Source organism: Hoeflea phototrophica DFL-43 (assembly GCF_000154705.2).
In the GTDB taxonomy this organism is placed as follows: domain Bacteria; phylum Pseudomonadota; class Alphaproteobacteria; order Rhizobiales; family Rhizobiaceae; genus Hoeflea; species Hoeflea phototrophica.
This window is the reverse complement of record NZ_CM002917.1, coordinates 1,609,963-1,721,995: the sequence shown is the minus strand read 5'-3', so window position 1 is coordinate 1,721,995 and position 112,033 is coordinate 1,609,963. Positions and strand designations below refer to the sequence as shown.

The 112,033-nt window shown below is 61.5% G+C and carries 112 protein-coding genes and 1 other RNA gene (2 of these 113 running past the window's edge); 29 read left to right on the top strand and 84 right to left on the bottom strand.

Annotated elements, in window-relative coordinates; translation table 11 throughout:
• On the bottom strand, positions 1-1,792 hold the 5' portion of the coding sequence (locus tag HPDFL43_RS07995; protein WP_040449127.1) for a xanthine dehydrogenase family protein molybdopterin-binding subunit. The gene continues 506 nt to the left of window position 1, outside the view; 1,792 of the gene's 2,298 nt are visible here — the first part of the coding sequence; it begins with the start codon at positions 1,790-1,792; its stop codon lies beyond the left edge, outside the window.
• Between the two features lie 351 nt (positions 1,793-2,143).
• Between HPDFL43_RS07995 and pepN the strand changes: the two genes are divergently transcribed.
• Both pepN and HPDFL43_RS07985 read left to right on the top strand, forming a co-directional pair.
• A complete protein-coding gene (gene pepN, locus HPDFL43_RS07990; protein WP_007196796.1) occupies positions 2,144-4,786 on the top strand; it encodes an aminopeptidase N in 2,643 nt (880 codons plus the stop codon).
• 319 nt (positions 4,787-5,105) lie between these two features.
• Positions 5,106-7,493 carry a PAS domain-containing sensor histidine kinase gene (locus tag HPDFL43_RS07985; RefSeq protein WP_007196795.1) on the top strand — a complete coding sequence of 796 codons (2,388 nt, stop codon included), beginning with the start codon at positions 5,106-5,108 and terminating at the stop codon, positions 7,491-7,493.
• A gap of 328 nt (positions 7,494-7,821) precedes the next feature.
• On the opposite strand, the gene HPDFL43_RS07980 is transcribed toward HPDFL43_RS07985, so the two are convergent.
• From HPDFL43_RS07980 to HPDFL43_RS07810, 35 genes are all read right to left on the bottom strand, one after another.
• Positions 7,822-9,639 carry a methyl-accepting chemotaxis protein gene (locus tag HPDFL43_RS07980; protein WP_040449964.1) on the bottom strand — a complete coding sequence of 606 codons (1,818 nt, stop codon included), beginning with the start codon at positions 9,637-9,639 and terminating at the stop codon, positions 7,822-7,824.
• A gap of 246 nt (positions 9,640-9,885) precedes the next feature.
• On the bottom strand, positions 9,886-12,936 hold the full coding sequence (locus HPDFL43_RS07975; RefSeq protein ID WP_007196792.1) for a bifunctional [glutamine synthetase] adenylyltransferase/[glutamine synthetase]-adenylyl-L-tyrosine phosphorylase: 3,051 nt from the start codon (positions 12,934-12,936) through the stop codon (positions 9,886-9,888).
• Entirely contained in the window at positions 12,933-14,336 is a 1,404-nt protein-coding gene (locus tag HPDFL43_RS07970) for a sensor histidine kinase (RefSeq protein ID WP_040449960.1), read from the bottom strand. The genes HPDFL43_RS07975 and HPDFL43_RS07970 overlap by 4 nt, the downstream gene beginning before the upstream one ends.
• Before the next feature lie 7 nt (positions 14,337-14,343).
• Positions 14,344-15,069 (bottom strand): response regulator transcription factor, encoded by a 726-nt coding sequence (locus HPDFL43_RS07965; RefSeq protein ID WP_007196790.1) that lies wholly within the window; start codon positions 15,067-15,069, stop codon positions 14,344-14,346.
• Positions 15,070-15,312: 243 nt separating this feature from the next.
• Positions 15,313-16,884 carry a Do family serine endopeptidase gene (locus tag HPDFL43_RS07960; protein ID WP_007196789.1) on the bottom strand — a complete coding sequence of 524 codons (1,572 nt, stop codon included), beginning with the start codon at positions 16,882-16,884 and terminating at the stop codon, positions 15,313-15,315.
• Between the two features lie 254 nt (positions 16,885-17,138).
• Positions 17,139-18,368, bottom strand: coding sequence for a bifunctional alpha/beta hydrolase/OsmC family protein (locus tag HPDFL43_RS07955; protein WP_007196788.1), 1,230 nt, complete (start codon positions 18,366-18,368; stop codon positions 17,139-17,141).
• A 35-nt stretch (positions 18,369-18,403) separates the two neighbouring features.
• On the bottom strand, positions 18,404-18,880 hold the full coding sequence (locus HPDFL43_RS07950; protein WP_040449958.1) for a cytochrome c-type biogenesis protein: 477 nt from the start codon (positions 18,878-18,880) through the stop codon (positions 18,404-18,406).
• Positions 18,881-18,897: 17 nt separating this feature from the next.
• Positions 18,898-20,892 carry a heme lyase CcmF/NrfE family subunit gene (locus tag HPDFL43_RS07945; protein WP_007196786.1) on the bottom strand — a complete coding sequence of 665 codons (1,995 nt, stop codon included), beginning with the start codon at positions 20,890-20,892 and terminating at the stop codon, positions 18,898-18,900.
• A 39-nt stretch (positions 20,893-20,931) separates the two neighbouring features.
• Positions 20,932-21,411 carry a cytochrome c maturation protein CcmE gene (gene ccmE / locus HPDFL43_RS07940; RefSeq protein WP_007196785.1) on the bottom strand — a complete coding sequence of 160 codons (480 nt, stop codon included), beginning with the start codon at positions 21,409-21,411 and terminating at the stop codon, positions 20,932-20,934.
• Positions 21,408-22,997: a c-type cytochrome biogenesis protein CcmI gene (gene ccmI / locus HPDFL43_RS07935; RefSeq protein WP_007196784.1), complete on the bottom strand. Its 1,590-nt coding sequence runs from the start codon at positions 22,995-22,997 to the stop codon at positions 21,408-21,410. The genes ccmE and ccmI overlap by 4 nt, the downstream gene beginning before the upstream one ends.
• Positions 22,998-23,222: 225 nt before the next feature.
• Entirely contained in the window at positions 23,223-23,690 is a 468-nt protein-coding gene (locus HPDFL43_RS07930) for an RT0821/Lpp0805 family surface protein (protein WP_007196783.1), read from the bottom strand.
• A gap of 206 nt (positions 23,691-23,896) precedes the next feature.
• Positions 23,897-25,282, bottom strand: coding sequence for a sensor histidine kinase (locus HPDFL43_RS07925; RefSeq protein WP_007196782.1), 1,386 nt, complete (start codon positions 25,280-25,282; stop codon positions 23,897-23,899).
• Positions 25,279-25,965: a response regulator transcription factor gene (locus HPDFL43_RS07920; RefSeq protein WP_007196781.1), complete on the bottom strand. Its 687-nt coding sequence runs from the start codon at positions 25,963-25,965 to the stop codon at positions 25,279-25,281. The genes HPDFL43_RS07925 and HPDFL43_RS07920 overlap by 4 nt, the downstream gene beginning before the upstream one ends.
• Positions 25,966-26,005: 40 nt before the next feature.
• Positions 26,006-26,278: a hypothetical protein gene (locus tag HPDFL43_RS07915; protein ID WP_210165628.1), complete on the bottom strand. Its 273-nt coding sequence runs from the start codon at positions 26,276-26,278 to the stop codon at positions 26,006-26,008.
• 113 nt (positions 26,279-26,391) lie between these two features.
• Positions 26,392-26,598: a hypothetical protein gene (locus tag HPDFL43_RS07910; RefSeq protein WP_156970225.1), complete on the bottom strand. Its 207-nt coding sequence runs from the start codon at positions 26,596-26,598 to the stop codon at positions 26,392-26,394.
• A 43-nt stretch (positions 26,599-26,641) separates the two neighbouring features.
• Entirely contained in the window at positions 26,642-30,490 is a 3,849-nt protein-coding gene (locus HPDFL43_RS07905; RefSeq protein WP_007196778.1) for a baseplate multidomain protein megatron, read from the bottom strand.
• A gap of 18 nt (positions 30,491-30,508) precedes the next feature.
• Positions 30,509-30,982 (bottom strand): NlpC/P60 family protein, encoded by a 474-nt coding sequence (locus HPDFL43_RS07900; RefSeq protein WP_007196777.1) that lies wholly within the window; start codon positions 30,980-30,982, stop codon positions 30,509-30,511.
• The gene (locus HPDFL43_RS07895) at positions 30,979-31,869 is read right to left on the bottom strand and encodes a DUF2163 domain-containing protein (RefSeq protein WP_007196776.1); all 891 of its coding nucleotides are present in this window, start codon (positions 31,867-31,869) and stop codon (positions 30,979-30,981) included. The genes HPDFL43_RS07900 and HPDFL43_RS07895 overlap by 4 nt, the downstream gene beginning before the upstream one ends.
• On the bottom strand, positions 31,866-32,510 hold the full coding sequence (locus HPDFL43_RS07890) for a phage distal tail protein, Rcc01695 family (protein WP_007196775.1): 645 nt from the start codon (positions 32,508-32,510) through the stop codon (positions 31,866-31,868). Before HPDFL43_RS07890 ends, HPDFL43_RS07895 begins: the two co-directional genes overlap by 4 nt.
• A gap of 12 nt (positions 32,511-32,522) precedes the next feature.
• Positions 32,523-33,107 (bottom strand): phage tail tape measure protein, encoded by a 585-nt coding sequence (locus tag HPDFL43_RS07885; protein WP_007196774.1) that lies wholly within the window; start codon positions 33,105-33,107, stop codon positions 32,523-32,525.
• Positions 33,100-33,363: a phage tail assembly chaperone gene (locus tag HPDFL43_RS07880; protein ID WP_084594596.1), complete on the bottom strand. Its 264-nt coding sequence runs from the start codon at positions 33,361-33,363 to the stop codon at positions 33,100-33,102. Before HPDFL43_RS07880 ends, HPDFL43_RS07885 begins: the two co-directional genes overlap by 8 nt.
• Positions 33,360-33,773 (bottom strand): gene transfer agent family protein, encoded by a 414-nt coding sequence (locus HPDFL43_RS07875; protein ID WP_007196772.1) that lies wholly within the window; start codon positions 33,771-33,773, stop codon positions 33,360-33,362. Before HPDFL43_RS07875 ends, HPDFL43_RS07880 begins: the two co-directional genes overlap by 4 nt.
• A gap of 3 nt (positions 33,774-33,776) precedes the next feature.
• Complete coding sequence (locus HPDFL43_RS07870) at positions 33,777-34,184, bottom strand: phage major tail protein, TP901-1 family (protein WP_007196771.1); 408 nt, start codon at positions 34,182-34,184, stop codon at positions 33,777-33,779.
• A gap of 62 nt (positions 34,185-34,246) precedes the next feature.
• Entirely contained in the window at positions 34,247-34,651 is a 405-nt protein-coding gene (locus HPDFL43_RS07865; protein WP_007196770.1) for a DUF3168 domain-containing protein, read from the bottom strand.
• Positions 34,648-34,983 (bottom strand): phage head closure protein, encoded by a 336-nt coding sequence (locus HPDFL43_RS07860; RefSeq protein ID WP_007196769.1) that lies wholly within the window; start codon positions 34,981-34,983, stop codon positions 34,648-34,650. Before HPDFL43_RS07860 ends, HPDFL43_RS07865 begins: the two co-directional genes overlap by 4 nt.
• The gene (locus tag HPDFL43_RS07855) at positions 34,983-35,549 is read right to left on the bottom strand and encodes a head-tail connector protein (RefSeq protein WP_007196768.1); all 567 of its coding nucleotides are present in this window, start codon (positions 35,547-35,549) and stop codon (positions 34,983-34,985) included. Before HPDFL43_RS07855 ends, HPDFL43_RS07860 begins: the two co-directional genes overlap by 1 nt.
• 96 nt (positions 35,550-35,645) lie before the next feature.
• Entirely contained in the window at positions 35,646-36,890 is a 1,245-nt protein-coding gene (locus tag HPDFL43_RS07850; RefSeq protein ID WP_007196767.1) for a phage major capsid protein, read from the bottom strand.
• A 27-nt stretch (positions 36,891-36,917) separates the two neighbouring features.
• Positions 36,918-37,613, bottom strand: a complete 696-nt coding sequence (locus HPDFL43_RS07845; protein ID WP_052093279.1) for an HK97 family phage prohead protease — start codon at positions 37,611-37,613, stop codon at positions 36,918-36,920.
• A 237-nt stretch (positions 37,614-37,850) separates the two neighbouring features.
• The gene (locus HPDFL43_RS07840) at positions 37,851-38,171 is read right to left on the bottom strand and encodes a DUF6107 family protein (RefSeq protein WP_040449938.1); all 321 of its coding nucleotides are present in this window, start codon (positions 38,169-38,171) and stop codon (positions 37,851-37,853) included.
• A gap of 73 nt (positions 38,172-38,244) precedes the next feature.
• The gene (locus HPDFL43_RS07835) at positions 38,245-39,423 is read right to left on the bottom strand and encodes a phage portal protein (RefSeq protein WP_007196764.1); all 1,179 of its coding nucleotides are present in this window, start codon (positions 39,421-39,423) and stop codon (positions 38,245-38,247) included.
• 284 nt (positions 39,424-39,707) lie between these two features.
• On the bottom strand, positions 39,708-40,358 hold the full coding sequence (locus HPDFL43_RS07830; protein WP_007196763.1) for a class I SAM-dependent methyltransferase: 651 nt from the start codon (positions 40,356-40,358) through the stop codon (positions 39,708-39,710).
• A 51-nt stretch (positions 40,359-40,409) separates the two neighbouring features.
• Positions 40,410-41,888: a DNA-packaging protein gene (locus HPDFL43_RS07825; RefSeq protein WP_007196762.1), complete on the bottom strand. Its 1,479-nt coding sequence runs from the start codon at positions 41,886-41,888 to the stop codon at positions 40,410-40,412.
• Positions 41,889-42,482, bottom strand: coding sequence for a hypothetical protein (locus HPDFL43_RS07820; RefSeq protein WP_156970224.1), 594 nt, complete (start codon positions 42,480-42,482; stop codon positions 41,889-41,891).
• 355 nt (positions 42,483-42,837) lie between these two features.
• Positions 42,838-43,674: a hypothetical protein gene (locus HPDFL43_RS07815; RefSeq protein ID WP_007196760.1), complete on the bottom strand. Its 837-nt coding sequence runs from the start codon at positions 43,672-43,674 to the stop codon at positions 42,838-42,840.
• Positions 43,675-44,047: 373 nt separating this feature from the next.
• Positions 44,048-44,500, bottom strand: coding sequence for a YcgN family cysteine cluster protein (locus HPDFL43_RS07810; protein WP_040449932.1), 453 nt, complete (start codon positions 44,498-44,500; stop codon positions 44,048-44,050).
• Between the two features lie 178 nt (positions 44,501-44,678).
• On the opposite strand from HPDFL43_RS07810, the gene HPDFL43_RS07805 reads away from it, so the two are divergent.
• The 3 genes from HPDFL43_RS07805 (at position 44,679) to HPDFL43_RS07795 (ending at position 48,167) form a co-directional block, all read left to right on the top strand.
• Positions 44,679-46,871, top strand: coding sequence for a transglycosylase domain-containing protein (locus HPDFL43_RS07805; RefSeq protein ID WP_007196758.1), 2,193 nt, complete (start codon positions 44,679-44,681; stop codon positions 46,869-46,871).
• Between the two features lie 161 nt (positions 46,872-47,032).
• Positions 47,033-47,620: a DUF1214 domain-containing protein gene (locus HPDFL43_RS07800; RefSeq protein ID WP_007196757.1), complete on the top strand. Its 588-nt coding sequence runs from the start codon at positions 47,033-47,035 to the stop codon at positions 47,618-47,620.
• Positions 47,613-48,167: a DUF1254 domain-containing protein gene (locus HPDFL43_RS07795; protein WP_007196756.1), complete on the top strand. Its 555-nt coding sequence runs from the start codon at positions 47,613-47,615 to the stop codon at positions 48,165-48,167. The genes HPDFL43_RS07800 and HPDFL43_RS07795 overlap by 8 nt, the downstream gene beginning before the upstream one ends.
• Before the next feature lie 63 nt (positions 48,168-48,230).
• Here the strand turns inward: HPDFL43_RS07795 and HPDFL43_RS07790 are convergent, their stop codons facing one another.
• Positions 48,231-48,830 (bottom strand): TetR/AcrR family transcriptional regulator, encoded by a 600-nt coding sequence (locus tag HPDFL43_RS07790; protein WP_007196755.1) that lies wholly within the window; start codon positions 48,828-48,830, stop codon positions 48,231-48,233.
• 101 nt (positions 48,831-48,931) lie between these two features.
• Between HPDFL43_RS07790 and HPDFL43_RS07785 the strand changes: the two genes are divergently transcribed.
• Positions 48,932-49,327, top strand: coding sequence for a hypothetical protein (locus HPDFL43_RS07785; RefSeq protein WP_007196754.1), 396 nt, complete (start codon positions 48,932-48,934; stop codon positions 49,325-49,327).
• Positions 49,324-49,830: an anthrone oxygenase family protein gene (locus HPDFL43_RS07780; RefSeq protein WP_007196753.1), complete on the top strand. Its 507-nt coding sequence runs from the start codon at positions 49,324-49,326 to the stop codon at positions 49,828-49,830. Before HPDFL43_RS07785 ends, HPDFL43_RS07780 begins: the two co-directional genes overlap by 4 nt.
• Before the next feature lie 66 nt (positions 49,831-49,896).
• On the opposite strand, the gene HPDFL43_RS21930 is transcribed toward HPDFL43_RS07780, so the two are convergent.
• Positions 49,897-50,133, bottom strand: a complete 237-nt coding sequence (locus tag HPDFL43_RS21930) for a hypothetical protein (protein ID WP_156970223.1) — start codon at positions 50,131-50,133, stop codon at positions 49,897-49,899.
• 149 nt (positions 50,134-50,282) lie between these two features.
• Between HPDFL43_RS21930 and HPDFL43_RS21345 the strand changes: the two genes are divergently transcribed.
• Positions 50,283-51,491, top strand: a complete 1,209-nt coding sequence (locus HPDFL43_RS21345) for a hypothetical protein (protein ID WP_007196752.1) — start codon at positions 50,283-50,285, stop codon at positions 51,489-51,491.
• 26 nt (positions 51,492-51,517) lie between these two features.
• On the opposite strand, the gene HPDFL43_RS07760 is transcribed toward HPDFL43_RS21345, so the two are convergent.
• Genes HPDFL43_RS07760 through HPDFL43_RS21925 form a run of 3 tightly spaced genes read right to left on the bottom strand, consistent with a single transcriptional unit; the run spans position 51,518 to position 54,779 of the window.
• The gene (locus tag HPDFL43_RS07760; protein WP_007196751.1) at positions 51,518-51,859 is read right to left on the bottom strand and encodes a DUF1491 family protein; all 342 of its coding nucleotides are present in this window, start codon (positions 51,857-51,859) and stop codon (positions 51,518-51,520) included.
• 18 nt (positions 51,860-51,877) lie between these two features.
• Positions 51,878-52,867, bottom strand: a complete 990-nt coding sequence (locus HPDFL43_RS07755; protein ID WP_040449125.1) for a peptidoglycan-binding domain-containing protein — start codon at positions 52,865-52,867, stop codon at positions 51,878-51,880.
• A complete protein-coding gene (locus HPDFL43_RS21925; protein WP_245271110.1) occupies positions 52,842-54,779 on the bottom strand; it encodes a sensor histidine kinase in 1,938 nt (645 codons plus the stop codon). Before HPDFL43_RS21925 ends, HPDFL43_RS07755 begins: the two co-directional genes overlap by 26 nt.
• Positions 54,780-55,165: 386 nt before the next feature.
• Between HPDFL43_RS21925 and HPDFL43_RS07745 the strand changes: the two genes are divergently transcribed.
• Positions 55,166-55,513: a DUF5330 domain-containing protein gene (locus HPDFL43_RS07745; RefSeq protein ID WP_084594594.1), complete on the top strand. Its 348-nt coding sequence runs from the start codon at positions 55,166-55,168 to the stop codon at positions 55,511-55,513.
• Between the two features lie 202 nt (positions 55,514-55,715).
• Here HPDFL43_RS07745 and HPDFL43_RS07740 read toward each other — a convergent pair whose 3' ends face one another.
• A complete protein-coding gene (locus tag HPDFL43_RS07740; RefSeq protein WP_007196747.1) occupies positions 55,716-56,612 on the bottom strand; it encodes a PhzF family phenazine biosynthesis protein in 897 nt (298 codons plus the stop codon).
• 235 nt (positions 56,613-56,847) lie between these two features.
• Here HPDFL43_RS07740 and HPDFL43_RS07735 point away from each other — a divergent pair, with 235 nt between their 5' ends.
• Positions 56,848-57,273: a SufE family protein gene (locus HPDFL43_RS07735; RefSeq protein WP_007196746.1), complete on the top strand. Its 426-nt coding sequence runs from the start codon at positions 56,848-56,850 to the stop codon at positions 57,271-57,273.
• Here the strand turns inward: HPDFL43_RS07735 and HPDFL43_RS07730 are convergent.
• The 10 genes from HPDFL43_RS07730 to HPDFL43_RS07685 all read right to left on the bottom strand — a co-directional run bounded on the left by HPDFL43_RS07730 (position 57,239) and on the right by HPDFL43_RS07685 (position 65,702).
• Positions 57,239-58,054: a DUF6456 domain-containing protein gene (locus HPDFL43_RS07730; RefSeq protein WP_007196745.1), complete on the bottom strand. Its 816-nt coding sequence runs from the start codon at positions 58,052-58,054 to the stop codon at positions 57,239-57,241. The two genes, HPDFL43_RS07735 and HPDFL43_RS07730, sit on opposite strands and share 35 nt — an antisense overlap.
• Positions 58,041-58,682, bottom strand: coding sequence for a helix-turn-helix domain-containing protein (locus tag HPDFL43_RS22245; RefSeq protein ID WP_007196744.1), 642 nt, complete (start codon positions 58,680-58,682; stop codon positions 58,041-58,043). The genes HPDFL43_RS07730 and HPDFL43_RS22245 overlap by 14 nt, the downstream gene beginning before the upstream one ends.
• Positions 58,683-59,054: 372 nt before the next feature.
• On the bottom strand, positions 59,055-59,477 hold the full coding sequence (locus HPDFL43_RS07720) for a Ros/MucR family transcriptional regulator (RefSeq protein ID WP_007196742.1): 423 nt from the start codon (positions 59,475-59,477) through the stop codon (positions 59,055-59,057).
• 259 nt (positions 59,478-59,736) lie between these two features.
• The gene (gene mnhG, locus HPDFL43_RS07715) at positions 59,737-60,075 is read right to left on the bottom strand and encodes a monovalent cation/H(+) antiporter subunit G (protein ID WP_007196741.1); all 339 of its coding nucleotides are present in this window, start codon (positions 60,073-60,075) and stop codon (positions 59,737-59,739) included.
• A complete protein-coding gene (locus HPDFL43_RS07710; RefSeq protein ID WP_007196740.1) occupies positions 60,075-60,482 on the bottom strand; it encodes a cation:proton antiporter in 408 nt (135 codons plus the stop codon). Before HPDFL43_RS07710 ends, mnhG begins: the two co-directional genes overlap by 1 nt.
• Entirely contained in the window at positions 60,482-60,955 is a 474-nt protein-coding gene (locus tag HPDFL43_RS07705; protein ID WP_007196739.1) for a Na+/H+ antiporter subunit E, read from the bottom strand. The genes HPDFL43_RS07710 and HPDFL43_RS07705 overlap by 1 nt, the downstream gene beginning before the upstream one ends.
• Positions 60,952-62,520: a Na+/H+ antiporter subunit D gene (locus tag HPDFL43_RS07700; RefSeq protein WP_007196738.1), complete on the bottom strand. Its 1,569-nt coding sequence runs from the start codon at positions 62,518-62,520 to the stop codon at positions 60,952-60,954. Before HPDFL43_RS07700 ends, HPDFL43_RS07705 begins: the two co-directional genes overlap by 4 nt.
• 13 nt (positions 62,521-62,533) lie before the next feature.
• Positions 62,534-62,911, bottom strand: a complete 378-nt coding sequence (locus tag HPDFL43_RS07695) for a Na+/H+ antiporter subunit C (RefSeq protein WP_007196737.1) — start codon at positions 62,909-62,911, stop codon at positions 62,534-62,536.
• Positions 62,911-63,330 (bottom strand): Na(+)/H(+) antiporter subunit B, encoded by a 420-nt coding sequence (locus HPDFL43_RS07690; protein ID WP_007196736.1) that lies wholly within the window; start codon positions 63,328-63,330, stop codon positions 62,911-62,913. The genes HPDFL43_RS07695 and HPDFL43_RS07690 overlap by 1 nt, the downstream gene beginning before the upstream one ends.
• Positions 63,330-65,702, bottom strand: coding sequence for a putative monovalent cation/H+ antiporter subunit A (locus HPDFL43_RS07685; RefSeq protein WP_040449124.1), 2,373 nt, complete (start codon positions 65,700-65,702; stop codon positions 63,330-63,332). The genes HPDFL43_RS07690 and HPDFL43_RS07685 overlap by 1 nt, the downstream gene beginning before the upstream one ends.
• 262 nt (positions 65,703-65,964) lie before the next feature.
• Between HPDFL43_RS07685 and msrB the strand changes: the two genes are divergently transcribed.
• Positions 65,965-66,372, top strand: coding sequence for a peptide-methionine (R)-S-oxide reductase MsrB (msrB, locus tag HPDFL43_RS07680; protein WP_007196734.1), 408 nt, complete (start codon positions 65,965-65,967; stop codon positions 66,370-66,372).
• Positions 66,373-66,626: 254 nt separating this feature from the next.
• Complete coding sequence (locus tag HPDFL43_RS07675; protein WP_007196733.1) at positions 66,627-67,907, top strand: aminotransferase-like domain-containing protein; 1,281 nt, start codon at positions 66,627-66,629, stop codon at positions 67,905-67,907.
• Positions 67,908-68,068: 161 nt separating this feature from the next.
• Here HPDFL43_RS07675 and HPDFL43_RS07670 read toward each other — a convergent pair whose 3' ends face one another.
• Both HPDFL43_RS07670 and HPDFL43_RS21335 read right to left on the bottom strand, forming a co-directional pair.
• The gene (locus HPDFL43_RS07670) at positions 68,069-69,952 is read right to left on the bottom strand and encodes a methyl-accepting chemotaxis protein (RefSeq protein WP_007196732.1); all 1,884 of its coding nucleotides are present in this window, start codon (positions 69,950-69,952) and stop codon (positions 68,069-68,071) included.
• A gap of 87 nt (positions 69,953-70,039) precedes the next feature.
• The gene (locus tag HPDFL43_RS21335) at positions 70,040-70,837 is read right to left on the bottom strand and encodes a type 2 periplasmic-binding domain-containing protein (RefSeq protein ID WP_156970222.1); all 798 of its coding nucleotides are present in this window, start codon (positions 70,835-70,837) and stop codon (positions 70,040-70,042) included.
• A gap of 540 nt (positions 70,838-71,377) precedes the next feature.
• Between HPDFL43_RS21335 and HPDFL43_RS07660 the strand changes: the two genes are divergently transcribed.
• Positions 71,378-72,412, top strand: coding sequence for an endonuclease/exonuclease/phosphatase family protein (locus HPDFL43_RS07660; RefSeq protein WP_007196730.1), 1,035 nt, complete (start codon positions 71,378-71,380; stop codon positions 72,410-72,412).
• Positions 72,413-72,482: 70 nt separating this feature from the next.
• Here HPDFL43_RS07660 and ilvC read toward each other — a convergent pair whose 3' ends face one another.
• The 4 genes from ilvC to HPDFL43_RS07640 form a co-directional block, all read right to left on the bottom strand.
• On the bottom strand, positions 72,483-73,502 hold the full coding sequence (gene ilvC, locus HPDFL43_RS07655) for a ketol-acid reductoisomerase (RefSeq protein ID WP_007196729.1): 1,020 nt from the start codon (positions 73,500-73,502) through the stop codon (positions 72,483-72,485).
• A 72-nt stretch (positions 73,503-73,574) separates the two neighbouring features.
• Positions 73,575-74,270, bottom strand: a complete 696-nt coding sequence (locus HPDFL43_RS07650; protein WP_007196728.1) for a TetR/AcrR family transcriptional regulator C-terminal domain-containing protein — start codon at positions 74,268-74,270, stop codon at positions 73,575-73,577.
• 128 nt (positions 74,271-74,398) lie between these two features.
• The gene (locus HPDFL43_RS07645) at positions 74,399-74,809 is read right to left on the bottom strand and encodes a DUF2721 domain-containing protein (protein ID WP_007196727.1); all 411 of its coding nucleotides are present in this window, start codon (positions 74,807-74,809) and stop codon (positions 74,399-74,401) included.
• Between the two features lie 47 nt (positions 74,810-74,856).
• Complete coding sequence (locus HPDFL43_RS07640; RefSeq protein ID WP_007196726.1) at positions 74,857-75,471, bottom strand: MarC family protein; 615 nt, start codon at positions 75,469-75,471, stop codon at positions 74,857-74,859.
• Positions 75,472-75,770: 299 nt separating this feature from the next.
• On the opposite strand from HPDFL43_RS07640, the gene HPDFL43_RS07635 reads away from it, so the two are divergent.
• Entirely contained in the window at positions 75,771-76,349 is a 579-nt protein-coding gene (locus tag HPDFL43_RS07635; protein ID WP_007196725.1) for a hypothetical protein, read from the top strand.
• Positions 76,350-76,419: 70 nt separating this feature from the next.
• Here HPDFL43_RS07635 and HPDFL43_RS07630 read toward each other — a convergent pair whose 3' ends face one another.
• Entirely contained in the window at positions 76,420-76,914 is a 495-nt protein-coding gene (locus tag HPDFL43_RS07630) for a hypothetical protein (RefSeq protein WP_007196724.1), read from the bottom strand.
• Between the two features lie 251 nt (positions 76,915-77,165).
• Here HPDFL43_RS07630 and HPDFL43_RS07625 point away from each other — a divergent pair, with 251 nt between their 5' ends.
• Positions 77,166-78,173 (top strand): L,D-transpeptidase family protein, encoded by a 1,008-nt coding sequence (locus tag HPDFL43_RS07625; RefSeq protein WP_007196723.1) that lies wholly within the window; start codon positions 77,166-77,168, stop codon positions 78,171-78,173.
• Positions 78,174-78,180: 7 nt separating this feature from the next.
• Here HPDFL43_RS07625 and HPDFL43_RS07620 read toward each other — a convergent pair whose 3' ends face one another.
• Positions 78,181-78,546, bottom strand: a complete 366-nt coding sequence (locus HPDFL43_RS07620) for a winged helix-turn-helix transcriptional regulator (protein WP_007196722.1) — start codon at positions 78,544-78,546, stop codon at positions 78,181-78,183.
• A 183-nt stretch (positions 78,547-78,729) separates the two neighbouring features.
• Here HPDFL43_RS07620 and HPDFL43_RS07615 point away from each other — a divergent pair, with 183 nt between their 5' ends.
• The gene (locus HPDFL43_RS07615; RefSeq protein ID WP_007196721.1) at positions 78,730-79,617 is read left to right on the top strand and encodes an SDR family oxidoreductase; all 888 of its coding nucleotides are present in this window, start codon (positions 78,730-78,732) and stop codon (positions 79,615-79,617) included.
• A 101-nt stretch (positions 79,618-79,718) separates the two neighbouring features.
• On the opposite strand, the gene HPDFL43_RS07610 is transcribed toward HPDFL43_RS07615, so the two are convergent.
• A complete protein-coding gene (locus HPDFL43_RS07610; protein WP_007196720.1) occupies positions 79,719-80,462 on the bottom strand; it encodes a pyridoxine 5'-phosphate synthase in 744 nt (247 codons plus the stop codon).
• Positions 80,463-80,768: 306 nt separating this feature from the next.
• The gene (locus tag HPDFL43_RS07605) at positions 80,769-81,044 is read right to left on the bottom strand and encodes a hypothetical protein (protein ID WP_007196719.1); all 276 of its coding nucleotides are present in this window, start codon (positions 81,042-81,044) and stop codon (positions 80,769-80,771) included.
• Positions 81,045-81,509: 465 nt separating this feature from the next.
• On the opposite strand from HPDFL43_RS07605, the gene HPDFL43_RS07600 reads away from it, so the two are divergent.
• Both HPDFL43_RS07600 and HPDFL43_RS07595 read left to right on the top strand, forming a co-directional pair.
• Complete coding sequence (locus tag HPDFL43_RS07600; RefSeq protein WP_007196718.1) at positions 81,510-82,682, top strand: alkane 1-monooxygenase; 1,173 nt, start codon at positions 81,510-81,512, stop codon at positions 82,680-82,682.
• A complete protein-coding gene (locus HPDFL43_RS07595; protein WP_007196717.1) occupies positions 82,679-83,308 on the top strand; it encodes an HD domain-containing protein in 630 nt (209 codons plus the stop codon). The genes HPDFL43_RS07600 and HPDFL43_RS07595 overlap by 4 nt, the downstream gene beginning before the upstream one ends.
• A gap of 19 nt (positions 83,309-83,327) precedes the next feature.
• Here the strand turns inward: HPDFL43_RS07595 and HPDFL43_RS07590 are convergent, their stop codons facing one another.
• Together HPDFL43_RS07590 and HPDFL43_RS07585 are read right to left on the bottom strand one after the other, a co-directional pair.
• The gene (locus HPDFL43_RS07590) at positions 83,328-84,836 is read right to left on the bottom strand and encodes a globin-coupled sensor protein (protein ID WP_007196716.1); all 1,509 of its coding nucleotides are present in this window, start codon (positions 84,834-84,836) and stop codon (positions 83,328-83,330) included.
• 264 nt (positions 84,837-85,100) lie between these two features.
• Complete coding sequence (locus tag HPDFL43_RS07585) at positions 85,101-85,775, bottom strand: spermidine synthase (RefSeq protein ID WP_007196715.1); 675 nt, start codon at positions 85,773-85,775, stop codon at positions 85,101-85,103.
• A gap of 287 nt (positions 85,776-86,062) precedes the next feature.
• Here HPDFL43_RS07585 and HPDFL43_RS07580 point away from each other — a divergent pair, with 287 nt between their 5' ends.
• From HPDFL43_RS07580 to HPDFL43_RS07570, 3 genes are read left to right on the top strand one after another with little or no spacing between them, the layout of a single operon-like run.
• Positions 86,063-86,740, top strand: coding sequence for an amino acid ABC transporter permease (locus HPDFL43_RS07580; RefSeq protein WP_007196714.1), 678 nt, complete (start codon positions 86,063-86,065; stop codon positions 86,738-86,740).
• Entirely contained in the window at positions 86,737-87,444 is a 708-nt protein-coding gene (locus tag HPDFL43_RS07575; protein WP_007196713.1) for an amino acid ABC transporter permease, read from the top strand. Before HPDFL43_RS07580 ends, HPDFL43_RS07575 begins: the two co-directional genes overlap by 4 nt.
• Before the next feature lie 44 nt (positions 87,445-87,488).
• Positions 87,489-88,277: a transporter substrate-binding domain-containing protein gene (locus HPDFL43_RS07570; RefSeq protein ID WP_007196712.1), complete on the top strand. Its 789-nt coding sequence runs from the start codon at positions 87,489-87,491 to the stop codon at positions 88,275-88,277.
• A 108-nt stretch (positions 88,278-88,385) separates the two neighbouring features.
• Here HPDFL43_RS07570 and HPDFL43_RS07565 read toward each other — a convergent pair whose 3' ends face one another.
• Entirely contained in the window at positions 88,386-88,769 is a 384-nt protein-coding gene (locus tag HPDFL43_RS07565) for a winged helix-turn-helix transcriptional regulator (RefSeq protein ID WP_007196711.1), read from the bottom strand.
• A gap of 101 nt (positions 88,770-88,870) precedes the next feature.
• Here HPDFL43_RS07565 and HPDFL43_RS07560 point away from each other — a divergent pair, with 101 nt between their 5' ends.
• The 3 genes from HPDFL43_RS07560 (at position 88,871) to HPDFL43_RS07550 (ending at position 91,821) form a co-directional block, all read left to right on the top strand.
• Complete coding sequence (locus HPDFL43_RS07560; protein WP_007196710.1) at positions 88,871-89,992, top strand: NADH:flavin oxidoreductase; 1,122 nt, start codon at positions 88,871-88,873, stop codon at positions 89,990-89,992.
• 107 nt (positions 89,993-90,099) lie between these two features.
• Complete coding sequence (locus HPDFL43_RS07555) at positions 90,100-90,981, top strand: LysR family transcriptional regulator (protein ID WP_007196709.1); 882 nt, start codon at positions 90,100-90,102, stop codon at positions 90,979-90,981.
• Positions 90,982-91,155: 174 nt separating this feature from the next.
• Positions 91,156-91,821 (top strand): hypothetical protein, encoded by a 666-nt coding sequence (locus tag HPDFL43_RS07550; RefSeq protein WP_040449122.1) that lies wholly within the window; start codon positions 91,156-91,158, stop codon positions 91,819-91,821.
• Positions 91,822-91,992: 171 nt separating this feature from the next.
• Here the strand turns inward: HPDFL43_RS07550 and HPDFL43_RS07545 are convergent, their stop codons facing one another.
• The 7 genes from HPDFL43_RS07545 to HPDFL43_RS07515 form a co-directional block, all read right to left on the bottom strand.
• The gene (locus HPDFL43_RS07545; protein ID WP_007196708.1) at positions 91,993-92,280 is read right to left on the bottom strand and encodes a helix-turn-helix domain-containing protein; all 288 of its coding nucleotides are present in this window, start codon (positions 92,278-92,280) and stop codon (positions 91,993-91,995) included.
• The gene (locus HPDFL43_RS07540) at positions 92,277-92,600 is read right to left on the bottom strand and encodes a type II toxin-antitoxin system RelE/ParE family toxin (protein WP_007196707.1); all 324 of its coding nucleotides are present in this window, start codon (positions 92,598-92,600) and stop codon (positions 92,277-92,279) included. The genes HPDFL43_RS07545 and HPDFL43_RS07540 overlap by 4 nt, the downstream gene beginning before the upstream one ends.
• 101 nt (positions 92,601-92,701) lie before the next feature.
• Entirely contained in the window at positions 92,702-93,829 is a 1,128-nt protein-coding gene (locus tag HPDFL43_RS07535) for an ATP-dependent DNA helicase (RefSeq protein ID WP_007196706.1), read from the bottom strand.
• A gap of 56 nt (positions 93,830-93,885) precedes the next feature.
• Complete coding sequence (locus HPDFL43_RS07530) at positions 93,886-94,218, bottom strand: nitrile hydratase accessory protein (RefSeq protein ID WP_007196705.1); 333 nt, start codon at positions 94,216-94,218, stop codon at positions 93,886-93,888.
• Between the two features lie 34 nt (positions 94,219-94,252).
• A complete protein-coding gene (nthB, locus tag HPDFL43_RS07525; RefSeq protein ID WP_007196704.1) occupies positions 94,253-94,912 on the bottom strand; it encodes a nitrile hydratase subunit beta in 660 nt (219 codons plus the stop codon).
• Positions 94,909-95,589 (bottom strand): nitrile hydratase subunit alpha, encoded by a 681-nt coding sequence (nthA, locus tag HPDFL43_RS07520; RefSeq protein ID WP_007196703.1) that lies wholly within the window; start codon positions 95,587-95,589, stop codon positions 94,909-94,911. Before nthA ends, nthB begins: the two co-directional genes overlap by 4 nt.
• A gap of 26 nt (positions 95,590-95,615) precedes the next feature.
• Positions 95,616-96,209 carry a LysE family translocator gene (locus HPDFL43_RS07515; RefSeq protein WP_007196702.1) on the bottom strand — a complete coding sequence of 198 codons (594 nt, stop codon included), beginning with the start codon at positions 96,207-96,209 and terminating at the stop codon, positions 95,616-95,618.
• A 132-nt stretch (positions 96,210-96,341) separates the two neighbouring features.
• On the opposite strand from HPDFL43_RS07515, the gene HPDFL43_RS07510 reads away from it, so the two are divergent.
• Entirely contained in the window at positions 96,342-97,187 is an 846-nt protein-coding gene (locus HPDFL43_RS07510; RefSeq protein ID WP_007196701.1) for an aldo/keto reductase, read from the top strand.
• A 12-nt stretch (positions 97,188-97,199) separates the two neighbouring features.
• Here the strand turns inward: HPDFL43_RS07510 and ilvN are convergent, their stop codons facing one another.
• Together ilvN and HPDFL43_RS07500 are read right to left on the bottom strand one after the other, a co-directional pair.
• Positions 97,200-97,772, bottom strand: coding sequence for an acetolactate synthase small subunit (ilvN, locus tag HPDFL43_RS07505; protein WP_007196700.1), 573 nt, complete (start codon positions 97,770-97,772; stop codon positions 97,200-97,202).
• A gap of 26 nt (positions 97,773-97,798) precedes the next feature.
• A complete protein-coding gene (locus HPDFL43_RS07500; RefSeq protein WP_007196699.1) occupies positions 97,799-99,574 on the bottom strand; it encodes an acetolactate synthase 3 large subunit in 1,776 nt (591 codons plus the stop codon).
• A 302-nt stretch (positions 99,575-99,876) separates the two neighbouring features.
• Here HPDFL43_RS07500 and HPDFL43_RS07495 point away from each other — a divergent pair, with 302 nt between their 5' ends.
• Positions 99,877-101,955 carry an ATP-binding protein gene (locus tag HPDFL43_RS07495; RefSeq protein ID WP_007196697.1) on the top strand — a complete coding sequence of 693 codons (2,079 nt, stop codon included), beginning with the start codon at positions 99,877-99,879 and terminating at the stop codon, positions 101,953-101,955.
• Between the two features lie 89 nt (positions 101,956-102,044).
• Here HPDFL43_RS07495 and HPDFL43_RS07490 read toward each other — a convergent pair whose 3' ends face one another.
• A complete protein-coding gene (locus tag HPDFL43_RS07490; protein ID WP_007196696.1) occupies positions 102,045-102,818 on the bottom strand; it encodes a GGDEF domain-containing protein in 774 nt (257 codons plus the stop codon).
• Between the two features lie 109 nt (positions 102,819-102,927).
• Entirely contained in the window at positions 102,928-103,836 is a 909-nt protein-coding gene (miaA, locus tag HPDFL43_RS07485; RefSeq protein ID WP_007196695.1) for a tRNA (adenosine(37)-N6)-dimethylallyltransferase MiaA, read from the bottom strand.
• Here miaA and serB point away from each other — a divergent pair.
• Together serB and HPDFL43_RS07475 are read left to right on the top strand one after the other, a co-directional pair.
• Positions 103,835-104,725, top strand: a complete 891-nt coding sequence (gene serB / locus HPDFL43_RS07480) for a phosphoserine phosphatase SerB (RefSeq protein WP_007196694.1) — start codon at positions 103,835-103,837, stop codon at positions 104,723-104,725. The two genes, miaA and serB, sit on opposite strands and share 2 nt — an antisense overlap.
• On the top strand, positions 104,722-105,276 hold the full coding sequence (locus HPDFL43_RS07475; protein ID WP_007196693.1) for a GNAT family N-acetyltransferase: 555 nt from the start codon (positions 104,722-104,724) through the stop codon (positions 105,274-105,276). Before serB ends, HPDFL43_RS07475 begins: the two co-directional genes overlap by 4 nt.
• A gap of 75 nt (positions 105,277-105,351) precedes the next feature.
• Here the strand turns inward: HPDFL43_RS07475 and HPDFL43_RS07470 are convergent, their stop codons facing one another.
• The 8 genes from HPDFL43_RS07470 to HPDFL43_RS07435 form a co-directional block, all read right to left on the bottom strand.
• On the bottom strand, positions 105,352-106,824 hold the full coding sequence (locus HPDFL43_RS07470) for a DegQ family serine endoprotease (protein WP_040449121.1): 1,473 nt from the start codon (positions 106,822-106,824) through the stop codon (positions 105,352-105,354).
• A gap of 160 nt (positions 106,825-106,984) precedes the next feature.
• Positions 106,985-107,173, bottom strand: a complete 189-nt coding sequence (locus HPDFL43_RS07465; RefSeq protein ID WP_040449120.1) for a DUF2065 domain-containing protein — start codon at positions 107,171-107,173, stop codon at positions 106,985-106,987.
• A 55-nt stretch (positions 107,174-107,228) separates the two neighbouring features.
• Positions 107,229-108,149 (bottom strand): protease modulator HflC, encoded by a 921-nt coding sequence (gene hflC / locus HPDFL43_RS07460; RefSeq protein WP_040449119.1) that lies wholly within the window; start codon positions 108,147-108,149, stop codon positions 107,229-107,231.
• Positions 108,149-109,270, bottom strand: a complete 1,122-nt coding sequence (gene hflK / locus HPDFL43_RS07455) for an FtsH protease activity modulator HflK (RefSeq protein ID WP_007196689.1) — start codon at positions 109,268-109,270, stop codon at positions 108,149-108,151. Before hflK ends, hflC begins: the two co-directional genes overlap by 1 nt.
• A gap of 142 nt (positions 109,271-109,412) precedes the next feature.
• Complete coding sequence (locus tag HPDFL43_RS07450) at positions 109,413-109,928, bottom strand: dihydrofolate reductase (RefSeq protein WP_007196688.1); 516 nt, start codon at positions 109,926-109,928, stop codon at positions 109,413-109,415.
• Positions 109,921-110,262: a MazG nucleotide pyrophosphohydrolase domain-containing protein gene (locus HPDFL43_RS07445; RefSeq protein ID WP_007196687.1), complete on the bottom strand. Its 342-nt coding sequence runs from the start codon at positions 110,260-110,262 to the stop codon at positions 109,921-109,923. Before HPDFL43_RS07445 ends, HPDFL43_RS07450 begins: the two co-directional genes overlap by 8 nt.
• A complete protein-coding gene (locus HPDFL43_RS07440; RefSeq protein ID WP_007196686.1) occupies positions 110,259-111,053 on the bottom strand; it encodes a thymidylate synthase in 795 nt (264 codons plus the stop codon). The genes HPDFL43_RS07445 and HPDFL43_RS07440 overlap by 4 nt, the downstream gene beginning before the upstream one ends.
• Before the next feature lie 215 nt (positions 111,054-111,268).
• Positions 111,269-111,577 (bottom strand): DUF2853 family protein, encoded by a 309-nt coding sequence (locus tag HPDFL43_RS07435; RefSeq protein ID WP_007196684.1) that lies wholly within the window; start codon positions 111,575-111,577, stop codon positions 111,269-111,271.
• 114 nt (positions 111,578-111,691) lie between these two features.
• Between HPDFL43_RS07435 and ssrA the strand changes: the two genes are divergently transcribed.
• Positions 111,692-112,033: a transfer-messenger RNA gene (gene ssrA, locus HPDFL43_RS21630) on the top strand; it runs 28 nt beyond the window's last position.

The window sequence follows — 112,033 nt, the reverse complement described above, 5'->3', positions numbered from 1 at the left end:
CCGCGCGGGCGATGTCGGCGTAACTGATGACGCGGTCGGTGCCGACAATGCGCGCGTCCCCATCGACAAGCTCGATGTCGGCCGGAGAAGCTTCGAGCTCATCGGCGGCGAGCTTCTTCATTTTCTCGGCGAGAACCTCGGAGGCGCGGGCCACCGAAACACCACCCAGCGGAATCGAGCGGGAGCCGCCGGTGCCGCCGCCCTTGGCAAGCTCTGCGGTATCACCCTGGCGCACAGTGATCTTCTCGAAATCAAGGCCGATCTTGTCCGCCACAAACTGGCTGTAGGCAGTGGCATGGCCCTGGCCGTTGGTCTGGGTGCCGATATAGAGCGTGATGCCGCCATCCGCATCGAGCGTCAGCTTCGCCGGCTCGGAGCCCGCGAACGCGCAGGCCTCAATGTATACGGCGGTGCCGAAACCACGCAGCTTGCCACGCGCCTCCGCCTCTTTGACCCGTTCCGGGAAGCTGGCCTTGCCAGCCTTTTCAAGGGCCCGGGTCATGTGACCGTCAAACTCACCAACATCATATCTGCGGCCGCCGGGGGTGAGATAGGGCATCTGTTCAGGCTTGATGAAGTTCTTCCGCCTCAACTCTTCCACCGGCATGCCGATCTCGCGGGCCGCGGCGTCCACCAGCCGTTCGATCAGGAATGCGGCTTCCGGGCGCCCTGCCCCGCGGTAGGCATCGAGCGGCGTGGTGTGGGTGTAGACCCCTCGCATCTCGAAATCGAGATTCTGGATGTCATAGACGCCCGTCGACATGGTCGCGCCCAGCGCCGGGATATAGGGACCGAACTGATGCAGATAGCCACCCATATTGGCCAGAAGATCGATCTTCAGACCAAGAATGCGGCCATCCTTGTCCATTGCCAGCGAGGCGGTGACATCATTGTCGCGGCCATGGGCGTCGGCGAGGAAATGCTCGGTGCGGTCGCTGACCCATTTGACCGGGCGGCCGAGGCGGCGCGCACTTTCCAGCGACAGCGGATATTCGCGGTAGTTGAACGACTTGGTGCCAAACCCGCCCCCCACATCACGGGTGATGACCCGGAAGTTCTCGAGATCCGTCTTGAACACGTCACGGGCCAGCGTCTTGCGGATGCCATGAACGCCCTGGGAACCAAGCGTGAGCGTGAATTTTTCACTCTCGGCATCCCATTCGGCAAGGCAGGCGCGGGGCTCCATGTAATTGCAGATCAGCCGGTTGTTGATGAACTTGATCGTCGTCACATGATCGGCTTCGGCGAAGGCCGCCTCGGTCACGGCCCGGTCACCCATGCGGTACAGGAACGCCTGGTTGGTTCCCAGATCCGGCCAAACCAGAGGACTGCCGGGCTCAAGTGCACCGGCTAGATCGACCTGGGCTTCGCTGAAATCCCAGTCAATCTCAATCAGCTCGGATGCATCCTGCGCCTGGCTCAGCGTATCGGCCACGATGAAGGCAACGGCATCGCCGACATAGCGGACCTCGCCGTCGCACAACAGCGGCACATGCTTGAGCGCGTGAGCACTGCCGTCGGGCTGCTTGAGCGGCGTCTGACAGATCACCGGCCCCAGATGTGCAAGATCGGCGGCGGTAAGCACAAGGTGGACACCGGGAGCCGAGCGCGCTGCGTCAAGATCACCAATGGCAAAGTGCGCAGCGGCATGGGGCGAGCGCAGCACAAAGCCACGCAACTCGCCTTCGGCCTTGATGTCATCGGTAAAGGCCCCCTCGCCGCGCAGCAGCCTGGGATCTTCCTTGCGCAGCGCAGAGGCGCCAACGCCGAACTTGGGGGTCGCGATGTTCATGGCTCGTCCTGATGATCAGTGCATAGATTATGCTCGGGATGGCGATGAAACCAAGCAGCATGTGCATACTTATCCTGCTGACCAGGTTTTTCGAGGCCTGAAGCGTCTTTGGGCAAAGCCAACACAGACGCGCCAGGATCGGGCCAGGACGCCGGCTTCTTCACCATTTCGCGGCCAACACACCGCATGCGAGCAACGAAATCTCATGGCAGCCATGGATAATCAGGCACCCCAACTTTTTAATCTGGAGACGCTAAAATATACTCTTAGTTGCATGCGTTGTTAACTCCGTGGCAGCATCCGGCATGTTAGCATCCCAATTAACAATGCAAAACGCGGGACAATATACATATGCGGACTGATACGGGACACGTCTTCAAGCTGACAGATTACAAGCCGACCGATTTCGTGGTTGAACGGATCGATCTCACCTTCGAACTCGATCCGAAAGCAACCATCGTGGTCTCGCGGGTAATCCTGCACAGGCGTGAAGGTGTTGGCACGGATGTACCGCTGGTGCTTGATGGCGACGAGCTGACGCTCGACAGTCTGCTGATCGACGGCATGGAGATAGATGCGTCTCTGTATGACGCCACGCCCGACAGTCTGACCATCCGCGAGTTGCCCGAGAGCGCGCCGTTTGAAATCACGGTGACGACCACGCTTTCGCCGGAAACCAACACAAAGCTCATGGGCCTCTACCGCACCAGCGGTGTTTACTGCACCCAGTGCGAGTCCGAGGGCTTCCGCCGCATCACCTATTTCTATGACCGGCCGGATGTCCTGACGGTCTACACCGTGACCATCATCGCGGCCAAGGACGATGCCAAACACCTGCTGTCGAACGGCAACTTCCTGGGCGGCGGAAATTATGACGAAGGCCGGCATTTTGCAGCCTGGTTCGACCCGCACCCCAAGCCCGCCTACCTGTTTGCATTGGTGGGGGGCGATCTGGGACTGGTCGAAGACACCTTCACCACCATGAGCGGCCGCGAGGTTGCCCTGAAGATCTACGTCGAACATGGCAAGGAGCCGCGCGCGGCCTATGCGATGGATGCGCTCAAGCGCTCGATGAAATGGGACGAGGACGTTTACGGCCGGGAATATGACCTCGACATTTTCCAGATCGTCGCCGTGTCCGATTTCAACATGGGCGCGATGGAAAACAAGGGCCTGAATGTCTTCAACGACAAGTATGTGCTGGCCGATCCCGAGACGGCGGCCGATGCGGATTACGCCAACATCGAAGCCATCATCGCGCATGAGTATTTCCACAACTGGACCGGCAACCGGATTACCTGCCGTGACTGGTTCCAGCTCTGCCTCAAAGAAGGTCTGACGGTCTATCGCGACCATGCTTTCTCGGCTGACCAGCGCTCGGCGCCGGTCAAGCGCATCGCCGAAATCCGACTCTTGAAGGCCCATCAGTTTCCCGAGGACGCAGGGCCCCTGGCACATCCGGTTCGCCCTGAAACCTACAGGGAAATCAACAACTTCTACACTGCTACCGTCTATGAGAAGGGCTCGGAAGTGGTCCGCATGATCCGCACCATTCTCGGTGTGGAAGATTTCCGCAAGGGAATGGATCTGTACTTCGAGCGGCATGATGGCGACGCGGCCACGATCGAGGATTTCCTCGCCTGCTTCGCCGAAGCCAGTGGCCGTGACCTCAAGCAGTTCGCCCTCTGGTACAGCCAGGCGGGAACCCCGTCCGTGTCGGTGTCGAGCGAGTGGAACGAGACCAAGAAGACCTTCAAGGTCACGCTCGAACAATCACTCGCGCCAACGCCTGGCCAGTCGCGCAAGGCGCTGATGCACATTCCCCTCGCCTATGGCCTGATCCTGCCCGACGGAACAGAGTTTGAAGGACAGCCCACCGGCGGCGAGGCCTCAGACGGTGTGTTCCATCTCACCAAGCGCAAGCAGACCTTCAGTTTTTCGAATGTTCCGGGCCGCCCGGTGGTGTCGATCAACCGCGGATTTTCCGCGCCGGTCAACATTGCCATGGAACAAAGCCCCGAAGACCTCGCCCATATCTCGCGCCATGAAAGCGATGGTGTAGCGCGCTGGCAGGCGCTCAACGACTATGCAACGCGCCACCTGGTGGCAGCCTCGCGGCTTGCCCGCGACGGCCGCAACCTGATGCCGGCCGGCGATCTCGCCGATGTGCTGATCGCCACGGCGAAGGACGATACCCTTGAGCCGGCATTCCGGGCCCAGGCCCTGGCGCTGCCGGCCGAAAGCGACATTGCCCGCGAAATCGGCTCGAACATCGATCCGGATGCGATCCACACTGCCCGTGAGGCCGTGCTGGCCGAAGTGGCACGCGCCGGACAGGAGGTGTTCACCACGCTTGCGGCAAGCGCACCCAAGGGTGCCTACAGCCCGGATGCGGCTGCAGCCGGCCAGCGTGCCCTTGCCGGGATCTCGATGAGCTACGCCTCGATCGCCGAAGCAACAGCCGAACGCGCCAAGGCCGCATTCAATGCCGCTGACAACATGACGGTGCTGGCCCAGGCGCTGCAGGTTCTGGCGCATCAGTTCCCCGGCTCGGACGAAACCCGCGAGGCGCTCGAAACCTTCAGGACACGCTATGCCGACAATCCGCTGGTGCTCGACAAATGGTATTCGATCCAGGCCATGGCGCCCGGTGCCGAGACCTGCGAACGGGTCGAGGAACTCCTCGCAAGCCCGGTTTTCGACCACACCAATCCGAACCGCATGCGCTCCCTTGTCGGTGCCTTCACCGCAGGCAATCCCACGGGCTTCAACCGCGCTGACGGTGCGGGATACCGGCTGCTTGCACGCCAGGTGGTAGAGATTGACGGACGCAATCCGCAACTCGCCGCCCGCCTGCTCACCGCAATGCGGTCCTGGCGTTCGCTTGAACCCGGACGGCAGGAGCAGGCCCGGCTGGCTCTTCTGTCCATTCGCGATGCGGGCAAATTATCAGCAGACGTCAGCGACATTGTTGAACGGATGCTGGCTGCCTGAGATCCCGGTGACGGCTCGTCGCGCCGTTTCGCACGAGCAGATTTGACCGGCAACAACCCCTGCGTGTCCCGGCCGCATTACAGCAAGGCCGGGGCTGCGACTTGCTGATTGGGACCAACGCGAGGTGATTTGCCGTCTTTGGTCTGCTTGCTGCGCCGCAGCAGGCTTTTGGTGCGACTCGATTCAGTGAAAAATCCATAATTTTCAATTTCTTAACAAAAGGTTTCTTTTGGGGCTGGACAAGCCGAATCACCTTTGATTCATTAGGGTAGATTCGGAGATGCGGTAGTCCGAATCCCAACGGGGATACACAGAAATCATGGCGGATGCGCAGTCTATATCTGCGGCCGAAGGGTCGAGTCACGTTCAAAAACCGGGTGCAAGGCGATCGTCCGGGCGGCAGTTATCAGGCCACGCGAAGCTGTTTGCACAGCCTGCCTATGACGGCCTGATCAATGCGGAACCATTTCTGAAGCGGCTCATTCCGGTACTCATCGTCGCGTTTCTGTTGGTCGTGGCAACCGCGCGTTTTCTCAATATCAATGAAAACCGCGACCAGCTTTTTTCTGCTGCCGAGCAGATGACCGCGCTGTCTTTGGCTGCGGCCAGTGCCGCCCTGTCGATTGACACGGACCCGGTTGCCAAGAAACTGCGGTGGGAGACAGAGGCGCGGCTCAACCGGGCGCTCGGCGCCATGCCCGAAGATCAGGGCCGTTACCTTCTGGTCATTGACGCCGAAGCCCGCATTTTCGCCGCCACGGCCGGCGGCAACCATCTGGTGGGGACCGTCCTCTCCAGCCTGCTTTCGGAATCCTCTCCGCTTTGGCTGTTTGGCGAGCGCGCCGGAGTGCAGTCAATCAGGTTTGATGGCGAAGACAGCCTGGCGGCGCTCACGCGGCTCCCCGACGGTGCGGGCGCCCTGCTGTCCCTGACCCCCGTCAAGACCATGAATGATGCCTGGCGGCAGTCGGTCTCGGTCAATGTGACCCTGTTTATCGCCACCTCTTCGATCCTGCTTGTGATCCTCTATGCCTATTTCAGCCAGGCCGGCCGCGCACAGGAGGCTGACAGCATCTACCATGAGAGCCAGCGGCGCGTTGACATGGCGCTGTCACGCGGGCGCTGCGGCCTTTGGGATTGGGATATGGCGCGCGGGCGGCTCTACTGGTCGCGTTCAATGTACGAGATCCTCGGGCTCAAGCCCCGCGACACAGTGATCTCATTCGGCGAAGCCTCGCAGCTTGTGCATCCCGATGATGGTGACCTCTACGAGATCGCGCGCAAGGTCGCATCCGGCGATATCAAGCAAGTCGATCACCTGTTTCGCATGCGTCACGCTAACGGTCATTATCTGTGGATGCGGGCGCGGGCGCAGGTTGTGGATCCGACTTCGGCGGAAACCCATCTCATCGGCATCGCCATGGACGTGACCGAGCAGCACCGACTGCAACAGCGGACCATGGAAGCCGACCAGCGGCTGTTTGACGCCATCGAGAGCACTTCGGAAGCCTTCGTGCTTTGGGACCGTGACGAACGGCTGGTGCTTTGGAACAAGCACTATCAGGAAATTCACGGACTGCCCGCTGACATCCTGGCACCCGGCACGCCCCGTCCGGTTGTCGAGAAAGCGGCAACGCGGCCTGTGGTCGAACGCAGACTGGCCGTGCCCTGCGCGCGCGATTCAGCGCAGACCTTCGAGGTTCAACTCGGCGACGGACGCTGGTTGCAGATCAATGAGCGCAAGACCCGTGACGGCGGCTTGGTTTCGGTAGGAACCGACATCACCCCGCTCAAGCGCAATCAGGAGCGGCTGCGCGACAGCGAGAAGCGGTTGATGGCGACGATCGGGGATCTGACCTCGTCGCAGGCAGAACTCAAGCGCAAGGCGGCTGAGCTCTCCGAGCTCAACATGGACTACCAGGTCGAGACCGAACGGGCCGAGGCGGCAAGCCGGGCAAAGTCCGAGTTCCTGGCCAATATGAGCCACGAATTGAGAACCCCGCTCAACGCCATTATCGGCTTCTCGGAGGTGCTGCAGGCGCGGATGTTCGGCCCGCTGGGCTCAGACAAATATGGCGAATATGCCGATGACATTCACAACTCGGGCATCCACCTGCTCACCGTGATCAACGACATTCTCGACATGGCCAAGATCGAGGCCGGACAGATGCAGCTCGAGCGTGAGGATGTCGATCTGGCGCCGTTGCTCAAAGAGACCTTGCGGCTGGTCGCAATCCAGGCCGAGCAGAAAGACATCCGGGTCGATCAGCGGATCTCGGCAAAGCTCTCATTGAATGCCGACCGCCGTGCGATGAAGCAGATCCTGCTCAACCTGTTGTCCAACGCGGTGAAGTTCACCGAGCCGGGCGGCAAGATTCTTGTGCGCGCTCGCAAGACATCCTGCGCGGTCACCCTGACCATCGAGGACACCGGCATCGGAATACCCAAGGCGCTGTTGAACCGTATTGGTCAGCCATTTGAGCAGGTGCAGAACCAGTTTTCCAAATCAACCGGCGGCTCAGGTCTGGGATTGGCGATTTCACGGAGCCTGGCGGAACTGCATGGCGGAGCGATGAAAGTGCGCTCCATCGAAGGAATGGGCACGATCGTAAGCGTCAGGGTGCCAATCAATTGCCCGGAAGATCAGCCGTCGAGCATGATCGACGCCGACGCCGTGGATGAAACCGAGAGCGCAGCAGTGGCCTGATGTCAGGACTGCGAAGCTTGAGACTTGCCCTTCTCGATTGCGTTTGTTGCGCACCAACGACCAAGCAATTTTCTGCTTAGCGCTCCTCCAAGGCTGAGCGGCTTGCTATCGGGTTCTCCGAGACCTTGGAGGTGATGCGGGCTGACCGGATCTGGCTTGCGCCCAACGCCGAGCCGGCGCTATCGCATTGCCTCATGCCAATCTCACCGATTGAAGAATGCGATCTGCCGCATCAGCAAATGCGGGTTTGCAGCGATTGACCATAAAAAAACCCGGCGCCTGCAAGTCCATGCAGGCGCCGGGCCATGTTCACAAAGCTTGGGTTCGATCAGGCCGCGCGGGCTTGGGTCGAAGAACCACCGGTGGCCGAGCGAAGACGGAACTTGCGCAGCATGCTGGACAACTGGGAGCTTTCCTGGGTCAGCGTCTGGCTCGCCGCGCTGGTCTCTTCCACCATTGCCGCATTCTGCTGGGTCATCTGATCCATCTGGTTGATGGCGGTGTTAACCTCAGCAAGTGCGCTGGCCTGTTCATGCGCCGCGGTGGCGATCGAATTGACCTGCTCGTTGACCTTGCTGACAAGAGCCTCGATCTCGGACAGTGCCTCACCGGTCGACTGGACCAGCGACACGCCGGATTCAACTTCGGTGGCCGAGCTGCTGATCAATTCCTTGATCTCGCGGGCTGCAGTTGCCGAACGCTGTGCCAGTTCCCGCACTTCCTGTGCCACGACCGCAAAGCCACGACCGGCTTCACCGGCGCGTGCCGCCTCGACGCCGGCATTGAGGGCCAGCAGGTTGGTCTGGAAGGCAATCTCGTCGATGACAACGATGATCTTGCTGATCCGGTCGGACTCTTCCTTGATCCGGGTCATCGCGGAAATCGCGCTGTTGACGATCTTGCCCGAACGGTCGGTGCTCTGACGGGTCTCGCCAACCATCTTGTTGGCCTCGGTGGCACGCTCGGACGACGACCGTACGGTCGACGTGATCTCGTCAAGCGCAGCAGCCGTCTCCTCGAGCGAAGCCGCCTGCTGTTCGGTGCGGCGCGAGAGGTTGTCGGCGGCTTCCGAGATGCCGTCAGCGCTGGCGCTGACCACGTCGGTTGACTGCGAGATTGTGGCGATCACGTCACCAAGTGCCACGACAGCCGAATTGAAGTCGTCGCGGAGCTTGGTGTATTCTGACGGGATCTCGCCGATCTGAACCGTGAGATCGCCCGATGCCAGACGCTCGAGAGCCGAACCCAGTGTCTGCATGACATCGGCCTGGCTCTTGTTGATCTGTTGCTGGCGGCGCTCGCCCTCACCGCGTTCGGCATTGATGCGTTCTTGCTGGTCAGCATCACGAACACGCAAATCTGCCCGCTCACGCACCGAATCGCGCAGAACCAGAACCGCAGCAGCCATATCGCCGACTTCATCCTTGCGGTGCGTTTCAGGAACGTCGCCATCCACATCCTCACGCGCAATCGCATGCATGGTGGTGTTCAGATTGCGGATCGGGTTGACCACGGAACGAACGGTGGCATAGGCGAAAAGAAGAATGGCCAGTGCGCCGAGACCGAGGATCACCGCAGATCTGCTCGCATTGGTCTTGAACAAGGCCGCCAGGTCGTCCGCGTAGACGCCGGTGCCGACAATCCAGCCCCAGGGCGCAAAGCCTTCCACATGGGAATATTTGAGAACCGGCTCTTCAGCGCCAGGCTTGGGCCAATAGTAATCGACATAGCCTTCGCCGTCCGCTTTGACGACCTTGACCATCTCCTGGAAGATGAATTTGCCTGTCGGGTCTTTTAGCTGTTCCAGATTCTGCCCCTCAAGAGCAGGCTTGATCGGATGCATGACCATGACGTTGTTCATGTCATTGATCCAGAAGTAGCCATCAGCCTCGTAGCGCATCGCACGGACGGCTTCAGTGGCGCGGGCCTGCGCCTCCTCGCGGGTCATCTCGCCAGAAACCTCGAGGCTGTGGAAGTGCTTGAACATGGCAATCATGCTTTCATCAAGCGCATTCAGCTTGGTCTTGCGTTCATGGACCAGCGCATTCTGGGAATCGTAGAGCTTGTAAACCGCTGCAGCGGTAAAAACCGCGAGGGCCAATGCGACGAGTACGTATAGTCTCGTTGAGATTTTGAATGTGCTCATCATGGGGTGATTTTACCTGTCACTCGGCGTTGATATTGAGCGCAGTCTTGTGTTGCAGTTGCTAACATTAGATAAATCTGGCACCTCAGAAATTGCTGTTTTGGTCAGATTTATTGGTTTTCTGGCGACATCAAACAATTGACGTCAAAATGCTTTTACATTCCAGCGAGCAATGACAAGCGCGCGTGACACGTCGAGCGACACAGGCGCAATGTCCTGCCAAAGCCGAAATCCTATCGCACCGCACTATGACGTGATTTTTTTGAACAGCGCACGCACCTGTTTGGAGGTTGCCTTGAAATCCGCCTCAAGGCTCTTGAGGGACGGCGCTTCACCCTTGCGGATCGCCAGATCGATCAGGCCTGCGGGTGCTTCTGCCGGATCGAACTCACCTTCGGTGCAGAGCCGCACGACCTGGGCGTGGCCGCTCCAAAGCGCCAGTGCCCGGCGCAGGGTCTCAGTCACCTCTAGTCCCAATGCCTTGGGGCCAAGTGCGGCCAGTGTCGCGTCAGTGCCGGTGCACTCCCCGAACTCCCGCTCCTCTATGCCAAGGTCGAACGGCAACGGATCGCCGCTGCTGCCGCTGGTTTCCCCTGCCCGGTCTCCGGCCCCATCTTCGCCCTCGTCCGGCACCCAACCGCCCGCGCGCGCCTCAAGCGAAAGCATCTGGGCAATGAATTCGATGTCAATCAGCCCGCCGGGGATCAGTTTGACGTCCCAGATATCGCGGGGCGGCTTTTCCTGCTCGATCAAGTCCCGCATCTCAGTCAGGTCTGCGCGCAGCTTTGCCTTGTCACGCGGCCGTGCCAGCACCTCGTCGATCAGCCGCCGTGCATCGCCGCACAGACTGGCATCACCGGCGACCGGACGCGCGCGCGTCAGCGCCATGTGTTCCCAGGTCCAGGCTTCCTCGGCCTGGTATTTGGCGAAAGCACGCACCGAGGTTGCGACCGGCCCCTTGTTGCCCGATGGCCGCAGCCGCAGATCGACCTCATAGAGAATGCCCTCGGCGGTGGGCGCAGAAAGTGCGGCGACCAGCCGCTGGGTCATCCGGGCGTAATAACGCGCGGGATCGAGCGGCTTTGGTCCGTCGGATTCCTCACTATCGGGATCGTGATCATACAGCAGTATGATATCGATATCGGAGCCGGCGGTGAGCTCAAGGCTGCCGAGCTTGCCCATACCCAGCACCGCAGCACGACCGCCGGGGATCTTGCCATGGGCCTCCTCCATGCCCGCACGGACGGCATCCAGCGCTGAAGCGATGATCAGGTCGGCAAGATAGGAGAACGCGCGCGCGGCGCGTTCAGGTGCAATGGCGTCGGTGAGCAGGCGGACACCAATCAGGAATTTCTGCTCCAGCGCCACGATCCTGAGCCGGTCCAGCACCTCCTCATAGGCTGTCGCGCCATCAAGGAAGGAGGCAAGCCGTTCAGCGAGATAGCGCCGGGTGGGAAGTTCGGCCAGCAGGCCGGGATCGAGCATGCCGTCAAACACATGCGGTTTGCGCGCGATCACCTCAGCCAAGCGAGGTGCGGCTGTCATGATCGTCACCATCAGCGACATAAGTCCCGGATTGCTGCTGATGAGCGAGAACAGCTGGATACCTGCCGGCAGCCCGGCGATGAAGGCGTCAAAGCGTATCAACGCCTCATCGGCGCGCTTGGTGGCCCCGAAGACCCTGAGCAGTTCCGGCGTCAGTTCTGTCAGCCGTTCGCGGGCTTCCACAGATTGGGTGGCACGGTAGCGGCCATAGTGCCAGGTGCGGATGATGCGGGAAATGTCGGCGGGGCGCTCGAAGCCGAATTCGGACAGGGTCTTGAGCGTTTCGGGATCGTCATCCTCACCGGTGAACACCAGGTTGCCGGCGGTGCCAGACAGTCCGGCTTCGTTTTCGAAAAGCGCAGCGTAGCATTCCTCGACCCGCTTGAGCATGGAAACATAGGTCTTGCCGAAGCTTGCAGTGCCCGGCTCCCCCATCATCAGCGCAATGCGGGCGAGCTCGGCTTCGGTTTCGGGCAAGGTGTGGCTTTGCTCGTCGTGGACCATCTGGATGCGGTGCTCGACATCGCGCAGATACCAGTAGCTCTCGGCAAGCGTCCGGGCGGTGGCAGGGTCGATCCAGCGGGCGCGGGCGAGAGCCACCAGCATTTCGTCGGTGCGCCGCAGCCTGAGTTTCGGCATCCGCCCGCCGGCGATGAGCTGCTGGGTCTGGACGAAGAATTCGATCTCGCGGATGCCGCCGCGTCCAAGCTTGGTGTTGTGCCCCTTGACCGCAATGTCGCCAAAGCCGCGATGGGCGTGGATCTGGCGCTTGATTGAATGAATGTCGGATATGGCGGCGAAATCGAGGTATTTGCGGAAGACGAAAGGCACCAGCTCCTGGATGAACCGTTCGCCTGCCGCCAAATCACCAGCAACGGCGCGGGCCTTGATGAAGGCGGCGCGCTCCCAGTTCTGTCCGCGGCTCTCATAATAGTTGAGCGCGGCCTCCAGCGGAAAGGCAAGCGGCGTCGAGCCGGGATCAGGGCGCAACCGCAAATCCGTACGGAACACATAGCCGTCGCCGGTCCGCTCCTGCATGATCCGGACCAGACGGCGCACCAGACGGGCGAATATGTCGGTGGCCTCATCCGGATCAGGCACGATGCCGGCTTCGGGATCAAAGAACACGACGATATCAATGTCGGAGGAATAGTTGAGTTCACCCGCGCCATGCTTGCCCATGCCCAGCACGATCAAGCCGGACCCCTCGCCGGGCCTGTCGGGGTTCTTCAGGGTGAGTTTCCCTGCCTCGTGGCTGTTGAACAGCAGATGGTCGAAAGCAGCCCCAAGGCTTGCATCGGCTAGGTTGCTCAAATGCTGGGTGGTTTCGCTGCAACCAATCAGCCGGGCGAGATCGGCCAGCGCCAGCGCCATGGCGACCTGCCGTTTGGCGCATCGCAGGTCGCGCATCACTTCGCTCTCGCTTGCGGGCGTCCCGTCTTCTCTGCGCCAGCAGCCCCGGGCCCGGGCGACGGTTTCCTCCACTAGTTCGGCCACGGGACGGGTCAGGCTGCGGACCAGCGCTTCGGGATCACAGAGCGCGAGATCGCGAAGATAAGGCGACAGCGCAAGGGCCGCAAAGAGGAATTCGCGTGCGGGTGTGTTGGCGCTCAGCAGCGCGGCAATCTCCGGGTGATCGGCGCCCAAAGGCTTGAGATCAGCAGCCACGGATTTGGCTGCTGTGGCTGAGGGCGCGCGGATCGGACTCTGTTCGAGTTCAATCAGCCTGGTATGCGCATTGGTCTCGGTCATCGTCCCCCTGGCAAGGCCATGATCGCAGCAAGGCCGGGGTTGGCTTCGGCTTCTGGCGATCCATCCTTGAGCTCCAAGCGCCCACCATGCAGCGCCGCCACCGCCTGGACAAGACTCAATCCCAATCCGGTGCCGGGTTTTGACCGGCTTTCATCGAGCCGGACAAAACGCTTGACCACATCTTCGCGGCGATCGGCGGGCACGCCGGGGCCATTGTCGGTCACGGACAGCCACAGTTCGCCGCCCTCGCGAGCCAGCGACACCTTGATCCGGGGCGACGGCACATCGCCAACATATTTGATCGCGTTGTCTATGAGATTGGACAGTGCCTGGGCCAGGAGTTCGCGGTTGCCGTTGATGACAACATCCGGTGCGATTTCTGCGATCAGGCTTACCCCCGCATCTTCGGCCACCGGTTCATAAAGTTCCGCGGCGTCGCGGGCGAGATCCGAAAGGTCGACGGAGCTCATCTGGGCGGTCGAGGATCCGGCTTCGACCCGGCTGATCATCAAAAGCGCGTTGAAGGTGCGGATCAGCTGGTCGCTGTCGGCGATCATCTGTTCGAGCGCCTGTTGCTGGGCTTCCGGTTCGCCATCTCCTGCCAATGCGGCTTCGGCACGGTTCCTGAGCCGGGTGAGCGGCGTCTTGAGATCATGGGCGATGTTGTCGGAAACCTGGCGCAGACCTTCATTGAGGCGCTCGATACGGCCCAGCATGGCATTGAGCGAGAGGCTCAGCCGGTCGAATTCATCACCGGATCCATTCACCGGGAGCCTTTGAGACAGGTCACCGGCCATGATCTTCTTGCTGGCTTCGGACATGTGATCGATGCGCTTGAGCGCGCGGCGGCCAACGAAAAACCAGATCGCCAGTGCGCCAACGAACATGATCGCCAGCGCCCTTACCAGAGCCTGGCGGACAAGGCCGCGAACCTGTTCGCGCTCCCCGATATCGCGGCCCACCATCAAGCGCATTCCATTCGGCAGGCCGACCACTTGCGCCAAAGCCAGATGATCCTCCCCCTCGGCATCACCCAGCCGCTCATAACGAAACGGGGAAGAGGTCCAGCCTTCCTGATCGAGCACGCCCGGTGCAATCGCGGAAATGTTGCCGGCGATCAGTTCACCGCTCGGCGCGGCTATGGCATAGAGGTTGGCTCCGGGCTGGCGTGAGCGCCGTTCTATGGTGCGAACGAGACCGGTCATGCCGTTGCGGCGATAGGAGCCCGCCACCACTCTCAATTCGCTCAAAATGATGGTCTGGGTACGGTCATGCTGCATCCCCACAGAGATCGAGGTGATGTAGAACACCAGAGCCACCGCGCACAGCGCGAAAAGACCGAGATAAAGCGCCGACAGTCTCACCGCGGTGGTCGACAACATGGCACGCAAACGGGTCATGACAGGATCATCCACCGGCCTTCATCATATAGCCGGCGCCGCGCACGGTTTTGAGCAGCGGCTCACCGAAATCCTTTTCGATCTTCGAGCGAAGCCTGGAGATATGGACATCGATGACATTGGTCTGCGGGTCGAAATGATAATCCCAGACATGCTCGAGCAGCATGGTGCGGGTGACCACCTGCCCTGCATTTTTCATCAGATATTCAAGCAGGCGGTATTCGCGCGGCTGCAGCGGGATCGGCTGGCCCGCGCGGCGCACCTCATGGCTCAACCGGTCGAGTTCGAGATCGCCCACCCGGTAGGTGGTTTCCTGATCGCGTGCACCCTTGCGGCGTCCGAGGATTTCGATGCGGGCCAAAAGCTCGGAAAATGCATAGGGCTTGGTGAGGTAATCGTCGCCGCCGGCGCGAAGCCCGGTCACCCGGTCGTCGACCTGGCCAAGTGCCGAGAGGATCAGCGCCGGGGTGTCGTCGCCATTGCGGCGCAGCTCGCTGATGATTGAAAGACCATCACGCTTGGGCAGCATGCGGTCCACCACCAGTGCGTCATAGGTGTTTTCGGAGGCCAGAAAGAAACCGGAATCGCCGTCGCTTGCATGATCCACCGTGATCCCGGCTTCGCGAAACGCACGGGAAAGATAGGCGGCGGTTTCCAGATCGTCTTCGATGATGAGTATTTTCATGGCGTCTGTCCTGGGCGTCTGTCCTGGCGGCTCGAACCCTTCGGGCATGCCCGGCGAATGCGGGCAAGTCAAGAACGCGGATCGACGGGCGGGAAAAGCGCGGCGGGCTTGCGAAGGGGGGGAGCACACCCGCCGCCTTGGCGCCCACCCTCCCAAGCGAATGGATTGGAGCGGACTTCAGGGCGTTGGTGCGAAATCTTCAACGCCCATTGCTTCCGTCCTGCATCAGGGGATTGCCGAGCGGAAGCTGCCACACCCGGCGCGGAGCGGCCCGCGCCGGATGCGAAGGGCTTAGCCCTGGTCGATCGGCAGCGCCACGAAGCGCGACCGGTCTTCGTTCTCAACCTGGAACAGGGCTGCCTTGCGGCCGTTGCTTGCGGCATCGTCGATGATGCCGACCACATCGGCGGCATTGGCCACGTCCTGATTGTTGACCGCAACGATCACATCGCCGGCTTGCAGTCCGCGTTCCTCAGCCGCACTGTCGGGCGCCACGGAGGTGATCAGAAGGCCACTGCCGGTTTCGGCCGGGACGACGGTGAGCCCGAAACTGTCCAGCGTGGCTTCTGCCTGCGGTGCGCTCGGCGTGGTCTCCTCATCTGTGCTCAGCGCTGCGACTTCTGTCGGCAGCGAGCCCAGTTCGACCTCGACCGCCTCGCTCTTGCCATTGCGCCAGACAGTGATCTCGACCGTCTTGCCCGGATCCATGGCCGCAATCTTCTTGGCCAGATCACGCGGATCCTCGACTGCGTTGCCATCGACTGCAGTGACCACGTCACCGGCCTCGATGCCTGCCTTGGCGGCGGGAGCATCGTCCTGCGGTGCGGTGATCAGCGCGCCCTGCGCCTCGGCGAGGCCAAGCGATTCAGCGATGTCGGCGGTAACCGGCTGGATCTGCACACCAAGCCAGCCACGCTCGACCGAACCGCTGTCGATCAGATCGTTGATCACGGTGCGCGCGGTGGATGCGGGGATCGCAAATGCAATGCCGACATTGCCGCCCGAGGGCGAGAAGATCGCGGTATTGATGCCGATCACTTCGCCGGAGAGATTGAAGGTCGGACCACCGGAGTTGCCGCGGTTCACCGCAGCGTCCACCTGGATGAAATCATCATAGGGGCCGGCACCGATGTCGCGGCCACGCGCCGAGACAATGCCTGCGGTCACCGTACCGCCGAGACCGAAGGGGTTGCCGACGGCCACCACCCAGTCACCAACACGAATCTTGGAATCATCGGCGAAGTCGACATAGATGAACTCGCGATCTTCCTCGACCTTGAGCACTGCAAGGTCGGTGCGGCTGTCGCGGCCGATCAGCTTGGCATCGAGTTCGGAGCCGTCATCCATGATCACGGTGAAGGTCGCACCGTTTTCGATGACGTGATTGTTGGTCACCAGATAGCCGTCCCCGGAAATGAAGAAGCCGGAACCCTGGCTGACCGGGCGCACGCGACCGGGACGGCCCTGGCCATCGGGGCCGCGACGGTCGCGCTCAGCACGGCGGTCGGGCTCACCGCCGAAACCGCGGCGGAATTCATCGAAGAACCGCTTCATCGGGTGATCGTTTGGAAGATCGTCAAATCCTCTTCCATTGAAATCGAAACTGAACGGCCCGTCATTTGACACCGGCCGGACTTCCGCCTGAACGCGGACAGAGACCACGGCAGGCGACACGGCCTCAACCACATCGGCAAAGCTCGGGGCCTGCGGGGCTTCAACGCGGACAGGTTCTGCAAAGGCCCCGGTGATGGTCGCGGGCACACCGGTCGCGAGCATTGCAGCAGCGACACCGGCAATGGCGGTGGTGGTGAGGAAACCCTTGATCTTCTTGCTGGGGGCTTTGGCTTGGGGGGATTTCGACATGTATCAACCTCGTTGTTGTGCTCAAGGCCATTTGATCGACCCTCGCCATAGAGAGATAGGACGGGTTCGGTTACGGCAAGCTTTCCGGATCATTAAACCTTTGTAATGTTGGCCGCCACGTTGCTGCCACAAAGTGCGCGGACCGGCCCGGAAAGCGCATTAGGTAACTTTCCCAACCCATTGAAGCTGTTTGCAGTTTTTCCTCTTTTGCGACGCACCCAGAGAGATCGGAAGAACACCGTTGCACCGTTGGCTCACTCGATCCGGGTGGTAACCTTTGCACCATGTTCGAGGGTTCGGTGGACCGGGCACTTGTTGGCAATCTCGACGATCTTGTCGGCAAGCTCGGCCGGCGCCCCGCCGTCGATCGTAATCACCCGCTCGAAGCGGTCGATCTTGCCATTGCCGGCGCGCTCCTCTTCTGTGCATTCGAGGCAATCCTTCATATGCACCTTGTTGTGACGCACTGCGATACTCACCAGACCGAGGTCGATCTTCTTCAGCCGGGCATACATGCGCAAAGTCATGGCGGTGCAGGCGCCGAGACCGGCTCCGACCAGATCATAGGGCGTGGGACCGGTGTCCGAACCGCCGACGCTTGCCGGTTCATCGGCAAGAAAGCGATGTGGCCCGGCCTGAACGGAGACCTGGAACTTGCCCTGCCCGGTTTCGCCAACCACCACATCCTCGCTTGGCTGGGCCTCGTCGCGTGGCGTTTCAACAGGCAGATAGCGCGCGGCCCAGGATGCAATGACACTGGCCACATAATTGGCGTCCGCCGGGTTTGTCAGAAGATGGTCTGCCCCATCCAGCGACACGAAGCTCTTGGGGTGTTTGGCGGCGGTGAAGATCGCCCCGGCGTTCTCAATGCCCACCGTCTCGTCGCGCGGCGCATGCAGAACCAGAAGCGCTTTCTTCATCGTGGCGATGCGGTCCGCCAGACGGACGGCATTGAGATCATCGACAAACTGGCGCTGGATGGTGAAGCTGCGCCCGCCCAGCTTGACTTCGGCGGCACCCTTCTCGGTGATCTCGTCGACATGTGAGCCGAAATTGTGGATCACATGGTTTGCTTCAGCCGGTGCGCCCAGGGTGACGACGGCTTTCACCGAGGCAAGATCTTTGGCAACGGCCAGCACCGCAGCGCCGCCAAGCGAGTGGCCGACAAGAATTTCCGGTGCGCTGTAATGCTTCTCCAGCCATTGCGCGGCGGAGCGAAGATCATCGACATTGGAGGAGAAGTTGGTCGAGGAGAATTCGCCGTCGCTCGAACCGAGCCCGGTGAAATCAAAGCGCATCACGGCAATTCCGGCGCTGGCCAGCGCGCCGGAGATACGGCGGGCGGCAAGCGTGTCCTTGGAACAGGTGAAGCAATGGGCGAACAGGGCCCAGGCGCGGATGGTTCCCGCCGGCAGATCAAGCCTCGCGGCCAGTTTGGCGCCGGAATGGCCATCGAATTCCGCCCGGATCGTATGTGCTGTCATCACCTGCCCCCTTGATTGGATAGGCAGACTACATATCAGCCCTTGCGATCACGGTCTTCCAACACTTTTGCGAGTTCGGCCTGTTCGGCCTCACTCAAGCGCTGACCGGGCGCTGTCACGGCACTGGCGCGGCCACGCGCATTGATCAGCATGACGACGATGCCGGCCAGCAGAAGAAGCATTGGTGCGCCCCAAAGCAAAAGCGTCTGGGCGGAGAAGCGCGGCGTGAGCAGAACGAACTCACCGTAACGCGAGACGACATAATCGATCACAGCTTCATCGCTGTCACCCGCCACCAGCCGTTCCCGCACCAGCAGCCTGAGATCCCGGGCCAGTTCGGCATTGGAATCGTCGATCGACTGATTCTGGCAGACCAGGCAGCGCAGATCCAGCGACAGCGCCCTCGCCCGTTCTTCAAGGGCCGGATCGTCCAGCACCTCGTCGGGATTGACCGCCGCCGCCGGCGAGGCCAAGGCGAATGCAAGCAGAACCAGCGCCAGCAACCGGGCCATCATCCTTGTTCCGGCCATCATGCGGCAACCCCGGCTTTCTGCTTGCCGGCCTTGGCGGATTTGGCACGGTTGGGCGCTCCGATCCGCAGCCTGCGGTCAGACAGCGACAACACGCCCCCGATCATCATCAGCACGGTCCCGTACCAGATGAAGGTCACCCAGGACTTCCACCAGACCCGGACCACCAGGCCACCATTGGCCTCGGGATCGCCAAGCGCGATGTAAAGCTGGCTTGCACCGAAAGTGACAATGCCGGCTTCCGTCGTCGGCATACCGCGCGCGGCGTAGAACCGCTTGGCCGAGGCCGTGCTGGCCACCACCTCGTCGCCGCGCATGATCGTGAACTCGCCGGACTGCGAGGTGTAGTTCGGGCCGGCATAGTCGCGAATGCCCTCGAAGCGAACCTCGTAGCCGCCAGCCAACACGGTATCGCCGGGCTTCATGCCGACCACTGTTTCGGTGGAGAAGATGCTGACGGCAACAACGCCAATCACGGTGACGCCAAGGCCCATATGGGCAAAGGCGGTGCCAAAGGCGGAGCGTGGCAAACCAACAAGGCGGCTCCAGGCAACTCCCGTGGCCACACGACCAATGCCGGAGCGGAGCGCGATATCGGTGATCGCGCCAAGGATCAGGAACGCGCCAAGGGCAATCCCGAGCCCCGCAAGCACCGGTGCGCCGGTCTGCAGGAATACCACGCCAAGACCAACCAGAAGGGAAATTCCGATGGCGAAGTAGAGCCGGTGCGCGGCCCCCGCCAGGTCAGCCCGTTTCCACGCCAGAAGCGGGCCAAATGGCACAGCCATCAGCAAAGGGATCATCAAAGGCCCGAAGGTCAGGTTGAAGAACGGAGGACCGACCGAGATCTTGGTGCCGGTGACCGATTCAAGCAACAGCGGATACAGCGTGCCGATCAGCACGGTGGCTGCAGCCGTGGTCAGAAACAGATTGTTGAGAACCAGCGCCCCTTCGCGCGAGATCGGCGCGAACATGCCACCGGCCTTGAGCGAGGCGGCACGCAGCCCGAACAGCGCCAGCGCCCCGCCGATAAAGACCACCAGGATCCCGAGGATGAACACGCCACGGCTCGGGTCGGTGGCAAAGGCGTGGACCGATGTCAGCACGCCCGAGCGCACCAGGAAGGTTCCCAGAAGCGAGAACGAGAAGGTCAGGATGGCGAGCAGCACGGTCCAGATCTTCAGCGCCTCGCGTTTTTCCATCACCAGCGCGGAGTGCAACAGCGCGGTGCCGACCAGCCAGGGCATGAAGGAGGCATTCTCCACCGGATCCCAGAACCACCAGCCGCCCCAGCCGAGCTCGTAATAGGCCCAATAGCTGCCCATCGAGATGCCGGCGGTCAGGAACACCCAGGCGGCAAGCGTCCACGGACGGACCCATCGCGCCCAGGCGGCGTCGATGCGGCCTTCGATCAAAGCGGCGATTGCGAAAGAGAATGAAATCGAGAATCCGACATAGCCGAGATAGAGCAGCGGCGGATGGATCGCGAGCCCGATGTCCTGGAGGATCGGATTGAGGTCATTGCCTTCCGCAGGCGCCGGATCAAGGCGAAGGAACGGGTTCGAGGTGAGAAGAACGAACAGCAGAAACGCCACTGTGATCCAGGCCTGAACCCCAAGCACATTGGCCTTGAGCGTGTCGGGAAGATTGCGGCCGAACAGTGCGACGAGACCGGAAAACAACACCAGAATGAGGATCCACAGCAGCATCGAGCCTTCGTGATTGCCCCACACGCCAGTGATCTTGTAGAGCATCGGCTTGAGCGAATGCGAATTCTCGACAACGTTCTGGACCGAGAAATCAGACACCACATAGGCGTGGGTCAGCGCAAAGAACGAGATCGCCACCAGCATCAGAGAGGTCAGTGCCGCCATCGGGCCGATCGCCATCAGTGCGGCGTCGCGGCGGCGCGCGCCGACCACCGGGGCGACCGATTGCACGAGCGCCGTCGCCAATGCGAGGATGAGTGCGAAATGGCCGATTTCAGTGATCATGGCGTCTTTCCTCCTGCACGTCCGCGGCGTTCAAGCCAATCAGTAAACCGGCGTCTCTTTGACGGTCACGCCCGGTGGCGGATCGCCTTCCTTCCAGACACCCTGCGCTTTGAGCGCGTCTGCGACTTCCTTGGGCATATAGTTCTCGTCATGCTTGGCGAGCACCATATCGGCCATGAAGGTGCCCTCCTCCGGCGAGAACACACCCTCGGTGACCACACCCTGCCCCTCCCGGAACAAATCGGGCAGAATGCCAACATAGCGCACTTTGACCGATGCATTGGTGTCGGTGACGGCGAAGGTCACGGCTGAGTTTTCACCGCGTTCCACCGACCCAGCCTCCACCAGCCCGCCCAGGCGGACACGGGTCCCGGGCTCCAGCGGCTTGGCCAGAACATCCGAGGGCGAGTTGAAGAACACGATCTGTTCTTGCAGCGCCGATGTCACCAGCGCCGCAGCTCCAGCGAGAAACACCGCACCAGCGGCAATAATCGACAATCGCTTCTGCTTACGGTTCATTGGCCTTCCAACTCTGTTTCAAGTCCCAGCTGCGCGGCCAGTGCGGCCAGCGCCTGTCCTTCGGCGGTCGCGCCCGGGAATGTGGCGCTTGCACGCTTGAGCGCCGATCCGGCGGCAGCCTCATCCCCAAGTACGGCATAGGAGCGTACCAGACGCAACCAGCCTTCGATGTTGTTGGGATTATCGGCGAGCCTTGCGTCAAGCGAAGCCACCATGCCGCGGATCATGGCGTCTCTGTCCTGGTCCGACATGGCTGCGGCCGCGGCAACATCGTCCTGGGTCGGTCCCGCTGGCGCTGCGCTTGTTTCAGGGCTGACGCCCTCGAGAATGAAGGGCGTTGTGGTGCCCTCGGGCTGGTTTGCGGATGCCGCATCTTCGGCAGGGCTTGCGGAGGCCACTGGCACCCCGCCGAGCGTCGAACTGGCGACCAGCCCCAATTCTCTTGCAGCGCCGGTCAGTGCCTGGGTTTCCGTGCTTGCGTTGGAAAATGCGGCAAAGGCCCGGTCAAGCGCTGCTTGCGCCCGGTCCCGATTGCCCATGACCATGTGCGAGCGGACCAGCCGCAACCAGCCTTCGATGTTGTCCGGGTTGTCGGCAAGGCGGGCCTCGAGGCTCTCGACCATCGAGCCGATCATCGCCTGACGATCCTCGGGGCTCATATCCTGTGCTGCGGCGATATCGGCGGCCGATGGATTGCCGGGGGCCAAGGCTCCTGCACCGGTTACGGGACCTGAAAGCGGCCCGGACGGCGTATCCAATGCAGCGATCTGGCTTTCAACGGCTGCGATCCAGGGCGCGCCTTCCGGCGCCGTTTCCATCATGGCGGTGAAGGCGGCACGGGCTTCATCACGCTTGCCCGCCTGCACCATTCCGACGGCCAGGAAGAACTGCGGCCGCGGGTCGTTTGGATCGAGTTCGCGTGCGGTCTGGAATGCCAGCATCGCCTCTTCCGTGACGATCCCGCCGGATGCGGAAAAAAGAGCTTCGCCGAGACTTGCAAGACGGGCCGGTGACGGTCCGAGCAGCGCGATGGACTTGCGGAATGCCTCAGCCGATTCGGCGAAACGGCCGGTGCGCATGTAGATCGGCCCGAGCACGGCCCATCCGCGGCCATCTTCGGGGTTTTGGGCAAGATGTTGCTCGGCGCGGGCCACAAGCATTGCAATGTCGGTGTTTTCCGGCTCGGACTGCAAACGGGCGGCGAGCGGCAATTGCGGCAGGTCCGGACGGCCCAGCTCAAGGTAAGCCGTGACCGCAGTCAGCGGCATGAAGATCGCAACGGCATAGACAGCGATCTGCCGCAGGCTGCGGTTCGACGACTGGGTATCTTCCGCATCTTCGGCTTCGCTCTTGCGCGAAGCGGCCAGCAGGCGCCGGGAAATTTCGGTCCGTGCCACTTCCGCCTGCGCCTCGTCGACGAGGCCATCAGCCAGATCACGATCGACCTCGGCCAACTGATCGCGGTAGACTTCCATGTCGTGACGTGCAGGCGCCTCCGACGCGGCAGAGCGGGCACGCGCCACAGGCCCAAGCAGAGCCAGGGTGACGATAGCGGTCAGGACGGCGGCGATTACCCAAAACAACATGAAGCTTCAATATCTGAGCATTGTGCGTTTTCCAACCGCAATCGACCGCGGGTGTATCGATGGGGCGTTTAGTCGCGTTAAAATCAAAATCAGGGCCCTCGAAACCCGGATACGATCTTAAAAGCCTCGCCAATTCGTTGATATGCATCATTGGGCGAAGACCGACTGGTCCGAACACTGTTTGAAATCACTGATTCCGGAGCCGGCCAGGACCGGGGCGATGAGCTAGCTCAACGGCGTCCAGCTGCCATCGGCATTGCGGCAAGCCGCACCCCGGCCCGTGACAGTCGCTCCATTGATCTGGGCGCTGTGGGTGTATTGACGGCAATTCTGCTGACCGACCTGATAGGGCGTGCCGGCCTTCACCTCACCGGAAGCTCCTCCAACCGGGCTGGCCCATGCGACCGACTGACCACCCGGCGTTTTCTCAAGCGCCTGATATTCGGCTTCCATGGCCCTGAGCCGCTCAGCTCGTGACAGCGTTGACGCAGCCTCCTGTGGCAGAATACCGCCATTGAGTGCCTCCAGAATCGCGTCACTTCCGGCAGGCCGGGTGCTGTTCAATTCAGGCGATGCCACCGGGCCGAACGAGAGTGGCCTGACGCCCGAGGTCTGGGCACATCCCGAAACCATGACCAGTACCACTGCCGCACTTGCCAGTTTCGCCGAACTCGTCACCAGATTGACCATCATCCTGTTCCTCGCTGTTCGCGCATGCTCGCCGCCTGCACTGTTCAATCAGCAGCCATCTTCTTGCCGCGCCGCTGTGGCGGTATTGTGACGCAGACCGGCAGTTGCTCCGCTTGCACAGCAACGCGCGCGCCCATAATTGCCCGGACCGAACCGTTCGCCAAGGCGCCCGTCTGCCGGTTTGGCTTGATTGCTTTGGCCGCTACCGCTCACGCCTCGGTCTCCACGCCCGGCAGCGTCAGCCGGGCCGACAAGCCACCTGTTTGCGCGCGCGCCAGCGCAAAGCTGCCCTGATATTCACTTGCAATCTCGTTGACGATCGACAGACCAAGTCCGGTGCCGGGCTTGGACTCGTCAAGCCGCCGGCCACGTTTGACCGCTTCCTTCATTCCGGCCTCATCAAGCCCCTGCCCGTCATCATCGACATCGATCCGGAACATTGCCCGCTGCCCATCCTTCCGAGCAGCCACCAGCCGCAATCGCACCACAACCTTGCTGCGGGCGAACTTGGCGGCGTTCTCAATCAGATTTCCCAGTGCTTCCTCGAGGTCCTGAGCTTCCATCGCAAGCACCGCTGCCTGCGGATCGATATCGGCTGCGAACTCCAAATCCCGGTTCAGCTTGGCCATCACCCGGACCAGCCGCTCGATGACCGGCGCCGCTTCGGTGCGGGCAAGCACGCTGCCGCGCTGGGCGGCGATGCGGGCACGGTCGAGATAGGTCTGCACCTGGGCCTGCATGGTTTCAGCCTGGGCGCGCACCAGTTTGGCATGGGCCGGGGTCATGTCCCGTGCCTCGTTGATCAGAACCGCAATCGGGGTCTTGAGCGAATGCGCCAGGTTCCCGACCTGCATGCGGGCCCGCTCGACAACCCGCCGGTTGGCATCAATCAACGCGTTGATCTCGCCGGCCAGCGGCGCGATCTCGCGCGGGAAGGCACCATCAAGCTGATCCGCCTCACCGGCACGAATCCGGCCCAGGGCCTGCCGGGCATGATCGAGCGGCCTCAAGCCGTAGAGAATGGCCACCGCATTGACCAGCAGGCTGCCGATGCCGAAGAGCGCCAGCGCGATGTAGAGATTGCGGGAAAAGCCTGCGATTTCGTCGTCCAGCACATCACGGTTTCCGGCGACCCGGAAGCGCGCGGCACGGCCCTGGTTGTCCAGTTCCACCTCGGTCTCGACCACTTCTAGCTGATTGCCGAAGCCGTCCGAAGCCGGATAGTACCGCAGATACCGCTGATCGAAGGGAACCTCGGCAAGCGTCGGCACATCGAGGTCTTGCTGGCCAAGCGATACGGAGGAAAGCCGCGGCCCCGAAACGTCCGTCAGCGGCTCCACCAGCCAAATCCAGCCGCTGCCGGGCTGGTCAAACACCAGATCGCCGAGTTGCGGCCGGCCGGCCAGTTGACCATTATCATTGATGGACACCGTGTTGATGACGCTGTTGAGCTGGGCGCGCAACAGATCGGCAAAGGCCCGCTCGGAGCCGTTGCGATAAAGCTGCGAGATCACAATGGCGATGGCCACCAGCGCGATCACCGCCCAGAGCGTGGCCAGCAGCAGCACCCGCGCGGTGAGCGAACCACGTGTCATCCGGATTTGCCCGCGCCCTCGTTTTCGGGCCGGGTCATCCGGTAGCCTAGCCCCCGCACGGTCTCGATCAGTTCCACTCCGATCTTCTTGCGAAGGCGCCCAACAAACACCTCTATCGTGTTGGAATCCCTGTCAAAATCCTGGTCGTACATATGCTCGACAAGTTCGGTGCGCGAGACCACCTGGTCCATGTGATGCATCAGATAGGACAGAAGCCGGAATTCATGGCTGGTGAGTTTGAGCGTGGTGCCATCGACGCTGGCTTTCGAGGCAGCCGTGTCAAGCCGCACCGGGCCGCAGACGATTTCAGAACTGGCGTGACCTGACGCCCGCCGGATCAGCGCACGTATGCGCGCCAGCACTTCCTCGACATGGAACGGCTTGGTGACATAGTCGTCCGCGCCCGCATCGATGCCCGCCACCTTGTCGCTCCAGCGATCGCGTGCGGTCAGGATCAGGACCGGCATGGCACGACCGTCGGCGCGCCATTTTTCGAGCACCGTCACACCATCCATTTCCGGCAGGCCGATGTCGAGGATCACCGCATCATAGGGCTCGGTGTCACCCAGAAAATGACCCTCCTCGCCGTCATAGGCGCGGTCGACCACGTAGGATTGCTCCTCTAGCGCCTCGGCCAGTTGGCGATTGAGATCCTTGTCGTCCTCGACAATCAGAATTCGCATGCAGTCCGCCCCCGCTGTGTTGCTCTCTCACGAATTGGTATCATTGCGGAACGGAAACGGTGACTTTCTTCGGCCGTTCATTGCCGCTGCCCGGCACCAGCACGGTGATCACGCACACTGTCTGGCCGCCCTGCGTCTGAGCCGATGCGGAGAGCAACTGCCCGCCGGTCTGACCCACCACCTGTGACGCAGCGCCCGAGCAGTCCGCTGCGGCATGCACGATGGTTGTGCCGTCCGGCGTGCGCATCTGAGCGGCCGCCGGCGCGGCCATGGCGGCCAGCGCGGCAATCAAACCAATTTGAAGAATTTTCACGGTCATGATCAGCCCTGAAGCGGTTGGTATTTCATCCTGCACCGATAGATACAGGATCCTGCCTGAACCGCAAATGAATGGAAATACCTCCCGATCCGGGTTCCCAAAACCCTTTACCCGATCCGCGATCTCGCCGATATCCGCCCGAACATGGCGATCAGCCCGCCGATTGCGGCTCCGAGCGAGGTCAGCATCTCGGTCAACGCCTCGCGTTCCGAATCGCCGAGGTCGATCCCGGCCATGCCGAGAGCGGCAGCAACCAGCGTCACCAATGCGCCCCATAGGGTCTTGGATTGCCACCAGGGCTTGGTTGTGTCCATGATCATGGTCCTTTTCGTGTTCGTGTCTGAACTGGATTTGAAGTCAAAGGCTGAGGGTCGCGGTGCGGGCAATGCCCCAGGGAACGCGCCTGCCGGCCTGCGCCACCCGCAGCGTCAGCTCGGTCTGCTCCGAGCCGAAATCGGCGAGTTCCTCGGCATGGGTGTAGAGCCAATTGGGGCTCTCCATCTCGGCTGTCCGGATGCTTGCGCCACCGAGCAGGATTTCGGCGCGGTAGCGCTCGAAGCCCTCATCATCGGCGATATCGGCGGGCGCCCAGCTGTCGGCCTGCAGCCGTCCGCGGCGGATCCAGCGAAAGCGGACGCCGCCGGGTTCACGGCGCGCATCAAGGTGGACCGGCGACAGCGGGGTCAGCGCCCTTTCGCCACCAGCGAAGATCTCCGGTGCCGCACCTTCGGCTGCGCCACCCACAGGCTCGGCAATCCAGTTGAGCGCCCGGCCCGCTTCCTCCAGCGTCAGCCCCAGCGGCACGACGGCACTGTCGATGAGGACAAACCGGTTGCCCGCACTTGCGCCCGCGCGCATGGCGTCATCGGTTCCCCCCTGCCCGCGCAGCAGGTTTGAAAGCCGCCAGCGGCCGCTTGAAACCTCTTCCGCCAGTTCGAACTGCACCACCTCCCAGACCACGGCATCAGAGAGGATTGCAGCCGCATTGGCGCCGTTAAGCAGCGCAAGCCGGCTCACCGAGGCCAATCCGCCAAAAGCCAGATCAACCTCGATCATCTGGCCCTTGAGGATCCGGCCTTCGCCCGCACCCGGCGGCAAGGCGGACGCCAGCGTGCCCAGTCTCGCCGGTGCATCCAGCGTGGCGCGCGCCGCATAGCCCTCGCTTTCCACTGAACTCGACAGCGCAATCCGGCGCCAGGGAACCGATAGCCCCGCCGCCCGCGCCCAGGCGGTCTCGTCGCTGCCCGAGAGCACCGGCAGGTCCATCAGCATCAGTTCAGGTGCGAAGGACGCGCTGGCGTCGCTCCCGGCATCGATTGGGACCGTTTCAGTTGAAGCCACCGCTGCCGCTCCTGCATGGGAGACGGCCTCGATGCGCCGGACATCGCCGTCCTCGATCCTGAGAATGCGAAACAGGCCCTGTGGTGCGCGTTCGAGATCAAGGCGCAGCGTGTCGCCGGGCTGCAGCGCGGCCATCTGCGGCGGCAGCGAAAGGCGCAAGCGCCGGCGTTGCAGCCGGTGATCCTGCAGCCAGCGGTCTGCGGTCACCCTTGCCAGCCCCGGCTCGTAAGCCAGGCTCAAGGGCATGTCACGCTGGCGCAAGGCCTCGCCCTCCAGCCTGCGCGAGCGCGCGGATGCCGCCGCATGATCAGCCAGCGGATCGGCAAACAGGATCATCGCCTCATTGGCGAATTCGGAGAGTTCGCCCCGGGTTTCCTCAAACAGCGCAGCATCGTCCGGGTCCGCCACCACCTCGATTTCTGTCGGGGCCGATCCCGCGCTCAGCCGCGAGCAGAACTCAAGGCCGCGCGGGCCCTCGCGCACATCGATGGCGAAAGCCTCCAGCAAGGGCGCAAGCGCTTCCCGCGGGGAGAGCGGATTGGAGATCACGTGGCCGGTGACGACGCCGTCGACCCGCTCGACATCGAAATCCTCAAACCCCGCCGCCTCGAGCACCGCGGCGATCAGATCCTTGAGCGCCACGGTTCCCAGCCGGCCATTGAGCCAGTGACCGGTGCGCCAGTTGGCACCATCCGACCAGACCGAGCCCGAGAGCGGAAACGCCGGAAACGGCCGCGCATCCCAGCTCCACAGATAGATGTGCTCGCCGCTCACCATGGCGTCGGCATTGCGCGGGCCGGACCAATGCTCCAGATGCGCCTCGAGAAAGGCGCGCTGGGCCAGGTCGTCGCGACCGCCACTCGAATACCAGGGAATGGCGCTTTCGGATGATTTCGGATCGGGAAACAGATTGGGCTGGTTGGCGCCCTTGTCGACAGCCGGGCAGCCGAGCTCGGTGAACCAGAAGGGCTTTGACCCTGGCACCCAGGGGCTGGGCGTGACTGCCTCGACACCGCCAATCCGTTCATAATGCTGGTTCTTCCACCAACCGCGCAGATCCTTGATCCGGTAGACCCAGTGTTTTCCGGCCAGCCCGTCAACAATCGGGAGGCGGTCGCGGGCATCGCGGCCTTGCCTGTCGGCGTAATACCAGTCAAAGCCCTCCCCGCCGTCGATCGCGACCTTCAGCGCTGCGCTGTCATTGGCAAAGCGGGCGCCATCGGGGTTGCCCGCGACAAGATCACCATCTCGCCAGTCGCTCAAGGGCATGTAATTGTCGATGCCGATCGCGCCGATTTGCGGATGCGCCCAGAGCGGATCGAGATGAAACAACACATCGCCCGAACCGTCATCGGGACGATAGCCCGCATATTCGGTCCAGTCAGCCGCATAGGTCAGCGTGGTTTGAGACCCCAGCAGCGTCCTCGCATCATCGGCGAGATCGATCAGTTGCTCGACAAAGGGAAACGCGCCGTTCTGATCACGAAGCGGCGTCAGCCCGACCATCTCCGAACCGATCACAAAACCATCCACACCGCCTGCGGCCTGCGCCAGAGCCGCATGATGGAGCACAAAGCGCCGGTAGCCTTCATCCCCGCCAAGCCAGCTCACGGTTTCCCCGGCGATGGCGAAATCACCGGTCTGGGTCGCGCCGCAGAGATCCAAGATCTGGATGCGCATCGCGCCCGTTTTATCGGGACTGCCGACACGTCCCCGCGCCGGACTTGCGGTGATGCGGCCGCGCCAGGGATAGGCGGGCTGGCTTGCCGAGCCATCGGGTGCGGGCAGCACATTGCCCTCGGGCACGTCCATCAGCACGAAAGGATAGAGCGTGACCTTCAGGCCCCGCGCCTTGAGATCCCGGATCGCCTCAATCACTGCCCTATCATCGGGTGTGCCGCCATAGGCCGGGCCACCATCCTTGTGGCTGATCAGATGCGCGGTGGCGCGGGTTTCACCGCCCACTTTCCAGGGTCTGGATTCGGCCGTGCGATTGCGCACCTCGACCCCGGGGCGGAAGCGGCAATGGCTGACGCGCAGATCATCGCCGAACCAGGAGCAGATCAGTGCCACGGATTTGAGATTGGGGCACAGCGCCTGCAATTCATCAATCGACTGGGTCCAGTCGGTGGCAGCCTGGCGCATGTTGCGGTTGATGAGCCGCTCGGCCCCGACGCCCAAGGATTCGCGCACTTGCGTTGTCGCATAGCCATGTTCGGTCGCGCCGGGGATCAGCGCCACCGCCTGGATCGCGGTTTCGAGCCTGCCCACCCGGCGCACAACCTCGAACTGAAACGCCGGGATGCGATTGCCGAAATCATCAAGTGGCAGGCGTTCGAACACCACATAGGCAAGCCCCCGCCAGGCCGGTGCGCGGCCCGTGCCCTGCTTGGCCTCGATCAGCGGATCGGGCAATTGTGTTGCCGTGCCGCGATAGATCCGCATATCAAGCGTTTCGAGATCAAGTTCGCGGCCATCGGCCCAGACCCGGCGGATCGCGGCGATCGGACCCTCGCAGATCCCGAGTGCAAAATTGGCATGGTAGCGATAGCTCTCCACCGTCGGCCCGCCGCCCTTGCCGCCTTGGCGCTCGCGCGTCACCGTCTCCTCGAACCGCGTCGCCCAGACCAATGTCCCGGCCACCCGCATGGTGCCGTGAACACGGAGTACCGGTGCGCCCTCATCGGCAGAGGGAATGCGCGCGCCGCTCAATCCCCTGCCACGAATGGTGCGGGTGGAGTTGATCAGGCTTGTGTCCAGCATGCCACCGAGGCTCGCGCCAATCGCCGAACCGATGGCCGTGCCGACCGGCCCGAACGCACCGCCAAGCGCTGCACCGGCCACCTGCAACAGAATTGTCGCCATATCGAAATCTCGCCTTGTTCAGCTTTGCGTAGAGCCAGGCATGCGGTGCACGGCGGCGATCCGCCGGCGCCACGACGGCACCAGCGCGCTTTCGATCACGCCGGCAGGCTCATAGGCATGGATGAAGTGATCCGGGCCTGAGAGAATGCCCGCATGTTTCGCCGCAACGCCCGCGCGCCAGCGAAACAGCACAATGTCGCCGGGCCGCATTTCACCGCTCGGAACCGGCTCGCCACAATGAGCGCGCGCGGCCTCCATCAGCCGGTCGACACCGGAGCGCTCGGCCCAGTCGGGTTGATAGGGCGGCGGAGCCTCTGCCGCCTTGCCGGTGATTTCCGCGAACACGCCACGCACCAGCCCCAGGCAGTCGCAGCCCACGCCTTTCAGCGACGCCTGATGCCGATAGGGTGTGCCGATCCAGCAACGGGCGATCGCGATCACGCGTTCCCCATGCACGTCACCATCCTCGGTTCTCTCCACACAGCCGCTCATGGCACAATAGGCCTTCCATCATGCACCGTGTTGGAATCAGCGTAACCATAGGCGAAATCGCTTCCTGGCAGATGCGGAAACCCCTGAAAATTGAGGGTATTGGAAAATTTTGCTGAACAGGTCTCAAAGGCCTTGTCACAGCCTGCCGTCACCGCCACCGCGTCGCCCGCTGCGGGTGCCCGCGCCATCGGCGACCAAAGCGACAGGCGCGCTCCCTCAGCCTCAAGACTATGGCTTGCGACATCGAGGTTCACACCCTCCAGCAATCCCGTGGCGAACATCACCCGCCCGCCGGAAAACCAGCCCGGTGACCGGTCGCCAAGCCCGCTCACAATCAGGCTCATCTCGTCGGGCACGCTCACCACTGAACCTTCCAGCCGGAACGGAGCGACCGACAGGTTCACGCCGCAGCGCGCGTCACCAAGATCGGCATCGCAGCGTTTGCCGTAAAGCCGGCCGCTGGGCTGGTCGAGCCTTGCGGCCAGGCTGCGCAGTTCGGCGCGGAATGCAGGCCCGGCACTGAGCACCTCGCCAAGCTCCCGGGTCGACAGCAGCAAATGGTCTTCCGGAGACTGCCAATTGACCAGAAACGTCTCCACCCGCGCGCCGTCGTATCGGCCGAGCGCCAGATCATCGGCGCTGATCGCCGCATCGGAAAACGCCCCTTCTATCTCGGCGGCATCGGCCTCAAGCCCGAGCCCGGTCTCTACTTCCGAGCCGCGAAAGCCAGTGGCGGCGGAAAACACCGTCCCGTCGAAGCTGAGGGTTCGGTCATGCTCGGTAAATCCCATCACCAGACCGTCGCTACGGGTGAGCCGCCAGGCATGGCAGAGCGTTGTCGAGGTCTGATCGAGATGGGTCTTGAGCCCTGCCGGGATCTCTCTCATGGCTTGATCTCCACCAATGGCACGCTGGGCACGGCGCCGGCCTTGAAGGCGGCCAGCGAAATTTCGATCCGGTCGGTGTCAAAGCGCACCGGAATGTCGAACTCGAAGCCTGCGGTCACCTGCGCCCCCGGTGCCGGCACGGCACCCGGATAAATCGTGATCAGCCCTGCCACCGCGTCGACGCTGAAATCGCCCGGCGCCAGCCGCGCGCCATCCACGGCGACCAGCACACTGCCCTCGGCCGGCTTTTCGATCCGGCGGGTGGTGGCGCCGCCCGGATCGGAATAGGTTTTTGTCAGTTCAAACAGCGTGGTCACGCCGTCACCTTCCCCAATCAGCTGATCGATCGCGGTCGGTGCCTGGCCATGCGCGCCCGAACGATTGTCGACCGGATCGCGAAAGCGGAACCCGTAGAGCTGCCCGCGCCGGGCCTCGAAGAATTCGATCAGCCGGTAGAGATCATCGAGCCCCCGCAGCCCCGTGCCGACATCATAACGGCGGCGGGCATCGGCCCAGCGTGCATTGCGGGTCTCGCCGCCATTCGACAGCGCCACGATGTCGGTGCGCCGTCCCGGCCCACCGCTTGCGCCCAGTGACAGCCGCAATGGCAGCCTCACCTCATGAAAGCCGTTGCTCATCATCGCTCTCCCGTCTCAAAGGCCGCGTCGGCCGCGGCCTACGGCACGGGCCAGCATCGCCGTGACCTGGGTTTCCGATTTGGCGAAGCTCGCAGCATCCGGCGTGGTCACGTTGAATGTCACCTGCACCGCCGGTTGGGCTCTGCCCGAGGCCACGCCGAGGCGTCCGTCCGGCCCGCGCTGCAGCGGCAGGATCGCTTCCGCGCCCGCTTCCCCCATCAGTCCCAGATCACCACCGGCCATCGGAAACAGTGTTGGCCCGCCGACAATGCCACCGTCGGCAAAAGGCTGGATCCGGCCCGGAACGCCGCCCTTGGCGAGGGGAAGCAATTGCCCCAGGCTGCCGCTCAGGCCGGAAATCGAACTGCTGATCAGACTGTCGAGCGGCCGCATGCCGGCATCGAGCGCAATGCTGACCATCCGGTTGCCGAGGCCTCGCAGCACATCGTCGAGGCCTCGGCCTTCGACGGTTGCCTGTTTGAGCGCGGTCGACAGCGCACCGCCAAAGGCGTTGGCCTTGCGGGTCAGTTCATCAAGCGCCCGGTCCGCGCCCTCAAGATCCAGATCGCCATTCACACTGAATTCGGGATCGTCAGTCATCCGCGTCTCTCTGTTGAATCGGGTCTTCAGGGCCATCACCATGGCCTGAGGCTGGCCCGGTGCCGTCCGGAAACAGCGCCATCAAGGCCGCCAGTCGTTCACGGGTTGCCGGTTCCGCCTGAGCTTGCGGACCGATCAGCGCCACAAGCTCGGGCAGGCTCAGCGCCCAGAACGCACCGGGGGAAAGCCGCAGGCGGCCGAGGCCGAAACGGATCACGGACGCCCAGGGGAACAACGCCCGCTCCGGTTTCGTCACCGCGACACCGCCTGCGGCGCGTGAGGGTTTGCGTCTCCCTCACGATTGCCGGGTTGATGGTTGTTTCCGCTCTGCTCTTTCGGTTCAGGCGCCGCGCCGCCAAAGGTCGCCCACAGCAACTCCGCCGCGATCCTGGCGAAACCGGCGACGCCGCCTTCGGTCGACATCTGCGCCACATCCTCGTCGGTCGCGATGTTGCCGGCACCACGCAATCCCGCGCCGACGATCTTGATGATGTCGCCCGCCGACAGCCTGCCGCTTTCAAAGCGCTCGGCCAATTCGGCCAGATTGGCGGCACCGAAGGCGGTTTCGAGTTCGGCCAGCGCGCCGAGCGTCAGGCAGAGAAGCCGGATCTCGCCGTCGAGCCGGGCGGCGATCTCGCCGCGATGCCGGTTGGGGTGGACACGCATCGCTCAGAGCGCCGCAAAGCTGAGTGGGCCGGCCGATTCCATGGCGATTTCGAAGGTCATCTCGCCATCATGCCGCCCCGCATATTCAAGTGCTGTGATCTGGAACGGCCCGGTCACGGTGCCGAAGTCCGGGATCGCCACCTGCCAGTTGCGGATGTCGCCGGCAAAGAACACCGACCGCGTCAGCGCATCGCTTGCCTGATCCTTGAACAGCCCGCCACCCGACAGCGCCGCGCGCTGCACGCCCGCACCGCCCAGCAATTCGCGCCAGCGCCCCGCCGATTCCGCGTCGGTGATGTCGACGGCGTCCGCGTTGAAGGCGAGCCTTCGCGCCCGCAACCCGGCAATGGTCACATAACTCCCGCCATCATCGATTTTGATCAGCAGATCCTTGCCCTTTTGAGCACTCATATCCTTTTCCTTTCCTGGTGCTGTCGCAGTGGCCCGGCAGCCAAAACATCATGGTGAAAGCGTCACGGTTCAGTGACGGCGCGAAAGCGGAGCCGCGCCAGATGCAGCCCGCTCCTGGGTGCCCGGCGGCTGAGCGTGCGCTCGTGACGAAGATTGATCAGTGTCGCGCCTTCAAGCGCGAGGTCTCTGTCATGCAGGGCCGCGCGAACGGCATCGGCCAGCTCGACAGCCTGCTTGCGGCCGTTCTGCTTGGTCCAGGCCTCGATTTCGAAGCGGTGCTCGGTGCCCCCGCCTTCGTCGTCTCCGGTGGAGAAGTCGCGCGCCACCGCCTCGCCAAACACCAGGTAAGGCGGTTCGGCCCGGGTGATGCGGCGATCAAAAATCCGGCCAGTGCCTGTGATCGCCAGAATGGCCGGGTCGGCCGACAGACGCTCGACAACGGCTTTCTGCAGCTGGTTGGTGCTCATGGCGCGCTCTCCTCGCAATCGCAGATCAGATAGCGCCGGCTCTCGTCTGGATCGTGCACCGCGCGCACATTGAGAAACCGCCCGCGGAACACAAAGCGCATGTCGTGGCGGATGTCATCGCGATGGCGGATCGTGACCCGGTGGCTGACCGGCGCAATCGCCGCCCCTGCCTCTTCGCGTGGCCTTGCGCGCAGTGGCTCCACCCGGCCCCAGAGACCGGTGACGGTGACCCAGCCTTCGCCCACCCCGCCCTGGCCGTCAGCCACATCTGCCGGGGTTTCGAGCCGCAGCCGGGCATTCAACCGGCCCGGATCCAGAATCTTGGCCACCATCACAAAGCCCTCCGCACCCAGGGCCCGATCAGCTGGTCATAGCCAGTGGGGATCGCCGCGGGCTGCATGTCGGGCGAGACCGCGCCACGGAATTCATGGAGATAGGCGGCATGGATCAGCACCGCACGGATCAGCTCCGGCGGGACCTCGTTTGCCGCGCCAAAGCCCGCGGTGAATTCGATCTCGATGCCGTTGATCGCCTGCCCGGGACGTGGCCTCTCCTTGATGACAAGCCGCGCGGGGCGTGCCGTGGCGTCGAGCAGCATGCCCGAAAGCGCCAGTTCCCGGGGCAGGCCATCGGCGTCATAAACACGAATCGCATCAATGGATTGGACCGGGGTTTTGCCAAGTTGAATCACCGGGGCCTCGGGCCAGTCATCCAGCACAAGCCGCAAACCGCGCGGCATCAGCGCGGTTCCGGTGACGGCCTCGAGATGAGCGCGGGCAACGCGGATCAGACTTTCCAGGAGCGCATCCTCGTCATTCACATCGATGCGCAGATGGGCCTTCAAATCGGCAAGCGTCACCGGCTCCGCCAGCGGCGGATCAGTCTCAATCAGGGTCATGGCAGGCTCCGGAATTGGTCAGGCTGACGGGGTGCGGTCCCGCCACGGGGAGGCAACGGGGCGGGACCGCAGTCGATGAATTTCGCAGCCTGTGGTCTAGGCGGCGAACTTCATCAGCTTGATGGCCTCGAAGTTCTGCACCCCGCCGCCGACGCGCTTGGTGGTGTAGAACAGCACGTAGGGCTTGGCCGAATAGGGATCACGCAGGATGCGCACGCCCGTCCGGTCCACCACCAGATAGCCACGGCGGAAGTCGCCAAAGGCGATTGATGCGGAGTCCGCGGCAATGTCGGGCATGTCCTCGGCCTCGACCACCGGGAAGCCCATCAGCGAGGCGGCCTGGCCGGCCCCCGCCGGTGGCATCCAGAGATAGTTGCCGTCGGCATCCTTGAACTTGCGGATCTGGCTCTGGGTCTTGCGGTTCATCACGAAGCGGCCATTCTGCCGGTGCCCGGCCTTGAGCGCATAGATCAGCTCGATCAGCCGGTCGGAGGGATCGGCGCCGAAGGCACCCGCCGCCCCGGTGGCGATGTGGCCCAGATTGCCCCAGCTCCAGCTCGTATCATCGACGCTCGGATAATCGAGGAAACCGCGCGGCTTGTTGACGCCATCGCCCGCCACAAAGGCAGCCCCCTCCTGCTCGGCGAAGGCCGCCTCCACCTCGGCTGCGATCCAGTTTTCGATGTCGAGCGCGCCGTCCTCGATCAAAGAGGTCGTGGCCGCCGGCATGGCGTAGAGCTCCATGGTCGGGAACTGCAGCTCGGTCAGTTGCGGCGTCGCGGTCTGCGGCCGCGCATCGGTCTCGCCGACCCAGCCGGTGGCCATGCCGTCGAGCGCGAAGGGCTTTTTCAGCACCGCGCCCGAGACCTGCCGGACCGTGGCAATCGAGCGGACCGGCGAGAGTTCGGAAAGCCGCCGGCCGATCTCGGTGTCGAGCTCGTCGGGCACCAGATAACCGCCATCTGGGTCGCTGCCCGCCGACATCGCCTTGAGTTCACCCTGGCGCAGCGCGGCCTCGTCGCCACGGCGCACATAGGCGTCAAACGCCTGGCGCACGGCTGAGGTCTCGCGACCGGCAGTCCTGCCGAGGCTGGGGCGCGCCTGCTTGACCATCAGCCGGTCGAGCGCGCGCTTCTGCTCGTCCAGCGAACGGTCGATGCGCGCCATCTTCTCCTCGGTCACGACATCGGTGCTGCCGCGGCGTTCGATGTCGGCGAGGCGCTGGTCATTGTGCTGCTTGTAGTCCTCGAAGGCGGACATGAAGCTTTCAAAGGCCTCGGTAACATCCGCATCGGCGGATTTGATCTCGGGGGCACGGGCGGGTGTTGTCAGAGTGTTCATCGCATTGTCCTTCCATGTGGGAATTGATCATTTTGCTGAATCGGCGGAGCGGAGCAGCATGCCGGTCAGCGCGCGGAGCTTCCGTTCCAGCCGTTTGAGATCCTCCGGCGCGGCATCCCGCCTGTCCGAAAGGGCATCGTGGCCGCGGGCAATCAGCCCGCGCGCCTGGCGTCGCGTCAGCCCCGCATCCCGCGTGAGCCGGCGTTCGAGTTCGCGTTTCGTCGGGGGCACGCCGATCGCCGATTTGACCGCGGTCACCCGCGCGCCCGGCTGCATCGGGAAGGTCACCACCGAGATTTCCCAGAGATCGGCGCTGAGGATCCGGCGCACGCCGCTCTTGGCCTCGTTGCGGGCCCGCAAGGTCTGGAAGCCGATCGACAGCCCGTCGAGCGCCCCGGATTTCATCAGCTCGTGCACCTCGCGGGCCCGCGCCACGCCGAGCGACAGCTTGCCCTCGACATGAAGGCCGTGGCTGTCCTCGCGGATCGACAGCCAGCGGCCGATCGGCTGATCGGGATCATGCTGATAGAGCATGCGCACATCGGCTGCGCCGCGGCGCCTGAGCGAGGCGGCGAAAGCGCCGGGCTCGATCATGTCGCGCCCCAGATCGACCGCGCCGAACAGGCTCGCATAGCCCGAGAAGCTGCCGTCGCCGCTTACATCCTCCAGTGCCAGATCGACGCGCTTTCGCTGCCGTCCGGAGATGCTCCAGTCCGTTGTCATGGCTTTGTCCTTGTTGGTGTCGAATTCCATCGGGATGCGGGCGAGCGGGGCGAAGCCCCTCCCCCTTGAGGGGAGGGGTTGGGGTGGGGGTCAGCTCCGGTCACCGGGACCGATGATGGTGTCGCACCCCCACCGGCTCTGTCCTGGATGAGCCAGGCCAATCGCCCGCCTCCCCTCAAGGGGGAGGCAATTCCTTGGCGGCCTCACTCCCCGATCGAAATGAATTGAAAGCTTGTCCTAGGTATATTTTCCGCGCCCTGCCCGGTCGGCGATCCGGGTCAGCACGCCCAGCACCCACCAGGCCGCAAGGCTTGCCGCCGCCGATCCCATCAGCACGGTTTCATCAGGCGAGAGCAGATCGCTCACCCCCATCCGCGCCGCCAGCGCCACACCGGCAGGCCCGCCGAAGACCAGCCCGCAGGCCACACCGACGATGGCGCGCGCGGCGGCCTCGCGGGTGCTGCGCGGCATCATGTAGACCAGCGAGACCAGCGCGCCGCAGACAGCGCCCGCGATGCGCATGGCCAGCATTGATGGTTCGGGCCCCATGCTCTGCATCGGCTTGGCTCCGGATTTTCGAGTGGTTTCGGCTTCACAAATTGATTCAGCTGGCTGCGGATCTGAGTCCGCCTCAGCCCGGAACACGTTGATATCCCACGGCTTCCCGCTTTTCCTCGTCGGTGAGGAAATCGGCGGCTCCGAGCCGCGACCAGAGCGCATCGCGCTCTGCGGCTAGCCCCGGAAGACGGTCGGCGTCATAGTCGATCTTCAGCCCCGCGCCATAGACAGGCTGCAGCCAGGCGGTGAGAGCCTGAGCCGTGCGGGCCACCAGCGGCAGCACCGTGAGGCGGCAGAAGGCGCGGTTGGCCTCCTGGTAATTGGCGTAGGTCAGGTCGCCCGGAATGCCAAGCAGCATCGGCGGCACACCGAGCGTCAGGGCGATGTCGCGGGCGGCGCCGTTCCTGGCCTCGATGAAATCCATGTCGCGCGGGGTCAGCCCCATCGCCTTCCAGTCGAGCCCGCCCTCAAGCAGCATCGGCCGCCCTGCCCGGCGCGCGCCCTGATAGCCCTCCTCGAGCTCGGCCTTGAGCCGCTCATATTGCTCAAGCGTCAGATTGCCACCGTCCTTGGGCTGGTAGACCAGTGCGCCCGAAGGCCGGGCGGAATTGTCGAGCAGCGCCTTGTTCCAGCTCATCGCCGCATTGTGCAGATCGAGCGCCATCAGAGCCGCTTCGAGCGGTGCGAAGCCGAGATGATCGTCAAGCGGATGAAACAGCTTCAGGTGCAACAGCCCCGGCCCCTCTTCGGGGTGGACGGCAAAGCGCTGCCGCCTGCCGCCCGCCTGATGCTCATAGGCCACCGGCCAGCCGTCCGCGCCCTCGATCACCCGCATCCGGTCGGGCCTGAGCAATTGCAGCCCGGCCACCCGTCCCGCCGCCACCACGGGATTGATCCAGCCATTGCCCGAAAGCACCAGATGGCCGTAGAGCGTTTCGAAAAAACCGTCCCCCGCACCGGTCGGGTCAGGACGGTTGATCAGGTCGATGACCGGATGGCGTTCCTCTTCGCGGCCCGCATCAAACACCACCCAGGGCACCGAGGCCGCGGCTTCCGCGATCAGCCGTGTGGCCCGGTGCGCCACCGGATTGCGCATGAAGCCCTCGCGGGCGAGTGCCGCATAGGACCGCCCGCTCCAGCGCGCGCCCGTGTCAGCCGCCAGCGCCGCAATCGCACCGGGCAGCCAGCTCTTGGCGGCCGGTGCCCGGTTTTGCGCCGCTCGGGTCCAGGGAAGCCTCAATCCGAATGCCATATCGATGCCCTTTCAGGTTATGGAATCAAAAACCCCGCCGAGGCGACCCGGCGGGGTGAAACGATCTTCCCGTCATGTCGGACCCCGATCCGGGATCCAGCGACCGCGCGTCGGCGCGGTGAGAGACTCTTTTCAATCTCGCGTCCTGCAAAAAGGTCTCCTGGCTCGCGGACGCTCGCCTGCTGGATACCGGATCAAGTCCGGCATGACGGCACTCATTGAACCCCAAACCACTTCACAAAAGCCGCACTTGCGGTTCGCTCCTGCGCCGACCAGCAATTCGCTCAGCCGCCGGCGGTGCCCTCGCTTCGCCTGAGCGCAAGCCAGGTCCAGGTGATACCGGCAGTCTGGTTCTCCGGCTGGATCGAGCCCTTGTCGACGCGGCGTATCAGATCCAAGCCGCAGGTCCGTGCAATCCCGACCAGCGCCTCAACATCGATCGGCCAGGCCTTCCGGCCTTCAGGCCCGGCACCGTGCCGCAGCGAGGCAATCATCAGGCCACCAGGGTCAAGCATTGGGGCCAGACGGCGGATCGCGCTTTGCTGCGCAGCCGGCTCGAGATGATGCAGCACGCCATTGGCCAGCACACAGCCATAGCTCTCAGCCACGTCGATCCGCTCCAGCCCCGGCAGACGGTCATCGACCCAGTCAATTTCGCCCTGCGGGTGAAGCCGCAACCCGGCCTCTCTCAAGGACCTTACCGGCTCCACCGCGGTAACGCAGTGCCCCAGGCTGACCAGCCAGGCCGCATCGCGCCCGGTGGCCGCTCCCAGATCGAGAACGCGCGAGGGCGCAAGCGGCAGCAGATCCGCCACAGGCGCATAGATTTCATCGCAACTCAGACCGTCGGAGCGGGCGATCCATTCCGCACCAAGCCCGGCATAGCCCGCCAGCACCATCTCCATTTCTGTCTCGGTCGCGCTGGCCACATCCATTCCTTTCGCCCTACCGGTTCAGAGCCGAGCCTGTCCGATTCTGCGCCAACATCAAAGATGCCGTATCTGCGGCGCGCCTCTGCGTTCGAGCAGCAATTCGGTCAGCGCCCAGACCAGCGCGTCGAGCCGGTCCGGCGAGCGGCCGGAGGACAGCCCGTCAGGGCCGAAGTCGCACATCTGGTCTTCCAGCGCCGCAAAATGCCCGGCATGGACCACCCGGCCCTGCTCATAGAGAGCGGCAACCGGTTCGGCGCGCAGCCATTTGCCGCGCGTCGCCCGCACTTGCCGCACCGGCAGCGTCGAATCGACGGTGCGCAGAACACTTGTCACCATGTCGCCGCCCTGATTGATCTCGGCGACCACGCAATCGGCGTCAAAGCGGCGGTAGAGCCTGCTCACCGCACCCGCCCAGCCCGACGGGCTTGCGCCCTCTTGCGAGCCATCGGCCAGCACCACCGCGCGGCCTTCCGCATCCAGTCCGGCGGCAACAATGCCGCAGCAGGAATGTTTTGCCTCGCCGGATGCGGGCGGATCCACCGCCACCACGATGCGCCCCAGCGGTCCGGGCTTGCGCACCACGAGGGCTTCCAGTTGCTCGCGCCGCCACAGCCCGTCCTCGCGGTCGGCGATCAGCTCGCCGTCAAGTTCCTGACGCCCCAGCCGCGTGCCGCCATAACGCGCCCGCACCGTGTCGAGAAACCCCGCCGCCAGATTGCCTGCATTGTCCTCGGTCCTTATCCGTGTGACCCGCGTGCCAATGTCTTTCACCAGCGCCAGCATCAGGGGCGTCGCCCTTGGCGTCGTGGTGATCAGCTGGCGCGGGTGCTGCCCAAGCCTGAGCGCAAATTGCAGCATGTCCCAGGTCTCGCGGGCATGGCGCCATTTGCCCAGTTCATCGCACCAGGCGAGATCAAATTGCGGGCCACGCAGGCTTTCGGGGTCTTCGGATGAAAACATCTGCGCCACCGCGCCGGAGGGCCAGACCAGCCTGCGTCGCGTCGCCTCGAAGGCGGGCCGCTGATCCCGAGCCACGCCCATGATCCCCGACACCCCGTCGATCATCACCTCGCGCGCATCGCCAAAGGTCTCCGCCACCAGCGCAATCCGCCCCTGACGGCCCAGGCCCGGCACCGCGCCGGACGCCAGCCCATGCACCCATTCAGCGCCTGCGCGCGTCTTGCCCGAACCGCGCCCGCCCATCAGCAGCCAGGATCGCCAGTCGCCGTCAGGCGGCAATTGCTCGGGCCGGGCGATCAACTGCCAGTCATTGGCATTGGCGATCAGCGCCTGGTCGTCAAACTCAGCGATCCAGGCTGCGAGCAGATCCGCAACCGCCGCAGCGCCGCTGTCCCCAACCTCAAGACCGGCTTCAAGATCGCCGCTGGGTTCGGACCGGGATGTGCACGCAGCCCCTTCGGCCATCCGCATCTGGATCCGCCGCGCGGGATACCGTCTGGGGCGCATCCACACGCCGCAATTCAGCGCCACCGTCATCGACTGGAGAATCATGCCGCGGGTCTCTCCGGCCATCTATCCGGCCTGCCCGCTCGCGCCATCCTCCGCCTGCCGCTGCGCCACCATCCGCTCGGCGGCGGCGAGGATCAGCTGGCGCACCGTCTGGCGCATCTGCTCACGCTCCTCGCCACTCAATGCCTGGCTCTGCGCGCGGGCCTTATCCTCGGCGATCAGCCGCTCCATCTGGTCGATCTTTTCAAGCGTCCGGGCAATCAGCGCCACCTGATCGACCGCCGCCTTGCCCTCCACGCCCTCCTCACCCAGCCGAGCCGCCTCACGGTCCAGCACTGCACGCATCTGCGCAAGCATCGCCCTGGTGCTGTCAGCGATAGGCGCCGGCTCGCTCCCGTTCACGCTCACCGGCTCTTGATCACCCTCTTGTTCCCCGACTTGAACACTCTCTTGATCCCCGGCATCGGGTAGCCTGGCCTGCTTGATTTCGATCATCGCACGGAGCCCGGGATCATTGACCAGAAAGGCAAAGGGCTCAGCCGTCGCATCATCGGCCGCCAGGGCCCAGAGCGCATCCAGCGCCTGATCAATCGCATCGGCCGGCAACAGCTCTCCGGGCACGGCAGAAAGGCCCGCAGCAGGCAGGTGGTGTGTCATCTCGATCTTTTCCGCTTGGAATCCGGCCAACAAAAAAGCGCCCGGGCCGCAGCCTCAGACGCTCACACAGTCTCGCACTGTCTCGCACTGTCAACTTCACTGCCGCAGCAGCACCTCACCCAACCCGCCGCTCCCGGCGCATTTGTGTGACGATGACATGAACCTACCAGAGCCCCGTGACGCCGTCAAGGATTATTTTCCTATTTTCTATAGTCTTGGGACTTCGCTTAGTCGTCATCTTACCAAGCTATTTTATAAGAACACAGTGATATCGAGCCACCCCAATCCCAACGGAAGAGTTTGGAAGACTGAGGCTGATAAAACGGGCTAAGCCTTCACAAAAGCGATCAAAATTCTATCCCGCAATCGGTAAACCGTCCTTCTCTTGCGCCTCTGGCTCTTCGACTTCGCTAGGATTAGTGACGCTCGCCAGCATTTGCAGAAAATAGAGGGAGCAACGCAAAATATGCAGTGCCTCCTGGCCGGAATAGAAAGAGGTCACGTGCATTGAACCGTTGCGCCAAGGGTTTCTGACTGCATCTATGGACGCATAAAGGCGCTCGTACTTTTCTCGCCTATCGCTGCCCTTGTCGAATTTTTCATCGATTTTGGTCTTGATGTCGCGAAGCATCGCCCCCCAATTGCGCTTGGCAGGATCAGTAGGGTCATCTATTTCAAGATGCGCGGCCAGAGCTTTTAACCCCACCTCCAACATGCGCATAGCATGAAAAACCCCAGCAGTCGGCCTATCAAAGGCTATGCATTTAGCCGATTCTTCAAGCTCCCTAGCTGCATCCGGGTAAAATGCATTTATATCCCAACCGCTCGCGAGCTCATTAGCGTTTCCCAACAGCATAGTCTCGTGCGCATGCATGACAAATATTGCCACCTGCTTGAGTTCGTCACGCAATCGAGATTCCACATCATCAATCGAAGATCTTACTTGCTCCATCCGCACGACTTGACTTGAATCATCGAGCATCTCAGCCATTCGCCTCGCAGCTACGCCCGCCAATCTTGCCTGCACCGCTTCGGCGGCCATGGCGAGCTCCCTGAATTGTTCGCTCAACGTAGCCCGTGCGCTTGTCACCTCTGCCTCACGCCCATCTTCACCCCAACTCTCGATTTGAGTTTTGATGCGGCGGATTTCCAGCAAAGTGTCCAGAAAACGCGATCCATTCAAAGAAAACATATTATACAAGTTCCGCAGCTAGCCGGACGCACCGTGAATCGCCCAATACTTTTATTCATAGCACCTCTTATCATATCAGGTGCACGAAGTATAAAACGCAGATACTTGTCCTATTGTGTCTATAGACGCAGAAAATACACCCCAACAAAAAACCGCCAGAGAAATATCTCCGGCGGCTGGGTTTCGCGCTGGGGGGGGCGCGGCGGTCAGCGCCGCGCCCCGACAGGGCGGCCGAATCCGAGCAGGCCGGCAGCGCGCAATCGGTTCCCGTCCCGCCCAAAATTATGCGCAAGAAGCGGATTGTGGCGGCCTTGCGCAGCGGATCCTGGGTGACGGTCTTGACTGGCGCTTCCGGGCGGCGGGCGGCTGGTGCTCAAGCCTCCTCGCCCGGCCACTCGACCAGGTAATCCTCGAAATCATCGACCAGCATCCCCTCCTCGCTCACCGTGCGGCCGCGCACCGAGACGCCGGCCTGGTGCACGGTTTCGGGATCGCCCGAAACCAGCGGATGCCACCAGTAGAGATCGCGGCCCTCTCGGACCAGCCGGTAGCCGCAGGTGGGCGGCAGCCAGGTGATGGTGTCGACCTGGTCCGGGGTCAGGCCGATGCAGTCGGGCACGGTGGCCTGGCGGTTGTCATAATCCTTGCAGCGGCAGGAATGGCCGTCGAGCAGGCGGCAGGCGATGTTGGTCCAGGCGATCTCGCCGGTGTCCCAGTCCTCGAGCTTGTTCAAACAGCAGCGGCCACAGCCGTCGCACAGGCTTTCCCACTCGGCCGCATTCATCTGGTCGAGCGTCTTGGCTTTCCAGAAAGGCTTGGGGTCCATGACGGGGCTTCCTTTTGCTACAGGCCTCGCCGCAGAGCGCCCGATTGGCTTGTCCTTTGACTGAAAATGCGGCAAAAGCATAGACCACAGGGGGTGAAAACTGTGGTGCGATTGTGCAGCACGGTCAAACCGACGCGCGGCGAAAGCTGCCGCGGCAACCCGCAATGGACCAAGGCCCGTGCAAGACCCGTTCAACCAGGAAAACCGGCCGCGCAAGCGCTCCAACCTGCTGCTCAGGATCGATTCCTGGATCGATTCGTCGATCTGGAACGCCGGCTTCCGCGTGGGCGAAATCTGGGAGGAGATCACCATCTTCTTCCGCCGGTTCCGCACCCGCGGGGTCTGGAAAGCGGTGTTCGAATTTGCCGGCGAAGGCATGAATGTCGGCACCGCCGGGTTCGTGCTGCTCCTGGCGCTGGCGCTTCCGGCATTCGAGGAGACGTCGGGCAACTGGCGCGCGCGGGACGATTTCGCCGTCACCTTCCTGGATCGCTACGGCAACGAGATCGGCCACCGTGGCGTCATCCACGAGGATTCTGTGCCCATCGACCAGCTGCCCGATCACTTCATCAAAACGGTTCTGGCCACCGAGGACCGGCGTTTTTTCGAGCATTTCGGCATCGATTTCCTGGGTCTGGCGCGTGCCATGACCGAAAACGTCAAGGCCAACTCGGTTGTTCAGGGCGGCTCCACCATCACCCAGCAATTGGCCAAGAACCTGTTTCTGACCAATGAGCGGACCATCGAGCGCAAGGTCAAGGAGGCGTTCCTGGCCTTCTGGCTCGAGGCCAATCTGCCAAAATCCGAAATTTTGAGGCTCTATCTCGACCGCGCCTATATGGGCGGCGGCACCTTTGGTGCAGCAGCTGCGGCGCGGTTCTACTTCGGCAAGAACATCACCGAGGTCTCGATAGCGGAAGCGGCAATGCTCGCGGGCCTGTTCAAGGCCCCTGCCCGCTATGCGCCGCACATCAACCTGCCCGCCGCCCGAGCGCGGGCCAATGAAGTGCTGTCCAACCTGGTTCAGGGCAATCTGATGACCGAGGGCCAGGTGATCGGCGCGCGGCGCAATCCCGCCAATGTCATCGACCGGGGCGGCACCGACGCGCCCGATTTCTTTCTCGACTGGGCCTTTGAGGAAGTGCAGCGCATCGCCGCCGGGTTTGACGAACATTCCTTTATCGTGCGCACCACCATCGACATCGGCATGCAAGACGCTGCCGAAGCTGCCGTCGAAACCACGCTGCGCCAGTATGGCGAGAGATATCGTGTCTCGCAGGCGGGGCTGGTTCTGATCGAGAACGGAGGTGCTGTACGGGCCATGGTCGGCGGGCGGGATTATGGTGAGAGCCAGTTCAACCGCGCCTCACGCGCACTCCGGCAACCCGGCTCTTCGTTCAAAATTTTCCCATATGCATTGGCTATGGAAGCCGGCATGACCCCGGACACCGCGATCGTCGACGCACCGATCTTCTGGGGAAACTGGAATCCGAAGAACTACAACAACAGCTATTCGGGACGGGTCGACATGAAGACGGCCTTTGCCAGATCGATCAACACCATTCCGGTCCGCATTACCAAGGAGCGGCTCGGGGAGGATGGGGTCGGACAGATCATGGAGATCGCGAAAAAGTTCGGCGTCGAAACACCAATCCGCCGCGATGTCACAATCCCGATCGGGACCTCCGAGATGACAGTGCTTGATCAGGCCACTGCCTATGCGGTGTTTCCCGCAGGCGGGCTTCAGGCCCGGCGTCACGGCGTTTCGCAGATCCTCACCTACAGCGGCGAAGTGCTTTACGATTTTGCCCGCGATGAACCACCGGCTGAGCGGGTTCTATCGGAACAGGCGGCGAATTCGATGAACCAGATGCTGACGCGGGTCCCCTATGTCGGCACCGGCCGCCGCGCGGCGGTCGATGGCGTGCTGACCGGCGGCAAGACCGGCACCACGCAGGCCTATCGCGATGCGTGGTTCTGCGGCTACACCGGCAATTTCACGGCTGCCGTCTGGTATGGCAATGACGATTACACTTCATCGAACCGGATGACGGGCGGATCGCTGCCGGCCATGACCTTCAAACGGCTGATGGACTATGCCCATCAGGATATCGAGCTGCGCGCCGTTCCCGGCGTGGAAGATCCGTTCCCGGAACAACTCGCCGGCGCTCGCGTCGCCGCCGCGCAGACAGATTCCGACGGCAATGCGCTGCCAAGGCTGCAACGGCCGCGCACCCTCAACCGTAACTCAACGGCAATCTTGCGTGCGCTTGGCCAGGCCTTCGAGAATGCCAAGCCGCTCAGTCCGCCCGAACGTCTGGCCGCCGCCGATACCGGCGTCGAGCCGGTTCCCAATACCGTCGAACGGTGATAAGCCATATCGCGATTTGGGGAACACCGGGGCGGTCGGCTCAATGCATGATTTCAAGTGCTTCGTAGATTGCGCGGTTGGTTCAGCCGGACATCTTTCAAGGTTGGCTAAGACCCGTACGTGCAACCAATCATCATGATTGACGAAGGACATTCGCAGCTGTGTTCCGCCTCCCCCTCCTGATCCTGCTCTCGCTGGTGATCGCCTTTGGCGGCGGCATGTGGTCAGCATCGCGCGTGCTTACCGCCACGTCGGGGTTCGGCGCCATCAGCCTTGGCCCCTGGGTCGGTTATCCGGAGCTGCAGACTGCAAGCGCCGACCCCTTCGCCAAGGCCCATCGCGCCAGTGACGGCCGGATTCTGCTCGGGCGCGCGGAAGGGCTGGTGTTCACCGCCAGCGAAGATCAGGATGGCGACGCGCTTTCCGGCCTTTGCAGCTACGAGGTGAGCGGGCAGACACCGCCGGCGCGGTTCTGGACGCTGCGCACCACCGACAACGCCGGAACACCGCTTCCCGCCGCAGAAATGTTTCCTGCCAGCCTGACCTCATGGACCACGCTGCGCGAACCCGACGGCACGTTCCGCATCACCCTTTCGGCAAAGCCCGCAACGGGCAACTGGATCAGGCTCGACGCCGACAGCGGGGTCGCTTTCGTGCTCACCCTCATCGATACGCCGACTGCAGGCAGCGCGGGACTGATCGAGCTCGACATGCCGACGATCAGACAGATCGGGTGCCGCGATGCGTAGTGCGCTGCTGGCGATCGTCATCGGCCTCGTCGGGGCTGCCTTGATTCACATCATTACCATTCTCGAAGTGCCGCGCTGGACCGGCACCGACACCTGGAGCCGGGTGACGGCTCTCGGCGTGTCAAACCGGTTCTTTCCGCTCGCAAATGAGCCCAACGCCACCGGGCTCTACAATGAGGACCCGCATATCCGCACGGCGGTGTGCCATTTCGACATCACCGACATGCCGGTGCGGATCCTGGCGTCTGGCACTACGCCGGTGTGGACGGTGGCCGCCTATGATCCGGGATCGAACGAAACCTATTCAATGAATGACCGCTCCTCGATCGGGGTGAATGTCGACATCGTTTTCGTCACCCCCTCACAGATGCTGCAATTGCGCCGGGTGATGCCAGAAGCGCTCGAACGTTCTGTCCTGGTGGAGCTGGCAAATCCGAAGGGTTTCGTGGCTCTGCGCGCCATTGCGCCGCTGCCAAGCCTGGAACCCGCGGCACGCGCCTTTGTCGCCAACGCCTCCTGCGCGCCCTACACGATAGTCCAGATCTGAACCGGAGCGTAACTCCACATTTGGTTCCGGGTCATTGTGACGGTATTGTTGACGCTCCAGGTCTCACTGCCGGCTCAATCTGAGAAACCGCTGAAGCGCACGCTCGGCGCGAGCGGCGATTGCCGCCTCGTCAAGCGGTGGCTGACGGCCGATCACCCGGCGGATCTGCAAATCACCGACCAGAAGATCGAGATAAAGGCCGATTGCGTCTCCTACCTCTTCAAATTCGATCAATCCTTCAGCTTTGGCCCGGACCAGAACCTCACCGATCAGCGGCGCCACACTTTCCCGGCCCCTTTCGGCAATCACAGCGCCAAGCTCCCCGGTCGGATCGGCGGCGGCGGCGCGGTTTAGCTGCACCGCGCGCGGACTGATCAGGAGCGTCAGCAATTGCGGGCCCAGAACCCGCAGGGTCTCAAGCGGTGGCGCACCGGAGGCGAGCGAATCCTCAAGCAGCGAGCGCACCGTATCGGCATTGCGCATCACCAGCGCGCGGAACAAGCCGGTCTTGTCGCCATACCAATTGTACAGCGTCTCATTGGAAGCGCGTGCCCGCTTGGCAATGGCCAGCATCGAAGTGGCCGCATAGCCTTTCTCTTCAAGCACTGCATAGGCCGCCTGCTCTATCTGATCCTGGCGGGCGGCCCTGGTCTCCTCGCGCATGTTCAGTCTTCTCCGGTTGAATTCGAGCTGTTGACGAAAACCGTAAACTGAATTACGGATATTAGCAACCGTACACCTGATTACGCTTAAGGAGACAGTTCATGACCACCACAGACCGCCTTCCCGCCGCTGCCCTTGCGGCATTGATCATCCTGCAATCTGTCATGCTGGCCGCGCTCTATGCCGGGGTTGCGCCACATCCCCCCGCCGCGATCGCGCCGTTCGCCATTGCACCCTTCCTTGGCGTCGCATTGTCGGTTGCGGCCGCGGCCTTGATCCTGGGCGCAGGGTCGAGCGGCGCGGGCCGTGGACTTGGCCTGTTTGCCGCATTGCTGGCGCTGCTGTCCTTCGGGCCGCAAAAGTATTTCGATCCGCAATTCGCGCTGATCTGGCCCGCAGTCATTGCCGGTCAATTGGCCTCCCTGGTGCTGATCGCCAACATGTTTGCCCCACGGTTCATTGCCCGGGCAACACTGCCAGAGGAAACGCGGACATGATCTCCACCCGCATTCTGCCACTCACGGCACTGCTGCTGACGGCCGCCATCTTCGGCTTTTTCTATGCCTGGGTTTGCTCCACCATGTGGGGGCTCGACAGACTTCCCCCCGCCCGCGCCATCGAAGCCATGCAGGCGATGAATGCCTCGGTCAGAAATGCGGTGTTCTTCCCGGCCTTTTTCCTCACTCCGGTGGCGCTTTTCGCTTTATCGCTGGCGCTGGCGCTCAAGCGGCGCAAGGCACCTGCCACCTGGTTCGGTGTTTCGGCCCTGGTCTATCTGATCGGAGGATTTGGCGTCACCGCGCTTGTCAATGTCCCGATGAACGAAGCGCTGGCTGAGGTCGATCTCGCCAACACGGCCGCAGACGTCACGGCCATCTGGCGCGACTATTCCGATCAATGGCAATTCTGGAACCAGATCCGCACCGTGGCCTCTGGCCTGGCGGTCATCATGGCCGGTCTGGGCCTCACGGGCCTCACGGGCCTCGGCCGAGCGGCCTGACACCGGCCGTAGTCAAACATCATTGATGCCGTCATGCGCGAGCTTTGGCTCGCACTGACCTTCTTGTCAGGCTTTCTTCCGGCGCCCGTTTTTGCGGCCGCGAGGCTTGCTTGGAAGCGGATCATCAAACATCGGCTCAGGTCGCCGTGTGGACCCTTCCGTTGCTTCATCGGCGGCCAACTGCTCGCGGCGCACACCAGTAAAGATAAGGATTTGAGCCGGCCCTTCCACAGTTTTTCCTGCCTGACCGGATCTGGTTGCTCGTCTGGATCCTGATGGATCAAAAGCCAATATTGTCGCCATTTCGTCTCTCCAACGTCGTGGAACAGGAAATACGCTCGACACTCTTCTCCTTAATTCTTCGCCATCAAGCCTAACTTTGGTTAACAGCTTGCTAACGGTTTGCGGATAAATTGAAGCAAGTGTGTGTAGCGTACCAGTCAGGTGTTCCCGTGTCCGACAGTTTCCGTGATCTCGAACGGCCCGAAGCGGCCCACCGCAAAGATGCGGTTCTGATGGCCGCAATCAGCGGCCTTGAGTATCTCGACCGGCCTTCCCGTCAGGACATGGCCCGGTTTTCAAAACTCTTTCTGCCCCTGTTCGAGGCCGCCTCCATCCAGACCCGGCGCACCGCGGCTGCCGTGCTTTCGCGTTTGCCGCGCGTCCCCGATGATGTCGCAGAGCACCTGATAAACCAGCCCGTCGAGATCGCAGCTCCCTTCATTGCCCATTTTGCCGGTCTCAAGGAAAGCGCGCTTGAGCGTGCCGTCGCACTCAACGGCGCACCGCATGCTCGCGCGGCCGCCCGCCGCTCCGATCTGTCCCCAAAGGCAATTGCCTCGCTGCGCGCTCTTGGTGACCCATCTGTGGAAAGCCTGCTGGTGTTGCGCGGACTGATCCCGGATCCCGCCAAACAGGGATCACCTTCAATCGACGCGCGCTACGAGCGCCTGGCCAAAGCTGAACTGCGGACCGTGGAAACGCCACCGCTGGATCCGAGCGAGACGCTGCGAGAACAATTGCGGGCGCTGGCATTGCGCACGCCCGCTGCTGCAGCAGAGCGAGCAAAACCAGGTTACAATGCGCCACTCAACCGGCCTGTAGGCCAGCGCAAGAAAGCCGTCGAACAGCAGGCCACAAGTTCCGGCAAGACAACGGCGGGGACTTCGGCTGCGACCCTTCGCCGGCTTGCGGATGCGCGCCTGCATCAGCTTGCCAAATACGCCAAGCCAGACCATGAGAGCTGGTTTGCCACCGCCCTTGCCGACGCCATGCAGACCTCCTATGCGCTCGCAGAACGCATTATGATGGATCTGTCGGGGCGGCAGCTCGCCACTGCCCTGATTGCGCTCAAAGCCCCACCGGAAACCACAAAGGCAGCGCTTGAGAGCTTCTTCCCGCATCTCTCCAAACCATCGACGCTGCAGACCCAGGCCAATGACCTGATGTCGGATCTCGATCCGCAGGCCTGTGTGGAAAGGCTCTCTGCCTGGCAGCGGGCCGATCGCTATACGTCGGGCGGAGCGTTGCATGTCCCCGCTCTGGCGGACGGAAAGCCGGTGCGGTCTCAAGCCAGCGGCCCGACAACTCGCAACGAGCACCGTCAGGACAATCGCAAGCCCATCACACCAAGATCTGGGACGCCTCGCAAAGCGGGTTAAGAGCACGCAAAACGGCGCACGGCCAATCAGGCTTCTGAGAAATCGAGATAGGTTTCGGGTGCGTCGGTTTCGATTTCGACCACCCAGATATCCGGGTCAAACCGGCTCTCACGGGCAATCGCCTCAGAGACCTCGTGACCTTGCGCCCGCACAGCACGCAATTCGAACAGCCGCGCATCGGGCCGTGCGGTGTCGAATGCGGTCTGCGGTGCCGGAGCCGCCAGGCTCTCGGCGCCATCACGGTGGCGAATGCGGATGAAGACAGCGCCGGCCTCTTCCGAACCCCGTTTTTCAATCGCTGCCATCCCGCCATCTGAGAATACGCGGCGCACCAGCGCGGAAACAAAAAGACCGGTCTTGAGCCTCACCTGGGCCTCACTCGGTCCTCACAGGGCACCAATTTCAAGGAGCTTGTTGAGAACCGTCTGGTTCGGCTCTCCCGTGACCGGCAACCGGTAGTGCTTTTCGAACGCCCGGATTGCCGACTTTGTCTGGGTTCCGGCGACACCATCCACTGTGATGTCGGCATAGGCGATGTTGGACAGACCCGACTGGATCTGACGCACCAGTTCGCTCACGCCGGAGACGGCAGGCGCCGGTTCGGTGACCGCCTCGCCGCTTACCTGATCGGCCTTGATGGCCGGTGCCGGCACGGATGTGACCGTGGGACCGGCCACCGGTTTTGGCCGCGACGTCGGCGTCGGCGCGACCTCGAGACTTACCGTTTCAACCGCTGCAACGGGCGCTGCCGGCTTCGGCGCGGGTGCTGCTGCCGGGGTGTCCATAACCGCCAGAAGTCCGGATGTCGGCTCACCGGTTTCGACATAGCCATTGGCCTTTTCCCAGGCGCGGATGCCGGCTGCGGATTTCGGACCCATCAGGCCATCGATTTCGCCGCTGTAAAGCCCTCTTGCAGCCAGGATTTCCTGTATGCGGGCCAGGACCGGATCGGCCTTCAAAAGCGCCGGGGCAGCAGCCGATGTGGTCGCCGGGGACATTGCGGGCGCGGGTGCCGGCGCGATGTTTGGCACCGGAATCGAGGCCGTCGAAGTCTCGTCGCTGCGCTCGATCCTGAAGGTTGTCACGCTGCGTGCCGGCACGTCCGCCACCGCTGGCGCGGCCGTGTCTGCCACCGGCGTCAAGGCATGGGCGGTTGGTGGTCCAACCTCGCGGGTCTTGAGAATCGGTGCGGGATGATTGCCCGGCTGGCTCCACAGCGCATTGGCCGAAATGAAACTGAATATCACCGTGAACGCCACTGTCCCTCCTGCCAGGGAGGGATGCGCGGAAACAAGCCGTCCCAGCGTGCCCAGCACGCCGCGGCCTTTAAAAGCATCCGCATCATACAATTCAGGCGCTGAGCGCTGTCTTGGCATTGGTCTCGTTCCTGCTTACATCCTGCTGGCGGTCTGCACCGGGCAGCACCGGTGGAAAGGCGATCGGGGCTTGTGCGTCTGTCTGGGATTTTGGCGCATTTGCCCCCGAGCCATTGACGGGGAGCCGAATGGTGACCACCGTCCCCTCGCCTTCCTGGCTTGCTATGGCGAACTGGCCGCCGTGAAGGTCGACCAGGCCCTTGACCAGCGACAGGCCAAGTCCGGTGCCCTCGAAATGGCGGGCGAGCCCATTCTGCACCTGCACGAAGGGCTGACCGATCAGCGCGAGTTTTTCCTCGGGGATCCCGATTCCGGTATCGCTGACAGAGAGCACCAGCAAACCCTCGTGGATCCCCGCATCAACATTGATCACACCGCCGGCCTCGGTAAACTTGATGGCGTTTCCAATCAGATTGATCAGGATCTGCTGAACTGCGCGACGGTCGGCCACGACTTCGCCGAGCCCCGGGGCCATCCGGCGGGTCATCACCACGCCACGTTGCTCGGCCTGAAGCCGGAGCATGGCATCACACCTTTCCACGACTTCGCTGAGCAAGAAGGGTTCGACAAACACCTCATAGCGTCCGGATTCGATTTTTGACATGTCGAGCATGGTGTTGACCAGCGCCAGCAGATGCTCACCCGACTGGTGGATCAGCTCAACATATTCGCGCTGCCGTTCGTCATTGAACTTGCCGAACATCTCGCGGGCAAGAATGTCGGAAAACCCGAGAATGGCGTTCAGCGGCGTGCGCAGCTCATGGCTGACGGCAGCCAGAAAACGGGTCTTGGACGCATTCGCCATGTCGGCTTCGTCGGCCATTGTGCTGGCCCGCAAGCGCCCCGCAACCTGATCCGAGATATCGCGGCTTTGAACAAATACGCCAGCAAAGCTGCCATCGGGGCCATGCTCGGCCGACAGCGAGAGGGCCGCGTGGACAAACTGTCCAGCGGCGTCGATCCGCTCGAAGCGGAGTTCGAACTCCCGGCGGCTTTCGCCAAGGCGCAGCGCGTCGAATGCGTCAAGAAAGGCAATCCGGTCGGCGACATGGATGCGGTTGATGAACCCGCGGCCGGTTACATCGCCGATCCACCCAAGGCAGGCATGTTTATCCCTGCCCGCAACGCAGACCACGTTGCCGTGGGCATTGTGACGGGTGATAAGGCCCGGCATCAGGTCGAGGATCTGCGGGACGTCGGCAGCCACTTGCTCCATGGCGGCGTGTTTGGGCTCCATGGGAGCGTTTTGCGCATCCGGGGAAGCAGCCTTGCTGTTGCTCACGGGCACATCAGGCGATGCACCTGTTCCGGCCATTGCCACAGCTTCAGGTGCACGCAGCGCATAAAGTCCGCCCCGGACCAGGCCATAGAGCAACAGGGAGACGAACACGGAGATCGCACTCGCCGGAGAAAGCGCGGCCGGCGCGGCGAAACCGTCAAACATGGCGATCGCCGCAATCGACGCAAGGGCGGCGGCCGAACCGGCAGCGAGGCCGGCGCGGCTTTTCGAAAGGACGGCTGCCTCGAGCGGCAGGAGCGCCAGAACCGGCAACAGAGGCGAGTTCAGCCCACCGTTGAGGCTCACCAGGATGCAAAGCAGTGCAGCTGCCGCGCCCAGAACCAGATATCCGGTCAGCCGGGTCGACCCGGTTGCAGCCAGAACCCCTGCAGCTCCAATCGGCAGCGCTGCGGCAAACAGGGCTGTGGCAAGCGCTGTAGACAAGGTGAGGCTGGCAAGCAGGGCTGGCAGCAGGATCAATGGGGCGAGAATGGCGCCCGACAGGCAAGCCGCCATGGCTCCGACCCGCTGGTCGTGATCTGCAGGGCCGAAAGCCGGCGTCACAAGCCATGAGCTTGCAATCTGCCGGCCGGCCACAATCATCCTGTCGAAGAAATTTTCCAATGCTCTCACTGCCGATTCCATACACGCCGCAGTTTTTTGTTGTTGGAGGGACTGTGGCAGTGGCGGCTTAAAGAAAGAATAAAGACAGCCCCCCCTGCTCTTGTATGCTGGGCGAAAAGGGCCTCCAGATGGAGATTCCGCCTGACTTTGGTGATCATGGTTAATGAGGGGTTTGCCGGAGAGGACAAGAGCTTGCCGTACCGCACGTGCAAAGCCATCGATTGCCTGATCAGAACCCCGCAGAACCGGGTTGATTAAATTTTTCATCAAATTTGGATCAAAAGCAGAGTCCCATTTCAAGCCGCTTTTGAGAGTTGTCGGGCACACTCCTGTTCAAGTTCGGGACACGTCGGACACACCGTCCATAGATGGCGGGCAACAGGAAGGGCTTAACAATGTGGTTTCTGATCAAGGGAAGTTTCTGGTTTTCACTTGTGCTGATCGCGTTGCCGGTTTTTGACAGCGGCTCGCGCGAGACACTCGAAAACGCGCCACCGCTCGAGGTCGGCCAAAGCATGGCCGCGGCGATGGATGCATTTGAAGACATCAAGCAGATCTGCTTGCGCAAACCTGACGTGTGCGAGACAGGCAGCGAAACATTCGCAGCTCTCGGCATCCGCGCCAAAGAAGGCGCCCGGATCGCCTATGAGTTTCTCGACTCAAAATTCGCCGACGGTGAAAGCGAACTGATGACCGGCTCGCTCCCACCAACCGAAATCGACAGCACCACCGCCAACAACTGATCGCCACAGACGGTCAACCGGTCCTCGATACTCCGATCATGGGGGCTGGCACGAATTTATCGACTTCATGATGCAGAAAACTGCCAACTCCAGTCGCGTCTGACGCGCCGCCGCCGGGAAACAGCCCTTCCTCCCGGCGGCGTTTTCTTTTTTTCGGCCCTTGAGCGAACCCGGGCGCAGACAGACCGCCCAAAGCCTCCAGCTAGACTTGGATCTCGCCACTCAACACCGGCACACAGCTGCCGCTTATCTTGACCACCTGCCCCCCGACTTCGATCGCGATGCCGATAAGGCTTGGCCGGTTCATGTCGATGCCTTGCGCGACCTTGAATTGCCGCGGCTGCGGGCCGCCCTTCTCAAGACTGGATATCAGGGCGCAGGCGGCGGCCGTTGCGCTGCCGGTGGCCGGATCCTCGGCCACACCGTCCCAGGGCGCAAACATCCGCGCGGTAAGGTCGGCATCGCCATCCGCGGGCCCTGGATGACGGCAATAGAGATAGATCGCATCGGCCCCGTCGGTCGGCAGGATCCGCGAAACAGCCTCCTTGTTGATACGCGCGGCCGAAAGCGCTGACCGGCTGGCAACTTCGCCAACGAGAAACGGCAGTCCCACCGATGCGATGACGGGCGGATGCAGGGCCGTGAGAATGTCGCCGGCTTCAAGCGACACACTTGCTGCCACATCGGCTGTGTCAAACCCCGATCCAAGCGAAAGTGCTTCGGGCGCCGTGAGTTCGACGCTCTCGAGCTCATTGCCGGACCACTCCAGGGAGATTGGAACCAGGCCTGCATTTTCTTCAAAGACAAACCCGGTCGTCTGTGATGACGACGGCTCAAGCATCGCCAGAACATAGGCAGTGCCAACATTCGGGTGACCTGCGAAAGGCACCTCCACGGCCGGGGTGAAAATGCGCACCCTTGCCGTGTTGGCGGGGTCGGAGGGGCGCATCACGAAGGTCGTTTCCGAGTAGTTGAATTCCCGCGCAATCGCCTGCATCTGTGCGCCATCAAGCGTATCGGCCTCCAAGACAACCGCCAGCGGATTGCCGCCGAATCGCCGGGTGGTAAAAACATCCACCGTTCTGAATGGGTAGTTCATCGAGACCCTGCCTGTTGATGTTCGGTATGCCTGCATCTAGCCGGAGCGGACCGGCCCGCGCAACGGCCTGTCCGGCACAAAGCCCCGCTTGGCACTGGGAGACTGGCTGGTGGTCTTGCAGGGCTGCGATCATGACATTCGCGCCTGGGGAAAAATCCAAGCTGCAATTCAAGGGTTACGGGGTGTATCCCAGATCGATTCCGCCTATATGTCTCGACAGTTACGGGATTTAAACATGAGCAAGCTGCAAACCATTATTGACGACTTCGAGTATCTTGACGATTGGGAAGATCGCTACCGCTATCTTATCGAGATCGGCAAGGCGCTGCCCGACATGCCCGAAAAAGACCGCACCGAGGACAACAAGGTCAAGGGGTGCGCCAGTCAGGTGTGGCTTGTCGCCGAGACCAAGCCGGGCGAATCCGGCGATCCGGTGATGGTGTTTCGCGGCGATTCAGACGCGCATATCGTTCGTGGCCTGGTGGGGATTGTTCTTGCAGCAACGTCGGACCACAAAGCCTCTCAGGTCGAACAATTCGATGAGGCCGCGCTGCTGGCCAAGCTTGGCCTCGGCGAGCATTTGACGCCGCAGCGCGCCAATGGCCTGCGCTCCATGGTGATGCGGATCAAGGCGCATGCGGCGGCGGCGCGCGCCGGCTAGTTTCAATATTGCTCCGCGGGGTTTGATAGTGCCGGGCGAGTGCCTGAAGCGCGGTGCGCAGCATCAGCTTGGCCGAGCGCACAGGCCATTGCCGCTCGCGTTCGATCTGTGACAACCCCTTGAGAAAGCAGCAGGCGTCGAGAACAACTCCCGACAGTTCGGGACCGATGGCCCCTGTGGCCGCTTCGACCCGCTGGCGCGCAGAAAGGGCTGCATCGGTGAGATCCTGAACTCCGCCCGCCTGGCCAGACATCCGCCCGGCCCGCACCGGCTCCCAGCGTTGGCCAAGCGATGGGGTCATTTGTCCACGGGTGAAATCGGCGCGCAACCGTTCACCTGCTTCAACCAGATCCTCGCTGAGAAACGGGGCCCCGTCCCGGCCCTTGATCCTGGCCAACGCCGAAAGCGGAGATTCGAGAACATTGACGGTCACAGCCCCGAACTCCTGGTCGGTTCTTGCCACCATCTGCCGGTGCTGGTCCTGAAAGGCGCTGTCCGGGTCGGCGATCAGGCGCCTGAGAGCGGCCCGGCCCGCATCGGTGATGGCAATTGTGCTTGTCCTGATGCCGGGACCGGTCCGGCGGGTGATGAGCCCGCGTGACAGCGCCGCTTTCAACAACGCCGGATCAAACTGGCGTTTGGCCCCGTCGCCGCGGACCAGACCAATGAGATGGCTGTCTGACGGCTGATCCGCATAATCCCGGGTTGCGGCGCCGCGCGCCAGAAAACCGACCATACCGGCCAGAGCCTTGCGCATGGCGCGCGTCTCAGCGCTCTTCATGGGAGCCTCCAAAGGGCGCAAAGATCGCATTGACGCAACGCTCACAACGTTCAACAAACCGGTCATAGCCAGGATCGTCGCGCCGGTCCTCGACCACCGCACAGGCGTGAACCACCGTGGTGCGGTCGCGGCCGAAGGCTCTGGCAATGGTCCGATAGGGCACGGAAAGCACCACATGGCTCAAATACATCGCGATCTGGCGCATATGACAGCGCGGTCTGCGCCGTGCCACGCCATTGGCAAGTTCACGTTCCAGAGCGGCATCGAAGAGTTCGGTGACCAATCGCAGCACCACCCGGCAACGCAGAACATCGATGGCATTGGCCCACCCGGCTGCCGGACCTGCATAGGCGAAGATGTCGCCCAATGCGGGTTCGGACAGACCCTGCGGCGCCGGCTGCCGCTGCGCGCCGGGTGAGCCGCTGTCCTGGGACGCGACGCCTGCCTGCGAGCCAATGAAGACAGCCGTCGCCACATCACGCCACTGGGCAAACCCGGCCGCGCCATCAACGCCGTGGTTCCGAATGGCGGGCGGGGCCCGCCATTCGGTTCGCGATGCTCTGGTCAACCTTGATGCCCCAACGGGTTCGAACCTGGGACCTGCGGACTTACGGGTATGTTTCGCCATGATGAAAATCTCCTGTTATAGGAATATTTTCTTACATGATATGCAGATAATGCGGACGTGCAGCCACCCACCCATTGCACCTTAACGTTGTTTTTTCAATGTTTCCAGGGACAATTGTGAAATTATATAGGATTTTTTTCCTCACCCTAAGAGAGATCCGGCATTCGCACCGCCTCGCGATGCGGATGCGGCATGCGTTGGCCGATGCCGGCAGCGGAAAACCGGGCACAAAAAAACCGTGGCGCGAGGCCACGGTTTGAAATGCGCTGCGGTCCCGATCTAAAAAAACCCGCAGCTCAAATTTGCTCCGGCACCCTGTTGCCGTTCGGGGTTGACGAACGAACCGCAACTGCTGCGCCAGAGGCTATCGGATCATTTGCCGCGCTTGCGCTTCTGGCCCAGACCCATTTCCTTGGCGAGCCGCGAACGGGCTTCTGCATAGGAAGGAGCGACCATCGGATAATCGGGAGCAAGATCCCACTTTTCGCGGTACTGCTCAGGCGTCAGGCCATAATGAGTCATCAGGTGGCGCTTGAGCGACTTGAACTTCTGGCCGTCTTCCAGGCAGATCAGATAATCATTCTGAATTGAACGGCGAACCGGAACGGCCGGCTTTGGCTTTTCAACCACTTCTTCCACCGGCGCGGTCGCGCCGCCAAGCGCGGAATGCACCTGGGAAATCACGTTTGGGAGGTCGTTTGCAGCAACTGAGTTGTTGCTCACATAGGCGGCGACAATTTCAGCGGTCAACTCTATGAGAAAATCCGATCCGTTGTCTTTGGTTACTTCTGTCATCGTCTTGTCCTAACTTTTGTGAATAAGCCAGCCGTTGAATTCAGCTAATTACTTATTGTGCTTTGAACACCAAACTCACCTGGGAGGCTTGTCACTGTTGCTGACATGGAATTCTACGGCTGACAAGTACGAGATTTAGCGAGAAACGTAACTTTATTTCCAAATCTCCGCATATTACAGAACTATGTTTTAATTATAGCGCGAGCTGGATAAATTTAAAGTTTCTGGTTGCAACACATGTTGATCACATATTTTGTTTTTACTTTTCTTCTTTCGGAGCCATTTCGTCTAGCACTGATGACGAATGCAATCGGTAACCGACACTGTAGGCTGCCTTGGCCAGGAGATGTGAAGAGACCGGAGCCGTTAGCAGGAAGAACACGACACCTGCGAGCGCACGCGTAACTGTGCCGACATCGGAAGCGTGAATGGCAAGGGCGATCAGCATCAGGCAGGAACCCATGGTGCCCGCCTTTGAGGCTGCATGCATGCGGGTGTAGAGATCCGGCAGGCGCAGCAGGCCCACCGCCGCCACCAGCGCAAACAGCGATCCGATCAACAAAAACGCGGCCGATACCAGAGTTGCAAGCTCATACATCAGCGTTCTCCCTGCTCTGGATTGCGCGCTGTGCCGTCATTCGCCTTGGCAACGGCCTTTGCCGCGGCGCGGACTTCGCGCCGTGCTTCGCTGGCCGCCAGCCGCGCTTCCGCCAGAATATCGTCCTCGGTCTTGCCGCGCGACAGAACGAAGCGTGCAAAGGCCACCGTCGCAAGGAAACCCACCAGACCAAGCGCAATCGCGACGTCGATGTAAAGCGCATAGCCGGTCTTGATGCCAACCACAGCAATGAAGCCGATGGCGATACCGACAAGCATGTCGAGACCGAGTATCCGGTCAGGCAGCGTCGGCCCCTTGATGATGCGGTAGATGGTGACGAAAAAGGACAGCGACAGGATGGCAAGTGCCAGCGTGACCGAAAAATCGAAAATGGTCTGGACGGACATCAGCGAAACGCCTCCATGATCTTGCGCTCGAAGCCTTCGGCAATGTCGCGCCGTGTGGAATCCGGATCGGAGGCGTCGATGGCGTGGACATAGAGGATGCGCCGATCGTCGGACACGTCAACCGAGAGCGTGCCCGGCGTCAGGGTGATCAGATTGGCGAGCATGGTGATTTCAAAATCGCGGTCCACCTTGAGCGGATAGGCAATGATGCCAGGCTTGAGATCCATTCGCGGCGACAGAACCAGCACCGCAACCCGCCATGCCGAAAGCACCAGTTCGTAGATGAACAGCAGGAACAGGGAAATGACACGCCGGGAACGGGAGAAATAGCCGACGGAGCCCACCTGTTCGCGGATCAGCGACAGCGCAAAAATCGCCAGCACGAAGCCGAAGGCGAAATTCAGGAACGAGAACGATCCCGTCACGGCTGTCCAGACCAGCGCCAGCAGCACATTGACCAGAAACAGGCTCATTGCGGCACCTCCCCCGGAAACACCGAAAGCACATAGGCCGACGGATCAATCAATCCACGCGCAGCGTCCTGGACAAGCACCATTACCGGCTCCGGCCAAATGCCCGCGCCTATTGTGAGTATCACAAGCCCTGCCAGCGCGGCCACTGCGCCTGCCGGCAAGGTCTGTGCAGCGGCCTGCTCCGCTGCTTCCGCCTGTGCCGGACGCCAGTAGGCCAGCGCCCAGATCCGGCCGACGGTGATCGTGGTCAGCAGACCGGTGACAAGGATCGCGCCGGCAAGCCACCAGGCGCCAATGTCGAGCGAGGCCTTGACCAGCATCACCTTGGGCCAGAAGCCCGAGAATGGCGGCAGGCCGGAAACCGACAGAAACAGCATCAACGTCACAAAGGCCAATGTTGCATTGCGGGCATAGAGCCCCCCGGCGGAGGTCAGCATGAAACTGCCGCCCAACTGGGCACCAATCCCGATGGCGAAATAGAGCGCGGTCATCACCACCATGGAATGGGCGGCGTAGAAGATTGTCCCGGACAGGCCAGCGGGGCTGCCGATGGCAAGACCGGCCATCATGACCCCGATGCCCGAGACCACCAGAAAGCCCATCGAGCGGCGAATGTCGTTCTGCGCCAGGGCGCCCAACACCCCAAGCACCATGGTCAGTGCCGCCGCGATCGCGATGATGTAGGACAGCTCCAGGCGCTCGACCGGGAACAGCATGCCGAGGATCCTGAGCAGCGCATAGATGCCGACCTTGGTGAGCAGACCTGCAAACAGGGCAGAGACCACCAGCTTGGGCGTGTGATAGGACGCGGGAAGCCAGAAATTGACCGGGAACGCAGCAGCCTTCATGGCGAAGGCAAGCAGGAACAGTGTGACCAGCGTCATCAACGGTGCGGCGGCGCGCAGCTCGGATGCCTTGACCGCGATGTCGGCCATGTTGAGCGTGCCGAAAAGGCCGTAGAGATAGCCGGTGGCGACCAGAAACAGCGTGGTGGCGATCAGGTTGAGGAAGGCGTATTTGACGCCGCCGTCGAGCTGCGAGCGCTCAGACCCCAGCACCAGCAGGCCGAAGGACGAGATCAGCAGAACCTCGAACCAGACATAGAGGTTGAAGATGTCGCCGGTCATGAAGGCGCCGAGCACGCCCGCCATGATCAGCAGCAGGAACGGGTAGAAGCCGTAGCGCTGTCCGGAATGGTCGACATCGCTGCGGCCATAGATTCCGGCCGCAAGCGCCACCAGGGATGATGTGGCGGCGAAGAACGCGCCCAGTGCATCCACAGTGAAAGAAATACCAAAGGGCGGCAGCCAGCGCCCCATGGTCATCGTCGCCGTGCCGTTGATGACCACATGGGCCAACAATCCCAATGTCAGGGCGCTCAGGATCACAAGCGCCGGGATCGCGATCAGCGGCTGAAGATCGGTGCGCTTGCGCAGCATCAACAGCACCGAACCAGCCAGCAGACAGAACACGACCGGCGCCGGGATCAGCCAGTCGGCAGCGGCCACCGGCTCCATCACAAAGGCGACCGAAAGGTCTTCAAGGCCCGCAGTTTTTCCCGCCATTACAGGTGTCTCCTCAGTAGCCCAACGGCGGGGCTGGTTCATTGACGGGTTCGGCCACACGCATCTCGTCGCTGTCGTCGGTGCCCAGTTTCTGGAAGGCGCGATAGCCGAGCACCAGCAGGAAGGCGAAGAACGAGAACGCGATCACGATGGCCGTCAGCACAAGCGCCTGCGGCAACGGATTGGCCGCGGCTGCCGGCAGCACGTCGGAATTCGCGCCGATGATCGGTGGCACCTCACGGGTGACCCGCCCGGCTGTGAAGATCAGCAGGTTGACGGCGTTGCTCAGGATCGCGGCCCCCATCAACACGCGGATGATGTGCTTGGACATGAACAGATAGATCGACACCGTGAACAGGGCACCGACCAGAAGTGCAAAGAGAGGTTCCATCAGTCCCGGTCCCTTTCTTCAAGCGCCAGAGCGATCGACGAGATCGCGCCGACCACGACCAGATAGACGCCGATGTCGAAGACCAGCACGCTGGAGAGCGCAATCTCCACACCGAACAGGTTCGGATAGACCCAAAGGCCGGTCATGAACGGCACGCCGGCAAACACCGAGAGCACGCCCGCGACAGTTCCCATCAACAGCCCGAAAGCGGAGATCCCCATGGGGTGGAAATAGATGGCCCGGCGCACCGGCGCCACGCCGCAGGCGATGCCGTAGATTGCCAGAGCCGAGGCTGCGATCAGCCCGCCGATGAAGCCGCCGCCCGGCTCATTGTGGCCGCGCAGCAGCACGAAGATCGAAAACAGCAGCATCAGGCTGGTCAGATATGGCGCGATCGAGCGGAAAATCACCGTACGCATTATCGGGCCTCCTCACGCTGGTCAGGATCATTGTCAGCCACCGCGGCGTTTCCAAAGCCGGAGCGGATGCGGATCAGCGACAACACCGCTAGGCCGGTGACCATGACCACGGCGATCTCGCCCAAGGTATCCGTTCCGCGGAAGTCGACCAGGATGACGTTGACCACATTGGTGCCGTGGGCAACGATCTTGGAATAGGCGGCGAAGAACTCGCTGAGATAGGGATTGAACGGCTGCTGGGTGACCGACAGCAGATACAGTCCAAACCCGGTACCGCAGGCCAGCGACACGCTCATGTCGATCAGCTTGTCACGGGTGGAGCGATGATCGGAGGCGGAGAGCCGCAGACGTGTCATCACCAGTGCCAGGATCACCACGGCCAGCGTCTCCACCATGAACTGGGTGAAGGAGAGATCCGGCGCGCCGAACAGCATGAACAGCAGCGCCACGGCAAAGCCCTGCACGCCCAGCGAGACAATGGCGGTGAGGCGATCGCGGGCGTAGATCACGGCGCCAAGACCAACGAGCGCGATCGCAAAGACGGCAAGTTCATGGAACTGGGCATCGGCTGGCCAGACCGGCATTGACGGCCACTCACCATACCAGGCCATCGGCGCATAGAGCGCGATCGCAATCATGACGAAAGTGACGGTCATGTAGACATCAAGCTTGCCGGGCTGGACAATCCGGGTGACGGCGATCGAAAGCCGGACGATGCCGGAGATGAACTGGTCAAATCCGCGGTCCGGACCCCAGCCGATGGCGATCAGCACCCGGTCGATCGCGGCGCGCGCCTGATCGAGCTTGAGATAGACCAGCACACCGAAGACTACGGTGACCAGCGACAGCGCCAGGGCCGCACCGATATGCGGGATCAGCGAGATGGTGACGGTTTCGGGCGTACCGGCAACGGCGCTGGCCATCGGAGACGAGATCATCTGATGGGTGAAGGGCGACAGAATTGCGGCGATCAGCGCCACAATGGTCAGCGTCAGCGGTCCGAGCCACAGCAGCACCGGGCCTTCATGGGCGTGTTTCGGGGTTTCGACCTTGGGGCCAAAGAACGGCTTGATGGCGACGGCAAAGCCGATGACGAACATCAGGCCATTGCCGATGATGGCGACGAGCGTGAAGATCAACGACCAGGGGTCAGTGGCCCAGAGCGCGTAGTAGACTTCTTCCTTGGCCAGGAAGCCGAAGAACGGGGGCAACCCGCCCATCGAGATCGCAGCCCCCATGGCGGCGATGAAGGTGATCGGCATTGCGGTTCTAAGGCCGCCGAGCTTGGTCACGTCGCGGGTGCCGGCTTCATGATCGATCAGGCCGGCGACCATGAACAATGCGCCCTTGAACAGCGAGTGCGCCACCAGATAGAGCACCGCGGCGGAAATCGCATAGTCGGAGCCGAAACCTGTCAGCATCACCAGAAGGCCGAGCGAGGACACGGTGGTGTAGGCCAGCATCAGCTTGAGATCGGTCTGGCGGATGGCCAGCAGCGTGCCGACGATCAGCGTCGTGCCGCCGAAGACCGGCAGGATGGTTTCCCACCAGACTGTGTCACCCAGCACCGGATTGAGCCGCATCAAGAGATAGACGCCGGCCTTGACCATGGTGGCCGAATGCAGGAACGCGGAGACCGGTGTCGGCGCTTCCATGGCGTTGGGCAGCCAGAAATGCAGCGGAAACTGGGCCGATTTGGAAAACGCGCCGCCGAGCACGAGCAGCAGCGCCAGCAGGTAGAACGGGCTCAGCCGGAGATCGTCGCCCAGAATGAGAAGCAGCGACAGCTGGGTCACGCCGGTGATGTTCCAGATCACCAGAAGGCCGGCGAGCAGCGCCAGCCCCCCGCCCCCAGTCACCACCAGCGCCTGCAATGCGGCGCGGCGCGAGGCCTCGCGGGTGTGGTCAAAGCCGATCAGCAGGAACGAGGTGATCGAGGTCAGTTCCCAGAACACGAACAGCATCAGGAAGCTGTCGGAAACGACCAGGCCGAGCATCGCTCCCATGAACAGCAGCATGAAAGAGAAGAACCGGCCGAGATTTTCGTGACCTTTGAGGTAGCCGCCCGAATAGAGCATGATCAGCGCGCCGATTCCCGAGATCAACAGCACGAAGGTCAGCGACAGGCCGTCGATCAGCCAGGAGAAGCTGACATTGTAGGAGGGCACCCACTTGAAGCCGCCCGTGACGATCTCACGATTGGCGACCTCGGCAGAGAAGCCCAGGAAGTGGATGAAGATCGCAAGCGGCGCCAGTGCGAGCAGCCATGCGGCATTGTGCCCGAGACGGCGCGTCAGCCATGGTGCGATGAGGGCTGCCAGAAACGGCAGCATGAGAATGATAAAAGTCGTTCCTGGCGCGGCAGCGCTCATTGAAGTTCCCCGGGACGGCTTATGTAGATCCGATGGATACGGATTTTGGAGTTGTTGCTCAAATTTGTTAGACAGCACTTAGTCACGGCGCGGAGCAAGAACAAGGCAAGGAAGTCCGAAAACTGTCGAAAAAGGTCAGGTTTCCACCGCCATAAGGCTGACGGCATAGGCTCTGCGATGTTTTGGCGCAGCTTGCGGCTTTGCTCGCTGCTGATTGCAAGCGCCCGCCGGTAATCTAGGATGAGGCTCCGGAGACATTGTGATGCACACGAAAACCCCAACAAAGACCGCCAGAAGCGACGCCGAGTGGCGGGCGCAGCTGACGGCTGAGCAATATTACGTCACCCGTCAGCATGGCACCGAACAGGCCTTTACGGGACCCAACTGGGACCAGAAGGCGCCCGGCCTTTACCGCTGCGTGTGTTGCCGGCAGGCGCTGTTCCGCTCCGAGACCAAATTCGAGTCCGGCACCGGCTGGCCGAGCTTTTGCCAACCGGTCGCGCCGGAAACGGTCAGCGAGCACAAGGACCGCTCGTTCTTCATGGTGCGCATCGAGATCCGTTGCGCCGGGTGCGAGGCGCATCTGGGCCATGTCTTCAAGGACGGTCCGGAGCCGACCGGCAAGCGCTACTGCATGAACGGGACGGCCATGACTTTCGAACCCGATTGAACGCTCCGCCCCGCTTGACGGACCCGTTGCCAAACCGTCCACCCGAAACACGCCTGGAATTTAGGTCAGCATTATTGACTTAAATTCCAATTCGTGATCAATCTTGCGTGCAACAGAGCGTGCGCGCATTTCTGTTGCGCCAAACGGCTTTTGTTTGAGCAAAACGGACGCGCAACAAGCAACACAACGGAGCCAGATCCCGCCGGGCAAGGTGCGCCGGCGCAGGTCTCGGGGAGAAAATCATGTCCAGGCAGATGCAGCAGGATTCGGCCACCATGCCGACAGCGCCGGGCGGCGCGTCAACCGGCCACGGCCTCGACTGGCCCGCGCTTTTCGCCACCCGTGCGGAGCGGATGAAGGCGTCCGAAATCCGCGAGCTCCTGAAACTGCTCGACCAGCCCGACGTGATCTCCTTTGCCGGCGGCATTCCCGATCCGGCGCTGTTTCCGGCGGACGCCTTTGGCGCGGCGCTGACATCCGCGCTTTCCGGCGACAGCAAGGGCGCGGCGCTGCAATACTCGGTCAGCGAGGGCTACAAGCCGTTGCGCGACTGGCTGGTCACCCGCATGGCCTCGCTGGGCGTCGAATGCAGCGCCGACAACATCATGATCACCTCGGGCTCGCAGCAGGCGCTCGACTATCTCGGCAAGCTGTTCCTGTCACCCCGCGACACCGCGCTGGTCGGCTGGCCCACCTATCTGGGCGCACTTCAGGCCTTCAACGCCTATGAGCCCAGCTATGACCGCCTCACCCCGCTCGGCAACCGCTCGGCTGCCGATTACCGCGAGACCGCGCAGGGCAAGGGCGGGCCCGGGGGCGGCAAGGTGAAATTCGCCTACGCCTCGGCCGATTTCGCCAATCCCACCGGCGAAACGCTGCAAGCCTCGGCGCGTGAGAACATTCTCGATCTGGCCACCGAACTCGACATCGCCGTGATCGAGGACGCCGCCTACCAGTCGCTGCGCTATGACGGGGACGAGGTTCCTCCGCTGCTGGCGCTCGACATTGAACGCAATGGCGGAATCGACAACACCCGCACGATCTATTGCGGCAGCTTTTCCAAGACGCTGGCGCCGGGGCTGCGCGTCGGCTGGGTCTGCGCCGCCAAGCCGGTGATCTCCAAGCTTGTCCTGATGAAACAGGCCGCCGATCTGCATTCGGCGACGCTGAACCAGATGGCGATCCACCAGGTCGCCTCGGACGGCTTCGAGGCGCAGGTCGCCAGGATCAAGGCCACCTATATGGCACGCCGCGACGCGATGCTCGCGGCGCTTGCCCGCCACATGCCGGAGGGCGTGACCTGGACCAGGCCCGATGGCGGCATGTTCGTCTGGGTCACCCTGCCCGAACATTTCGACGGCGCGGCGCTGCTTGCCGAAAGCATCAGAATCGAACGCGTCGCCTTCGTTCCCGGCAAGGCCTTCTTCGCCGACGGCTCCGGGGCGAACACGATAAGGCTGTCGTTTTCGTGCGCCAGCGAGGCGATGATCGAGGAAGGCATCATGCGGCTGGGGCGGGTGGTTCGGGGCGGTTAACGGATGGCAGAGATAGCCAGTCGCACTTGCATGGACATTGCGTATCCCAACTCGGGCTAGCAAGCGGAGGCGCGGATTGCCAACACCCTCCCCCAAACGCAAAGATCCCCCCGTCATTTCTGACGGAGGGATCGTATCAGCGGGTCGCTTTCAGTCAGCGATCAGAATTCGTCCCATTCCTGCTCTTTGACGGCTGCGTTGCCTTGGGCAAGGGGTTTGGCAGCCCTGGGGCTGGGAGCCGTGGCATGGGAAGTTGGGGCTGGCCTGGCCGACGGCTGGGCCATGGCGTTGGCGGTTTGGCGCAGAGCCGAGGCCTGGCTGGAGCTGCCTGCCATCTTGAACTCGCTGACCAGCTTGCGCAGGACGGCGGCTTCATCGGCCAGCGTTGCAGCGGCGGCGGAGGATTCCTCCACCATAGCTGCGTTCTGCTGGGTTGTCCGGTCCATCTCGTTGACGGCGGTGTTGACTTCCGCAAGACCGGTTGACTGTTCGCGCGCCGAGATGGCGATGGCATCCATGTGGCTGTTGATGCTGACAATCAGCTCGCCGATGGAAGTGAGCGCGGTTCCGGTCTGAGAGACCAGATCCACACCGGACGCCACTTCGCTGGTTGAGGCTTCGATGAGTTCCTTGATCTCCTTGGCTGCCTGTGCCGAACGCTGGGCGAGCTCACGCACTTCTTGCGCCACAACCGCAAAGCCCTTGCCCGCTTCACCGGCACGCGCTGCCTCCACACCGGCATTGAGCGCCAGAAGGTTGGTCTGGAACGCGATCTCGTCAATCACGCTGATGATGTTGGAGATCTTGCTCGAGCTTTCCTCGATGCGGCTCATGGCGTTGACAGCCTCGGCGACGACTTCCCCGGACTTTGCCGCCGACTGATTGGCATTGGTGGCAACCTGCCTGGCTTCTTCTGCGCGCTGGGTGGAGTTGGTCACATTGGCTGTGATCTCATCGAGAGCGGCCGCGGTTTCTTCCAGGGCCGCAGCCTGCTGCTCGGTACGCTTGGCGAGATCATTGGCACCATTGGAAATCTCGTGCGAGCCATTGGTGATGGAGCCGACACTCTGCGTGATCGAGTTCATCGTGGACGCCAGTTGCGCGATCGAGGTGTTGAAGTCCTGACGCAGGCCTTCGAAATCCGACGTGAACGTCTCGTCGATCTGGACGGTCAGATCGCCTTGAGCAAGCGCCTTCAGGGCAGATGCAAGGCTGGTGGTGGCTTGCGCCATGGCCGCGGCGCGTTCACCGTCCAGGCGAAGCTGCGCCTCGCGGCTTTGTTCCGTTGCAGCTCTTTGTTCGGTTGCTTCATTCTCAAGCGTGATCTTGGCAATCGACTGGTCCTTGAAGACCTGCACCGCGCGGGCCATCGAGCCGATTTCATCCTTGCGCTCGGCATTGGCAACTTCAACGCCAAGCTCGCCTGCGGACAGCGACGCCATGGCCGTTTCCAGATTGGCGAGGGGCCGGGTGATGCTGCGTGTTACCAGGTAGATTGCAGCCGCAATCACCGCAATGGCCAGCAGCATCAGGGCAATCGACATGATCGCCGTGCTGGTGATCCCCGCGACAACCGGGCTGCTGTCAAAGGCGAGCGCCATGGTGCCGATGTTCATTGCATTGCCTTCTTCCGTGTGCAGAAGCGGCACAAGGGCAACCAGCATGTTGTTGTCCCAATGCAGTGTCGGCGCATCCAACGTGCCTGCCTTGGTAGCGTGTTCGACCGCAATCTTCTGATCGTCGCCATCTCCATCGACAAAGTATGGCTGACCATCAGGCTTAATGACGGAAACCGCCTTGAAGGTGCTGTCCGCCTTGGCAGGATTGATTGTGTTGGCAATCAGCGTCTCATCGAACTGCCACAGACCCAGGGTTGCCCCGGATTTTGTCAGGTCGCCTGTCAAGGAGACGTTCTCTTCAAACATCTTCATCTGCGACTGGGACTGAGACCAGATCATGTAGGATCCGACAGCCAGGAAGCCCACGGCAACCAGGACAAGAATTGGCACAATGAGCTGTAGTGTTATCGACTTTTTCATCGTCATCTCGCGTGTTCAGATTGGGTCTGGATCTCGCTGAGAACAAAATCCAATATTGAATTCAGGAAGGTTTGGTCCAACATCGTTTTCAGCTCACCAGGAGTTGTTTTGCGGCTTGAACCAGTATTTTTCAGGAATCGCCTTGATTTCCTCAGGCATGTTGGGGTTGGGCAGCTCAATGACCTTGCGGCCGTTGAGATTGCCTTGCTCCAGCGACAGCTTCACATTGGCATCGCTGAGAAGCAGCTTTTTGTACGAGCCGTCATCATAGGCTTCGTACAGACCCTTCATGATGTCATCATAGAGGCCCTTTCGATCCGCGGAGACGGTGTAAACCCAGGTCAGCGGATAGTGCACGATCAGCGACTTCTCGACGGCGAGGCCCGGGGCATCATCCACGTTGGCCGCCTGCTCGGCGATGGCCTCGAAGGCTGCACGGGGGAAGTAATCCGCACGGCCGCCAACGGTCATTTTGAACAGCTGATTGTAGGGCCCGGTGCGGACCGTCAGACCGGCGTTTTCAAGGATCCCGATGTCGCCCCAGCCCGGCCCCTGAATGGCGATCATGCTCTCGAGGTCTTCAAGTGACTGGATCGCGCTGAATTCAGCCTGGCGTTCGCCATCAATCAGAAACAGACGGTATCCAAGCAGCCCCCCGTCAATGGGAAACGGCACGTTCTTGAACTTTGTGTCGTCGACCTTGGTTGCCCCACCCCACCGGATATCGATCTTGCCCTCCGCCAAGGCTGCTTTTTCGGCATTGGTGTTCGGGTAGACAACATCGGCGCCTTGAAGCTCGTACTTGTTGTCAAGCTTCCCGACCGCCAGCTCGAGAACCTTGTAAGCCAGACTGCTTGAAGTCTTTTCAGTGAAATTAAACTTGATTGGCATTGGCTCGCTGGCCAGCGCCGATGAATACACAAACAAAGAACACAGCGTCGCGATGCAGATTTGCTTGGCTGGTGATTTGATGCGGCTGATCATTGCAATGCCCTTCTCTTTGAAACAGCCGGAACCCGGGGTTCAGACTCCTCTGGTGCAATGCAAAAAGTATTAGGAATACATTGGTTAACAAAGCAGAAATTAGTTTCTCAATTTTCTGCACTAATTAAAATTTCTCTTTTAAATCAGCATCAAACCACGTTGTGCAATGCGCAATTCTCTTGTTCGCATGTGCGTTTCCGCCGAAGGCAAGCTTCGGTCCGAGCCACAGTTTTCCACCATTTGGGAGCGGGGTTGAGCGCCCTGCTTTACGTAAACCGGCCGCAGGCACATGTCCCATGCAAAGGAAAACGCGCGGGCTGCCGGAGCGGCTGAAGGACATTCCGCCGCACGGGTGCCGGGCATCGTCAGCCGGCACGTTCAGCGCCTTCGCCTTTAAAGTGTCACTGCAATCCGGTACACTTTATCTTTGTGACACGGGAGGATGGCATGCCGGACTATCTCGTTGGTTTCTGGAATCTCGAAAATCTGTTTGCGCCGGAGGGGTTTCCGGCGCGTGAACCCTGGATCGCCAAGAAGAATGCGGGCGATCTTAAAGGCTGGACGCAGGCGCTGTTCGACCGCAAGATCGACCAGCTGGCCTCGATCATCGTGCAGATGGGTGGCGGCGCGGGGCCGGATCTGCTCGGGGTCTGCGAGGTTGAAAACCGGTTCGCACTCGAAGCCCTGAGCGACCGGCTGGATCAGCTTCTGCCGGGGCGGAACTACTCCATCGTGCATGCGGATTCGACCAAGGACAAGCGCGGCATCGACACCGCCTTCATCTTTGACAAGAACCGGCTGGTGATCATCGAGACCGAGATCTTCAGCCATTTCGTGATGCGCCGCACCGGCACCCGCGACATCACCCAATGCACCTTCGTCACCAATTCGGGCAACCAGCTGATCGCGCTGTCCAATCACTGGCCTTCGCGCTCGGGCGGGACCATCGAGAGTGCCGGTTACCGGATGACCGCGGGCGAGACGCTGGGCTACTGGCACGAGCGCATCCGCGAAGAGCGCGACAAGGATGCCGCTGTCATCGCCATGGGCGACATGAATGACGACCCCTACGACGCCTCGCTGATGGTGCATGCCAATGCGCGGCGCGAGCGCGACGATGTGGAGGGCTCGACCTCGGCGATGTTCTACAATCTGAGCTGGAACCTGCTCAGGCAGACGGTCACCAGCAAATCGGGGCGCAAGCGCACGCTCTACGGCACGCTCTATTTCAAGGGGGACGCCAATCTGTTCGACCAGATCCTGGTGTCGCGCTCGCTGCTCAAGGGCAGCACCCCGCTTAAGGTGCTCGAGGACACGGTGCGCATCGAGGCCTATCCCGAGATGACCTCGAATTCGAAGAACGAAGGCCCGATCCGGTTTGGCATGGCCAAGGGCAATGCCGCCAGGAACGTCAACACCGACGGGTATTCGGACCATTTCCCGGTGTCGGTGGTGGTGCGGGAGACCGTGCCGGGCGTATAAGGCGTGCAGAAGAGCAAAAAGGCCGGGATCGCTCCCGGCCTTGTCGCATTTTCGGCAAGCTCGTCAGAACTTAGTTCTTGGTCTTGTCGACCAGCTGGTTCTTGGCGATCCAGGGCATCATGCCGCGCAGCTTCTCGCCGACTTCCTCGATCTGGTGGCTGTCGTTCATGCGGCGGATGCCCTTGAAGCGGGCTGCGCCGGAGCGGTATTCCTGCATCCAGTCGGAGGTGAACTTGCCGGTCTGGATGTCGTTGAGCACGCGCTTCATCTCGGCCTTGGTCTCGGCGGTGATAATGCGCGGACCCGAGACATACTCGCCCCACTCGGCGGTGTTGGAGATCGAGTAGTTCATGTTGGCGATGCCGCCTTCATAGATCAGGTCGACGATGAGTTTGACTTCGTGCAGGCACTCGAAATAGGCCATTTCCGGCGCGTAACCGGCTTCGACCAGGGTCTCGAAACCGGCGCGGATCAGCTCGACCAGGCCGCCGCAGAGAACAACCTGCTCACCGAACAGATCGGTTTCGCACTCTTCGCGGAAGTTGGTTTCGATAATGCCCGAACGGCCGCCGCCAACGCCACAGGCATAGGACAGTGCGAGATCATGGGCGTTGCCCGAGGCATTGTGGTGGATGGCGATCAGGCAGGGCACGCCGCCGCCCTTCTCATACTCGCCGCGCACGGTGTGGCCGGGGCCCTTGGGCGCGATCATCACCACGTCGACGGTGTCCTTGGGTTCGATCAGGCCGAAATGCACATTGAGGCCGTGGGCGAAGGCGATTGCCGCGCCATCGCGGATGTTGCCGGCGATTTCGTCCCTGTAGATGTCGGCCTGCAGCTCATCCGGCGTTGCCATCATCATCAGGTCGGCCCAACCGGCGGCTTCGGCGACGCTCATCACCTTGAAGCCGTCGGCTTCGGCCTTCTTGGCGGTGGCCGAACCGGCGCGCAGGGCGACGGCGACATTGGTTGCGCCCGAATCCTTGAGGTTGAGCGCATGCGCGCGTCCCTGCGAACCGTAACCAATGATGGCCACTTTCTTCGACTTGATCAGATTGAGATCGGCATCGGCATCATAATAAACGCGCATGATAGTCTCCCGTTTTGCGTGTTGTTGTCTTTGTTGGTCCGGGCAAAGGGCTTTGCACCCCTCACCTGTTCTTCATCCCCGTCCATAGAGATCGAGGAATTTGGTCACCGCCAGAGCGGAGATGGTTTTGATTTGGGCCGTATCGGGCCGGTAGTCCTCGCCCAGAAGCGCGCGGATCTGCGCATCCGCCACCACCAGGCCGAAGAAGACGCGAAACGCCTCGCCCGCATCCTCAAAGCTCAGAAGCCCGGCCTCCCTGCCTGCCTCGAACAACGGCTCGAGCCGCCGCTTCATGGCAAAGGGACCGTTGGTGAGCACGATCCCGCCAAGCCGGCTCTTGCCCGATCCGGCATGGGACACCGCGGCGCGGTTGAGCGCGATCGACAGATCGCCGGTGATCACGCTGAGCCAGCTTTCAGCAAAGCCGGTCAGCGCCTGTTCCAGGCTCGCACGGGTCAGCTTGTCCCGCGGCAGCTTCGGCATCCGCACCTTGGACGCCTGCCAGCGCACCGTGGCGGTCAAAAGCCCATCGCGGTCGCCAAACCACTTGTAAAGCGTCTCCTTGGAGCAGCTTGCCGCGCGTGCCACGGCGGCAACCGAAAACCCGTCCCCTTCCGCCACCATCAGCTTGAGCACGGCATCGAGCACTTCGCGCTGGCGTTCGGTGAATTCATCATCCACCGGCAGCGCGACAGCCGGATCAACCGCCTGTCCCACCGCGGACCTGATGCGCGCGGGCGCGCTTTGGTGATGAAGGTTCAATGTCATGGCCGCGCATGTACCGTACCGTACGGTACGCCGTCAAGTCAAATCAATGATGTTTACATCGGGCGAACTCACTCTCCAGCGCGGGACACTCCTTCTTCGGGAACCGGCCTCTCTCCACAGCGACCTTGTCAGGGCCTTGAAACATCGCGCAAAAGCAGCAGGAACCCGGCGGCCAGCAAGGTCATGGCGGCGATGAACAGGGCGGCAATCAGGTTGGAGAGGTCGGGGACGAGGTAATCGCTGATAAAGATGGACACGACGACAGAGCAGATCAGGATGGCGGCTGTCACGTTGCACCTGATGGCCCACCGGATCCCCGACAGACGGGCTGCAAGCAAGCGTGAGGCGGCCTTGTCCGGCTCAGCCGCGGTCGCCTCACCTTCCGGACGCTCGCCCAGCACGCGGATCTGATCCTGGGTCTGGGACATGCGATTGAACAGGAGGGTCAGCAGCGCGGCAATCGCGGTCAGCATGAAGACCGGCGCGACCGAGAGCTGGATTTCCTGGGCTATCGACAGGGTTTCCGGCAAGGCTTGCATTCGGTGTTTCCTCTCAAATCAGGTTTGTTCAAAATTCTTCAGGATGATCAGGCGGGAATGATGTCGAAAATCGCGTTGATCACCGCGTCCACCGCAACGGCGGCGAGGATCATCCCCATCACCCGGCTGACAATTGCAGCCCCTCCCTTGCCGATGACTTTGAGGATCGGGCCGGCGAGCAACATCAACACCAGAGCGCAGGCGAGAACCGACAGCAGGATGGCCGCCGTGACGACCTGCTCGGCGATGCTGAAGCGGTTGTTGTCGGTCAGAAGAACGATGGTCAGCATCGCGCCCGGCGAGGCGATGGAGGGAACCGCAAGCGGGAAAATCGCCGGTGACGGGGCATCGTCCGCGGCGGCCTCGGCGGTTTCACGCTCGGGCTTGGACTCGCCAAAGATCATGGTCAGCGCAAACAGAAACAGAATGAGCCCGCCGGCGATCTGAAAGGCCGGCAGGCTGATGCCGAGCGCATCGATCAGGAACTGACCGGCGACCAGAAAGAACAGAAGAACGCCAGCGGCAGTGAGCGCGGCCTGCACCGCGATCCAGCGGTGTGCCGACGGCGCAAGTGACGCGGTCACCGCAACGAAGACCGGTATGGTGCCGATCGGGTCGACCACGACCCAGATGGTAACGAACTGCTCAAACATGCTTGGCATCTTAAAAATCCGGATTCTGCAATTGCGGCAACCCCTTGGGACTGAACCATTTTATGCAGCGCGACGCTACAGGTTCCCCGCGGCTTTGCACAGCCTCGATATGTCCCGGGCCTCAGTCGGGCTCCGCATGGAGCACTTCGCGCTGGCACCCGGTGAACTCGGGTCCACCGGCAGCGTAACAGCCGGATCAACCGCCTGCCCGCCCCGGACCTGGAGTTGGAGGCGGGCACCGGGCCAACTTTCCGCATCTGCCGGAAGGCGCTACAATTGGCCAGGAAAGCCAGGCCGGGATATGCCCGATGAAGTATCTTCTGCACACAAGGGCTGGTGAAGTCCGGATGTATGTCCGGCTCGATGAGGACGGCGTAGAGCTGCGCGACGGGCAGCTGTTCTGGAGCGAGCGCGGACGCCAGAAATCGGCTCACCTGAAGGACCTCAGCCGTGTGAACCTGAAGGTCAATTTCGGCGGACGGGCCAGAGTGGTCGGGATCATGGTCTTGTGGTTCCGGGATGGAACCACCCTCAACATCTTCTCCGCTGATGCGGTGGGCCGGTTTGACCGGCAGCGCAGCGCGACCTACCGCAGCTTTGTCCAAGACCTGCATGACGCGATCCCGCAGGATTGCCGTTCCCGGATCGCATTTGTTGCCGGAGGGGCGAACAACAATGCCGCCCGCGTTGCCGGGGCACTGACCCTCGCTGCGGCAGTTGCCGCTGCTGTTGCGGTGCTGTGGAACATTGAGGCCATCACCACAGAGATCGTGATCATTCTTGGCCTGGCCGGCTTTTTTCTGATCTGGCCACTTTCCAGACTTATGTCGGCCAACTCAGGCGAGAGCTACCGCCCGCACCGGATCCCCGAAAATCTGCTGCCCTGAGGATGAGGTCTCTGCGGCAGCTGTTGCCTTCTGCCTCAGCCCCGTTCGCCCAGGACCAAGCCAAACCACCTCACTTGAGCATATGGCACCGGGTCAGGGTCTGGCTTTGGCCGTCGATGCTCAAGGTCATGGCGCTGCTGTTTGCCATTGCAATGGTAATCGTGCGCTTTCTGGTCTTGCGCTTGATCTTGCAGCTGGCCTCGAGCTGCAGGTAGCCCTGCCCCGGCGCGCCGGGTTCGAAGCTGCAGGTCTCGCCCGGATGGCGCAACGACACCGGGGTGATAACGGCATAACCCTCAAAGGCAGTCTGGTCCATCATCGCGCAGGCATCGCCGGATTTGGCCCAGACTCCGACATAGGCGAGCCGGCTTGAATTGCGGTCATGGCTCGCTGCCTCGATGGTGTCATTGCGTAGCAGGCTCTGCGGCGGCATCAGCGAGGAGAAGTTGGCAGGAACCGCCGGGCGGGATGGTTTGGACGGGGATTCCGTCTGGCAACCAGCCAGTGCCATGCTCAAAAAAGCTGCGGAGGTCGCTGCGAAGATCGATGTGGTGAGCCGACTCATTAATGCCCCTGTGAAATCACGTAGGTTTTTTGACCGAGACATGCCGCAATTTCAAGCAGGAAGATGCGCGCCCTGGCCGGGCCGGGCCAAACGGCGGAAAACCGGCGATGAACGTTCCTGAAGGCCGGTTCAGGCCCATGGCTTCGCCCGGTTTTCGGGACGCTGGCTTGAATTGTCCGCCCAATATGCAATCATCCTAATAGGAGCACAGGCGCTTCAGTCTCGCATACGGCAATCTGGAGGACAGGATCGTGACCAGGGGAAAGATCACCCGCAGGGGCATTCTTGCAAGCGGCGGTGCCGCCGCCCTCATAGCAGCCAATGGCGGCAGTTTCGCGCAAACCGAAAAGCCCGTCACCGATCTCAAACCCGGCGAATGGACCTGGTATCCGGAGCGGGCTCTGGAAGGGCCGGTGGCGGTGCTGGTGTCGCTGTCCGACCAGCTCGCCTTCGTCTACCGCAACGGCATCCGCATCGGGGTTTCGACCGTGTCGACCGGGCGCAAGGGCTATGAAACGCCAACCGGGGTCTTCTCGGTGCTGAGCAAGGAGAAGATGCATCTGTCGAAAGCCTACAACAACGCCGAGATGCCCGACAGCCAGTTCTTCTTCGGCGGCTGCGCGCTGCATGCCGGCGGGTTGCCGGGCTATCCCAGTTCCCATGGCTGTGTGCATCTTCCCAAGGCCTTTGCCGATCTGGTCTTTGGCGTCACCCACAACGGCACCCCGGTAATCGTCACCAAGGCGCGCTCGGGGATCGGCAGCCTGAGCCATTCCGGTCTGGTGCTGACCAGCTCGGATCTCAAGGCCGTGGAAACCATGACCGGCCATGTCGCCGGCAAGAGCCTGCCGCGCGACAAGTCAGGCGAGAAGGATGATGCCTTCGCCATTGTCGTCAGCGGTGCCGACAGCAGGTTGATCGCGCTCAAGAACGGCAAGGAGTTCATCAGTGCCGATATCGGCATCGAGCATCCGCGTCTGCCATTGGGCACGCATGTCTATCTGCTCAAGGGAATCAACCCGGCGACCCATGTCTATGACTGGATGGCGGTGGGGCTTGGAACCGGGCACGAAACGGCGGTGGATGTTCAGCGGGAGATCGCGGCGACGGCACGGCTGATGATCCCGCCGAATGTCTATCAGAAGATCGCCCGCAACCTGCACCCGGGCGCGACCATGATGCTGACCGACCTTCCGGCGCATCCCGAGACCCGATCGGCCACCGATTTCGTGATCATGCGAGACAGTGCAGGCGTCTGATCGCTGATCAGTCCGCGGCTTGCGCGTCGTAGATTTTGCGCGACGAGTCCACGGCGGCAAAATTGTCGCTGGCCCAGATCACAAGATCATGAAGCGGCACGAGCATCGACTTTCCCAGATCGTTCAGCCCGTATTCGACGCTGGGCGGCTTGGTGGGATAGACCTTGCGGTAGATGTAGCCGTCCCGCTCCAGATCGCGCAGGCTCTGGGTCAGCATGCGTTGCGAAATGTCAGGCACCAGACGGCGCAGCTCGCCAAAACGGTACGGCCGTTCGGCCAGCGCCAGCAACAGCAGCGTGCTCCACTTGCCAAAAATGCCCTGCATCACCTGGCGTACCGGGCAGTTATTAGGATTTTGATCGCCCTGCATCATCCTAAGCCGCTCGGAAAATGGAATATGCGCGTCCATGAGGTGGTTCCTTCAAGGTAACTATCGGTGGCAAAACTGCCTTCTTCCCTCCCTCTTCCACATACCATATATGCCGTAACTCTCAATATGAGAGTAGATTATTTTTTGAGATCGACACGAACCCGGTCTCGCAGGAAAGGAAACACAATGACCGGAAAACTGCTCGTCACCGGCGCATCAGGACAACTGGGCACGCGCGTGCTTCACCATCTCATCGAGACTTTCAAAGTCCCCGTGTCAGATATCATCGCCGGCTCGCGCGATACAGCGAAGCTCACCGATCTCGCCGCGCGCGGCGTCGAGACACGCCGGGTCGATTTCGAAGACGCGGACTCGATGAAGGACGGCCTTGCCGGTGTTGACCGGATCCTGATCATCTCTACCGATGTGCTTGACGGAACAGACAGGCGTCTGCGCCAGCATCTGGCGGCGGTTGCAGCCGCGAAGGAAGCCGGTGTCAGCCACATCCTCTACACATCCATGCCCAACCCGGATGACAGCAAGGTGCTGTTCGCGCCCGATCACAAGGGAACCGAGGACGCGATCATTGCAACCGGCCTCGGCTACACGATTTTCCGCGTCAGCTGGTACATGGAAAACCTCTTCATGACGCTGCCGCCGGCCCTGGCAAGCGGTCAATGGTACAGCTCTGCAGGAACCGGAAAAGTCGCCAATATCGCTCGCGACGACGTCGCCCGGGCGATTGCGGGGAGCCTCGCCACGCCTTCCGCCGACAACGAAATCCACACGCTCACGGGTCCTGTGGCCTTCACCACCGACGAGATCGCAGAACTGGCGTCACAGGCAACCGGCAAACCGCTCACCGTGGTTCATGTGACCGACGACCAACTGGCACAGGGCATGGCTGGAGCCGGCGTTCCGGCACCTTACATCCCGACATTTGTCTCCTTCGACACCAACACGCGGGAAGGCAAGGTCGACATTGTGACGGACGCGGCAGCCAAACTGTCTGGAACCCAACTGACAACGCTGAATGGCTTTCTGCAAGCCAGCAAGTCGGCCCTCGGAGCCTGACACCAGATCCGACAAAACCATGTCATGGATCTGACCTCCCGCCATGGCATCGGCCTCCCTCGTTAAGTCCGTTGTCGAGGGGGGCCTTTTTCAGTTGAAACTCAACCGCAAGCGCGGACAAAGCGGCGAACGGTTTCGGCCATTCCGTATTCCAGTGCATCGGCGGTCAGACCATGGCCGATCGAGACCTCGAGCAGATTGGGCAGCGCGCGGGCCAGGCCCGGCATGTTGTCCACCGTCAGGTCGTGCCCGGCATTGACGCCAAGACCCAGTTCGGCGGCAATTGAACCGGCGGTCTTGAGCTTGTCGAGCTCTTCGGCGGCACGCGCGGGGTCGTCATAGGTGCCGCCATAGGGCCCGGTGTAGAACTCGACCCGGTCCGCGCCCGTTGCCTTGGCGGCCTCCAGCGCGGAACGGGTGGCATCGGGATCGCAAAACAGCGACACCCGTGCGCCATTCTTCTTCAGCCGTTGCACCACCGAGCGCAGGACATTGCCCTTGCCTTCGAAATCCCAGCCATGATCGGACGTCGCCTGCGATGGATCGTCGGGCACAAGGGTGACCTGTTCGGGCTGGTTGGCCTCGACGAGATCGAGAAAATCATCGGTCGGATAGCCCTCGATGTTGAATTCCGCCTGGGGGAACTCGTCATCGATCAACGCACGGAGCTCGGGCAGATCGGAGAACCGGATGTGGCGCTGGTCAGGCCGCGGATGCACGGTCAACCCGTGCGCACCATTTTGAAGCGCAATCCGGCCAAGCGCCGTGACGCTCGGCCACGGCAAGTCCCGGCGGTTTCTGAGCATGGCGACAGCATTGAGATTGACGGAGAGTTGCGCGGGCATGGAGGTCTCTTGAAAAAGCGGGTTGGATCGGGCCTGCAGCGCGACCCAACCCCAGATCAGGGCACACCGATCATAGGCAAACGCTGCACGAAGTGAAATGAATTTCCCGAAAGCGCTCATTCGCGGCGCGAATGGATCCCGGTACATTCACCCGTTGAAGCTGACGGGCGATGACGCCGCAAAGCCTGCCGCGCTCAACTGGGTCAAACCGGGCTGCAACGCACACATAACGTCATTATTTTGAAGTGTCCTGTGCACGTTCCATCGGACCCGCGGCGCACCAGCAGCTCCCGCACACCCGGGCAATCAGAGCTTGCCGCGGCGCAGGCGGGAGGCGTAATCCTGAAGCTGCTCATCGTAGGTTTCGATCATCCGGCGCTGCCGCCGCTTCCCGATCCTGAGCGCAATCCAGAAGAACAGGATCGCAGCCACCGCGACCAAAGCGAAAATCGGGCCGCCGAGCTCGCTCGGGTCGGAGGTTCCGAAAACCTGCTTGAGCAGTGGTTTGTATTCGAAGGCCCGGGCCGGGGCTGCCATAACCATACCAACCAGCAGTGTGGTGATTGCGGAGATTTTACGCATTCCCGGAATTCCTTGTGCAACTCTTGGGCGCGCACTCTAACCCGGCAGGGTTAAAACTTATCCCACTTCCTGACGACACAAAATGGGACAGAAAGGCAATGATCCAAGGCTCATGCCGGCACGCCAAACATAGAGCCCGAGTGGAATCTGTGCTGCTGCAGCTACGCCAGCTGCAAGGACGGCGTTCCTGTTCCCGAGGACGCCAGCATCCAAGCCGATTTCTCAGATCATCCGTTCGTTCACGGTGCACCTTATCTGCGATTTTATGCAGGGGCTCCGTTGCCGGCCACTGGCGGCTTGATGCGGCGGGCCGATCTGGCGCTTTAGCGGCCAAGAACGCGGGGCGCAACCGTTCGGTGATGAAGCCGGCTGAGGGCCTGTCAATTGGGTGCGCTCACGGGTTGAACGTCGCCCTTGTGCGCGGACCAATGCCCGCCTACCATTCATAGCCGGGAGAGGCTGCGAATGATCTTCATCACCACTGCAAAGAATGGCGACAAGATCGAATACCGTGACCGCAAGCGATGGCTGTGGGTGCTGTCGGTGCTGTCGCCATCGCTGCCGGGCCTGGCCGCCCTCGCCTATCTTGCCAGCGGCAGTGCCTGGTGGATTGTGGTTCCGGTGGTGTTTTACTACGGCGTCCTGGTTGTCGCTGATCACTTCATCGGCACAGACCCGAACAATCCGCCCGAAGACGTTGTCGGGCAGATGGCCTCCGATCCGTTTTACCGGGTGTTGCTGTTTGCCTCGGTGCCGGTGTTCTGGTTTTCCTTCCTCGCCTGCGCGATTGCGGCCGGCCAGCCGGATACCCCATTTCTGGTCTATCTGGGACTGGTGCTGAGCAGCGGCATCAGTTCCGGAACGGCCATCACGGTTGGCCATGAGCTGGGACACAAGCCCAACCGGCTCGATCAATGGGGCGCGAAACTGGCGAATGCGGTCTCGGGCTACGGGCACTTCTCAATCGAACACAATCGCGGGCATCACGTGCATGTGGCGACACCCGGCGACCCGGCATCCGCACGGCTCGGCGAAAGTCTGTGGCGCTTTGCGCTCAGGGAAATTCCGGGCACCGCTGTGCGCGGCTGGGAGATGGAAAGCGTCCGGCTTGCCCGCAAGGGGCACGGCTTCTGGCATTGGCGCAACGACATTCTTCAGGGCTATGCCATCACTTTGCTGGCCGCCGCGGCGCTGATCCTGGCCTTCGGCTGGAACATTGTACCGTTTCTCCTTCTCAACGGCTTGATCGGATGGTTCCATCTCACCTTTGCGAACTATGTCGAGCATTACGGGCTCAAGCGCGAGCTCAGGCACGACGGGCGCTATGAGCCGTGCGAACCGCATCACTCCTGGAACACCAATCACATTGTGACAAACCTGATGCTGTTTCATCTCCAGCGCCACTCAGACCATCATGCCAACCCGCTGAGACCCTACCAGGCCCTGCGATCGTTTGATCATCTGCCAAGCCTGCCGTCGGGCTATCCCGGCTGTTTCCTGCTCGCCGCCATCCCGCCCTTGTGGTTCAAGGTGATGGATCCGAAGGTGATCGCATGGGCCGGGGGAGATCTGTCGCGCACCAATCTGGATCCGTCACGCGCGGATCACTATCAATCCGCCAAAGTCTTGACCTCATGACCGAACTGCCCGCCATCTCATTCGAACGGATGAGTTCGGTCCTTGCCTTTCTTGATGAGGCCAACCGGCTGAAAGATACCTTGCGCAGCGGGCGCACGCCTCAAGGCCGCCAGGAAAGCACTGCCGAGCACAGCTGGCGCCTTTGCCTGCTGGCCATTCTCCTGGCCGGTGAACTCAAGGACGTGGACCTGCTCAGACTTCTCAAGATCTGTATCGTTCATGACCTGGGTGAGGCCATATCCGGCGACGTGCCCGCGACTGAACAACGCGCCGGCGATGACCGGGCAGAGCGCGAGCGGGCGGATCTCATCACTCTGTGTGCGCCGCTTCCGGAAGATCTCAGAAGCGAGATCGTATCGCTGTGGGATGAGTACGCCCAAGCCACTTCGCCCGAGGCAATCATGGCCAAGGGCCTGGACAAGATCGAAACCATGCTGACCCACAGCACCGGCAAGAATGATGATGATTTCGACTACCGGTTCAATCTGGGTTACGGATTGCCGGCGACCAACTGCCATCCGCTGCTGATCGCGCTAAGGCAGCATGTCGACAAGCGGCACCGCGACATTATCGATCGCGATGCCTTTGACGTAACGGTTGGTGCTCCGAAGACTCAGACCCCGTAATCTCCGGCAGCAAGCTCGGCTATGCCGCCTGGGAATACCGGCCGCCGGACGGGGCGGCGTGGCCCGTGCCCGAGACCGTGAAACGTGCGGCGAGCTCCGCCAGCGTCTGGTTGATCCCGAGCAGGTTCTGCGTGGCGGCATTGGTCTGCTCGACCATCGCCGCGTTTTGCTGGGTAATCTGATCCATCGAATTGATCGAGGCATTGATTTCGGCAATGCCCGACGACTGTTCCTGGGAAGACTTGGAGATTGAGGCAAAGTGCTCGCTGATGGAGCTGATCTGTCCGCCAATGCTGCCTAGCGCCTTGCCGGTCTTGTTGACCAACGTCACTCCCTGCATGACATCGCTGAACGAAGCCTCAATCAGTTCCTTGATTTCCTTGGCTGCGGATGCCGAACGCTGGGCCAGTTCGCGCACTTCCTGAGCGACAACCGCAAACCCTCTGCCCGCTTCCCCTGCCCGCGCAGCCTCAACACCGGCATTGAGCGCAAGCAGATTGGTCTGGAACGAGATCTCGTCGATGACCGTGATGATCTGGGTGATCTTCTTGGAGGATTCCTCGATTTTGCCCATGGCCGCAATTGCCTCGGTCACGGTTTCGCCGGACTCCTTGGCTTCGACCGAAGTTTGCTCGACAACCTGTCGCGCCTCGGTGGTGCGCTCGGCGGACTGTTTCGAGATGATGGAAATCTCTTCGATCGCTGCGGCCGTTTCCTCCAGCGCCGCGGCCTGCTGTTCGGTCCGCTTTGCCATGTCATCTGTGGCGCGTGAAAGCTCGCGGGTATCGGAATTCGACTGCTGGATTGAGGCGATCATATCCGAAAAGGCTTCATTCAGCTTGGCAACGGAACTGTTGTAGTTGCTCTTGAGCTGATCAAATTCAGGGGCGAGATCCTCATTGATCGTGGAACCGAGATCGCCCGCCGACAATCCGCTGAGGGCACGGTCCAACGCACCCAACGCCTTGTCCTGTTCGGCCTTGAGGCGCGCCTGTTCGGCTTCCGCCCGCTCGCGCTCTTTGGCAAGCTCGTCGAGATAGACCGAGATAGAGTAGTCCATGTCAAGCATGGCTGCCTTGATCACCGCGGCAATGCCCGCGGCAGTCTTGCCAGCCTTCTTGCCCATCCCATACTTGCCGAGTTCGGATTGAATGGCGTTCTTGGTCAACTCTTCAAGCAGCAATGCGTAGGCACCAATGTACCATTGCGGTTCGAGACCAAGCTTCGCATGAACCTTGCCAATGCGGGTGACAGCATCGACATACTGCTGATCGAATTTGGCGGAGGAGATGACCTCCCAGTGATCGATCTGCTTCTGTTTGGCATGCTCCATATGGGCTGCATCACGGAAATGCTTCGCCGTTTCCGGCTGAGCTGCCGCCTGTTTGTAAAACCGGTCGAGCGCGGGGCCCATTGATTTGTCAAGCTGCGGCTTGAAAGCGACAAGTGCTTGGCGCTGCGCTTCATCAAAAGCCAAAAAGCTGAGTTTCTCCTCAATGCCGACGCCTGCGTGATTGTCCTGGCCCACGGTAAACCCCCTCAAAACAGCATCAACTTCGCGATTTTCATTCACATTTTGACGACAATTCCGGAGCCCTTCATGGATTCCTGAGAACATATATGTATACATTTACTCTAATTTAGAGTTAATCGAAAATTGACGCGAGGCAGCTTTCCGACTGAATCCGACCTTGGATTTTCACCCCTAAGAAGCCATATTTTGACCATGGGTACCACTCACCTTGAGCGGTGGTAGAAGCACTTGCTGCTCGGGCTCAATACGTTCGGGCGCTCAGGCGGGGCGCAATGCCAGCCAGATCATATGGCGCGCGCCGCGCTTCTTGGTGCTGGCGCGGGTTGGCTTTTCTTCAACCTGGAAACCCGCATGCCGGAGCCGCTGGGTAAACGCCGGGTCAGGAGCGGACGACCAGACCGAAAAGATGCCGCCCGGCGCAAGGGCCTGATGTGCAGCGGCCAGTCCGCTGGCGGAATAGAGTGCATCATTGCCTCCACGCGTCAGCCCATCGGGGCCGTTGTCGACATCAAGCAGGATCGCATCCCACCCGCTCCTGGCGGTTCGGATCAACTCGCCGACATCCCCCTGATGCAGGGCCACGCGCGGATCATCGAGACAGCCTGCAAAGAGCGATGCCATTGGCCCTTGCGCCCAGGCGACAACCTCGGGAACAAGTTCCGCGACCGTGATGGAAGCGCCTTGACCCAGTGCCGCCAAGGCAGCGCGCACGGTGAACCCCATTCCCAGTCCGCCAATCAGAATCCGCGGCGACGCCCGCCCTTCAAGCCTTTCCGCCGCCAGATTGGCCAGCGCCTCTTCCGATCCACTCAGACGGCTGTTCATCAACTCGTTGGAGCCGAGCATGATTGAATATTCCGTGCCGCGGCGCATCAGCTTGAGCTCGACGCCATCTTCGAGCGTGACGGCATCCAGCCGTTCCCAGGGGATCATGATGGCAGGCCTTTCCAGACAGGAGCAAGTGCGTGAATGCAGGGTGATGGCCCGAAAACGTGCGGAGAGCAAGTCGGGTGCTGATACCCTCGAAACCAACTCCTTAGGACACTGTCTCGATTGAGAAGCCGAACCCCGGTTTCAAGGAACTTTAGCGACCAATAATTGATCAACTTAATTGATCTGCCCTTTTTTTGTGCAACAATTCCGGCAGGACATCCGCATCCCGGCTCTTACAAAGCTGGCATGCTCCTTGCTGGACTCTTCGCGCTATCGGGGAGCACTTCATGGAGTTTCGGTTTTTTGAGATCTATCGCAGCCAGGAATATATGGGGCTGCTTGCGGAGGGCGCAGCGCTCAGTTCGGCGCTGGCGATCGGAAGCGGCCTGCTGGGGTTCCTGCTTGCTGCTGTTTTGTCATCCTTGCGTTACTTCGAAGTCCCGGGCTTGCGCCATTTCGCCACCGCCTATGTCGAGGTCATCCGCAACACGCCGCTGATCGTGCAGCTGTTCTTCTTCGCCTTCGGGCTACCGCTTCTGGTCGGTTACGCCTGGCCGTTCTGGGCGCATGCGTTGCTGGCGCTGACGATCAATTTTTCCGGATATTTCTCCGAGATCCTGCGCGCCGGTTATGCGGCCGTCCCGGCGGGTCAGGTGGAAGCGGCCATGGCGCTGGGGGTGAAGAAGCTCACCCTGTTCCGCAAGGTCATTTTCCCGCAGGCCGTCGCTGCGATGTATTCCTCGCTCAACAGTCAGTTCATCTTCCTGTTCCTGACCACCGGTGTGATCGCGGAAATCGGGGTGACGGACCTGACCTCAGCCGGGTTGTTCATCGACAGCCGGACCTTCCGCTCGTTCGAGGTCTTCATCACGCTGACGGTGATCTACATCCTGCTGGCACTGGCGTTCAAGGCGCTGCTTAACGGGGCCTATTACCAGATGTTCCAGTGGAAGCGCGCCCGATGAGCGAGCTGTTCACAGCCGTCCTGGGCAAGCCATTCGGCGTGGTGGTCTACCAGCTTCTGGCGGCCACCCAGTATACGATCTACCTTTCCCTGATCGCGCTGATCGGCGGCGGGCTTATCGCGCTGGTGATCACCATCGTGCGAACCTCCCCCTATCTCAACGCAAAGCGGGTGGCGGCCGGCTATATCTGGCTGTTCCAGTCGGTGCCGCTGCTGATGCTCTTGTTTCTCATCGGGCTCGGGATCCCGCGCATTCTGGGGGTCAATGTAAATCCCTGGCTGGCCGCCAGCATTGCCCTGGTGGTCTATGCCAGCGCTTATCTGGCCGATGTCTGGCGCGGCGCTGTTGAATCCATTCCGGCCGGACAATGGGAAGGCGCTCGTGCGCTCGGACTGTCCTTCCTGAAGATCGTCCGGCTGGTGATCCTGCCACAGGCGGTCCGCATCTCGCTGGCACCGACCGTGGGCTTCACGGTGCAGATCATCAAGGGCACATCGCTGGCCTACATCATCGGGTTCTATGACCTGATGAGCATCGGCAAGCGCTGGGCCAATGCGCCGGTGAGCGGCACAGAGCCCTATGTGATCTTCCCGCTGATGGCGCTGATCTATTTCTGCCTGTGCTTTCCCCTCTCGGTCTGGGCCAGACGTCTGGAGCGCAGGCTCGGCGCCGTGTCTTCCAAGCAAATTCCGAAACTTCCCTGATCGGATCTAGCCGCACATTCGTGCACTCAATGAAAGGAACTACCATGCTGAATAAACTGAGAACCGCGACCCTGGCGCTTTGCGTCGCAACGGTTGGCTTTGCCGGCGCTGCCCATGCGGAGCTGTCGGACATTCTCGAAGCCGGAACAATCAAGATCGGCATTCCCGAAAGCTTCCCGCCATTCGGTTCACTCGGTGCAGAGGGTGAGTATGAAGGCTACGACGTCGACGTCGCCAAGCTGATCGCCGAGGACCTGGGCATTGACATCGAGCTGGTGCCGGTGACCTCCAAGCAGCGCATTCCGTTTCTGGAAACCGACCGCGTCGACCTGATCATCTCGTCGATGGGCGCCAATCCCGAACGCGCCAAATCGATCTGGTTCTCGAGCGCCTATGCGCCGTTCTTCTCCGGCGCTTTCGCCAGCACGGACATGGCGATTTCGTCGATGGCGGATCTGGCCGGCAAGAAGGTCGGCGTCACCGGCGGCTCGCTCGAAGACATCGAACTCACCGAGAACAGCCCTGAGGGTACCGAGATCATCCGTTTCGGCGACAATGCAGCAACGCTGTCAGCTTATGTTTCGGGCCAGGTGGACGTGCTTGTCACCGGCAACACGGTCGCCGCCCAGGTATCAGCCGACAATCCGGACCTGAGCATGGAAACCAAGTTCATCATCAAGGAATCCCCGGCCTTCATCGGCGTGAAGAAGGGCAATGTGGACCTGCTGCAGTGGGTCAACGTGTTCATTCTGCACAAGAAGCTCGGCGGACAGCTCAACGCGTTCTCCGAGAAATGGCTGGGCCAGAAGCTGCCGCCGCTGCCTTCGCTGTAATCCAGCTCTCAGAGCACCCCGAAACAGAAAGGCGGGTCCGGGAAACCGCGCCCGCCTTTTGTTTGGCAAAGCGCTGGTCTGCCGAACCCGGCTTTGCCTTTGCGGCCGCTATATCGCCTGAGATTGACCGGTGCGCTTGTCAAACGCCTCGCGGGCCGCCTCCACCTCAGGCATTTGTTCGATGGTCCAGCCATAAAGCGCCTTGAAGGGTGGCTGCAGGGTGCGGCCGAGCGGGGTGATTTCATATTCGACCCCCACCGGGGATGTCGGCAGCACCCGCCGCTCGACAAGGCCATTGCGCTCAAGGCGTCTTAGGCAGTCGGTCAGCGCCTTTTGGGTGATGCCTTCCAGATGCCGCTTGATGGCATTGAAACGCACCGGCCCCGCATCCAGAACCGCCAGCACCATCATCGACCATTTGTCGGCAATCTGCTCGAACAACACACGGCTCGGACAGCTGGCCGAAAAGCTCTCACAGGCGATTTTATCCATGGTGGTTTCCTTCAGTATACCTGGTCAATTCAAAGTGCGTTCTTGAACCTTGGTATAGGATATATACCTGTTTGGTCTCTTTGAAAAGGACAACCAAGACCATGCCAACACTTCCCAACACCGACAGCCTGTTCCGCCCCTTCGAATTGAAGTCGCTGAAGCTCAAGAACCGGATCGTCATGGCCCCAATGACGCGGGTTTTCTCGCCTGAGGGTATTCCCGGGCCGGATGTGGCTGCCTACTACCGCCGCCGTGCCGAGAACGAAGTCGGACTGATCCTCTCCGAGGGAACGGTGGTCGACAGGCCCGCCTCGCGCAACGAGGCCGGAATTCCCTTTTTCCACGGCGCGGACGCGCTTGCCGGCTGGGCCGATGTCATCAACGGCGTGCATGCCGCAGGCGGCAAGATGGGCCCGCAGATCTGGCACACCGGCGCGACCCGCGGCATGTTCGGCTGGACGCCCGAAGCGCCAGTCGAGAGCCCGTCAGGCCTAAACGCCCCCGGCGACCCGAACGGCGTTGCCATGAGCGATGAGGACATCGCCGACACGATAGCCGCCTTTGCAAAGGCCGCAGCGGATGCAAAGCGGCTTGGATTTGACGTGGTCGAGATCCATGGTGCGCATGGCTATCTGATCGACCAGTTCTTCTGGCACGCCACAAACCAGCGCGACGACCGCTATGGCGGCGCGTCGCTGAAGGAACGTTCCCGCTTCGCTGCCGAAGTGGTGGCTGCAACCCGCGCCGCAGTCGGCCCCGATTATCCGCTGTTGATGCGGCTCAGCCAGTGGAAGCAGCAGGATTTCGAGGTCCGGCTTGCCACCACACCCGGTGAGATGGAAGACTGGCTGATGCCGCTCAAGGACGCTGGCGTCGACATTTTCCATTGCTCGCAACGCCGCTTCTGGGAACCGGAATTTCCCGAAATCGATGGCGAGGAAGGTCTCAATTTTGCCGGCTGGGCCAAGAAGCTGACCGGCGCTGCCACCATCTCCGTCGGATCGGTGGGACTGTCGGGCGAATTCATGGCCGCGTTCGGTGGAGAGACATCCTCCCCGGTGGGCCTCGATGGCCTGGTCAGGCGCATGGAAGCCGGGGAATTCGACCTGATCGCTGTCGGCCGCGCGATCCTGGGAGACCCGCAATGGGTGACCAAGATCAGGACCGGCAGCGCGGATGATCTCAAGGCGTTCGATCCCGCATCATTGGCCGAACTGGTCTGACGAGAACGCCGCCGGGATCAGTTCCCGGCGGCTCCTTTTCAGCCCGAGCGACAGCAGAGCTGTTTCTGTCTGGCACTTGAGATCGAAATGCAACATGCTGTTCCGTGATGAAGACACCATTTGACCTGAGACTGCTGACGACGTTCGCTGCGGTCGCCGAGCACCAAAGCTTCTCCAGGGCGGCCAAGGCACTTGGGGTGGCGAAGGGCACGGTGAGCCGCACAATCACTCAGCTTGAGGCTGAACTGGGCATCGAGCTGGTCCACCGGACGACCCACCATGTGGCGCTGTCGACTGCCGGTGCTGCGCTTTATGAGCGTACGCGCGGGCATCTCTCGGCGCTGCAGACGTCTGTCAGCAACCTGCCGGAGCTTGAGGACGAGCCTTCAGGATTGTTGCGCATTGCCGCAGCACCCGAATTCGGTGTGCTGGTGCTGCCGGCGATCATATCGGCGTTTTCGCAGCGCTTTCCCAATGTGCGCTTCGACATCCGCCTGAGCACAGACAATGCCGACCTGGTCCGAGAGGGCTACGATCTGGCGATCAGGGTTGCAACCGGCTCACTCAAGGATTCGGCCTTGAAAATGCGCCGCATCGCTCGCGGCACGACCGCCTTCTATGCTGCCCCGGCCTATATCGCGCGCCAGGGACGTCCAAAACGACTGCTCGAAAAACGCCACAGCTGGGTGTTGCACGCAGGTATTGTTCAATTGCTCAAGTTAGATGCCGATGGCGTACAGTACTGCGTTGACGACTTCTTTCTGGCGCGCGACCTGATGCGCGAGGGCGTTGGCGTCGGCTTGCTGCCGACCTTCATGGCGCGCAGCGACCTCAAGGAAGGCTTGCTTGAGGAGGTGTCGCTGCAGGAACCTCATGTGCTCTTTGGTGATCTTGTCGTGCTTTATCCGTCAAGCGGTCAGACACCAAAGAAAGTCACGGCATTTCGCGACTTTCTGGTTGAGACCCTCAAGTCGGGCACTGTGCTGTAAGCCTGGCTTGGGTTCACCAAGTCCAACCAAATGGGCCCCGAGCGGCCCCTTGCTCTGCCTGACCGGCGCGCCTCCGATGGCGCCCCATTCTCACTATCAGGTGATGCCTCGCGCTTCGGGCTGGCGCTCCGGCTGCGGAGACGGTTTAATTGCTGCAGACCGACGGGAGGAGCCGTGCGCACGATTTTTTTCACAGCGCTTTTGCTGATGTTTTTCAACGCCCAGGCAAGTGCTCAAGACTGCCCGGACTTCTTTCGCTTCGTGGATTTCGGCCTTAGAGCAGCAGACGGGACGGTCCATCGTGGAGGCCCGACCTACCGGGCCGAGGGCTTTGACGGGCAGGCATTGCTGATCCGCGAACTCACCATCTGCCGCCAAGTGCGCGAGCTGGCGGTGGATGGGCGCGGCAATCCGATCCCTGTCGTCACAAGTATCGACTACGACCCCGAAAAGACGGGCATCGACCTCATGGAACTGCGTCTGGAAGCGGTGGACGACATCGCGTCCGAGACCGAGCGCAACGCGAGCGGTCATCGCGCCCGGCTCGAGCAGCCCAACATCGTCACAACGCAGGGATCAAACTATCTGTGCGCAAGCTTCGAGGGATCGGACTCATTCAGTTGCCAGTTGGTCTCCCCGTTCGGGGGCAATCTGGCCCTGGTGGTCCACTGCACGCGTTCGGCATGCAGAATGCCGGTGCTCGCGGTGAAGGACAACATCGCTGCGGCTGCAAGCTGGCGACCGTCCGAGGCCGCAATGAAGCACCCCGGGGCCTGGGCATCAGAGATTGCGGACAGGGTTCGACAGGTCCACGGCTTTCTGGCGCCGCTGTCGTCCTAGAGCGCCGTGCGTCCAATTGGACGCACAAAGGTCGCTCTAACACTTTAATTTGATGCATGTACGTTATCACTCAATTGAATCCAATTGAGTGCGACATGCATTAGGAGCGCGGTTCTACTGTCAAAATTGTCGTGGCGTTTCCCGACTGTCCGCGCGCACGCAAGTGAGGCGTCATTGAGACGCCGCATGCTCCAGGCTGATCTTCAGTCTGGCACCTGTTGCCGCCGCATAGCGTTGCAATGCCTTCATCGAAGGGCTGACGCGCCCGCTTTCCAGTTTGGCAACATAGGACTGGGAAGTCTGCATTCTCTCAGCAACCTGCTCCTGGGTCATGTCGGCCTCGGCACGGGCACGGATTAGTGCCTCGGCGATCGAAAACTCGTCCGCCAGTGAAACGTATTCGGTGCGCACATCGGGGCGCTTCAACAGTTTCTTCTTCAGTGCATTCAACTTCGTCATTTGACGTCCTTTGCGCGCTTTAAAGCGAGTTCAATCTCACGCCGCGGGGTCTTCTGCGTCTTCTTGGCAAACACCCGAACCACGACAACCCGTTTGGGTCTGGCGACCACATAAAGGGCGCGCGAAATACCATCCCTGCCCTTCATCCGGATTTCCCAAAGCGGGCCTTCCAGATGCTTCACATGAGGTTTCCGGATCCGCTCCAGCCCCAAAGCTTCAATCAACTCACCTATTCGGATGAATTTGGCGATCTGATCGGCCGGCAGCGCTGACAGTTCCGCGTCGACTGCCGCATCAAGAGTCTCAACACTCCACGTCATTTGCATATATCAAATCTGACATAATTCTGCAATCACCACCTGATTGCAAACCATGCAGCAATGCACGTGGCGCAAAAGCAAGGGGCAGCAGTCGGTTCATCTCACCTGACGATCACCAACCGCTCCGCCGCCCTTGTGATCGCGGTGTAGAGCCAGCGCTCTCTTGTGTCGCGGAAGGCGTAGCTTTCGTCGAACAGTACAACCGAATTCCACTGCGAGCCTTGCGCCTTGTGGACGGTCAGCGCGTAGCCATAGTCGAAATCGTCGTAACGCTTCTTGGTTGACCACGGGACTTCGAGATCAGGGTCCTCGAACACGCTTTTAAGCAACTTGATCTTGGAGGCGCCGCGATCCATGTCGTCGTCTTCTGGGCGGATCATCAGGTTGATGCCGGGTTTGACGGTCTCTTTCGACGAGGTCATCACCTGCCAGAGCGAGCCGTTGAGCAGCGCCTTGGAGGGGTCGTTTCTCAGGCACACAAGCTTGTCACCCGCCTGCGGGATCGCCTGGGTGAAGCCCTTGAGCTCGCGCAGGCGCATGTTGTAGCGCCGCCTTGTGCGGTTGGTGCCGACCAGCACCTGATCGGCCTCGAGCACCATGTCGCGGTCAACCTGGTTCTTGCCGATCACCTGTGCGGTGCCGTAATCGCCATGCATGATCTCGTTGCCTTCGCGCACCTGCATGGCGAGATCGATAATCGGGTTGTCGCGGGCCTGACGGTGAATTTCGGTGAGCAGAATGTCGGGTTCGTGCTCGGTGAAATAGCCGCCGCCGGAGATTGGCGGAAGCTGACCGGGATCGCCCAGGACCAGGATCGGCGTGCCAAAACTCATCAGGTCGCGGCCCAGCGCCTCATCCACCATCGAGCATTCATCGATGATGATCAGCGCGGCTTGCGCCAGCGGGCTCTGCCGGTTGATCGAGAACAGGGGCGAGACCGTGGTCTTGCCGGTCTCCTCGTCGGACACCTCCTCCTCGCCCTTGGGCCGGTAGATCAGCGAATGGATGGTGCGGGCATTGGAAGCGCCGCGGGCGCGCAGCACCTGGGCCGCCTTGCCGGTGAAGGCGGCAAACAGCACCTCGCCATCGACATGCTCGGCAAAATGCTTGGCCAGCGTCGTCTTGCCGGTGCCGGCATAGCCGAACAGCCGGAAGACCGGTGAACGGCCATCCTTGAGCCAGCGCGCGACGGCCTTGAGCGCCTCATCCTGTTGGGGTGAAAACTTCATAGCTTCTCATGGCAGATTCGCTCAGATGTGTCGCCCTTGCCCGGGGCGGTTTGCGATCACCCGCGCCCGGGATCGTTTTCCAGCAAAATCGGCATGCCATGCGGGGTGGCGTGGGCGGCACGCTGCCAGGCGTCGGACATCGCGTCTATCGCCTCTTGTCCGGCGATACCTTTCGCGGTGATCAACGCTTCGAGCGCTGCGAGCCAGTGCTCATAATAGTCACTGCCATCCTGCGCCGCAGCGGGGCTTGCAACCTGCCGGGACAGCTCTGCCGCCCATTCGCTCCAAGTGAACAGCCCACGCTCGTTGAGCGCCACGGCGAGCGCAAAGGCCTGGGCCTGCCAGGGCTCGGCAAAGACCGGGGCGTCGGGCGTTTCGCCGCCGGGCAAGCGGAACGGCAGGGCCTGGGGCGGATTGATCCGCTCAGACGTGCTCAAGATAGCTCTCCCAGGCGTCGATCGAGACGGTGAGTGCCGGATCGGATTTTTTGCCCCACAATTCGCGCCCCTCGAATGTGACGGTGTAGACATGCTGTGGGTTCTCGCCGTTGCCATGGGCATTGGTGTCGGGGAAAACGTATCCCTCGCGCCAGGCCTCGACGACGCCTGTCTTGCCGCGGGCATAGCGAGGCAGCCGGGTATGGCCCGTCGGGTGCTCATTGATGGTGCGAACCCGGTCTCCGGGCTTGAACTTCGGCGCTGTCAGCACTGCGCGGTCGCACGGGCCGCCGCGGGCCAGCGTTTCGGCGACATCCCCGGCCTTGAGAACCCTTTTGGGCACCACGCCCTTCCAGACCTTGTGGCCGGCTTCGATCTCGTCAGCGGAGACAAAGCCATGGCGTTCAAGCAGTTTTTCCAGCGCCCGGATCCAGATCTCGTAATAGCTCGCATTGTAGTAGAGCGCGGGATGCAGGCTTTCGCGGGTGTGGCGGCTTTCATCGATGTTCCAGGCCCCCATGGTGCCGGCGGCCAGCGTGATGCCGAGCGCCCGGCGCTCCCAGTCCGCATGAAATTTCGGCTCGGCCGGGTCGGGCGCAATCGGGCCAAACCCCATCTGGCCGCCAAGATCGTGTGGGCCATTCATGGCTTCGGCTCCAAGGCGTCCGGCGCGCCCGCCACAGGCCACAGGGCCCGCGGATCGAGCGAACCGGGCCTGAGCGGCAGGCCGGTGCCGATCATCGAGTCGCGGGTCACGAGGCGGGCCAGTTCATCCTCGCCCAGGCCGTCGGTCTCGGCGGGACGCGCCGGCACCACCATGTAGCGCAGCTCGGCAGTGGAATCCCACACCCTGATCCGGGTCGCTTCAGGCAGTTTGAGGCCGAATTCGGCCAGCACGCCGCGCGGATCGATCACCGCCTGGCTGCGGAAGGCCGGCGCCTTGTACCAGGTCGGCGGGACGCCCAGCACGGTCCACGGGTAGCAGGAGCAGAGCGTGCAGACGATGAGATTGTGGGTGTCTTCCGTGTTGAACACTGCCTGCATGTGCTCACCCTGGCGGCCCGTGTAGCCGAGCGAGGCAATCGCCTCGGTGGCATCGCGCTTAAGCCAATCGGCAAACTTCGGATCGCACCATGCCCTGGCCACCACGCGGGCGCCATTGCGCGGGCCGACTTTGTGTTCGTAAGTGTCGACAATGGCATCGATGGCGGCAGGATCGATCAGGCCTTTTTGGGTGAGGATGGTCTCAAGCGCCCTGACCCTTGCGGCAAAGGGGTCGAGTTCGTTGTCATGATCGTGGTCGTGGCTGTGATCGTGTCCCATGTTTTGAAGCTACCTCGGGTATGGGTCTATCGCAACATCGGCCAGAGGCTCGCCACCAGCAGCACTGCCATGGTGATGTTGAACCATTTGAGACGGACCGGATCGGAGAGCCATGAGCGCATCGCCGAGCCGAAGCCGGCCCAGGTCGAGACGCTTGGCATGTTGGTGAGCGTGAAAGCCAGGCCGACCAGCAGCACCGAGAGGCTGTAATGGTCGGGATTGGTGAAAATCGTCATGGCGGTCACCGCCATCACCCAGGCTTTCGGGTTGACCCACTGGAAGCTGGCGGCCTGCAGAAAAGACAACGGATTTGCGCCGACCTTGCCATCGGGAAGCGACCGGGAACTGCCGATCTTCCAGGCGATGTAGACAAGGTAGCAACCGCCCAGAATTTTCAGCGCAAGATAGAGTTCGGGCACCGTATGCAGCAGCGCGCCAAGGCCGAAGCCCACACCCAGAAGCAGCGAGAGAAAGCCAAAACCGATGCCGAACATGTGCGGGAGGGTGCGGCGGAAGCCGAAATTCACCCCCGAGGCAAACAGCATCATGTTGTTGGGACCTGGCGTCACCGAAGACACGAAGGCAAAGGTGATCAACGAAAGGAACGTTTCCATGCCCATGAAGGCCTCCCCGGAACCAAGCCGGTTATCGAATTAGACCAACATCTTACAAAGGCTTTTTCTGTAAGGAAAACAAATTGTCGTCATGCCAGCATTCGAAGCTATGATGGTTTCAAACTGAAAGGACGCTCCATGGTCGGCCCCCTCCCTCATGTTTCCTTTGCCGATGGCACACGCGTTCCCGCGCTGGGGCTTGGTACCTGGCACATGGGCGAGACCCGTGCTTCCGCCAGCGATGAAATCCGGGCGCTCAAGGCCGGAATCGATTGCGGCATGACGCTGATCGATACGGCTGAGATGTATGCCTCAGGCGGCGCGGAGGAAATCACCGGCGAAGCCATACAGGGGCGTCGGGATGAAGTGTTTTTGGTCTCCAAGGTGCTTCCGTCCAATGCCAGCCGCAAGGGCACAATCGCGGCCTGCGAAGCCAGCCTGAAGCGGCTTGGTACCGACCGGATCGATTTGTACCTCTTGCACTGGCCGGGCCGGCACCCGCTCAGGGGAACCATCGAGGCGTTCGAGGAACTGCGCGCCTCCGGCAAGATCCTGCGCTGGGGTGTCTCCAATTTCGACACGGTCGGCATGAAACAGATCTCGTCCCTGCCCGGCGGACAGAACTGCGCGTCCAACCAAGTGCTCTACAACCTGTCGACGCGCGGGATAGAGTTCGACCTTTTGCCGTGGATGGCTGAACAGTCGATGCCGCTGATGGCCTATTCACCGCTCGACGAGGGGCGGCTGATGCGGCACCCCGGGCTGGGAAGGATGGCCGGACAACTTGGCGTCACGCCGGCGCAACTGGCACTGGCCTTCCTGCTCACCCGTGACAATGTGATTTCCATTCCCAAGTCATCGAGCCCGGAACGGGTCATGGAAAACCGTGCCAGCGCCGATATCGCCCTTAGCGATGGTCAGCTCGCCGAACTCGACCTGATGTTCCCGCCGCCGCGCTCGCGCGAGCCGCTGCAGATGATCTGAAAAAACCGCAGACTACATGCCCTGGGGCCCGCGGTTCATCGCCGCGATGCCGGTGCGGCAAATCTCGACCAGACCCAAGGGCTTCATGATGGCGATGAACTGCTCGATCTTCGAGACCCGGCCGGTGATCTCGAAAATGAAGTGTTCGGTGTTGGCATCGATCACCTGGGCGCGGAAGGCATCGGCCAGTCTCAATGCTTCCACCCGGTTTTCGCCGGAGCCGGTGACCTTGACCAACGCCAGTTCCCGTTCAAGCGGCTTGTCATGGCCAAGTTCAGACGAAAGCACTGTCAGATCCACCACACGGTGAACCGGAACGATGCGCTCGAGCTGGGACTTGATCTGCTCAAGCACATTGGGCCTGGCAGTGGTGACAATGGTGATGCGCGACAGATGCGCCTCGTGCTCGGTTTCGGAAACCGTCAGGCTTTCGATGTTGTAGCCGCGACCGGAAAACAGGCCGATGACCCGGGCGAGCACGCCCGGCTCGTTGTCGACAAGCACCGATAGCGTGTGGGTCTCCGGGCGCGCGGTTTCGGCAGCAATGAAATAGGCCGAACCGGTAGGCTGATGCTGAGCGTTCATGAGATGTGTTCCTCTTGCGGGGCGGCTCAAACGAGCGCGCGGCCTTTTGCATCAATGGCGTTGGCGACGGCCTCATCGGTGGCTTCGTCGGGCAGCAGCATGTCGTTGTGCGCTTTGCCCGAGGGGATCATCGGGAAGCAGTTGGCGAGTGCGGCAACGCGGCAATCGAAGATCACCGGCCTCGGCGTGTCGATCATCTCCTGGATCGCGCCGTCGAGGTCGTCCGGTTTGTCGCACCGGATTCCGACACCGCCATAGGCTTCCGCCAGCTTGATGAAATCAGGCATGGATTCGGTGTAGGAGTGCGACAGCCGGTTGCCATGGAGCAATTGCTGCCACTGCCGGACCATGCCCATATACTGGTTGTTGAGGATGAAGATCTTGACCGGCAGTTCGTACTGCACCGCGCAGGACATCTCCTGAATGCACATCTGGATCGAGGCGTCGCCGGCGATGTCGATCACAAGGCTGTCACGGTGGGCGACCTGAACGCCGATTGCCGCCGGGAAGCCATATCCCATGGTGCCGAGCCCGCCAGACGTCATCCAGCGGTTGGGCTCCTCGAAGCCATAGAACTGCGCGGCCCACATCTGATGCTGGCCCACTTCGGTGGTGATGTAGGTGTCACGCTCCTTGGTCAGCTCATAGAGCCGCTGGATCGCGTATTGCGGCATGATCACATCGTTGTTGGGCGCATAGGCGAGCGAATTGCGCGCCTTCCACTTGGAGATCTGCGTCCACCAGCCGGCCAATTGGCTCTGATCGGTCTTTTTCGACGCCCGCCACAACCGGACCATGTCTTCAAGCACGTGGCCGACATCGCCCAGAATTCCGACATCGGTCCTGACGATCTTGTTGATCGAGGAGGGGTCGATGTCGATGTGGATCTTCTTGGAATGTGGCGAAAAACCATCAAGACGGCCGGTGATGCGGTCGTCAAAGCGCGCGCCGATGCAGATCATGACATCGCAATCATGCATTGCCATGTTGGCTTCATAGGTGCCGTGCATGCCCAGCATGCCCATCCAGTTCTTGCCTGAGGCCGGATAGGCGCCCAGCCCCATCAGTGTCGAGGTGATCGGGAACCCGGTCAGCTCGACCAGTTCACGCAGCAGCTGGCAGGCCTCGCGGCCGGAATTGATCACGCCGCCGCCCGAATAGATCATCGGGCGCTTGGCACTGGCCATCAGGTCGATCGCCGCGCGGATCTTCTCGAGATCGCCGGAGAGTTTGGGCTGATAGCTTTTCTGTTCGATCACCGGGGATGGCGGCGTGTAGGTGCCGGTGGCGAACTGCACATCCTTGGGGATGTCGACGACAACCGGACCCGGGCGGCCGGTGGTGGCGATCCGGAAGGCTTCATGGATGATGCGGGAGAGCTGGTTGACGTCCTTGACCAGCCAATTGTGCTTGGTGCAGGGCCGGGTGATGCCGACGGTGTCACATTCCTGGAACGCATCAGAGCCGATCAGCGATGTCGGAACCTGACCGGTGATGCAGACAAGCGGGATTGAATCCATCAGTGCATCCTGCAGCGCGGTGACCACGTTGGTGGCGCCCGGCCCGGAGGTGACAAGCACGACGCCGGGCTTGCCGGTGGAACGTGCATAGCCTTCGGCCATGTGTCCCGCACCCTGCTCGTGCCGGACCAGAATGTGTTCGATGGCGTCCTGCTGGTGCAGCTCGTCATAGATCGGCAACACCGCACCGCCGGGATATCCGAAGATATGTTCGACACCATTGTCCTTGAGCGCCTGCAGAACCATTTCCGCGCCTGTCATTTCCATTTCCATGCCGGCCATTTCGCCTGACCCCTTTTCCCGTCTGTTTGCCGGGCTCAATAACCCGGTTCAAGCCATAAAAAAAGGCCCCCGGAGGAGCCTGTGTTTCGCGCATGGGAGCTTTCGCCGGATGGCTACGCCACCCTGCCCATGCGCCTTCGTACTACGAGAATGTTCGCAAAACTGTTCATGACGGACTTCGTACCGCCTTGGACCGGTCACGTCAACGGCTTTGTTGGCTCGCGCAAAGCCGGGCTCAACCAGGGCCTGGATAACCGCATTATAACGGGCGCGCCGAAACTGCGTGTTAACCACACAATGCCATGATGTCGCGAACAAAATGGAGCAAAGACTTGGAAGGCGATACCAATCCACCTGCCCAAGAGGCTGGCCACAGCCGTGACCGTCGCAACGCAATGGCGCCCGGAAACCGCCTGCTGGGCCGGGTGGTCGGCTGTTCAGGCTCCAAAGCGACAGTCAGCGCTTTAGCCGGCAAGGATGGAAATGGTCTGGCCGAATTATGGTCGGTAGGCAGGCTGATCTCAATCACAGTCGGTGAAAACCGGGTCGTTGCGCTGGTCTGCTCCATGTCCACGGATCACTCGGCCTGGTCGGAAGACAACGATAATAACATGCATATCGAGGTCGAGCTGGTTGGCGAAATCCATACAGGCATCTCGGGCAAGGTCGAATTCAGCGCCGGCATCACCCAGTATCCCTATCTCGGCGCCGTGGTCCACCGGATGCGCTCATCGGACCTTGAGGTCATTTATGATCCAGGCGTCAATGATACCGCCATTATCGGTAAATTGACCCAGGACACCTCTCTGGGTGCTCTTGTCCACATACCTTCCTTGCTGTCGCGGCATTTCGCTGTGGTCGGCACCACTGGCGTTGGCAAGACCACTGCGGTCACCTTACTGCTGCACAAGGCGCTCAAAGCGGATCCAGCATTGCGGGTGCTTATTCTCGATCCGCACAATGAATTCGCCGCAGCCTTCCCCACCGAGTCGGTGGTCATTGACACTGATACGCTTGACCTGCCGTTCTGGCTATTCCGGCTTGAAGAATTTATCGAGGTGCTGTTTCGCGGACGCCCACCGATTCCTGAGGAAGTGGATGTTCTGCGGGATCTGATCCCCGAAGCCAAGAAGATGTTCAAGGGCGCAACCGACACGGCGTTGGTCCGCCGGGCGCAGGAGCGCTCGTCGCTCACGGCCGACACACCGGTGCCTTATCGTGTCGCAGACCTGCTGGCGCTCATCGATGAACGGATCGGCAAGCTCGAAGGCCGCAGTGAGAAGCCGCATCTGCGTTCGCTGAAAGTACGGTTGCTGGCAGCGGTCAATGATCCGCGCTATGAGTTCATGTTCTCGTCGAACACGATCCATGACACGATCCTGACCACCATCAGCCATATTTTCCGAATCCCTGGCGGCGACAAGCCGGTGACAACGTTCCAGCTCGCCGGGATCCCTTCCGAAGTGGTCAATTCCGTCGCCTCGATCCTCTGCCGCATGGCTTTCGAAATCGCGCTTTGGAGCGCCGGAGGCGTCCGTATTCTTGTTATCTGTGAAGAGGCCCACCGATATGTGCCTGCGGACCCGAAACTAGGTTTCTTTCCAACCCGTCAGGCGATCGCACGGATCGCCAAGGAAGGCCGGAAATACGGCGTCAGCCTCGGCGTGATCACCCAGCGCCCAGGCGAACTCGATCCGACCATCCTGTCCCAATGCTCAACCGTATTTGCGATGCGGCTGTCCAACGACCGGGACCAGGACATCATCCGTTCGGCAATCCCGGATTCCTCTGCGTCTACGATGAGTTTTCTGTCATCCATCGGAAACGGCGAGGCCATTGCCTTTGGCGAAGCGGTGGCAGTGCCTATGCGGATGGTGTTCGAGCGGGTGTCAGAATCAGTCCTGCCGCGTGCAAATTCTGGCCTGCAGCCGGTACATCGCGGAGACGCCACTGGTGTGGACCTTCGCCAGATCGTTATGCGGATGCGCCATATCGACGATACCCAGCGCAGCAGTCCTGCCGCTTCCGAACGGTTCATGCAATCACCTGCCCTGGATCAGGCCGGGCATCGCGACGGCGTGCTGGCGCAGCGGCGAGCCGACGACTCCCCTGCTCCGCCAGAATTCCTCGACCAGAGCAGCCCGGCTCCACCCCGTGCAAACACGTTTGGCAACTCAGCACATGCTCGCCCACGGCCTCCAGGGCCTGAACAAACCGGACAGGAGCTGTCTCCGCGCGCAGAGCTGCCCGATCACCCTTACAGAGGGGCGTTCCAGGAGCCGGCAGCAACGGCCGAAACGCGAGGTACTGCGCGAGGAGATCTCAGCTCCATCCGCTCGAGCTTGCTCAAGAAGCCGCTTTCATCGCTTATCAAGCCCTGAGCCCGGCGCAGGGCCATGGGACGCGGCCGCTTGCACAGCTCAGCGCGCGAGCCAAGCAGACGAAGTTGCTTTGAAGACGGGAAGTTGGTTCAGGCAGCGCAGACGCGATTGCGGCCCTGACGCTTGGCTTCATAGAGTTGCCTGTCGGCGCGACGATAGAGCTCGTCGCCCCTTTCCGTGCCATCCCAGATCGCGATGCCTGCGCTGATTGTCACGCGAAGGGCGACATTGCCGCTCTCGACGGTGAGTTGCGAGACCGCCAATCGGATCCGGTCAGCGAGACTGCGGAGCTGACGATCACTGATATTGGGAGAGAGAATGGCGAATTCTTCTCCGCCAAGCCGCGCCACCACATCGTGGTAGCGCGTAAACATGTGAAGGCACTCGGCAACCTGGCGCAGGACTTCATCACCGACATCATGCCCATGGGTGTCATTGACCTGCTTGAAGTGGTCGAGATCGAAGATCACCATGCCGATAGGCTTGTTGATGGACCGGAATGCGTTGAGGTATTCGCCCAACGCTTCATCGAAATAGCGCCGGTTGTACAGGCCGGTCATGGAATCGGTGACCGCTGCGTGTTCGAGCGATTGTGAGCGCACCGACAAGGATTCGGTCATTTTCCTCAACTTGCCCTGCTCGCGCAGGCCGCTCGCCATAAGAGGAAACACCAGAGTTGCTGCACAGAAAATCGAGAGTCCGGAAAGAATTGCACTCATGAAAGCAAATCGTGCCGCCGTTTCCACGCCGCCAACAATATACCCGCCGGTGGCGGCTGAAAAAGCTGCCCAAGCGGAAACGCCACCGAGCCCGACCAGACCAATTAACAGAAAGAAGAAAAGTTCTGCCTTGTAAAAGCGCATTGTCCCTACAAAGGTCCCCCGCAATAAGTGACCTAGCCTACGCTTAACACCTTATATTTGTTTTAACAGCAGCCCCATATATGAGCTACAATGGATGTTTATATGCAATTCATAATTGAAGCCTTTGCCATGATGCATCCAACTGGTTCCGGAACCAGGTCATCTGCCGCTTGGCATATTGGCGGGTTGCGGCGCTGGAGCGCTCGATGGCTTCGTCAAGCGAGGTCCGCCCCTCGATATGGGCAGCGAGCGGAGCCACTCCTATGGCCTTCATGGCCGGATGTTGCGGGGGAATGTTCAAGGATATCAATTCCCTGACTTCATCCAACGCACCCTGTTCCACCATTTTTGCAAAGCGTGCATTGATGCGCGCGTGAAGAACGGGCCGGTCCGGTTCAAGCACGATGCAACGGGCGCGCGACGGATCGACGATCATGGGGCCGCCGCGTCCCTGAAAGCTTGAAATCGACTGTCCGGTCGCCTTCACCACTTCCAGCGCTCTCAAGACGCGTTGACGGTCAGCCGGGCGCAGCCGTTCGGCCATTTGCGGATCAAGCCGGGCAAGCTCGGCATGGAGGGGTTCGATCCCCTCATCCTCAAGCCGCGCACGCAGCGGATCCCGGATTTCAACGGGAATCGACGGCATGTCGGAGAGGCCGCCGGTGAGTGCACGGAGATAGAGCCCGGTTCCGCCAACCACGACCGGGATTGCTCTTCGGGCGCGTATGTCTGCGATGACATCAGTTGCCTCCTGCACCCAGATGCCGGTGGAGTAGGCGTTTTGGGGCGGCACATGGCCATAGAGATGATGCGGCACCAACGCCAGATCCCCGGCAGAGGGGCGCGCGGTCAGCCGCTCGAGCACGCCATAGACCTGCATGGAATCCGCATTGACGATCTCGCCGCCCAGTTCCTGTGCGAGCCTGAGCGCCAGCGCGGACTTGCCGCTGGCGGTCGGCCCGGCTATCAGAACCGCCGAGACATCCTCGTTCTTCTGCTGCTGGAGTTTTGCCATCATGGCCCTCGTTGCCACGCTTATCGCCAATCCGTCAAACCCCGTTCTGACATCCGCGCTCGGCGAAGCCGCCTACAATGCGGTGGATGGAGCCGGTCTCTACTGGCTCGCCGGTGGTGTGGCCTGCGACATTGCGCTCAAGGACGGCACGGACCGGGCAACGGCGCTTGCAGCCCTGAAGGCCGCTATCGGCGATCAGCCGGTGGACGCAGCGGTGCAGGAGATGGACACAAGGCGCAAGAAGATCCTGATCGCCGACATGGATTCGACCATGATCGGGCAGGAATGCATCGACGAGCTGGCGGCCGAAGTCGGACTGAAGGACAAGGTCTCGGCGATCACGGCACGCGCGATGAATGGCGAGATTGCGTTCGAGCCGGCACTGAGGGAACGGGTGGCGCTGCTCGCGGGCTTGCCGGTCGATGTCATTGGCCAGGTGATCGACAGCCGCATCACGCTCACACCGGGAGGCCGCGAACTGGTGGCCACCATGCGCGCCAATGGCGGCCACGCGGCGCTGGTGTCGGGCGGGTTTACCGCCTTCACATCCGTGGTGGCGGCGATGATCGGGTTTGACGAGAACCACGCCAATGTTCTCGAAAGTGCCAACGGCAAGCTGACGGGCACCGTCCGCGAACCGATTCTGGGCAAGCAGGCCAAGGTCGATGCGCTGCAAGCCATTTCCGCCCAGCTTGGCCTCAATCCGTCAGACGCGATCGCCGTGGGCGACGGGGCCAATGACCTGGGCATGCTGGAGCTGGCCGGATCGGGTGTGGCCCTGCATGCGAAACCCTCGGTGGCGGCACAGGCCGACATCCGCATCGACCATGGCGACCTGACGGCGCTGCTCTACCTGCAGGGCTACCGGAAAAGCGATTTCGTGACGCCATGAAACCGCTCAGAACAGAACGTCTGATCCTGCGGAACTGGGAAGAGCGAGACCGCGAGCTGTTTCACCTGATAAACTCGGATGATCAAGTGATGGAGTTTTTCCCGATGCGTCGAAGCCGGGCGGAGTCCGATGGTCTTATGGATCGTCTTGCAGACAACGCAGAGACGAACGGATTTGGATTTACTGCCGTTGAGATCATCCAAACCGGCGAAGTTGCGGGCTTTTGCGGCCTGGTTCCCACCAGCGGAATACCGGTTTTTGAAGATGGAACCATCGAAATCGGGTGGCGTCTGGCGCCTCAGTTCTGGGGCAAGGGCATCGTCACCGAGGCGGCGCGGTGCTGGCGCTACTTCGCTTTTGAACATCTGGGACTTGAGCGGATTGTCAGTTTCGCGGTCACGGACAATCACCGTTCGATATCGGTGATGCAGCGCATCGGCATGAGCGCGCGCCCTGATCTCGATTTCGACCATCCCGGTGTCCCTGACACCCATCCGCATCTCAAGCGGCATGCGCTTTACGAGATCTTTTCAGGTGACGCACGCCGCTGAGACTGCCGGCTCGGATGACATGAAAAAGGCGACCCGAAAGCCGCCTTTTCCCAAGTCTCTGGTTCGGTGAACCGATCAGTCCATCCGCACGGTCACAAAGCGCAACTCACCGGTCTTGCCCGAGAGCATCAACAGCGCGTTGCGGCGGCCGTCTTCCTTGAGCGCCTCGATGCGGGTTCGCACATCTTCGGGAGTGGTGACGGTTTCCTGGGCGATTTCGACGATCACATCACCAGGCTCGATGCGCTTTTCAGCCGCGGCCGAGTCCGGATCCACCTCCGTGATCACAACGCCTTCGACAGTGTCGGCAATGGCGAATTCCTCACGTCCCTCATCATCAAGTTCTGCCAGGGTCATGCCGAGGATCTCGAGAGTTGCAGGCATATCTGCCGTGCTGTCACCGCCCTCGGTCTCAGCGCTCGCCACCTGCTCGCTGTCCTCGAGCCGGCCGAGGGTGACCTTGACGGTGACTTCCTCGCCGCCACGGATCACCACAACATCAACGGCCTTGCCGACCGGGCTTTCCGCCACGACACGCGGCAGATCGCGCATGGTCTCAACTGTCTTGCCGTCGAAGCGGACAATGACATCACCCACCTCGATCGAGCCGTCGTCTACCGGGCCACCACGGATAATGCCCGCGACCAGGGCGCCCATGGCCTCATCCATTCCCAGGCTTTCGCCGATATCGTCGGTGACAGGCTGGATGCGCACGCCGAGCCAGCCACGGCGGGTTTCTCCGAATTCGCGAAGCTGGTCGATGACATTGACCGCCAGTTCGGTGGGGACGGCAAAACCGATGCCGATCGAGCCGCCCGAGGGCGAGATAATGGCGGTGTTGATGCCGATGACCTCGCCGTTCATGTTGAACAGCGGACCACCGGAGTTGCCGCGGTTGATGGCCGCGTCGGTCTGGATGAAATTGTCATAGGGCCCGGAGTTGATGTCACGGCCACGGGCGGAAATGATGCCCACCGTCACCGTGCCGCCGAGGCCAAAAGGATTGCCGATCGCCATGACCCAGTCGCCAATCCGCATTCTATCGGAATCGCCAAACGGCACTTCCGTCAATGGCTTGTCCGGCTCGACCTTCAGCACAGCCAGATCGGTCTTCGGATCCGCGCCGACCAGTTCCGCCTTGAGCTTGGAGCCGTCGGCGAAATTGACCTCGATGTCGTCAGCGCCCTCGATGACGTGGTTGTTGGTGATGATGATGCCCTCGTCCGCATCGATCACGAAGCCGGAGCCGAGCGAGGAGACGCGGCGATTGCGCGGCCCCTGATTCTCACGATCGTTGAAGAACTCGTCAAAAAAGTCCTGAAATGGAGACCCGTCGGGGGCGCGCATGCGCGGTTGGGAGCCGCCGCCACCGCCAACGCTTTGCGAGGTCGAGATATTGACCACCGCATCCAGCAGCCCCTCGGCCAGATCCGCCACCGATGCCGGGCCCGCATTGTTCTGGGAATAGGCCGGGGTTATAGCGGGTGTCGCCATCATCATGGCTGCGGCCAGCGCCATTCTTACGGGGCGGAAGCGGAATTTCCTCATCAGGGCGGTCTCCTTGAAAACGGTGTCTCCTGACCCCCCGTTCCTGCGGGACAAAGGTCAATCGGTGCTGACCCGGGGGGCAGACCCCGAGATTCTTAACTCAAGATATGGCGTTGTTCAGGCAGGTCCAGCGCCCGGCACGGAACAATCTCGTGAAAGCTCACAAAAGTTGCGCAAGATACACACTTCCAACGCCGATCGCCAAGGCGGCGACGCCGAAGACACGCAGCTGATCATCGCCCATCTTGGGAAGTTGCTCAGACATGCGCCGGATAAAGGAAGGGGCCAGCGCATAGGCCAGCCCCTCCACGACAAGAACCAATCCAATTGCCAGCAACAATGTGCTCACGATACCATCACCGCATGGTCACATTGCAGGGTCACTGGCGTGGTGGCCTTTCACATCAATTGCCCGGCGCAGCCGGAGCTGCCGGTGCAGCCCCACTGACACCCGAGGCATTGTTGAAGAAGCGGAAAAACTCCGATGTCGGTGACAACACCATTGTCGTGCCGTTGTCGGTCAGCGCGTACGAATAGGCGTTCATCGAGCGGTAAAACTCGAAGAACTCGGAATCGCGCGAGAAGGCTTCCGCAAAGATCCGGTTGCGCTCACCATCGCCCTCGCCTCGGATGATTTCCGAATCGCGGGCCGCTTCCGAGACAATCTCGACGACCTGACGGTCGGCGATAGCGCGGATACGCTGTGCGGCCTCATTGCCTCGGGCGCGGATCAGTTCGGCTTCCGCCAGACGTTCAGCCTTCATGCGTTCGAAGGTCTGCTGTGAGACTTCCTGGGTGAGGTCGGTGCGGCGGATACGAACATCGTCGATGCGCAGGCCGAGCGATTCGGCTTCAGGGCGAAGCTGGTCGCGGACTTCACGCATCATCGAGGTGCGCTCTTCCGACAGCGCGGATTCAAAACCACGCAGACCGTAAACAGTACGAAGAGCGGAGTTCAAACGGGTACGAAGCCTGGATTCCGCGGAGACCAGATCGCCGGATACCGTCTGGCGGAAGGTCCGTGCGTCAGTGATCTTGTAGAGCACGAACGCGTCGACCTCGTAGAACTTGCCGCCCGAAACCTGCACACGGATGTTGTCGAGGTCGAAGCGAAGTGCACGATCTTCAACGTACTGAACCGTGTCGGCATCGATGAAGGCAAACGGAAGCTTGAAGTAAAGACCGGGCTCGGTCTTGACGTCCTGAATTTCACCGAAACGGACGACGATCGCTTGTTCGCGTTCATTGACCACGAAAATTGACGACCAGACGATGAAGGCGATAACGGCCAGAATGCCGAGGATCACTGGAAGACGATTAGCCATTAGTTGGTGCCTCCTGTCGAGTTCTTGCGTACTTCGGGAAGCGGGAGGTAGGGCACCACTCCCGAACCACTGCCACCCTGTTCGATGATCACCTTCTCTGAACCACCGAGAACCTCTTCGAGGGTTTCGAGATAGAGACGCGAACGGGTGACTTCGGGTGCCTTGGCGTATTCTTCGTAGACCGAGAGGAAACGGCCGGCTTCACCGGTCGCCTCATTGACGACGCGGTCCTTGTAGGCGGAAGCCTCTTCGCGAAGCTGAGCAGCCTCGCCTCGTGCCTGACCGAGCTTCTGGTTGGCGTACTGATTGCCCTCCTCGACGAAGCGGTCTTCGTCCTGCTCGGCGCGCTGCACCTCGTCGAAGGCGTCGGCCACTTCACGCGGAGGTGCCGCGTCTTCGATCGACACCTGATTGACCAGGATGCCCGATGGGAAACTGTCCATCACGGTCTGGATGATGGTCTGGACCTCAGCTGCAATCACTTCACGATTGTCACGGAAAATGTCCTGAGCCGGCCTGCGGCCCACAACCTCACGCATGGCGCTTTCCGCAACCTGGCGAAGAGTATCTTCCGGCTGAGCCAGATTGAACAGGAACGACTTGGGGTCGGAGACCGCATAGAGCAGCTTGAACTCGACATCGACGATGTTCTGGTCGCCTGACAGCATCAGACCGTCACTCGAGCCTGTGCGGGACGAACCGCCGGTGCTCATTTCGCGCTCAACGATGGTTGCGAATTCAACGGTCTCGAACGGCCACAGGATCATGTGCAGACCCGGCTGCGAGACTTCTTCCTTGGGCTTGCCGAAACGCAGCTCGACGCCGCGTTCATCCGGCTGGACGGTGTAGACCGACTGGGTCAGCCAAAGTCCGACCAGACCAAGAGCCACGACAACGGCGATCATCTTGCCGCCGCCGGCACCCGGACCGCCACCGCCGCCCGGAAGCGCCTGACGCAACTTGTCCTGACCGCGCCGGATCAGTTCCTCAAGATCCGGTGGATTGCCACCACCCCGTGGGGGTTGTGGACCCTTGCCCCATGGTCCCTGATCGTTTCCGCCTCCATTGCCGCCGCCACCCCAAGGGCCGCCGCCGCCTCCATTCTGATTACTCCAGGGCATTAAGACCTCTTTCCAAACGTGTTATGGCATTTCCGGGAAACAACCCCGGCGATGCACGTTGATGACGTTATAGGTATCGCAAGGACCGCTTTCAACGCGACAAGCTGTGTTCGCCGGTCGATTAGGGACTAATCCGGTCGATTTATCGCTTCCGGCGCTGCCAATTCCCGAAACGGACAGAATGGCTGTCCTTTTCCGCGCGCACCGGGCCGGAAAGGCTGACCTGCTCCCAGACCCGCGAATCGGGTGCCGGAAACACGGTGTCGCCGTCGATATCAGCCTGAACCTCGGTGATCAGCAGCTCGTCGGCGACCTCCATTGCCTGGCGGTATATCTCGCCTCCGCCGATCACCGAAATCTTTTGAGCGCCTGTCTGCGCGACAATGTCGCATGCCCGGGCAATCGCGGCTTCAAGGGTTGCGAACACCTCGACCCCTTCAGCCTCAAAACCTGAACGTGAGACGACGATATTGGCGCGCCCCGGCAGCGGACGGCCAATCGACTGAAAGGTCTTTCGGCCCATGATCACCGGTGCGTCGAGGGTCGCTGCCTTGAAGTGCTTGAGATCGGATGGCAGCCGCCAAGGCATGTCGCCATCGCGGCCGATGACGCCATTTTCGGCACGGGCCACAACAATCTGGATCTTCGGTCTATTCATCGGCATTTCCGGCATGCTTGCGCTCGGGCAGATACTTGAACCACTTCCGCCCAATGGCCTTCTCCACGTCGATGTCAAAGCGCTCGGCGATCAAAAAGACCTGGGCCATGCAGTCTGCGAGTTCATCCTCAAGCTGCTGCCGGATTTGAGCTTCGGGGTCACCCTTCTGACGCCCGCGCCCGGTCAAACGGAGCCATGCCTGAAGCAGTTCCCCGGTCTCTTCCTGCATCTTGAGAAAGTACCAGTCGTCGTCGCGGCGCACATTGCAGTTTTTTGCGTAGATCCGTGAAACGGCTTCCACCTCCTGCTGGATCTCGTGCAACTCCACGGTCACACCGCAATCGGCGCGGAAATTGCCGGATGCGGGTCGTAGCCCTCGAGTTTGAAATCGTCGTAGGTGAAGGCGAAGAGATCGGTGATTTCGGGATTGATGCGCATCACCGGCAAGGTCCGGGACTCCCGTGAGAGCTGGAGATGCGCCTGATCGAAGTGGTTCTTATAGAGATGCGCGTCCCCCAGAGTGTGGACAAAATCACCCGGTTTGAGGCCTGTGACCTGCGCCACCATCATGGTCAGAAGTGCATAAGACGCGATGTTGAAGGGCACGCCCAGGAAGATGTCGGCCGAGCGCTGGTAGAGTTGGCAGGAGAGCTTGCCGTCGGCGACATAGAACTGGAACAGGCAATGGCAGGGCGGCAGCGCCATCTCGTCGACCTCGGCCGGGTTCCAGGCGGAAACGATATGCCGGCGCGAGGACGGATTGGTCTCGATCTGGCGCACAACATTTGCGATTTGGTCTATCGTGGTGCCATCCGGCGCCGGCCAGGAGCGCCACTGCGCCCCATAGACCGGGCCCAGATCGCCATTCTCATCGGCCCACTCATCCCAGATCGAGATGCCATTGGCCTTGAGATAGGCGATGTTGGTGTCGCCCTTCAGGAACCACAGAAGCTCATGGATGATCGAGCGAAGATGTAGCTTCTTCGTTGTCAGCGCGGGGAATCCCGCTGCGAGGTCAAACCGCATCTGGTGACCGAACACGCTTAAGGTTCCAGTGCCGGTCCGGTCATCCCGGTCAAAGCCCTGGTCGAGAACCAGGCGCAGAAGGTCGTGATATTGCTGCATGGGTACCGCTTGATGATTCGCCAAACATCATTGTTAGAGCACCTGTCGGCGCACGGGAACCGGCAACCCTTGATGTTCCACGGTTTGGCTAGCGGTCGAAGGCGCTCAGGCCTGTTGAAACAGCCATTCGGACATCCGGCCGATTTCGGTGCCGAATGCAAAAGCCCCGCCCCGGCGTTTCAAACCGGAGCGGGGCTTGATCAGGTGTTCAACGACTAGAGGTCGCCGAGCTTGCCCAGTTCCTTGGCAACCAGGTAGTAGAAGGTAACTCGGGCCTTGGAATTGTCGGCCTTCATCATCTCGCAGACCTTGGCAACGGCGTCATCGGCGGCAGCGCCAGTGACACCAAGTTTCTTGCCGCACCATTTTTCAGAAACGCGCGCCAGTTCTGACGGGTCTGAACAGGCAACCATGGAAGCGTCGCGGCTTCTCAGCGCAATACCGAGATGCTTGACAATCTTGCCGATGGTTTCGTCGGATGCGCCGGCATCATATTTCTTCACATCGGCTGCGTAGTCGGTCATGTCTCTTCCCCTTTTTTGAAAGCCGGCGCGCTCAACGCTGCTTTCCTGCTAAAATACAATATCCGCATGTTTGGCATGCGCATTGCCGGTGTCAATAGCGCTGCACGTGCAGCGGACCTTTTCAAAAGGTTTGCGTGCACCTATATAGGAGGTGCTGCGCAAGCAGCTATGACAATAAATGAGCGTTGCAATAAACCATTCGGACCCGGGGGCGGTACCCGGCGCCTCCACCATGATCCGGCGATCACGCCAAGCGGCCAGCGGCCGGATGATGATGGGGGCGAAACAGGATCGACGAGGGTGTAAAGAGCGACTTTTTGTTCGGCATTGTACCACCGTTATCGGGCTAAACTTTTAGTTGCAAACGACAACTATGCGGAAGCTCGTCTCGCTGCCTAATGGCGGTGTGACACTTCAAATTAAGTCCTAGAGGGTCGCACTTCTAGGCGGGGTTCG

Bases quoted from the DNA above. Each gene is read 5' to 3' on its own strand.
- pepN (WP_007196796.1), top strand. From the start codon at position 2,144: ATGCGGACTGATACGGGACACGTCTTCAAGCTGACAGATTACAAGCCG.
- HPDFL43_RS07985 (WP_007196795.1), top strand. From the start codon at position 5,106: ATGGCGGATGCGCAGTCTATATCTGCGGCCGAAGGGTCGAGTCACGTT.
- HPDFL43_RS07980 (WP_040449964.1), bottom strand. From the start codon at position 9,639: ATGAGCACATTCAAAATCTCAACGAGACTATACGTACTCGTCGCATTG.
- HPDFL43_RS07975 (WP_007196792.1), bottom strand. From the start codon at position 12,936: ATGACCGAGACCAATGCGCATACCAGGCTGATTGAACTCGAACAGAGT.
- HPDFL43_RS07970 (WP_040449960.1), bottom strand. From the start codon at position 14,336: ATGACCCGTTTGCGTGCCATGTTGTCGACCACCGCGGTGAGACTGTCG.
- HPDFL43_RS07965 (WP_007196790.1), bottom strand. From the start codon at position 15,069: ATGCCCGAAGGGTTCGAGCCGCCAGGACAGACGCCCAGGACAGACGCC.
- HPDFL43_RS07960 (WP_007196789.1), bottom strand. From the start codon at position 16,884: ATGTCGAAATCCCCCCAAGCCAAAGCCCCCAGCAAGAAGATCAAGGGT.
- HPDFL43_RS07955 (WP_007196788.1), bottom strand. From the start codon at position 18,368: ATGACAGCACATACGATCCGGGCGGAATTCGATGGCCATTCCGGCGCC.
- HPDFL43_RS07950 (WP_040449958.1), bottom strand. From the start codon at position 18,880: ATGGCCCGGTTGCTGGCGCTGGTTCTGCTTGCATTCGCCTTGGCCTCG.
- HPDFL43_RS07945 (WP_007196786.1), bottom strand. From the start codon at position 20,892: ATGATCACTGAAATCGGCCATTTCGCACTCATCCTCGCATTGGCGACG.
- ccmE (WP_007196785.1), bottom strand. From the start codon at position 21,411: ATGAACCGTAAGCAGAAGCGATTGTCGATTATTGCCGCTGGTGCGGTG.
- ccmI (WP_007196784.1), bottom strand. From the start codon at position 22,997: ATGTTGTTTTGGGTAATCGCCGCCGTCCTGACCGCTATCGTCACCCTG.
- HPDFL43_RS07930 (WP_007196783.1), bottom strand. From the start codon at position 23,690: ATGATGGTCAATCTGGTGACGAGTTCGGCGAAACTGGCAAGTGCGGCA.
- HPDFL43_RS07925 (WP_007196782.1), bottom strand. From the start codon at position 25,282: ATGACACGTGGTTCGCTCACCGCGCGGGTGCTGCTGCTGGCCACGCTC.
- HPDFL43_RS07920 (WP_007196781.1), bottom strand. From the start codon at position 25,965: ATGCGAATTCTGATTGTCGAGGACGACAAGGATCTCAATCGCCAACTG.
- HPDFL43_RS07910 (WP_156970225.1), bottom strand. From the start codon at position 26,598: ATGGACACAACCAAGCCCTGGTGGCAATCCAAGACCCTATGGGGCGCA.
- HPDFL43_RS07905 (WP_007196778.1), bottom strand. From the start codon at position 30,490: ATGGCGACAATTCTGTTGCAGGTGGCCGGTGCAGCGCTTGGCGGTGCG.
- HPDFL43_RS07900 (WP_007196777.1), bottom strand. From the start codon at position 30,982: ATGAGCGGCTGTGTGGAGAGAACCGAGGATGGTGACGTGCATGGGGAA.
- HPDFL43_RS07895 (WP_007196776.1), bottom strand. From the start codon at position 31,869: ATGAGAGAGATCCCGGCAGGGCTCAAGACCCATCTCGATCAGACCTCG.
- HPDFL43_RS07890 (WP_007196775.1), bottom strand. From the start codon at position 32,510: ATGATGAGCAACGGCTTTCATGAGGTGAGGCTGCCATTGCGGCTGTCA.
- HPDFL43_RS07885 (WP_007196774.1), bottom strand. From the start codon at position 33,107: ATGACTGACGATCCCGAATTCAGTGTGAATGGCGATCTGGATCTTGAG.
- HPDFL43_RS07875 (WP_007196772.1), bottom strand. From the start codon at position 33,773: ATGCGTGTCCACCCCAACCGGCATCGCGGCGAGATCGCCGCCCGGCTC.
- HPDFL43_RS07870 (WP_007196771.1), bottom strand. From the start codon at position 34,184: ATGAGTGCTCAAAAGGGCAAGGATCTGCTGATCAAAATCGATGATGGC.
- HPDFL43_RS07865 (WP_007196770.1), bottom strand. From the start codon at position 34,651: ATGAGCACCAACCAGCTGCAGAAAGCCGTTGTCGAGCGTCTGTCGGCC.
- HPDFL43_RS07860 (WP_007196769.1), bottom strand. From the start codon at position 34,983: ATGGTGGCCAAGATTCTGGATCCGGGCCGGTTGAATGCCCGGCTGCGG.
- HPDFL43_RS07855 (WP_007196768.1), bottom strand. From the start codon at position 35,549: ATGACCCTGATTGAGACTGATCCGCCGCTGGCGGAGCCGGTGACGCTT.
- HPDFL43_RS07850 (WP_007196767.1), bottom strand. From the start codon at position 36,890: ATGAACACTCTGACAACACCCGCCCGTGCCCCCGAGATCAAATCCGCC.
- HPDFL43_RS07845 (WP_052093279.1), bottom strand. From the start codon at position 37,613: ATGACAACGGACTGGAGCATCTCCGGACGGCAGCGAAAGCGCGTCGAT.
- HPDFL43_RS07840 (WP_040449938.1), bottom strand. From the start codon at position 38,171: ATGCAGAGCATGGGGCCCGAACCATCAATGCTGGCCATGCGCATCGCG.
- HPDFL43_RS07835 (WP_007196764.1), bottom strand. From the start codon at position 39,423: ATGGCATTCGGATTGAGGCTTCCCTGGACCCGAGCGGCGCAAAACCGG.
- HPDFL43_RS07830 (WP_007196763.1), bottom strand. From the start codon at position 40,358: ATGGATGTGGCCAGCGCGACCGAGACAGAAATGGAGATGGTGCTGGCG.
- HPDFL43_RS07825 (WP_007196762.1), bottom strand. From the start codon at position 41,888: ATGGCCGGAGAGACCCGCGGCATGATTCTCCAGTCGATGACGGTGGCG.
- HPDFL43_RS07820 (WP_156970224.1), bottom strand. From the start codon at position 42,482: ATGACACACCACCTGCCTGCTGCGGGCCTTTCTGCCGTGCCCGGAGAG.
- HPDFL43_RS07815 (WP_007196760.1), bottom strand. From the start codon at position 43,674: ATGTTTTCTTTGAATGGATCGCGTTTTCTGGACACTTTGCTGGAAATC.
- HPDFL43_RS07810 (WP_040449932.1), bottom strand. From the start codon at position 44,500: ATGGACCCCAAGCCTTTCTGGAAAGCCAAGACGCTCGACCAGATGAAT.
- HPDFL43_RS07795 (WP_007196756.1), top strand. From the start codon at position 47,613: ATGCGTAGTGCGCTGCTGGCGATCGTCATCGGCCTCGTCGGGGCTGCC.
- HPDFL43_RS07790 (WP_007196755.1), bottom strand. From the start codon at position 48,830: ATGCGCGAGGAGACCAGGGCCGCCCGCCAGGATCAGATAGAGCAGGCG.
- HPDFL43_RS07785 (WP_007196754.1), top strand. From the start codon at position 48,932: ATGACCACCACAGACCGCCTTCCCGCCGCTGCCCTTGCGGCATTGATC.
- HPDFL43_RS07780 (WP_007196753.1), top strand. From the start codon at position 49,324: ATGATCTCCACCCGCATTCTGCCACTCACGGCACTGCTGCTGACGGCC.
- HPDFL43_RS21930 (WP_156970223.1), bottom strand. From the start codon at position 50,133: ATGGCGACAATATTGGCTTTTGATCCATCAGGATCCAGACGAGCAACC.
- HPDFL43_RS07755 (WP_040449125.1), bottom strand. From the start codon at position 52,867: ATGCCAAGACAGCGCTCAGCGCCTGAATTGTATGATGCGGATGCTTTT.
- HPDFL43_RS07745 (WP_084594594.1), top strand. From the start codon at position 55,166: ATGTGGTTTCTGATCAAGGGAAGTTTCTGGTTTTCACTTGTGCTGATC.
- HPDFL43_RS07740 (WP_007196747.1), bottom strand. From the start codon at position 56,612: ATGAACTACCCATTCAGAACGGTGGATGTTTTTACCACCCGGCGATTC.
- HPDFL43_RS07735 (WP_007196746.1), top strand. From the start codon at position 56,848: ATGAGCAAGCTGCAAACCATTATTGACGACTTCGAGTATCTTGACGAT.
- HPDFL43_RS07730 (WP_007196745.1), bottom strand. From the start codon at position 58,054: ATGAAGAGCGCTGAGACGCGCGCCATGCGCAAGGCTCTGGCCGGTATG.
- HPDFL43_RS22245 (WP_007196744.1), bottom strand. From the start codon at position 58,682: ATGGCGAAACATACCCGTAAGTCCGCAGGTCCCAGGTTCGAACCCGTT.
- HPDFL43_RS07720 (WP_007196742.1), bottom strand. From the start codon at position 59,477: ATGACAGAAGTAACCAAAGACAACGGATCGGATTTTCTCATAGAGTTG.
- mnhG (WP_007196741.1), bottom strand. From the start codon at position 60,075: ATGTATGAGCTTGCAACTCTGGTATCGGCCGCGTTTTTGTTGATCGGA.
- HPDFL43_RS07710 (WP_007196740.1), bottom strand. From the start codon at position 60,482: ATGTCCGTCCAGACCATTTTCGATTTTTCGGTCACGCTGGCACTTGCC.
- HPDFL43_RS07705 (WP_007196739.1), bottom strand. From the start codon at position 60,955: ATGAGCCTGTTTCTGGTCAATGTGCTGCTGGCGCTGGTCTGGACAGCC.
- HPDFL43_RS07700 (WP_007196738.1), bottom strand. From the start codon at position 62,520: ATGGCGGGAAAAACTGCGGGCCTTGAAGACCTTTCGGTCGCCTTTGTG.
- HPDFL43_RS07695 (WP_007196737.1), bottom strand. From the start codon at position 62,911: ATGGAACCTCTCTTTGCACTTCTGGTCGGTGCCCTGTTCACGGTGTCG.
- HPDFL43_RS07690 (WP_007196736.1), bottom strand. From the start codon at position 63,330: ATGCGTACGGTGATTTTCCGCTCGATCGCGCCATATCTGACCAGCCTG.
- HPDFL43_RS07685 (WP_040449124.1), bottom strand. From the start codon at position 65,702: ATGAGCGCTGCCGCGCCAGGAACGACTTTTATCATTCTCATGCTGCCG.
- msrB (WP_007196734.1), top strand. From the start codon at position 65,965: ATGCACACGAAAACCCCAACAAAGACCGCCAGAAGCGACGCCGAGTGG.
- HPDFL43_RS07675 (WP_007196733.1), top strand. From the start codon at position 66,627: ATGCAGCAGGATTCGGCCACCATGCCGACAGCGCCGGGCGGCGCGTCA.
- HPDFL43_RS07670 (WP_007196732.1), bottom strand. From the start codon at position 69,952: ATGACGATGAAAAAGTCGATAACACTACAGCTCATTGTGCCAATTCTT.
- HPDFL43_RS21335 (WP_156970222.1), bottom strand. From the start codon at position 70,837: ATGCCAATCAAGTTTAATTTCACTGAAAAGACTTCAAGCAGTCTGGCT.
- HPDFL43_RS07660 (WP_007196730.1), top strand. From the start codon at position 71,378: ATGCCGGACTATCTCGTTGGTTTCTGGAATCTCGAAAATCTGTTTGCG.
- ilvC (WP_007196729.1), bottom strand. From the start codon at position 73,502: ATGCGCGTTTATTATGATGCCGATGCCGATCTCAATCTGATCAAGTCG.
- HPDFL43_RS07650 (WP_007196728.1), bottom strand. From the start codon at position 74,270: ATGACATTGAACCTTCATCACCAAAGCGCGCCCGCGCGCATCAGGTCC.
- HPDFL43_RS07645 (WP_007196727.1), bottom strand. From the start codon at position 74,809: ATGCAAGCCTTGCCGGAAACCCTGTCGATAGCCCAGGAAATCCAGCTC.
- HPDFL43_RS07640 (WP_007196726.1), bottom strand. From the start codon at position 75,471: ATGCCAAGCATGTTTGAGCAGTTCGTTACCATCTGGGTCGTGGTCGAC.
- HPDFL43_RS07635 (WP_007196725.1), top strand. From the start codon at position 75,771: ATGAAGTATCTTCTGCACACAAGGGCTGGTGAAGTCCGGATGTATGTC.
- HPDFL43_RS07630 (WP_007196724.1), bottom strand. From the start codon at position 76,914: ATGAGTCGGCTCACCACATCGATCTTCGCAGCGACCTCCGCAGCTTTT.
- HPDFL43_RS07620 (WP_007196722.1), bottom strand. From the start codon at position 78,546: ATGATGCAGGGCGATCAAAATCCTAATAACTGCCCGGTACGCCAGGTG.
- HPDFL43_RS07615 (WP_007196721.1), top strand. From the start codon at position 78,730: ATGACCGGAAAACTGCTCGTCACCGGCGCATCAGGACAACTGGGCACG.
- HPDFL43_RS07610 (WP_007196720.1), bottom strand. From the start codon at position 80,462: ATGCCCGCGCAACTCTCCGTCAATCTCAATGCTGTCGCCATGCTCAGA.
- HPDFL43_RS07605 (WP_007196719.1), bottom strand. From the start codon at position 81,044: ATGCGTAAAATCTCCGCAATCACCACACTGCTGGTTGGTATGGTTATG.
- HPDFL43_RS07600 (WP_007196718.1), top strand. From the start codon at position 81,510: ATGATCTTCATCACCACTGCAAAGAATGGCGACAAGATCGAATACCGT.
- HPDFL43_RS07595 (WP_007196717.1), top strand. From the start codon at position 82,679: ATGACCGAACTGCCCGCCATCTCATTCGAACGGATGAGTTCGGTCCTT.
- HPDFL43_RS07585 (WP_007196715.1), bottom strand. From the start codon at position 85,775: ATGATCCCCTGGGAACGGCTGGATGCCGTCACGCTCGAAGATGGCGTC.
- HPDFL43_RS07580 (WP_007196714.1), top strand. From the start codon at position 86,063: ATGGAGTTTCGGTTTTTTGAGATCTATCGCAGCCAGGAATATATGGGG.
- HPDFL43_RS07575 (WP_007196713.1), top strand. From the start codon at position 86,737: ATGAGCGAGCTGTTCACAGCCGTCCTGGGCAAGCCATTCGGCGTGGTG.
- HPDFL43_RS07570 (WP_007196712.1), top strand. From the start codon at position 87,489: ATGCTGAATAAACTGAGAACCGCGACCCTGGCGCTTTGCGTCGCAACG.
- HPDFL43_RS07565 (WP_007196711.1), bottom strand. From the start codon at position 88,769: ATGGATAAAATCGCCTGTGAGAGCTTTTCGGCCAGCTGTCCGAGCCGT.
- HPDFL43_RS07560 (WP_007196710.1), top strand. From the start codon at position 88,871: ATGCCAACACTTCCCAACACCGACAGCCTGTTCCGCCCCTTCGAATTG.
- HPDFL43_RS07555 (WP_007196709.1), top strand. From the start codon at position 90,100: ATGAAGACACCATTTGACCTGAGACTGCTGACGACGTTCGCTGCGGTC.
- HPDFL43_RS07545 (WP_007196708.1), bottom strand. From the start codon at position 92,280: ATGACGAAGTTGAATGCACTGAAGAAGAAACTGTTGAAGCGCCCCGAT.
- HPDFL43_RS07540 (WP_007196707.1), bottom strand. From the start codon at position 92,600: ATGACGTGGAGTGTTGAGACTCTTGATGCGGCAGTCGACGCGGAACTG.
- HPDFL43_RS07535 (WP_007196706.1), bottom strand. From the start codon at position 93,829: ATGAAGTTTTCACCCCAACAGGATGAGGCGCTCAAGGCCGTCGCGCGC.
- nthB (WP_007196704.1), bottom strand. From the start codon at position 94,912: ATGAATGGCCCACACGATCTTGGCGGCCAGATGGGGTTTGGCCCGATT.
- nthA (WP_007196703.1), bottom strand. From the start codon at position 95,589: ATGGGACACGATCACAGCCACGACCACGATCATGACAACGAACTCGAC.
- HPDFL43_RS07515 (WP_007196702.1), bottom strand. From the start codon at position 96,209: ATGGGCATGGAAACGTTCCTTTCGTTGATCACCTTTGCCTTCGTGTCT.
- HPDFL43_RS07510 (WP_007196701.1), top strand. From the start codon at position 96,342: ATGGTCGGCCCCCTCCCTCATGTTTCCTTTGCCGATGGCACACGCGTT.
- ilvN (WP_007196700.1), bottom strand. From the start codon at position 97,772: ATGAACGCTCAGCATCAGCCTACCGGTTCGGCCTATTTCATTGCTGCC.
- HPDFL43_RS07500 (WP_007196699.1), bottom strand. From the start codon at position 99,574: ATGGCCGGCATGGAAATGGAAATGACAGGCGCGGAAATGGTTCTGCAG.
- HPDFL43_RS07495 (WP_007196697.1), top strand. From the start codon at position 99,877: ATGATGTCGCGAACAAAATGGAGCAAAGACTTGGAAGGCGATACCAAT.
- HPDFL43_RS07490 (WP_007196696.1), bottom strand. From the start codon at position 102,818: ATGCGCTTTTACAAGGCAGAACTTTTCTTCTTTCTGTTAATTGGTCTG.
- serB (WP_007196694.1), top strand. From the start codon at position 103,835: ATGGCCCTCGTTGCCACGCTTATCGCCAATCCGTCAAACCCCGTTCTG.
- miaA (WP_007196695.1), bottom strand. From the start codon at position 103,836: ATGATGGCAAAACTCCAGCAGCAGAAGAACGAGGATGTCTCGGCGGTT.
- HPDFL43_RS07475 (WP_007196693.1), top strand. From the start codon at position 104,722: ATGAAACCGCTCAGAACAGAACGTCTGATCCTGCGGAACTGGGAAGAG.
- HPDFL43_RS07470 (WP_040449121.1), bottom strand. From the start codon at position 106,824: ATGAGGAAATTCCGCTTCCGCCCCGTAAGAATGGCGCTGGCCGCAGCC.
- hflC (WP_040449119.1), bottom strand. From the start codon at position 108,149: ATGGCTAATCGTCTTCCAGTGATCCTCGGCATTCTGGCCGTTATCGCC.
- hflK (WP_007196689.1), bottom strand. From the start codon at position 109,270: ATGCCCTGGAGTAATCAGAATGGAGGCGGCGGCGGCCCTTGGGGTGGC.
- HPDFL43_RS07450 (WP_007196688.1), bottom strand. From the start codon at position 109,928: ATGAATAGACCGAAGATCCAGATTGTTGTGGCCCGTGCCGAAAATGGC.
- HPDFL43_RS07440 (WP_007196686.1), bottom strand. From the start codon at position 111,053: ATGCAGCAATATCACGACCTTCTGCGCCTGGTTCTCGACCAGGGCTTT.
- HPDFL43_RS07435 (WP_007196684.1), bottom strand. From the start codon at position 111,577: ATGACCGACTACGCAGCCGATGTGAAGAAATATGATGCCGGCGCATCC.